98 protein-coding genes and 3 pseudogenes (1 of these 101 running past the window's edge) are annotated in these 115,343 nt (G+C 64.5%); 37 read left to right on the top strand and 64 right to left on the bottom strand.

Annotated features, from left to right (window positions below; all coding sequences use genetic code 11):
• The 7 genes from P9236_RS00505 to P9236_RS00475 form a co-directional block, all read right to left on the bottom strand.
• Positions 1-278: the 5' portion of a gluconokinase gene (locus P9236_RS00505; RefSeq protein ID WP_278073047.1), read on the bottom strand. It extends 190 nt beyond the left edge of the window; only the first 278 of its 468 coding nucleotides appear in the window; it begins with the start codon at positions 276-278; the stop codon falls past the left edge of the window.
• An 80-nt stretch (positions 279-358) separates the two neighbouring features.
• Entirely contained in the window at positions 359-1,345 is a 987-nt protein-coding gene (locus tag P9236_RS00500) for an ABC transporter permease (protein WP_278072652.1), read from the bottom strand.
• Positions 1,342-2,322, bottom strand: a complete 981-nt coding sequence (locus tag P9236_RS00495) for an ABC transporter permease (RefSeq protein ID WP_278072651.1) — start codon at positions 2,320-2,322, stop codon at positions 1,342-1,344. Before P9236_RS00495 ends, P9236_RS00500 begins: the two co-directional genes overlap by 4 nt.
• Positions 2,319-3,866: a sugar ABC transporter ATP-binding protein gene (locus tag P9236_RS00490; RefSeq protein WP_278072650.1), complete on the bottom strand. Its 1,548-nt coding sequence runs from the start codon at positions 3,864-3,866 to the stop codon at positions 2,319-2,321. The genes P9236_RS00495 and P9236_RS00490 overlap by 4 nt, the downstream gene beginning before the upstream one ends.
• A 76-nt stretch (positions 3,867-3,942) precedes the next feature.
• Complete coding sequence (locus P9236_RS00485) at positions 3,943-5,067, bottom strand: sugar ABC transporter substrate-binding protein (RefSeq protein WP_278072649.1); 1,125 nt, start codon at positions 5,065-5,067, stop codon at positions 3,943-3,945.
• 269 nt (positions 5,068-5,336) lie between these two features.
• The gene (locus tag P9236_RS00480) at positions 5,337-6,365 is read right to left on the bottom strand and encodes a LacI family DNA-binding transcriptional regulator (protein ID WP_278072648.1); all 1,029 of its coding nucleotides are present in this window, start codon (positions 6,363-6,365) and stop codon (positions 5,337-5,339) included.
• A gap of 152 nt (positions 6,366-6,517) precedes the next feature.
• The gene (locus P9236_RS00475) at positions 6,518-7,690 is read right to left on the bottom strand and encodes an MFS transporter (RefSeq protein WP_278073046.1); all 1,173 of its coding nucleotides are present in this window, start codon (positions 7,688-7,690) and stop codon (positions 6,518-6,520) included.
• 228 nt (positions 7,691-7,918) lie between these two features.
• Here P9236_RS00475 and P9236_RS00470 point away from each other — a divergent pair, with 228 nt between their 5' ends.
• The gene (locus tag P9236_RS00470; protein ID WP_278072647.1) at positions 7,919-8,206 is read left to right on the top strand and encodes a DUF3175 domain-containing protein; all 288 of its coding nucleotides are present in this window, start codon (positions 7,919-7,921) and stop codon (positions 8,204-8,206) included.
• Between the two features lie 25 nt (positions 8,207-8,231).
• Here the strand turns inward: P9236_RS00470 and P9236_RS00465 are convergent, their stop codons facing one another.
• Positions 8,232-9,008 carry a FadR/GntR family transcriptional regulator gene (locus tag P9236_RS00465; protein ID WP_278072646.1) on the bottom strand — a complete coding sequence of 259 codons (777 nt, stop codon included), beginning with the start codon at positions 9,006-9,008 and terminating at the stop codon, positions 8,232-8,234.
• A gap of 101 nt (positions 9,009-9,109) precedes the next feature.
• Positions 9,110-10,006, bottom strand: coding sequence for an NAD(P)-dependent oxidoreductase (locus P9236_RS00460; protein ID WP_278072645.1), 897 nt, complete (start codon positions 10,004-10,006; stop codon positions 9,110-9,112).
• On the opposite strand from P9236_RS00460, the gene P9236_RS00455 reads away from it, so the two are divergent.
• Positions 9,932-11,101: an NAD(P)-dependent oxidoreductase gene (locus tag P9236_RS00455; protein ID WP_347405162.1), complete on the top strand. Its 1,170-nt coding sequence runs from the start codon at positions 9,932-9,934 to the stop codon at positions 11,099-11,101. The genes P9236_RS00460 and P9236_RS00455 overlap by 75 nt on opposite strands.
• An 18-nt stretch (positions 11,102-11,119) precedes the next feature.
• On the opposite strand, the gene P9236_RS00450 is transcribed toward P9236_RS00455, so the two are convergent.
• Positions 11,120-11,887, bottom strand: coding sequence for a FadR/GntR family transcriptional regulator (locus tag P9236_RS00450; RefSeq protein ID WP_278072643.1), 768 nt, complete (start codon positions 11,885-11,887; stop codon positions 11,120-11,122).
• 167 nt (positions 11,888-12,054) lie between these two features.
• Positions 12,055-13,044, bottom strand: coding sequence for a sugar-binding protein (locus P9236_RS00445; protein ID WP_278072642.1), 990 nt, complete (start codon positions 13,042-13,044; stop codon positions 12,055-12,057).
• A gap of 456 nt (positions 13,045-13,500) precedes the next feature.
• Between P9236_RS00445 and P9236_RS00440 the strand changes: the two genes are divergently transcribed.
• The 11 genes from P9236_RS00440 (at position 13,501) to P9236_RS00390 (ending at position 23,805) form a co-directional block, all read left to right on the top strand.
• Positions 13,501-14,244, top strand: coding sequence for an ATP-binding cassette domain-containing protein (locus P9236_RS00440; RefSeq protein WP_278072641.1), 744 nt, complete (start codon positions 13,501-13,503; stop codon positions 14,242-14,244).
• Positions 14,245-14,304: 60 nt separating this feature from the next.
• Entirely contained in the window at positions 14,305-15,303 is a 999-nt protein-coding gene (locus tag P9236_RS00435; protein WP_278072640.1) for an ABC transporter permease, read from the top strand.
• A gap of 189 nt (positions 15,304-15,492) precedes the next feature.
• Positions 15,493-16,320, top strand: coding sequence for an AraC family transcriptional regulator (locus P9236_RS00430; RefSeq protein WP_278072639.1), 828 nt, complete (start codon positions 15,493-15,495; stop codon positions 16,318-16,320).
• 114 nt (positions 16,321-16,434) lie between these two features.
• Positions 16,435-16,878: an SRPBCC family protein gene (locus P9236_RS00425; protein ID WP_278072638.1), complete on the top strand. Its 444-nt coding sequence runs from the start codon at positions 16,435-16,437 to the stop codon at positions 16,876-16,878.
• 15 nt (positions 16,879-16,893) lie between these two features.
• Positions 16,894-17,688, top strand: coding sequence for an FAD binding domain-containing protein (locus tag P9236_RS00420; protein ID WP_278072637.1), 795 nt, complete (start codon positions 16,894-16,896; stop codon positions 17,686-17,688).
• A gap of 112 nt (positions 17,689-17,800) precedes the next feature.
• Positions 17,801-18,283 carry a (2Fe-2S)-binding protein gene (locus P9236_RS00415; RefSeq protein ID WP_278072636.1) on the top strand — a complete coding sequence of 161 codons (483 nt, stop codon included), beginning with the start codon at positions 17,801-17,803 and terminating at the stop codon, positions 18,281-18,283.
• Positions 18,284-18,292: 9 nt separating this feature from the next.
• Positions 18,293-19,660, top strand: a complete 1,368-nt coding sequence (locus tag P9236_RS00410) for a xanthine dehydrogenase family protein molybdopterin-binding subunit (RefSeq protein WP_278072635.1) — start codon at positions 18,293-18,295, stop codon at positions 19,658-19,660.
• 1 nt (position 19,661) lies between these two features.
• Positions 19,662-20,666: a molybdopterin cofactor-binding domain-containing protein gene (locus P9236_RS00405; RefSeq protein WP_278072634.1), complete on the top strand. Its 1,005-nt coding sequence runs from the start codon at positions 19,662-19,664 to the stop codon at positions 20,664-20,666.
• A 7-nt stretch (positions 20,667-20,673) separates the two neighbouring features.
• On the top strand, positions 20,674-21,555 hold the full coding sequence (locus tag P9236_RS00400) for a MoxR family ATPase (RefSeq protein ID WP_278072633.1): 882 nt from the start codon (positions 20,674-20,676) through the stop codon (positions 21,553-21,555).
• A 226-nt stretch (positions 21,556-21,781) separates the two neighbouring features.
• The gene (locus P9236_RS00395; RefSeq protein ID WP_278072632.1) at positions 21,782-22,918 is read left to right on the top strand and encodes a VWA domain-containing protein; all 1,137 of its coding nucleotides are present in this window, start codon (positions 21,782-21,784) and stop codon (positions 22,916-22,918) included.
• Complete coding sequence (locus tag P9236_RS00390) at positions 22,918-23,805, top strand: amidohydrolase (RefSeq protein WP_278072631.1); 888 nt, start codon at positions 22,918-22,920, stop codon at positions 23,803-23,805. The genes P9236_RS00395 and P9236_RS00390 overlap by 1 nt, the downstream gene beginning before the upstream one ends.
• A 159-nt stretch (positions 23,806-23,964) precedes the next feature.
• Here P9236_RS00390 and P9236_RS00385 read toward each other — a convergent pair whose 3' ends face one another.
• From P9236_RS00385 to P9236_RS00355, 7 genes and pseudogenes are all read right to left on the bottom strand, one after another.
• A complete protein-coding gene (locus P9236_RS00385) occupies positions 23,965-24,372 on the bottom strand; it encodes a carboxymuconolactone decarboxylase family protein (protein ID WP_278072630.1) in 408 nt (135 codons plus the stop codon).
• 241 nt (positions 24,373-24,613) lie between these two features.
• Positions 24,614-26,110, bottom strand: coding sequence for a sugar ABC transporter ATP-binding protein (locus P9236_RS00380; protein WP_278072629.1), 1,497 nt, complete (start codon positions 26,108-26,110; stop codon positions 24,614-24,616).
• Positions 26,110-27,165, bottom strand: a complete 1,056-nt coding sequence (locus P9236_RS00375) for a hypothetical protein (protein WP_278072628.1) — start codon at positions 27,163-27,165, stop codon at positions 26,110-26,112. Before P9236_RS00375 ends, P9236_RS00380 begins: the two co-directional genes overlap by 1 nt.
• Positions 27,162-29,285 carry an SMP-30/gluconolactonase/LRE family protein gene (locus tag P9236_RS00370; RefSeq protein ID WP_278072627.1) on the bottom strand — a complete coding sequence of 708 codons (2,124 nt, stop codon included), beginning with the start codon at positions 29,283-29,285 and terminating at the stop codon, positions 27,162-27,164. Before P9236_RS00370 ends, P9236_RS00375 begins: the two co-directional genes overlap by 4 nt.
• Before the next feature lie 75 nt (positions 29,286-29,360).
• On the bottom strand, positions 29,361-30,386 hold the full coding sequence (locus P9236_RS00365) for a sugar ABC transporter substrate-binding protein (RefSeq protein WP_278072626.1): 1,026 nt from the start codon (positions 30,384-30,386) through the stop codon (positions 29,361-29,363).
• A gap of 86 nt (positions 30,387-30,472) precedes the next feature.
• Positions 30,473-31,459, bottom strand: a complete 987-nt coding sequence (locus tag P9236_RS00360) for an ABC transporter permease (RefSeq protein WP_278072625.1) — start codon at positions 31,457-31,459, stop codon at positions 30,473-30,475.
• A gap of 283 nt (positions 31,460-31,742) precedes the next feature.
• Positions 31,743-33,188: pseudogene (locus tag P9236_RS00355) on the bottom strand (MFS transporter).
• Positions 33,189-33,299: 111 nt separating this feature from the next.
• Here P9236_RS00355 and P9236_RS00350 point away from each other — a divergent pair.
• Together P9236_RS00350 and hutH are read left to right on the top strand one after the other, a co-directional pair.
• Positions 33,300-34,301 (top strand): ornithine cyclodeaminase family protein, encoded by a 1,002-nt coding sequence (locus tag P9236_RS00350; RefSeq protein ID WP_278072624.1) that lies wholly within the window; start codon positions 33,300-33,302, stop codon positions 34,299-34,301.
• Positions 34,298-35,779, top strand: a complete 1,482-nt coding sequence (hutH, locus tag P9236_RS00345; RefSeq protein ID WP_278072623.1) for a histidine ammonia-lyase — start codon at positions 34,298-34,300, stop codon at positions 35,777-35,779. The genes P9236_RS00350 and hutH overlap by 4 nt, the downstream gene beginning before the upstream one ends.
• A 20-nt stretch (positions 35,780-35,799) precedes the next feature.
• Here hutH and P9236_RS00340 read toward each other — a convergent pair whose 3' ends face one another.
• The 12 genes from P9236_RS00340 to P9236_RS00285 form a co-directional block, all read right to left on the bottom strand.
• On the bottom strand, positions 35,800-36,603 hold the full coding sequence (locus tag P9236_RS00340; RefSeq protein ID WP_278072622.1) for a 3-methyl-2-oxobutanoate hydroxymethyltransferase: 804 nt from the start codon (positions 36,601-36,603) through the stop codon (positions 35,800-35,802).
• Between the two features lie 33 nt (positions 36,604-36,636).
• The gene (locus tag P9236_RS00335; protein WP_278072621.1) at positions 36,637-36,951 is read right to left on the bottom strand and encodes a MocE family 2Fe-2S type ferredoxin; all 315 of its coding nucleotides are present in this window, start codon (positions 36,949-36,951) and stop codon (positions 36,637-36,639) included.
• Positions 36,952-36,979: 28 nt separating this feature from the next.
• Positions 36,980-38,077: a fatty acid desaturase family protein gene (locus P9236_RS00330; protein ID WP_278072620.1), complete on the bottom strand. Its 1,098-nt coding sequence runs from the start codon at positions 38,075-38,077 to the stop codon at positions 36,980-36,982.
• A gap of 21 nt (positions 38,078-38,098) precedes the next feature.
• Positions 38,099-39,013: a sugar phosphate isomerase/epimerase gene (locus P9236_RS00325; RefSeq protein WP_278072619.1), complete on the bottom strand. Its 915-nt coding sequence runs from the start codon at positions 39,011-39,013 to the stop codon at positions 38,099-38,101.
• Positions 39,014-39,063: 50 nt separating this feature from the next.
• On the bottom strand, positions 39,064-40,152 hold the full coding sequence (locus P9236_RS00320; protein WP_278072618.1) for a Gfo/Idh/MocA family oxidoreductase: 1,089 nt from the start codon (positions 40,150-40,152) through the stop codon (positions 39,064-39,066).
• Between the two features lie 104 nt (positions 40,153-40,256).
• On the bottom strand, positions 40,257-41,324 hold the full coding sequence (locus tag P9236_RS00315; protein WP_278072617.1) for an ABC transporter ATP-binding protein: 1,068 nt from the start codon (positions 41,322-41,324) through the stop codon (positions 40,257-40,259).
• Entirely contained in the window at positions 41,325-42,113 is a 789-nt protein-coding gene (locus tag P9236_RS00310) for an ABC transporter permease (RefSeq protein ID WP_278072616.1), read from the bottom strand.
• A complete protein-coding gene (locus P9236_RS00305; protein WP_278072615.1) occupies positions 42,113-42,982 on the bottom strand; it encodes an ABC transporter permease in 870 nt (289 codons plus the stop codon). The genes P9236_RS00310 and P9236_RS00305 overlap by 1 nt, the downstream gene beginning before the upstream one ends.
• Before the next feature lie 23 nt (positions 42,983-43,005).
• Positions 43,006-44,070, bottom strand: coding sequence for an ABC transporter substrate-binding protein (locus P9236_RS00300; RefSeq protein WP_278072614.1), 1,065 nt, complete (start codon positions 44,068-44,070; stop codon positions 43,006-43,008).
• Positions 44,071-44,109: 39 nt separating this feature from the next.
• Positions 44,110-45,084: a PfkB family carbohydrate kinase gene (locus tag P9236_RS00295; RefSeq protein ID WP_278072613.1), complete on the bottom strand. Its 975-nt coding sequence runs from the start codon at positions 45,082-45,084 to the stop codon at positions 44,110-44,112.
• Positions 45,084-46,115: an ADP-ribosylglycohydrolase family protein gene (locus P9236_RS00290; protein ID WP_278072612.1), complete on the bottom strand. Its 1,032-nt coding sequence runs from the start codon at positions 46,113-46,115 to the stop codon at positions 45,084-45,086. Before P9236_RS00290 ends, P9236_RS00295 begins: the two co-directional genes overlap by 1 nt.
• 2 nt (positions 46,116-46,117) lie before the next feature.
• Complete coding sequence (locus P9236_RS00285; RefSeq protein ID WP_278072611.1) at positions 46,118-46,843, bottom strand: GntR family transcriptional regulator; 726 nt, start codon at positions 46,841-46,843, stop codon at positions 46,118-46,120.
• Between the two features lie 223 nt (positions 46,844-47,066).
• Between P9236_RS00285 and P9236_RS00280 the strand changes: the two genes are divergently transcribed.
• From P9236_RS00280 to pcaF, 3 genes are read left to right on the top strand one after another with little or no spacing between them, the layout of a single operon-like run.
• Positions 47,067-47,924, top strand: coding sequence for a CoA transferase subunit A (locus tag P9236_RS00280; RefSeq protein WP_278072610.1), 858 nt, complete (start codon positions 47,067-47,069; stop codon positions 47,922-47,924).
• A complete protein-coding gene (locus P9236_RS00275; RefSeq protein ID WP_278072609.1) occupies positions 47,921-48,724 on the top strand; it encodes a CoA-transferase subunit beta in 804 nt (267 codons plus the stop codon). Before P9236_RS00280 ends, P9236_RS00275 begins: the two co-directional genes overlap by 4 nt.
• The gene (pcaF, locus tag P9236_RS00270; RefSeq protein ID WP_278072608.1) at positions 48,724-49,929 is read left to right on the top strand and encodes a 3-oxoadipyl-CoA thiolase; all 1,206 of its coding nucleotides are present in this window, start codon (positions 48,724-48,726) and stop codon (positions 49,927-49,929) included. Before P9236_RS00275 ends, pcaF begins: the two co-directional genes overlap by 1 nt.
• Positions 49,930-49,942: 13 nt before the next feature.
• On the opposite strand, the gene pobA is transcribed toward pcaF, so the two are convergent.
• The 11 genes from pobA to P9236_RS00215 form a co-directional block, all read right to left on the bottom strand.
• Positions 49,943-51,115, bottom strand: coding sequence for a 4-hydroxybenzoate 3-monooxygenase (gene pobA / locus P9236_RS00265; RefSeq protein WP_278072607.1), 1,173 nt, complete (start codon positions 51,113-51,115; stop codon positions 49,943-49,945).
• Positions 51,115-52,167 (bottom strand): 3-carboxy-cis,cis-muconate cycloisomerase, encoded by a 1,053-nt coding sequence (locus P9236_RS00260; RefSeq protein WP_278072606.1) that lies wholly within the window; start codon positions 52,165-52,167, stop codon positions 51,115-51,117. The genes pobA and P9236_RS00260 overlap by 1 nt, the downstream gene beginning before the upstream one ends.
• An 11-nt stretch (positions 52,168-52,178) precedes the next feature.
• Complete coding sequence (gene pcaG, locus P9236_RS00255) at positions 52,179-52,793, bottom strand: protocatechuate 3,4-dioxygenase subunit alpha (RefSeq protein ID WP_278072605.1); 615 nt, start codon at positions 52,791-52,793, stop codon at positions 52,179-52,181.
• On the bottom strand, positions 52,793-53,545 hold the full coding sequence (gene pcaH / locus P9236_RS00250; protein WP_278072604.1) for a protocatechuate 3,4-dioxygenase subunit beta: 753 nt from the start codon (positions 53,543-53,545) through the stop codon (positions 52,793-52,795). Before pcaH ends, pcaG begins: the two co-directional genes overlap by 1 nt.
• A complete protein-coding gene (gene pcaC / locus P9236_RS00245; RefSeq protein ID WP_278072603.1) occupies positions 53,538-53,942 on the bottom strand; it encodes a 4-carboxymuconolactone decarboxylase in 405 nt (134 codons plus the stop codon). The genes pcaH and pcaC overlap by 8 nt, the downstream gene beginning before the upstream one ends.
• Positions 53,935-54,747, bottom strand: coding sequence for a 3-oxoadipate enol-lactonase (pcaD, locus tag P9236_RS00240; RefSeq protein ID WP_278072602.1), 813 nt, complete (start codon positions 54,745-54,747; stop codon positions 53,935-53,937). Before pcaD ends, pcaC begins: the two co-directional genes overlap by 8 nt.
• Before the next feature lie 98 nt (positions 54,748-54,845).
• Positions 54,846-55,700, bottom strand: a complete 855-nt coding sequence (locus P9236_RS00235; protein WP_278072601.1) for a sugar phosphate isomerase/epimerase family protein — start codon at positions 55,698-55,700, stop codon at positions 54,846-54,848.
• A gap of 1 nt (position 55,701) precedes the next feature.
• Complete coding sequence (locus P9236_RS00230) at positions 55,702-56,478, bottom strand: ATP-binding cassette domain-containing protein (RefSeq protein WP_278072600.1); 777 nt, start codon at positions 56,476-56,478, stop codon at positions 55,702-55,704.
• A complete protein-coding gene (locus tag P9236_RS00225) occupies positions 56,475-57,461 on the bottom strand; it encodes an ABC transporter permease (protein WP_278072599.1) in 987 nt (328 codons plus the stop codon). Before P9236_RS00225 ends, P9236_RS00230 begins: the two co-directional genes overlap by 4 nt.
• Positions 57,462-57,586: 125 nt before the next feature.
• Entirely contained in the window at positions 57,587-58,576 is a 990-nt protein-coding gene (locus P9236_RS00220; protein WP_278072598.1) for a substrate-binding domain-containing protein, read from the bottom strand.
• Between the two features lie 76 nt (positions 58,577-58,652).
• Complete coding sequence (locus tag P9236_RS00215) at positions 58,653-59,726, bottom strand: LacI family DNA-binding transcriptional regulator (protein ID WP_278072597.1); 1,074 nt, start codon at positions 59,724-59,726, stop codon at positions 58,653-58,655.
• A 144-nt stretch (positions 59,727-59,870) separates the two neighbouring features.
• Between P9236_RS00215 and P9236_RS00210 the strand changes: the two genes are divergently transcribed.
• Both P9236_RS00210 and P9236_RS00205 read left to right on the top strand, forming a co-directional pair.
• On the top strand, positions 59,871-60,902 hold the full coding sequence (locus P9236_RS00210) for a hydroxyacid dehydrogenase (protein WP_278072596.1): 1,032 nt from the start codon (positions 59,871-59,873) through the stop codon (positions 60,900-60,902).
• Between the two features lie 218 nt (positions 60,903-61,120).
• The gene (locus P9236_RS00205) at positions 61,121-61,426 is read left to right on the top strand and encodes a hypothetical protein (RefSeq protein ID WP_278072595.1); all 306 of its coding nucleotides are present in this window, start codon (positions 61,121-61,123) and stop codon (positions 61,424-61,426) included.
• Positions 61,427-61,562: 136 nt separating this feature from the next.
• Here the strand turns inward: P9236_RS00205 and otsB are convergent, their stop codons facing one another.
• The 5 genes from otsB to P9236_RS00180 all read right to left on the bottom strand — a co-directional run bounded on the left by otsB (position 61,563) and on the right by P9236_RS00180 (position 67,954).
• Positions 61,563-62,345 (bottom strand): trehalose-phosphatase, encoded by a 783-nt coding sequence (gene otsB / locus P9236_RS00200; protein ID WP_278072594.1) that lies wholly within the window; start codon positions 62,343-62,345, stop codon positions 61,563-61,565.
• Positions 62,342-64,129 (bottom strand): trehalose-6-phosphate synthase, encoded by a 1,788-nt coding sequence (locus P9236_RS00195; RefSeq protein WP_278072593.1) that lies wholly within the window; start codon positions 64,127-64,129, stop codon positions 62,342-62,344. Before P9236_RS00195 ends, otsB begins: the two co-directional genes overlap by 4 nt.
• A gap of 249 nt (positions 64,130-64,378) precedes the next feature.
• On the bottom strand, positions 64,379-66,541 hold the full coding sequence (locus P9236_RS00190) for an amylo-alpha-1,6-glucosidase (RefSeq protein WP_278072592.1): 2,163 nt from the start codon (positions 66,539-66,541) through the stop codon (positions 64,379-64,381).
• Positions 66,542-66,584: 43 nt separating this feature from the next.
• Positions 66,585-67,643 carry a glycosyltransferase family 4 protein gene (locus P9236_RS00185; RefSeq protein WP_278072591.1) on the bottom strand — a complete coding sequence of 353 codons (1,059 nt, stop codon included), beginning with the start codon at positions 67,641-67,643 and terminating at the stop codon, positions 66,585-66,587.
• An 8-nt stretch (positions 67,644-67,651) separates the two neighbouring features.
• Positions 67,652-67,954, bottom strand: a complete 303-nt coding sequence (locus tag P9236_RS00180) for a hypothetical protein (RefSeq protein WP_278072590.1) — start codon at positions 67,952-67,954, stop codon at positions 67,652-67,654.
• A gap of 85 nt (positions 67,955-68,039) precedes the next feature.
• On the opposite strand from P9236_RS00180, the gene P9236_RS00175 reads away from it, so the two are divergent.
• From P9236_RS00175 to P9236_RS00165, 3 genes are all read left to right on the top strand, one after another.
• A complete protein-coding gene (locus P9236_RS00175) occupies positions 68,040-69,773 on the top strand; it encodes a thiamine pyrophosphate-binding protein (protein WP_278072589.1) in 1,734 nt (577 codons plus the stop codon).
• Positions 69,774-69,854: 81 nt separating this feature from the next.
• Positions 69,855-72,731: a peroxidase family protein gene (locus P9236_RS00170; protein ID WP_278072588.1), complete on the top strand. Its 2,877-nt coding sequence runs from the start codon at positions 69,855-69,857 to the stop codon at positions 72,729-72,731.
• Positions 72,728-74,125, top strand: coding sequence for a hypothetical protein (locus tag P9236_RS00165; protein ID WP_278072587.1), 1,398 nt, complete (start codon positions 72,728-72,730; stop codon positions 74,123-74,125). Before P9236_RS00170 ends, P9236_RS00165 begins: the two co-directional genes overlap by 4 nt.
• A gap of 64 nt (positions 74,126-74,189) precedes the next feature.
• Here P9236_RS00165 and P9236_RS00160 read toward each other — a convergent pair whose 3' ends face one another.
• From P9236_RS00160 to P9236_RS00130, 7 genes are all read right to left on the bottom strand, one after another.
• The gene (locus tag P9236_RS00160; RefSeq protein WP_278072586.1) at positions 74,190-74,960 is read right to left on the bottom strand and encodes an L-iditol 2-dehydrogenase; all 771 of its coding nucleotides are present in this window, start codon (positions 74,958-74,960) and stop codon (positions 74,190-74,192) included.
• 28 nt (positions 74,961-74,988) lie between these two features.
• Entirely contained in the window at positions 74,989-75,747 is a 759-nt protein-coding gene (locus P9236_RS00155; RefSeq protein ID WP_278072585.1) for an SDR family oxidoreductase, read from the bottom strand.
• 36 nt (positions 75,748-75,783) lie between these two features.
• Positions 75,784-76,512 (bottom strand): SDR family oxidoreductase, encoded by a 729-nt coding sequence (locus P9236_RS00150; RefSeq protein ID WP_278072584.1) that lies wholly within the window; start codon positions 76,510-76,512, stop codon positions 75,784-75,786.
• A 38-nt stretch (positions 76,513-76,550) separates the two neighbouring features.
• Positions 76,551-77,804: a sugar ABC transporter permease gene (locus P9236_RS00145; protein WP_278072583.1), complete on the bottom strand. Its 1,254-nt coding sequence runs from the start codon at positions 77,802-77,804 to the stop codon at positions 76,551-76,553.
• The gene (locus P9236_RS00140; RefSeq protein ID WP_278072582.1) at positions 77,801-78,613 is read right to left on the bottom strand and encodes an ATP-binding cassette domain-containing protein; all 813 of its coding nucleotides are present in this window, start codon (positions 78,611-78,613) and stop codon (positions 77,801-77,803) included. The genes P9236_RS00145 and P9236_RS00140 overlap by 4 nt, the downstream gene beginning before the upstream one ends.
• Positions 78,614-78,800: 187 nt before the next feature.
• Positions 78,801-79,868 carry a sugar ABC transporter substrate-binding protein gene (locus P9236_RS00135; protein ID WP_278072581.1) on the bottom strand — a complete coding sequence of 356 codons (1,068 nt, stop codon included), beginning with the start codon at positions 79,866-79,868 and terminating at the stop codon, positions 78,801-78,803.
• Between the two features lie 225 nt (positions 79,869-80,093).
• The gene (locus tag P9236_RS00130) at positions 80,094-80,978 is read right to left on the bottom strand and encodes an AraC family transcriptional regulator (RefSeq protein WP_278072580.1); all 885 of its coding nucleotides are present in this window, start codon (positions 80,976-80,978) and stop codon (positions 80,094-80,096) included.
• 277 nt (positions 80,979-81,255) lie between these two features.
• Here P9236_RS00130 and P9236_RS00125 point away from each other — a divergent pair, with 277 nt between their 5' ends.
• From P9236_RS00125 to P9236_RS00090, 8 genes are all read left to right on the top strand, one after another.
• Entirely contained in the window at positions 81,256-81,858 is a 603-nt protein-coding gene (locus tag P9236_RS00125) for an ANTAR domain-containing response regulator (protein ID WP_278072579.1), read from the top strand.
• A gap of 2 nt (positions 81,859-81,860) precedes the next feature.
• Positions 81,861-83,087, top strand: a complete 1,227-nt coding sequence (locus P9236_RS00120) for a CmpA/NrtA family ABC transporter substrate-binding protein (protein ID WP_278073045.1) — start codon at positions 81,861-81,863, stop codon at positions 83,085-83,087.
• 362 nt (positions 83,088-83,449) lie between these two features.
• Entirely contained in the window at positions 83,450-83,629 is a 180-nt protein-coding gene (locus tag P9236_RS00115; protein ID WP_278072578.1) for a hypothetical protein, read from the top strand.
• Between the two features lie 65 nt (positions 83,630-83,694).
• Entirely contained in the window at positions 83,695-84,996 is a 1,302-nt protein-coding gene (locus P9236_RS00110; protein WP_278072577.1) for a nitrate/nitrite transporter, read from the top strand.
• 17 nt (positions 84,997-85,013) lie between these two features.
• Complete coding sequence (nirB, locus tag P9236_RS00105) at positions 85,014-87,464, top strand: nitrite reductase large subunit NirB (RefSeq protein ID WP_278072576.1); 2,451 nt, start codon at positions 85,014-85,016, stop codon at positions 87,462-87,464.
• Between the two features lie 70 nt (positions 87,465-87,534).
• Positions 87,535-87,864, top strand: coding sequence for a nitrite reductase small subunit NirD (nirD, locus tag P9236_RS00100; RefSeq protein WP_278072575.1), 330 nt, complete (start codon positions 87,535-87,537; stop codon positions 87,862-87,864).
• A gap of 3 nt (positions 87,865-87,867) precedes the next feature.
• On the top strand, positions 87,868-90,537 hold the full coding sequence (locus P9236_RS00095; RefSeq protein WP_278072574.1) for a nitrate reductase: 2,670 nt from the start codon (positions 87,868-87,870) through the stop codon (positions 90,535-90,537).
• A 274-nt stretch (positions 90,538-90,811) separates the two neighbouring features.
• A complete protein-coding gene (locus tag P9236_RS00090) occupies positions 90,812-91,249 on the top strand; it encodes a CBS domain-containing protein (protein WP_278072573.1) in 438 nt (145 codons plus the stop codon).
• Positions 91,250-91,527: 278 nt separating this feature from the next.
• Here P9236_RS00090 and P9236_RS00085 read toward each other — a convergent pair whose 3' ends face one another.
• Positions 91,528-92,904: an aspartate aminotransferase family protein gene (locus P9236_RS00085; protein ID WP_278072572.1), complete on the bottom strand. Its 1,377-nt coding sequence runs from the start codon at positions 92,902-92,904 to the stop codon at positions 91,528-91,530.
• A 211-nt stretch (positions 92,905-93,115) separates the two neighbouring features.
• On the opposite strand from P9236_RS00085, the gene P9236_RS00080 reads away from it, so the two are divergent.
• Entirely contained in the window at positions 93,116-94,261 is a 1,146-nt protein-coding gene (locus tag P9236_RS00080; RefSeq protein WP_278072571.1) for an NAD(P)/FAD-dependent oxidoreductase, read from the top strand.
• A 61-nt stretch (positions 94,262-94,322) separates the two neighbouring features.
• On the opposite strand, the gene P9236_RS00075 is transcribed toward P9236_RS00080, so the two are convergent.
• The 6 genes and pseudogenes from P9236_RS00075 to P9236_RS00050 all read right to left on the bottom strand — a co-directional run bounded on the left by P9236_RS00075 (position 94,323) and on the right by P9236_RS00050 (position 103,603).
• Positions 94,323-96,056 carry an SEL1-like repeat protein gene (locus P9236_RS00075; RefSeq protein WP_278072570.1) on the bottom strand — a complete coding sequence of 578 codons (1,734 nt, stop codon included), beginning with the start codon at positions 96,054-96,056 and terminating at the stop codon, positions 94,323-94,325.
• A gap of 1 nt (position 96,057) precedes the next feature.
• Entirely contained in the window at positions 96,058-97,464 is a 1,407-nt protein-coding gene (locus P9236_RS00070) for an HlyD family type I secretion periplasmic adaptor subunit (protein ID WP_278072569.1), read from the bottom strand.
• 12 nt (positions 97,465-97,476) lie between these two features.
• Positions 97,477-99,777 (bottom strand): peptidase domain-containing ABC transporter, encoded by a 2,301-nt coding sequence (locus tag P9236_RS00065; RefSeq protein ID WP_278072568.1) that lies wholly within the window; start codon positions 99,775-99,777, stop codon positions 97,477-97,479.
• A 186-nt stretch (positions 99,778-99,963) separates the two neighbouring features.
• Complete coding sequence (locus P9236_RS00060; protein WP_278073060.1) at positions 99,964-100,143, bottom strand: hypothetical protein; 180 nt, start codon at positions 100,141-100,143, stop codon at positions 99,964-99,966.
• Between the two features lie 2,622 nt (positions 100,144-102,765).
• A pseudogene (locus tag P9236_RS00055) lies at positions 102,766-103,200 on the bottom strand (DUF4347 domain-containing protein); the annotation flags it as partial.
• 88 nt (positions 103,201-103,288) lie between these two features.
• Complete coding sequence (locus P9236_RS00050) at positions 103,289-103,603, bottom strand: hypothetical protein (protein ID WP_278072567.1); 315 nt, start codon at positions 103,601-103,603, stop codon at positions 103,289-103,291.
• A 1,030-nt stretch (positions 103,604-104,633) separates the two neighbouring features.
• Between P9236_RS00050 and P9236_RS00045 the strand changes: the two genes are divergently transcribed.
• Both P9236_RS00045 and P9236_RS00040 read left to right on the top strand, forming a co-directional pair.
• Positions 104,634-107,429 carry a glycosyltransferase family 25 protein gene (locus P9236_RS00045; protein WP_278072566.1) on the top strand — a complete coding sequence of 932 codons (2,796 nt, stop codon included), beginning with the start codon at positions 104,634-104,636 and terminating at the stop codon, positions 107,427-107,429.
• 163 nt (positions 107,430-107,592) lie between these two features.
• Positions 107,593-108,417, top strand: coding sequence for a hypothetical protein (locus P9236_RS00040; RefSeq protein ID WP_278072565.1), 825 nt, complete (start codon positions 107,593-107,595; stop codon positions 108,415-108,417).
• Between the two features lie 203 nt (positions 108,418-108,620).
• Here P9236_RS00040 and ftsZ read toward each other — a convergent pair whose 3' ends face one another.
• The 3 genes from ftsZ to P9236_RS00025 form a co-directional block, all read right to left on the bottom strand.
• Positions 108,621-109,613 (bottom strand): cell division protein FtsZ, encoded by a 993-nt coding sequence (gene ftsZ / locus P9236_RS00035; RefSeq protein WP_278072564.1) that lies wholly within the window; start codon positions 109,611-109,613, stop codon positions 108,621-108,623.
• A gap of 147 nt (positions 109,614-109,760) precedes the next feature.
• Positions 109,761-109,961, bottom strand: a complete 201-nt coding sequence (locus P9236_RS00030) for a hypothetical protein (protein WP_278072563.1) — start codon at positions 109,959-109,961, stop codon at positions 109,761-109,763.
• A gap of 126 nt (positions 109,962-110,087) precedes the next feature.
• On the bottom strand, positions 110,088-110,435 hold the full coding sequence (locus P9236_RS00025) for a hypothetical protein (RefSeq protein WP_347405161.1): 348 nt from the start codon (positions 110,433-110,435) through the stop codon (positions 110,088-110,090).
• A 545-nt stretch (positions 110,436-110,980) separates the two neighbouring features.
• Between P9236_RS00025 and P9236_RS00020 the strand changes: the two genes are divergently transcribed.
• The 3 genes from P9236_RS00020 to P9236_RS00010 all read left to right on the top strand — a co-directional run bounded on the left by P9236_RS00020 (position 110,981) and on the right by P9236_RS00010 (position 114,987).
• Positions 110,981-113,644, top strand: a complete 2,664-nt coding sequence (locus P9236_RS00020) for a LuxR family transcriptional regulator (protein ID WP_278072561.1) — start codon at positions 110,981-110,983, stop codon at positions 113,642-113,644.
• Positions 113,645-113,901: 257 nt separating this feature from the next.
• Positions 113,902-114,303: a hypothetical protein gene (locus tag P9236_RS00015; RefSeq protein WP_278072560.1), complete on the top strand. Its 402-nt coding sequence runs from the start codon at positions 113,902-113,904 to the stop codon at positions 114,301-114,303.
• A gap of 270 nt (positions 114,304-114,573) precedes the next feature.
• Positions 114,574-114,987, top strand: coding sequence for a c-type cytochrome (locus P9236_RS00010; protein ID WP_278072559.1), 414 nt, complete (start codon positions 114,574-114,576; stop codon positions 114,985-114,987).
• A gap of 275 nt (positions 114,988-115,262) precedes the next feature.
• On the opposite strand, the pseudogene P9236_RS00005 reads toward P9236_RS00010, so the two are convergent.
• Positions 115,263-115,343: pseudogene (locus tag P9236_RS00005) on the bottom strand (aldehyde-activating protein); the annotation flags it as partial.

Below are 115,343 nucleotides of genomic sequence, written 5' to 3'. Positions count from 1 at the left end.
ACGATCCCCGGGCAAAAGCGGCGCAGCCTGTCGCGGTAGCTGCGCTTCAGCGCCGAGCAGGCCGCCACGGCCTTCCGTCCGTCGGCGACGGAAGCCGCGATGCGCTCGCCGATGGCGTCGAGCCAGCTCTCGCGCAATGCGTCCGTCAGCGGCTCGCCGCGCGCCATGCGTGCCACGTTTTCCGGCGGATGCAACCGGTCGCCTTCGATGAAGACAGCGCCCAACGCCTCGGCCAGCGCCTCGCCGACGACCGTCTTGCCGCAGCCGGCAACTCCCATCCCGACGATGGCCGGCGCTGATCGGATGTCGTTCAATCGAGCCTCCGATGGTTGTGGCCTTGCCAATCCTTCATCCAAGATCAGCGACTTGCCGGCGCGCGGCCGTAGAGCAAAAGCATGGCGACGATCACGAGGCCGTAGATGATCTGCCGCCCCGCCTCCGGCATCTGCATGACGGACAGGATCGACTGCAGCAGCGTGATCAGGATCACGCCGGCGACGGTGCCGAGATAGGAGCCGCGTCCGCCGAGGATCGAGGTGCCGCCCAGCACCACCGCGGCGATCGACGGCAGGAGATAGGCATCGCCCATCGACTGCGCGGCCTTCGAGGCGTAGCCTGCCAGAAGCACGCCGCCGAAGGCCGAGAGTCCGCCGGACACGGCAAAGGCAATCATCACCACACGACGGGTGTCGATGCCGGAAAGATAGGCGGCCCGCTCGCGATTGCCGATACCGTAGACGGCGCGGCCGAAGCTGGTGCGGGTCAGCACGAAGACCATGGCCGCTCCTATCAGCGCCCAGATGATCACGGCGTTGGGGACCCCCGAAATGGTAAAACCGGTTGCGAGGTAACGCATTGCCGCCGTCGCCGAATCCTGCGGCGAGAACCCGCCCGTATAGACCACCATCAGCCCTTGCGCGACGGCGTTGGTGGCCAAGGTGATGATCATCGAGGGAATGCGCAGATATGCGACGCCGATGCCGTTCACGATGCCGATCGCCACCCCACACAGGATGCCGAACGGGATGGCAAGGGCAACACCGACCGGTCCGTAGGCAGCGGCGGCACAAGCCATCATGGCGCCGGTCGCCACCGACCACGGCACCGACAGGTCGATCTGCCCGAGCAGGATGACCAGCATCATGCCGGTGGCGATCACGCCGAGGAACGAGGCCACCTTCAGTTGCTGCAGGAGATATTCCGGCGAGAGAAAACTGCGCGAATAGAGACTGCCCACCAGAAGCAGGATCACGATGCATGCAAAGGCGGTCGCAACCGCCGGATCGGCGCGGCGGATGAATTTCGGCATGCGGCTGGCGATGCCGCCAAGCGTCGTTTCGCTCACAGGAACCACTCCAGCCGGTTGCGCACCCTGAACAGCGCGAACGCGCCGAGGCTGACCGCGATCAACAGGATAATGCCCTGGAACAGCGGCTGCCAGAGCGGATCGAAATCGAAGACGAACAGGAGGTCGCCGATGGTGCGGAAGGCGAGCGCGCCGAAAATCGCGCCGATGGCGCTGCCTTTGCCGCCAAACAAAGAAACGCCACCGAGCACGACGGCCGCGATGGAGAACAGCGTGTAGGCATTGCCGCTGGCATAGGCGGCTTCGCCCGTATAGGTGAAGAAGGTGAGGAACAGCCCGCCGATCGCGGCAAGCAGGCCGGCCAGCGTATACGCAAGGAACTTGCCCCTGCGGATCGGTACGCCCGACATATAGGCTGCCGTCTCGGACGAGCCGGCAGCGTAAGCCGCGCGACCGAGTTCGGAGCGGCTGAACGGTACCCAGACGACCAGCACGACGACGAACAGCGCCAGTAGGCTGGCCGGCACTATGCCGAAGAAGCGCCCGGTCAGAAAGTCGGCGAGGTCTTCATTGACCGAGCCGCCGGGAACCGGTCGCAAAAGCAGCGCCAGCCCGAAATAGACGGCACCCGTGGCGATCGTGGCGACGATCGGCTGCAGGCGTCCATAGATCACGATGGCGCCGTTGATCGCCCCGCAGACAAGCCCGGTGCCGAGCACGGCCACCACCCCGAACGCCGTTTCGAGCCCGGTGCCGAGCACCAGCCAGGAAGCCATGCAGTTGGTCAGCGTGAAGATCATGCCGACCGAGAGATCGATGCCGGCGGTGATCACCACGAGCGTCTGCGCCATGGCGACAAAAGCAAGCAGGACACCCTTGTTTGCCGCCGTCTGCACGACATTGGCGGTGAAGCCGGCCGGGTGGTTCGCGCTGTAGATCGCGAACATGACGATAAAGATGCCGAAAGCGAGCAATGTTCCGCGCTGTTCGGCCAGCCAATAGCGCCAATCCTTCACGCGCCCTCTCCCTGCGATGGCCGGTCACTTCCGCTGTGGATATTCAGCGCGCTGGCGATCAGCGCATGCTCGGTGATCTCGGCGCCGGCAAGTACTCTTTTGATGGTGCCGTCGTAGAGCACCAGCACGCGATCGCAGCAACCGATCAGTTCGTCATAGTCGGTGGAATAGAACAGGATCGCGGCGCCCGCGTCGGCCAGCTTGCGCATCAGCTGATAAAGCTCCTGTTTCGTGCCGACATCGATGCCACGCGTCGGATCGTTGAGCAGAATGATACGCGGCTGCCGCATCAGCCATTTGGCGATCACCACCTTCTGCTGGTTGCCTCCGGAAAGCGCGCCGACCGGAATGTCGAGGCCCGCGGTCTTGATCGCCAGCAGCCCGACCATGTCGTCGATCAGCCGCTGCTCGGCGGCGCGGTCGATGACGCCGGCCTTGGACAGCCGGTCAAGTGCCGCGAAGGACAGGTTCTCGCGCACCGTCATCGGCAGCATCAGCCCTTCCGTCTTGCGGTCCTCCGGGATCAGCGCCATGCCGATGCGGTCGTCGCTCGCAGCTGCGGGACTGGCAATCGAGACCGGCTTGCCGTCGACCAGGATCTGCCCGGAAAGACCCCGCAACACGCCGAAGAACGCAAGCAGCAGCTCGCGTTGGCCCTGGCCGTCCAGCCCGCCCAACCCGACGACCTCGCCGGCACCGATCGAGAACGAGATGTTGTCCAGCCGGTCCCCCCATGTCAGATTCCGCGCCTCCAGCACCTGAGCCGCGCCGTACCGAGGCCTGGTCGGCTTCGGCGGAAAGATGTGGCTGTATTCCCGGCCGATCATCAGCTCGACGACTTCGTTGTCGCTCTTGGACCCAGCTTTATAGCTGGCGACATTGCGGCCGTTGCGGAACACCGTGCACTGGTCGGCCAGCTCGGCGATCTCATTCATGCGATGCGAGATGTAGAGCAGCGCCAGCCCTTCCTCGCGCAGCCGCTTCAGCACCTCGAAGATCTTCGCGACATCCGCGGCGGTCAGCGCCGAGGTCGCTTCGTCGAGGATCAGGATGCGCGGCTTCCTGGCCAGCGCCTTGGCGATCTCGACCATCTGCCGGCGCGAGAGCGGCAGATCCTTGATCAGCGCCAGCGGGTGGATATCGGAGGCGCCCGCGCGGGCAAGCGCCTCTTCCGCGATCCGCCGCTGCGCCTTGCGATCAATCATGCCGAAGCGTTTCGGCGGACCGGAAATGACAATGTTGTCGGCGACGCTGAGCTCCGGAATGAGCGACAGCTCCTGGAAGATGCAGACGATGCCTGCCTGGTTCGCGGCGGCCGGCGATGCAAATGTCACCTCGCGGCCGTCCAGGGTCATGGTACCTTCGTCCGGCGCGACGACACCGGCCATGACCTTGATCAAAGTCGATTTGCCGGCGCCGTTTTCGCCGAGGATTGCGTGGATGCTGCCGGCCGTGACCGTGAGGTCGGCCTTTTCCAAGGCCCGCACGCCGCCATAGCGCTTGGATATGCCTTCCATGCGGAAGAGCGGAGCCGCGCCGTCCATCAGCCCTCCCAGGCCAGTTCGCGATTGGCATCGAGAGCCGGCGCCGCGATCATCCCGCGGCGCCGACAGGATAAGGCTACTTGTTTTCCTTGGTCTGGCCCATGATTTCCTGTGCGGTGAAATTGATGCCGCAGGTCGGGAAGGAATTGCCGACGAAGAAATTGTCGGACTGGTCCGGGAAGAAATCCTGTCCCGCCTTGAAGTTCGGGTCCTCGACGATAGCCAGCGGCAGTTTCACCGACTGCGGCACGACATTGCCTTCGAGAGCGGCAATCGCCGTCTTGATGGCGACCGCGACCTGGGCCGGGCCGGTGCCGGCCGACGAACATTTCAACCCATCTCCCGCATGCGCCGCGCAGAATTTGCGGAAGCCATTTTCCGTTTCGCCGCCGAACGGCACGAACGGATGCTTGGCGTCGATCATCGCCTGCACGATGCCGGTGTCGCCGCCCTGTCCCGTGATGCCGTCGAATGGTCCGCTGGTGGCGATGGCGTCGGCGGTGGCCTTTTGCGCCACGCCGTCATCCCACTTGCCCACGACCTCGGTGACATCCCACTTCTTGCCGGACCCGTCGAGCACCTCGTGGATACCGTTGTGCCGGTCGGTGTCGACGGAGGTACCGGCAACGCCGCGCACCTCGAGCACTTTCCCGCCATTCGGCACATGCGCGACCAGCCACTTGCCCCACAACTCGCCGAGGCCTTTCTGGTCGACGTTGACGTTGATGGCGTCCTTGGTGTCGAGGATGTTGTCGAAAGCGACGAGAATGACGCCGGCTTCCTTGGCGCGCTTGATGACCGGCCCGAACGCCGTCGGATTCTGGGCGTTGACGACGATCGCGTCGAAGCCGGAGTCGATGAAGTTGTTGATCGCCGAAATCTGCGCCGGCACATCCTCGCCGGTCGATACCACCTTGAATTCCTTGAGTTTCTTGGCAACGTCCGGCTGCGCGGCATAGGCCTTGGCCGTCTGGATCATCTGGATGCGCCAAGTGTTGGCGATATAGCCGTTGGCGAGCGCGATACGGTACGGCCCATCCTTCTTCGGATATTTGAAGAACTGCGTGTCGGCCGCCCACGGCGCGAAGCAGTCGGGCTCGGCGGACGGTCCTTTGACGATTTCCGGACCGGCTATCGCCGAAGAACTCAGCATGACGAATGCAGTGGCGGCAATGACGCCGCCAGCAAGTGACTTGATCATCGGTATTCCTCCCAGTTGCAGTTCTGCTTGTTGAATATGTGGCGGTCGGACGGCACCCTCCTGCCAATCCGATACGTTTGCGAGGCGGCTTACGGCCGTCCCTCCTTTCCCTCTCCCATTCCCTCCAGGCGGCTCATGAAACTATCATATTATACATAATAAACAAGCATGAGCTGTTGCTTATGTATAATAAACAGACTTCATATAAAAATGGTAGCGCTACCATTAAAGGCTGTAAACCGGCATTTGCACAGTCGCCTCTGCGTGTTTCAGCGAATGGTGCTCTCTCGGCGTATGAGCTCGAAACCGAGGTCGACGACCCGCTGCTGCGGCCTTTGGCCGGCGATCGCGGCAAGCGCCATCGCCACCGCCCGGCGGCCGATTTCATAGCGATGCGTGCGAACGCTGGTGACCGACGGAAAGGCCGCCTGCATCATGTCGAGATCGTTGAAGCCGACGATGCCGATCGTCTTCGGCACTGCGATCGCGGCGCGGTGGCATTCGAACAGAACGCCGAGCGCAATATCGTCATTGTTGCAGAAGACGCCATCGAGCGCCGGCATCTTGGCCAATGCATCGCGCAGAAGCTCGCGCCCGAGCGTCACGCTGGACAACAGCGGCGTGGTGGTGACCAGACGGGGGTCGAACAGGCCGGCCGCCTCCATCGCCGCGCGATAGCCGGCAAGGCGTCGCTGCGAGCGCGGATCCATGCGCGCGCCGATGAAGCCGATCCGCCTGTAGCCCGCTTCGATCAGATGCTCGGTGGCCGCCCGGCCGCCGTCGAAATGCGAGAAGCCGACGAGCATATCGATCGGATCCGGTCCGGTTTCCATGACTTGCACCACCGGGCAGCCGGCCGTCTCCAGCAGTTTTCGCGACTGCGGCGTCTGGTCGATACCGGCAACGATCAGTGCCGCCGGGCGCTGCAGGGCAAACACCTGCAGCAGCCGCTCTTCCTCCAGACCCGAGTAGTGCGTGTTGCCGAGCTGAATGCGGAACGGACCATCGGAGAGGCTGTCATAGATGCCGCGCACCACTTCGGCAAAGACGTTGTTGGTGAGCGATGGCACCAGCACGCCGAAGACTTCCGCGCGCGCCGAGGCCAGCGCCCGCGCATTGGGATCCGGCACATAGCCGAGCTCGTCGACAGCGGCCTGTATCTGGCGGCGCAGATCTTCCGAAACCCGCCCAGGCTCGCGCAGGGCGCGCGACACGGTAATGGCGCCCACACCCGCCTTGAGCGCCACGTCGGCGATGGTCGGGCGACCCCCGCCGCGGCGTGAGCGGGGCTTTGTCACAACCCTGCCCTTTCTGCGCGTAAGCGGCGCGGCAGCGGGCCGACCGTCAACATCTTAGCCAACATCCCGCAGCCCGTCCCATCCGATCTGGGTCGCGCAGGCGATGGCTCTTGTCAAGCGATGGTCAGGCTGTCCCAGCCACCTGACGGATATCAAGCCAGCGCTTCGGCGCTCCGCCTCGCCTTCCACATGAGGAGCAGGACGGCCGTGAGATTGACCAGATTCCAGGCGATGCCGTTGAGGAACGCCGCGGCATAGGAGCCGGTGAGATCGTAGATCCAGCCCGACATCCAGCCGCCGACCGCCATGCCGAAGATCGTTGCCATCATGACGATGCCGACGCGCTGTCCGGCTTCCTTTGCCGGCATGTAGTCGCGCACTATGATCGCATAGCAGGGAACGATGCCGCCTTGCGACAGGCCGAACACCAGCGAGACCACATAGAGAGAGGCAAGCCCGTCGAAGGGAATGTAGAAGAGCAGTGACAGGCACTGCAGCGCCGAGCCAATGAGCAGCGTCTTCACCGCGCCGATGCGGTCGGCGAGAAAGCCCGAGCCGATGCGGCTTACGACACCCGCCGCCAGCATGATCGACAGCATGTCGGCGCCGCGCGCGACGCCGTAGCCGAGATCCATGCAGTAGGCGACGATATGCACCTGCGGCATAGCCATCGCCATGCAGCAGCCGAATCCGGCAACGACCAGAAGCATTTGCAGCGCTGGCGGCGACAGCGATATCGGGTGAACCGGCCGGCTGCCCGGCGAGCCTTGAGCCACCTCGCGCGGCGCGCGGCGCCGCAGCATCAGCACCAGCGGCACCATGGTCACAAGGCAGATCACCCCGATCGTTGCATAGGTGAACCGCCAGCCCCCGCTTTGCATGACATAGGGCATGACGGTTGGCCAGACAGCGCCGGCAAGGTAGCTGCCGGAGGCGGCCGCGGTCACCGCGACGCCACGGCGGCGATTGAACCAGTGCGAGACGTCGGCGATCAGCGGTCCGAAGATCGCCGACGTGCCTACGCCGATCAAAAGCCCCTGGACGAGGGTGAATATCAGGATCGACGTGGTGAGCGAGGCAAGAAGAAAGCCCGCGCTGAGCGCCAGCGCGGAGGCAAGCGCCGGTATCCAGTAGCCCATGCGGTCGATGGCGCGTCCGACCAGCGCATTGCCGGCGGCAAAGCCGACCATCGTCGCGGTGTAAGGCATCGAGGCTGCCGCGCGATCGACGCCAAACTCGGCCTGGACGGCGGGCAGGACGACGACCACCGCCCACATGCCGGCGCCGCCTATCGTCGCCAGCAGCACCGAAACGGCAAGCCGCATCCATGCATAGCTACTGTCGATGCCGGGGCTGTTTGCCGCGCTTCCGGAGGTTATCGTCAAGGCATTTCCTATTAATGTTCCCGCGTCGGCAGTCCGGACCACTATCTGCCCATTTCCCGCATCGAGCAGCGCCACGACCGGCAAATCCGTGGCTCCAGAAACTTGGAACCGGCCATGCTGCCCCGAGTTGTGCCTGAGGGGAGTTGTGCCCCAGGAAGGAGCTTCACCATGACCGCCAGGAAGAAATGGTCGGCCGAAGTGACCAAACACAGCGATGCGCTGGATCTCGAGGAGCATGTCTTCGAATCCGACGATGCCAGGAAGATCGCCGCTTCGTTGAAGCGCTCGGCCGAGCACAGCCACCGCCGCAAGGCGGAGCCGTTCCGCTCCGCGATGTCGATGCTGAATTTCTACATCAACCGCGCCGGCAGGAATCTGCCGGAGGAGCGTAAGCGGGTGCTGGAAAAGGCCAAGGACGAGTTGCGCGTCGCCTTCGGGCGCGAAAAGCAGGATTGAGGCCTGACCTGAATCCCGGCGAGCCTCAGCGCGAACGGATGACGTCGTCGGTATTGGCAAGCAGCTTGCGCACGGCGTTGCGCGCCGCATCCGGCCGCTGCAGCCGGATGTTCCTCTCGATCGCTTCGTGCAGTTTCTGGGCGTGCTGCAGGTCGTCCAGCTCGCGTGTCGTATAGGCGAAGAGGTGGTCGAAAGCGGATTCGATCAGGACGCCGAGCGGCACCAGGAGATCGTTGCCCGAGGCCCGCAGAATGGCGAGGTGGAAGCGCGTGTCGGCGCGCGTGCGTTCCTGCAGGCTGGTCGCCTCGCCCATCTCGCGGCACGTTTGGCTGATCTCGGCCATCTGCTCGTCAGTGCGCCGCATCGCCGCGAAAGCGGCCGCCTCCGGCTCGATGATATGGCGGAATTCCTGCACCGTCTTCAGGAAGACCTCGCGATCCGGCGAGGTCGCGTACCAGGCGAGCACGTCGCGGTCGAGCAGGTTCCAGCGCTCCTTCGGCTCCACCCAGCTGCCGATCTTTGGCCGCGACGCCAGAAGGCTCTTGGCCATCAGCATCTTGATCGCCTCGCGCACCGCGGAACGGCTGACGTCGAAAGTCTCCGACCATTTTGCTTCGTTGGGCAGGATGGTGCCAGGCGGATAGTCGCCGCGTACGATCCGGAGGCCGATTTCGCTGGCCAGCGACGTATGCACGCTGGCGCCCGGGATGCGCGGCGCATCCGGCCGACGAACGCCCGCCATACGATCGGCGGATGCCACTCTCGTCGCCCTTTTTTCGTTGTTCGGCTTTGCGTCCCGCATATATCCAGAAAGTCCGGTTTTCAGAAGCTGTCAAGCACGGCAAGGCTGGCTTTGCCGCAAGATGCCGGGATGTGCACAGCTCAGCCGGGGCTTGGCTCCCTTCACGCACTCTTGACGTATTTGCGCCAGCTGTGTTCGGAGCGGAAGCCGAGCACCTCCCGAGCTTTGCGGTTCGACAGCAGCGTCTCGAATTCACCGAGCTCGGCTTTCACCGGCACGCCCGGATAGAAACGCTTCAGCAGCTCCGCCGTCGGTAGGTCGGACGAGGTGTCGTCGTTGGCGGCGTTGAACACCTGATAGCCCAATCCGTCCTTCTCGATGGCGCGCAAGGTGATCTGGCCAAGATCGCGGGCATCGATATAGCTCCAGGCGATACGCTTGCGGAAACCCGGATCGGCGAACCATTTTGGGAACAGCGCATATTCATGCGGCTCGATGACGTTGCCGATGCGCAGCGCATAGATGTCGAAACCGCTGCGCAGCGCGAAGGCGCGCGCCGTCTTCTCGTTGACGATCTTCGACAGCGCGTAGCTGTCCATCGGGTCGACGTCGTAGTCCTCGTCGAGCGGGAAATGCGTCGGGTTGCGCGGTTCGTTGGCGAAGACCAGGCCGTAGGTCGTCTCGCTGGAAGCGATGATCACCTTGCGGATGCCGAGCTTCACAGCCGCCTCGATGACGTTGTAGGTGCCCATCGCGTTGATGCGGAACACCTCGTTGTCGGGCGTGATCATGATGCGCGGGATGGCGGCGAAATGCACCACGGCATCGACTGGCTGCGCCCGCAGCGACGGATCGAACTCGTGCAGCCCCGCATAGCTCGACAGCGCATTGAACACCTGGCCGCTGTCGGTGATGTCGGTGATCAGCGTGCGCACCTTCGAGTTGTCGAGCGGCTTGGTGTCGATGTTGAGCACCTGGCAGCCATGCTCGACCAGGTACTGGACTACATGGCGGCCGGCCTTGCCGCTGCCGCCGGTGAACATGATCCGCTTCGTCATTTTGCTCTCCACATTGCACGAGAATTATGTGTATTGTCAGACAATATGGTATTCCGCAATCGCCTGCCAACCGCGATCCGCGAAAACCTTCTCCAGCAATCGCTCGCCGGCCGGTCCGGCCGGCGCCGACCATCAAAAAAACAGGAACGAAACGACATGACCACCACCGCTGCCCGCGAAAACATCGGTTTCATCGGCCTCGGCCTGATGGGGCACGGCATCGCCAAGAACATCGTCGACAAGGGCTATCCGCTGACCTTCCTTGGCCGCAAGAACCGCAAGCCGGCGGAAGACCTGATCGGCCGCGGCGCCAAAGAAGCATCGACTTCTCGCGAGGTGGCGGCGGCGTCCGACATCGTCTTCATCTGCGTCACCGGCTCGCGCGAGGTGGAGGCGATCATACGTGGCCCCGGCGGACTGAAGGAAGGATTGAGAAAAGGCGCCGTGGTGGTCGACTGCTCGACATCCGACCCTGTCTCCACCATGGCGCTCGCCGCCGAGCTCAAGGCGCTCGGCGTCGACTATGTCGACGCGCCGCTCAGCCGCACGCCGAAGGAGGCCTGGGAAGGCACGCTCGACGCCATGGTCGGCGCGCCCGACGCGGTGTTCGCCAGGCTGAAGCCGGTGATCGAGACCTGGGCCGGCCGCATAGTCCATATCGGAGACACCGGGGACGGCCACCGCATGAAGCTGCTCAACAATTTCATCTCGCTGGGTTACGCGGCGATCTATTCGGAGGCGCTCGCCTTGGCGCAGAAGGTCGGCATCTCGCCGCCGCGCTTCGACAGTGTGATCCGCAACGGTCGCATGGATTGCGGTTTCTATCAGACCTTCATGCGCTGGACGCTGGAGGGCGATCGCGACGCGCATAAATTCTCCATCGCCAATGCCTTCAAGGATTTGACCTATCTGGAATCGATGGCAGGCGCTGCCGGCATTGCCAACCCGCTGGGCAACGCCACCAAGAACTCGTTCGCGACCGCTTTCGCCGCCGGACCGGCCGACCAGTATGTGCCGATGCTGGCGACCCATGTCGGCAAGCTCAACGGCGTCGACCTGATGCCGTCGAAGGACGGCGTGAAGCAGAAGATCTGACGCCCGCCGGACGAGTCCTCACCGCCGCGACCGCCCGATCACCTCGTCGGTGTTGGCGAGCAGCTTGTGCACCGCGCTTCTCGCGGCGGCGGGGCGCTGCAGGCGGATGTTCCGCTCGATCGCCTCGTGCAGGGACTGGGCCCGCCGCTGGTCGCTGTGTTCGCGCGTGACGAAGACGAAGAGATGGTCGAGCGCCGACTCGATCAGCACGCCGAGCGGCACCAAAAGCTCGTTGCCCGAAGCGCGCAGGATGGCGATATGGAAGCGCGTATCGGCACGCGTGCGCTCCTGGAAATGCATCGCCTCCCCCATCTCGCGGCAGGCCTGGCTGATCTCGATCATCTGCTCGTCGGAGCGCCGCGTCGCCGCGAAGGCGGCCGCCTCCGGTTCGATGATGTGGCGGAACTCCTGCACCGTCCTCAGGAACACTTCGCGGTCGGGCGACGTGGCGTACCAGGCGAGCACGTCGCGGTCGAGCAGGTTCCACCGCTCCCTTGGCTCGACCCAACTGCCGATCTTCGGCCGCGAGGAGAGCAGGCTCTTGGCCATCAGCATCTTGATCGCCTCGCGCACTGCCGAGCGGCTGACGTTGAAGGTTTCCGACCATTTGGCTTCGTTGGGCAGGATGGTGCCGGGAGGGTAGTCGCCACGCACGATCCTGAGGCCGATCTCGCCCGCCAGCGAGGCATGCACACTGAGGCCGGCGATCCGTGTCGCCTCGGGCCTGCGGATCGTAGCCGGCTGAACCGGTTCGGCCAGGCGCTTCCCTGACTTTTCTCGTGGCATCCGCGTCCCGGTGCCTCCCGTCGCGGGCAGGCCGCCCGCAATCATCCGCCAAGAAATTTCGGGCGCACGAAGGCCCTCGCCTGTTACCGGAGGCAAAGGCCGCGTTCATGGTCCAAGCGGAAAAAGGGTGAAGGGGCGCCCACGAGGGGCGCCCCAGCTATCGAAGCTTACTTCTGGATGCAGGTGTCGACCGTATCCTTGGTGCATTCGTCGAGGCCGGTGAAGACCGGATCGTCGACTTTCTTGCCGCCGATGAGGTCGAGCATCACCGAAGGCGCCTTGTAGCCCATTTCGAACGGCCGCTGGCCGACCAGCGCGGTCACCAGCCCGTCCTTGGCGATCGCCACTTCGTCGCCGATGGTATCCGCGGCGCCGATGGCGAACTCGTTTTTGGCGATCTTCTCGGCCATCGGCTTGAACAGGTCGCGATAGGGCTGCGGAGCGCCGAACAGCGGCCAGCCGCCCATGATGCCGAATGCGTCGAGCTTCGGATTGGCGGCGAGGATGTCGGTCATCGCCTGAACGCCCTTGGCACCGTCGTCATTGGTGAACACCGGGCAGCCGGCCACTTCGGTCCAGCCGCCTTCGCCCTTCAACGCCGGCAGACCTTCCTTGCCCGACAGCGCATCGCGCATGCCCTGCGCGCGGCGCAGGATGTTGTCGGCCGCGGCATTGCCCTCGATGGTGCAGATCGTGCCGCCATTCGGCTTGGCCTTCTTGATGTATTCGCCGATGCGCTTGCCCATCAGATAGTTGTCGGTGCCGAGATAGGTCTTGCGCAGCGCCGCATCTTCCTTGGTCAGGTCCGCGTCGACCGTCATGATCGGGATCGACGGATTGGCGCTCTTGATCGTCTGCGCGATCAGCGGCGCATTGGACGGCGAGATCGCCATCGCCGCCGTATCCGGCTTGCTCAGCATGTCCTGCACGATCTGGGCTTCGCCGGCCTCGTCCGAGGTCGATGCCGGACCGGTGTAGAAGCATTCATATTCGGAACTGGCGTTTTCCTTGTTCCATTTCTCGCACCCCTGGTGGATGGCTTCGAAGAACGGGTTGTCGAGACCCTTCACGACAATGACGAGCTGTTTCTTGGCCAAAGCCGGCCCGGCGCCCAACGCCATGGCGGCGACGGCGGCGAGCAAAAGTGATTTCCTCATATCATCTCCTCCCTTGAAAACAGACGGACACGACGTGTCCGCCACACCGATCGGCCCGGATGCAAGGGACACGGCAATCGCCTTGAATGCTCGTGTCTTAAACCGGTCCGATAAGCATTTGCCGATCCGTTTCCAGCTCGATGAACGCTGGCCTTGCCGGATCCTGACCAAACCCCGCCAACCGCCTCCATCGGGCGGCGGTCTTGCGAGGACAAGCCCTTCCTCCGACCCTAACTAATAACGGCTCGCAGCCAACGTCAATTCCTATTTGTCCTACAAAACCGATTTTTCGACGAGATCCGAAATTAATCGCCCGACAGTTGATTGACGCCCATGCTGGCTTTTGCCTAAATGCACTGATCGCACCCGCTCGGGAGGAGTTGGACGTGCGAGGCCCATGCGGCGCCGGCATCGATGACGGCGCCCGTGGAACGGAAACGGGGAGGCTTAAGGCTGGTGTCGGTTCTCGAACTCGCCAACATCTCGAAGCATTTCGGCGCCATCCAGGCGGTGAACGACGTCTCGTTCACGCTGCAGGCCGGCGAGGTCGTCGGCCTGATGGGCGACAACGGCGCCGGCAAGTCGACGCTGGTCAAGATGATCGCCGGCAACTTTCGCCCAAGCCATGGCACGATGCGCATGGACGACAAGGAGTTGATCCTGCACAAGCCGGCCGAGGCCCGCCAGCACGGCATAGAGATCGTCCACCAGGACCTGGCGCTCTGCAACAATCTGACGGCCGCCGCCAATGTCTATCTCGGCCGGGAACTCCGCCGCGGCATCGGCCCGCTCCGCATTCTCGACTATGCCGCGATGTACAGGCGCGCCGGCCAGCTCTTCGCCGAACTGAAATCCGAGACGCGGCCGCGAGACCTCGTCAAACAGATGTCGGGCGGTCAGCGCCAGGCGGTGGCGATCGCCCGCACCATGCTGTCGCAGGCCAAGATCGTGCTGATGGACGAGCCGACTGCGGCGATCTCGGTCCGGCAGGTCGCCGAAGTGCTGAACCTGATCCGCCATTTGCGCGATCAGGGCATCGCCGTCGTGCTGATCAGCCACCGCATGCCCGACGTTTTCGACGTCGCCGACCGCGTCATCGTCATGCGGCGCGGCCGCAAGGTCGCCGACAAGAAAATCGCTTCGAGCTCGCCCGAGGAAGTCACGGGGCTGATCACCGGGGCCATCGAACAGGTGGCATGACAGCACTGATCCGGAACTCGCGCCACTGGCGCGCTTCACCTTTGGCAGGAAGGGTCGATAATGGCAGTCACACTTGACCAGACGATCGCGCAGAAGCAGCACACCTTCCTGTCGCGCATGCTGTCCAGCCAGACCTTCTGGGTGGTTATCGCGGTCGTCCTTGCCTGCCTCTTCCTGTCCCTTGCCACGGATTCCTTCGCCACGTCGAAGAACATCTTCAACATCACCCGCAACGTCACCTTCGTTGCAATCATCGCGCTCGGCATGACCTTCGTCATCATCACCGGTGGCATCGACCTGTCGGTCGGCTCGGTGCTGTGCCTGTGCTCGATGGTGCTTGCCGTTACGATGCATGCCGGTTACGGCATCGTCATCGGCATTGGCGTCTCGATTGCCACCGCACTCATTATCGGTGCCTTTAACGGCGTCCTTATCGCCTATCTCGACTTCCCGCCTTTCGTGGTGACGCTCGGCATGCTCTCGGTCGCCCGCAGCCTCGCCATGGTCGCCTCCAACAACACCGTCGTTTTCCAATTTGGACCGGATCACGACAAGCTGCTCGCTCTGGGCGGCGGCGCCTGGGTGTTCGGCATCGCCAACCCGGTGCTCTACATGATCCTTCTGGCGCTGCTTACGGGCTTCACCCTGCGCTGGACCAAGTTCGGCCGGCATATCTTCGCCATCGGCGGCAATGAGCACGCGGCGACGCTGACCGGTGTTCCGGTGCGCCAGATCAAGGTCGCGGTCTATATGATCTCGGCGCTTTCCGCCGGTCTCGCCGGCATCATCCAGACCGGCTGGCTCGGCGCCGTCACCACCAATATCGGCACCGGCATGGAACTCCAGGTAATCGCCGCCACCGTCATCGGCGGCGCCAACCTCGCCGGCGGCGTCGGGACGGCTCTGGGTGCCGTCGTCGGCGCCGCACTGATCGAAGTAATCCGCAACAGCCTAGGCCTGCTCGGCATCAACGCCTTCTGGCAAGGCACGTTCATCGGCGGCGCGATCATCCTCGCCGTGCTGTTCGACCGCATCCGCAACTTCCGGCGCAGCGACTAAGGCGCAACCTTCCCTTCTCCCAAAACAAGCGGAGAAGGGGACGCTCCTATCGTTCAGTCTGAAAATCGGCGGGGACCGACGACGCGAAGCACCCGTCGTTCCGCCGCGCCTTGACGGAGGCCGGAGGCCGGCCGCAAAATCCCACGGCAGGCGAAGGGAGGCCAGTCGCCTGCGGGAGGAAGTATACCCATGACGGACGCGATCAGGCTCTATTGGGGCCGGTTCGGACATGTCTCTGTCCTGAATGTCGCCAACGACTTCGTCACCCATGCCCATGGCGAGGCGCATCTCATCATCTGGCTGGAAGGCACTGCCGGTGAAATGACGATCGGCCGCGAGACGGTGCGGCTCGGACCGACCACCGCCGCCGGCATCAACTCGTTTCAGCCCCACAGCCACGCCCTTTCTCATGACGGCAGGCCCGGCCTGTTCCTCGCCTTCTACATCGATCCCGACTGGGCTCGCCGGCGCCGTGATCTGCCCTCGTCGGCGCCGCTGTTCGCGCAGGCGGCAATCACGTTGGAGCCGTGGCTGCATCAGGCGGCGGCAAACCTGCTCGATCATCTGAGCGACAATGAAAGCATCGACGATGTCGCCAACTACGAGATCGAGCGCTTCATCGACAGTGTGCTCGATGCGGCCGATGCTTCGGCGCCCCAGGCAGCGCGGGCTCGCGTCAACACGATGCTCGATTTCCGCGTCCGCAAGGCGATCCAGCTGATGAAGGCCAATGTCTGCGAGCGCATCTCCTTCGACGACGTGGCACGCAGCGTCGGTCTGTCCCGACCGCATTTCTTCGCGCTGTTCAAGGAACAGACCAATTTGACGCCGAACGTCTATTGGAACACGCTGCGAATGGAGGAAGCTGTGCGCCAGCTGCAGTGGTCGCAGGAACCGCTGATCTCGGTCGCCTGCAATCTCGGCTTCACCACGCAGGGCAATTTCTCACGCTTTTTCCGCGACCACGTCGGCGTGCCGCCGACGCTTTATCGCGAAGCGGCCCGGGCGATGTGCTGAGCCACTGAAGCGCGCCATTTTTCAGACTGATTGATAGGCGCGCAAGACGCGTTGATAAGCGCAATCCGGCTGACCGTCCTAGCCTTCTTCCCATCTTGGCAAGGGAACGACCATATGGCGAAAGTCACCATTTCCAGCGTCATCGACGCGCCGATCGAGCAGGTCTGGGCGCGCATCCGCGATTTCAACGGCCTGCCGAGCTGGCACCCGCGCATGGTCGAAAGCCATATCGAGGACGGCAAGGACCCCACGACGATCGGCTGCGTGCGAAACTTCCAATTGGTCAGCGGCGCGCGGCTGCGCGAGAAGCTGCTTGACTTCTCCGACGAGAATTTCCTGGTCAGCTACGCGATCCTCGAAACGCCGCAGCCGCTCAGCAATCACAAGGCAACGCTGCAATTGCGGCGCGTGACCGATGGCAACCGCACCTATGCCGAATGGACCGCGAGCTTCGATGCTGCACCGGATGAAGCCGACAAGCTGGCCGAAGGCATGGGCGCCAATGTCTTCCAGGGCGGCTTCAATGCCCTGAAGACCCATTTCGCCGGCAACAGCTAAATCGGGGAGCGTCCCATGTCGCTTGCGCTGCAGACTTTTCCGACGGTGAAGGACGCCAACGCGGCCCTGCAGGCGTCCGGCACCCGCTATCTCGGTGGCGGCACGCTGGTGGTTCGCGCCTCCAACGAGGGCGACGTTTCCGTCTCCAACCTTGTGCGCGCCGCCGATCCCGATCTTGCGCGGATCGCCGTTTCCGGCGGCAAGGTAAAGCTCGGCGCCTCCGTCACCATGGTGGCGATCGCTCGCCATCCCGAGCTTGCCGCGCTCGCGCCGGCCGCGCGCGCCATCGGCGGGCCGGCGATCCGCAACATGGCGACCGTCGGCGGCAATCTGTTTGCCCCCGCTCCCTACGGCGATTTCGCCGTGGCGCTGCTGGCGCTGGACGCCACCATCGTCACCGAGGACGGCGAGATGCCGATCGAGACTTTTCTGTCCGGCCGCGATAGCAGCCGCGCCATCGTCACCGCCGTTGCTTTTACCCTGCCTGGTGCGGAGAGCTTCCGCTTCCTGAAAGTGTCGCGGGTCAAGCCGAAGGGCATCTCGGTGCTGAGCATTGCCGCGCTCCTGCAGCGCGCCGCCGGCGGCAGCGTGACCTCCGCAAGCATCGCGCTTGGCTGCATGGCGGACCGGCCGATGCGCGCCAAGGCGGCTGAGAATGCGCTGCTCGGTTGCAAGCTCACGCCCGAAGAGATCGCGCCGGCGCTTGCCGCCGCGGGCGAAGGCATCACACCGATCACCGACCCGATCGCCAGCGCCTGGTATCGCGCCGAGGTTCTGCCGGTCCATCTCGGGCGACTGTTGCTGAGCTAATGCTTGTCGCCCAAAAAGTGCGCAGCGGTTTTGGGACAACGACAAGCACGAAAATAGGTCCGTGGGGACGCGCGTCTGTCCGGTCATCCGGGCAGGCGCGCAAGGAGGAAAAATGGCGAAGGTCCCGGTTCAGTTCACGCTCAACGGCTCCGAAAAGGCCGAATTCATCGAGAGCGGCACGACGCTGCTCCATGCGCTGCGGGACAAGATCGGCGATACCTCGCCGAAAGGCGGCTGCCACCAAGGCACCTGCGGCTCCTGCTCCGTGATCATCGACGGCGAATTGAGGCTTTCCTGCCTGACGCTGGCGGAAACCTGCAGCGGCGCCGACATCAAAACCGCCGCCGGCCTCGCCGAAGGCGGCGTCTTGCATCCGCTGCAGCGCGCTTTCCTCGAGGCCTTCGCCACGCAATGCGGTTTTTGCACGCCGGGCATGATCATGGCCGCCAAGGTGCTGCTCGACCATACACCCAACCCCAGCCGTGAGGACGTGGTCGAGGCGCTCTCCGGCAATATCTGCCGCTGCACCGGCTACGAGCCGATCATCCAGGCGGTGCTGACCGCAGCGCGCGCCGACTCGCAGAACGCCGCCTGAGGGATCGCCATGGAACTGCGCAAGGACTATTTCGCCGATGTTCGCAAGGACGGCCTCAACGAGATCGGCCAGCCGCGGCCGCGGCTCGATTCGCCGGGACACGTCACCGGCAAGACCGCCTATTTCGCCGACCGCAACTTCCCGGGCATGCTGCATCTGAAGATGGTGCGCAGCCCGCACCACCATGCCCGCATCCGCTCGATCGACACATCCGAAGCCGAAAAGCACTCGGGCGTGGTGAGGGTGCTAACCGCCAAGGATGTGCCGCACAACGTCTACACCATCCTGATCCTGATCCAGATCGGTCCCGAGGACGAAAGCGTGCTTGCCGACGGCAAGGTGCGCTGGAAGGGCGAGGCCGTGGCGGCGGTGCTGGCCGAGACCGAGCGCGCGGCGCAGGAAGCCGCGTCCAAGGTAAAGGTCGACTACGAGGTGCTGCCGGCCGTGTTCGACATGGAGGAGGCGCTGAAGCCCGGCGCGCCGGTCGTCAACGAATATCACGGCCAGAACTACTACCTCTATGACAGCGGCGAGTGCCGCAAAGTGCGCTTCGGCGATGTCGAGGCAGGCTTTGCCCAGGCCGACCACATTCTTGAGCAGACCTACCAGTCCTCGCCGATCGAGCACGCCCCGACCGAGACCACCGGCTGCGTGGTGGCGCCCGAAGGCAACGACCGCTTCACCTGCCACACCAACACGCAGGCAATGTTCTTCACCCTCGACAATGCCTCGATCATCCTGCAGATGCCGGGCTCGAAGCTGCATTTCGTCGGAGGCACGGTCGGCGGCGGCTTCGGCGGCAAGGTCGACGTCATCGTCGAGCCGATTGCCATCCTCGCCGCCAAGCTTACCGGACGCCCGGTTTCCTTCATCTACAGCCGCGAGGAGGAGATGCAGATCTCCTCGCCGCGTGCGGCTGAAAAAGTCGTCATCAAGGACGGCGTCATGAAGGATGGCCGCATCGTCGCGCGCAAGGTGACCGGCTACACCGATGCCGGCGCCTACTCGCGCCATTCGCCCTATGGCGCGCAGAAGGGCGCCGCGCACTATCCCGGGCCCTATACGATCTCCAACGTCTGGATCGACACCTACTGCGTCTACACCAACCGCACCCCCTCGTCCGCCATGCGCGGCTTCGGCGTCACCATCGGCGACTTCGCGCTGGAGGTGCAAATGGACAAGCTGGCGCGACTGATCGGCATGGACCCGCTCGAATTCCGCTTCATCAATGCCTATCGCGACGGCGACATGAAGGCGCATCGCCAGCCGACCGAGGGCGCAGCGCTGATCGAATGCATGCAGGAAGCCTCGCGCGCCGCCAACTGGCCGGTGGCGGAAAAATACATGGCGATGTCCTCCTACAGGAAGGGAGCGTGAGATGGCGATCCGGCGCGGACGCGGCGTCGCCGCGATCAACTATCCGACCGGCATGAATCTCGGCGGCGACCCGACCCAGGCGCTGGTCCATTCGACGCCGACCGGCAATTTCATGGTCACGCTTTCCAGCGTCGATCTCGGCCAGGGCATGAAGCAGATCATGGCGCAGATCTGCGCCGAGACGATCGGCGTGCCGACCGACCGCGTCGTCATCGACACCGCCGACACCGACACCGGCCCGCATTGCATGGGCACCTTCGCCTCGCGCGGCACGCACCGCGCCGGCAACGCCGTCATCCAGGCCGCCAAGGAAGCCCGCCAGGTGATGCTGGAAGTGGCGGCGGAAGAGCTGGAAGTGAACGCCTCGGACCTCGAGACCGACGGCCGGGGCAGCATTTTGGTCAAGGGTGCCCCGCAAAGATCGATCTCGATCTTCGACGTCGCCTTGTCGGCGCATTTCAAGCATGGCCGCTCGATCTCCGGCCGCGGCATGTTCTTGATCCCGCGCTCTTATCCGGAGAAAGAGACCGGCGCGATGAAGCCCTCCACCTGCTACGCCCACGCCTGCACGGTGGCCGAGGTCGAGGTCGACGACGAGACCGGCGAAGTGACGGTGTTGACGGTGAAAAACGTCTTCGAGATCGGCCGCGCGCTCAACCCGAAGATGGTCGAGCAGCAACTCGTCGGCGGCTCCTGGATGGGCATCAGCCACGCGCTCTACGAGACGACCGAGCCTTATTACCCGAGCCGCGACCATGGCGGCACCGACTTCAACCAGTATCTGATGCCTGGCCCCGGCGATCTCGCCGAAACCGAGATCATCGTGCTGGAGCGTCCTTCCGCCGACGGCCCGTTCGGCGCCAAGGGTCCGGGCGAGATGTGCGCCAACCCGCAGATCCCCGCCGTCGCCAATGCCGTCTTCGACGCGGTCGGCGTGCGCATCGACACTTTGCCGATCACGCCGGAACGCATCCTGCGCGCGCTGAAGGCGCAGGCCGCGGGCTGAGCGCAAGATGACTCCCGTCGATGCCGTGGAGGTCGCGGCTTCACCGGAGGCGATTGCCGCGCGCCTCGCCGCTTGGCGCTATCTGGCCGACGACAGCCTTGCGACCGCGATTTTTCTGGCGATCCGCTTGGGCAAGCCGCTGCTCCTCGAAGGCGCCCCGGGCGTCGGCAAGACTGAAGCCGCAAAGGCGATCGCCGAATTGCTCGGCCGCGAGCTGGTGCGGCTGCAATGCTATGAAGGCATCGACGCCGCGCACGCTCTCTACGAGTGGAACTATCAGCGCCAGTTGCTCGCCATCCGCCATGCCGGCGAGCACGAGATCGACATTTATGACGACCGCTTCCTGATCGCGCGGCCGCTGCTGCAGGTGCTGCGCGCGCCCGAGCAGCGTGTGCTTCTGGTCGACGAGATCGACCGTTCCGATCATGAGTTCGAAGCGCTGCTCTTGGAATTCCTCTCCGACTTCCAGATCAGCATTCCGGAGCGCGGCACGATCCGCGCCGCGACCCAGCCCATCGTCATCCTAACTTCGAACCGGACCCGGGAACTAGCCGAGGCACTGCGCCGGCGCTGCGTCTATCACTGGATCGGCTATCCCGACGCGGCGCGGGAGGCCGAGATCATCATGCTGCGCGCCGGCGATGTCGCCGAGGCGACCGCGCGCGCGGTGGCGAATGCCGTGCAGGAGATCCGCGCGCGGCCGCTGGCCAAGCCGCCGGGCATTGCCGAGGCCGTTGAATGGGCGAATGCCGCCACCATCCTCGAAAAGGGCGGCAGCCCATGGCCGGAAGCCTTCCGCCGCGCGATCGGCGTGCTGATCAAGGATGAGGAGGATATGGCCGCAATCGCGCTGGAGCTGGACCACATCGTTGAGGAGGCGCTGGCGTGATGAGCAATCGCAACGCGCTGGCGCGATACTCCGGAGCTACTGCGCGACGCTGGCGGGACAGCACCCCCCTCTGTCCTGCCGGACATCTCCCCCGCAAGGGGCGAGATCCGAGGTCACGCGGGCTTTCGTTAATCTTCAACGTCGCAGGATCGAGCGAGGCGTCGAAACTGCCAATCTTCCCCCTTGCGAGGGAGATGTCCGGCAGGACAGAGGGGGGTGCGAAAGAATGAGACGTGGCGAAAGCTTGCCTCGCGCCGCCGAACCCTTCCTCGGCTTCGCCGGGCTATTGCGCCGCCACGCCTTCGCCATTGCGCCCGAACAGGTCACCAGCTTCATGCAGGCGGTGACGCTGCTCGGACCGCGCTCGATGAACGACGTCCGCGAAGCAGCCCTTGCGACATTGGCACCCTCGCCCGACCGCCGCGGCGAATTCGAGGCGCATTTCCGCGGCTATTTCTACGGTGATGCCAAGCCTTCGATCGAAGGCGAAGAGGGCGACGAAACCCGCATCAAGGATGATCACGGCAAGCGGGAGGAAGAACAGCAAGCCACCCGCAGAGAGAAAGGCGGCGAGTTGTCCTCGGCGCTCGAACAACTGAGCAGCCGCGATTTCCGGCAAGACGCCGATGGCCTGAGCTCGTTCCGCCGCAAGCTCGCTTCCGCCCTGCCCGCGCGCCGGTCCTTCCGCACCGCGCGCACCCGCTCGCGCGGCACGCTCGATCTCAGGCGCTCGCTCAGCGAAATTGTCAGCGCCGACGGCGACATTCCTTCCCCGCTGCTGCGCCGCCGCCAGACCGTGCGGCGCAAGCTGCTCTTGCTCATCGATGTCTCCGGCTCGATGAAGCTGCACACCGCCGATTATCTGAAGCTGGCGCACGCCGCGGTGCAAGGCGCCGACCGCGCCGAAGTCTTCACCTTCGGCACCCGGCTCACGCGCATCACCTCGGCGCTGCGCACCCGTGACCGCGATCAAGCGCTGGCCCGCGCGGCGGCGCTCGTCGACGACTGGGACGGGGGCACCCGCATGGGACCGACCTTGCTTGCCCTTCTTTCGGTGCCGCGCTTTTCAGCCTTCGCGCGCGGCGCGGCGGTGGTGATCCTTTCGGACGCGCTGGAGCGCGGCGACCATGCCGACCTCGAAACCGCGATACGGCGGCTCAGTGCCCGCGCCTTCCGGCTGTCGCTGGCGACGCCGCTCGCCGGCGACCCGCGTTTTCGCCCGGCGACGGCGGCACTTCGCGCCATCCTGCCGCTGCTCGACGACCTGGTCGACGGCTCGTCGGTCAGAAGCCTGACCGACTTCATCCTGTCGCTCGCCCGCCCTGCTCCGGCGGCCGAAACCATCTGGAAAAGGGTATCGTGATGCAGAAAGCGATCGACGCGCATTTCCACATCTGGCACCAGAAGGACCAGCCCTGGCTGGTTGGGCCGATGGTGCCGCGCATCTTCGGCCCTTACGAGCCGATCCGTCGCGACTATCCGATCGCGGAATTCCTCGACGACCAGAAGGGTTCCGGTGTCGAAAAGGCCGTCTATGTCCAGACCAACTGGGCCAAGGAGGATTTCGAGAAGGAAGTCGCCTTCCTGCAGAAGACCGCGGAAGAAACCGGCTGGCCGCACGCCATCGTCGGCTATGCCGACATGACGGTGGATGACGTGCGCCACCAGATCGATCGGTTGAAAAAATATCCTCTGCTGCGCGGCGTGCGCATGCAGCTCCACTGGCATGAGACACCCGCCTTCCGTTTCGCCTCGTCAGCCGACCAGGTGATCGCCCCCAAAGTGCGCGCCAATGTGGCGCGATTGAAAGACTATGGCCTGTCCTTCGACCTGCAGCTCTTCCCAGCGCAGATGAAAGACGGACTGACGCTGGTCGGCGAAAACCCGGAAACGAACTTCATTCTCACCCATGCCGGCATGCTGACTGGGATGGACCCGGAAATCACCGAGGCGTGGAAGGAAGGTCTGCGCAAGCTCTCGGCGGCGCCCAATGTCTATGCCAAGCTGTCGGGACTAGGCACCTTCGTGCACCGCAACGACCCGGAACTCATCGCCTACATCGTCGACAACGCGATCGAAATCCTCGGCAGCGATCGCCTGATGTTCGGCTCGAACTTCCCGATCGAGAAGCTCTGGACCAGCCACGGCGAGCTGATCAAGGCGCACCGCGCGGCGGTGGCCAGGCACGGGCCTAAGGCCGAGGCGGATATTTTCTGGAACACGGCGGAGAAGGTCTATCGGCCGGTGTAGCGCGCCCTCTCCTTCTCCCCTTGTGGGAGAAGGTGGATCGGCGCGCAGCGCCGAGACGGATGAGGGTGTTCCAGCGGAGTGAGACGCTGGTGCCATCTGGAACACCCCTCATCCGTCGCCTTCGGCGACACCTTCTCCCACAAGGGGAGAAGGGGAAGTTCACTTCACCTCGAATTGTGGATCGAGCGGAATCTGCATCGCCGTGACCAGATGATTGGTCTGACCGGCCAGCCCGATGATCGACACCAGCTCGCCGTGCTGAGCATCGGTCATGCCCTTGGCCCTGGCGGCGGCTGTGTGCGAGTGGATGCAGTAGGAACAGCCATTGGCCGTCGAGACCGCAATATAGATCATCTCCTTGGTCAGCGGATCGATGGCGCTATCGACGACCATCACCGCCTTGAGTTGCTCCCATACCCGCTTCAGCGCCGCCGGATCGTTGGCCAGTCCGCGCCAGAAATTGTTGACGAAGTCGGATTTCCGTGTCGCACGGATATCGTCGAATACGGCCTTCACCGCCGGAATCTTCTCCACCTCGGCATCGCCCAGGAGTCTTGTGGTTGCCATGGCGTGGTCCTTTCGTTTGAATCGATTGGCGAGGTTGTTGAATCAAGCGCTGCACATAGACGGCTAACCCGTTTGTCCGACTCGGTTTTTAGCTCGAAACAACACGCTTCCGCGAGGTTGGCCGAAGCACCTCAGCGTCGTCATTTTAGGGCCTGCGCGTCGCTTGGCTCCTTGCTCCGCCCGTGGATGACGAAATGACGGACGACCCGGCCAATTGTCGAAGTGCCCACCAGCCAACACCCTAATGCACGGCCGCATACATGATCTTCTCCTCCGTCGCCTCCGCCGGCGAGAACTCTTCCACGATGCGGCCCTGGCGGCAGACCAGGATGCGATCGGAAAGGTTCATGATCTCGGGCAGGTAGGACGAGATGACGACGACGGCGAGGCCCTCGTCGGCCAGCCGGTTGATGATCTGGTGGATCTCGGCGATGGCGCCGACGTCGACGCCGCGCGTCGGCTCATCGAGGATGACGATGCGCGGTTTCTGCACCAGCCCCTTGCCGATCACGACTTTCTGCTGGTTGCCGCCGGAAAGCTCGACCACGCGCGCATTGTCGTTGATTGCCCGGATGTTGAGCGTCTTCGTCCATTCGGCCGAAAGCTGTCGCATCTCCTGCGCATTGATCACCCAGGCCTTTTCGCGCCCGGCAGCCAACAGCCCGCCAAACAGGTTCTCGGCAATGCCCATGGTCTCGAAAATGCCTTCGCTCTTGCGGTCCTCGGTGACGTAGACGATGCCGTCGGCGACCGCTTCGGCCGGCACCAGATAGCGCACGGGCCTGTCGTCGAGCTCGATCGCGCCGCCGCGCAGGAAATCGCGCTTGTAGATGCCCGACACGATCTTGAAGGTCTCGGTGCGGCCGGACCCGATCAGCCCGAACACGCCGGTGATCTGCCCCTCGAAGATCGAGAAGGAATTGTTGCGCACGATGTTGCCCATCGAAATGTCCTGCACGGACAGCACCTTTCGGCCCGCCTTGCGCAGCTTCGCCTCGTCGCGCTGGCGGTAGATCTGCCCCGTCAGCGAGCGCCCGACCATGGCGGCGACGATCCTGTCGCGGTCGAAGGCGGCAGTGTCGTCGGTGATCACCAGTTCGCCGTCGCGCAGGATGGTGATGCGGTCGGCGATCATCAGCGCCTCTTCCAGTGCGTGGCTGATGAAGACGATGGAGACGCCGCGCGCCTTCAGCCGGCGGATCAGCGCGAAGAAGTGGCGCTTCTCCTCCGGCGTCAGTGTCGCGGTCGGCTCGTCGAAGATGATGATCTCGGCATTGTGGTGGACGGCGCGCGCGATCTCCACCATCTGCCGCTTGGCGGCGCCAAGTGTGGCCACCATGGCGTTCGGATCGACGGGGAAGTTCAAGGACTGCAGGAACTGCTGCGCCGAAATGTAGGTGCCACGCAGCCGATTGAGAAACTTTTCCGTGCCGAGATAGAGGTTCTGCGCCACCGTCATCGACGGCACCAGGCTGGTTTCCTGGAACACCATGGCGATGCCGGCTCCGAGCGCGGCATGCGGCGAGGCATAGGCGGTCTCGACGCCCTTGTGGAACATCTTGCCCGAGGTCGCGTCGACCACACCGGCAATGATCTTGGTCAGCGTCGACTTGCCGGCGCCGTTCTCGCCGAGCAGCGCGTGGATCTCGCCTTTCCTGAGATCGAAGCTGACGTTCTTCACCGCCGGCACGCCGCGATAGGTCTTGGTGACGTTCTCCAGCCGCACGATCGGGTCCATCACAAACCTCCTGCGAGCGCTTCGAGCGCCAGCACACAATCGCCACCCTTGGAGGCGACGAACAGGCGGCCGTCCTTTTCCGCCACGCTGCAGATGCCGTGGCGCGTGCCGTTGGCGCGGCTGTGCAGGCTGAACAGCGGCTGCAGATTCTTGTCGAGCTTCGCCACCAGCCCATAGGAGCGGCTGGGCGACCAGGGCTTGTGGATTCCCATCGTGCGGATACCGCCGCATTGCAGCGGTTCGAGGAAGCTGCGGTTGGAGGCGAGCGCCGGTGCGATCCAGTAGGCCGGCGGCACCTGTCCGATCATCTCCTCGCGGTAACGTTTTTCCTGCAGAACGAATTCGATCAGCCGGTTGCGCGGCGCGAACAGCGCCAGCCAGGCGCCACCGTCGCCGGACGGCGACAGCCGCGCAGGATAGCCAGGCAAATGCGCCAGCACCGTCGATCGGCTTCCGCTCGAACCGTCGAAACGGACCAGCTGGTGGCGCCAGCTTTCGCTGACCAGCACGTCGCCGCCGATCGGATGGAGTCCATAGGGAAAGGCGATGTCGCCGGCGATCTTGCGAAACGCCGAGCCGCTCGCGTCCCGTTTCCACAGCGAGCCGGACGCCCCATGCTCCATCAGGTCGGCGGCCCATTGCGAAGACGCATGGCGGGACGAGCCGTTGGCCAGCCACAGCGAGCCGTCCCTTGCATAGGCAAGCACCGTGATGCAGCGGACTTCGGCAGGCAGCAAAGCCTCCTTGCCGGCAATCAGCAGCTTGCCGGTCTCGAGCCCGACCGTCAGCTCCCCGGCGGGCGACGTGGCGAGTGCCGTGACTGTCGCTGGAAAGGTCTCGACGACGGAGAGCTCTCCGCTGGAAGCAATCGCGAACATGGCATTGCCGCTGGAGGCGAGCAGTCTGTCGTCGGCGACGAGCAGATTGTCGGCCTCCGTCAGTTCGGTGAAGGCCGGCACGTCGTCGAGCCTGGTATTGGGCCGGAAGGCGCCGTCGAGCGGCGGGATCGTCACCGCCTTGCCTCGGAAGATGTCGAGCACCGGATCGAGGATCATGGTTTTGTCCCCCAATAGGAGGCAGGGCCGGTCCAGCTGGGGTCGGCGCCTTCGATCCTGTAACGGCCGACGCGATTGTTGAGGATGCCGCCGACGAACAGATAGCCCTTGTGCTCGCGCATCGAGGTGACCATCGGATGGGCGGCGCCGGAGAGATCCCCAAGCGTCTCGACGATGCCGCCCTTCTCGTTGAACTTCACCACGCCGCCGGTGTTGATGTTTGGAAACAGCCATTCGTCCTGCGGCAGGCGCCGCGTCATGCGCTTGCGCATGTCGGGATGGCGCAGCGACAGGTCGAAGCTCGGCGTGCGCATCCCGAGCCAGGCCATCCAGTAATTGCCGTCGGAGGCGCGGTTGATATTGTCGGGGTAGCCCGGCATGTCGCGGATGACGCATTCGGCGGTGCCGGCCTTCGGCCCCTCCAGCCAGTAGCGGTGCACACGGCAGGCCCAGCTCTCGGCGAAGAACAGCGATTTGCCGTCATGCGCGATGCAGACGCCGTTCGTGTAACGGTAGCCGTCGAGCAGCGTCTTGGTCGATCCGTCCGTCGGGTCATAGACCAGCAGGCGTCCCGTGGCTCGGTTCTCGATCGAGTCCAGCGCCCAATCATGCGCGTCATAGCGCTTGGTCGAGTCGGTGAAATAGATGCGGCCGTCTGGAGCGACGTCGCAATCGTTCGGATCGCGCAGCCGCGCATCGTCGACGATCGAGGTCCAGGATCGCCCCGTCTCGGCCGAGAGCCGTTTCACCTCGCGCTCGGGCGAGACGGAGTAGAGCCCCATCGCGCCGACGCAGCTGATCAGGTTGCCTGATTTGTCGAAAGCAAGTCCGAGCGGGAACCCGCCGATATGGGCGAAGACCTCGGAACGCTTGTAGTCGGGCGCGAAGAAGCGGACGATCTCGCCATGTCGCGTGCCGCAGTAAAGATGGTCGTCACGGTCGAGGATGACGTCCTCCGGTCCTTCCAGCTCCCCAAGCCCGATATGGTCGGCCCCCGACAGACGGTTGTCGAGTTCGTAGGGCGTGCCGGAGCCGGGTGCCGCCGATTGTGTCTCACCCATCCTGAGATAGACAGGCGCGACATAGACCTCGTTCAGCACCTTGTGGCGGTTCTTCAGCCAGCGGATGTCGATGGTGACGGCGACCGCCAAAAGGATGCCCAGCACCATCTGGTTGGTGCCGGTACCGTAGCCCAACCGGATCAGGCCGTTGGTCATGGTCAGCACGATGATCGCGCCCATCAGGCCCTTGACCACCGAGCCGCGGCCGCCGCCGAGGCTGACGCCGCCGACCACCGCCGCCGTCAGCGCCATGATTTCCAGGTTGAGTCCGGTCCCCGGCCCGGCGCCGCTCAGGCGGCATGCGATGAGGAAGCCGCCGATCGAGCAGCAGAAGCCCGAAAAGACATAGGTCATGAAGACGGTGCGGCGCACGCGGATGCCGGCATTGTGGGCCGAGCGGCGCGAGCCACCCACCGCCAGCACATGCCATCCGGGTCGTGAACGCGTCAGTGCGATATGGGTGATGACGGCAAGGATGATCGCCAGCCACACCGATACCGAGAGCCCCCAGAATGTGCCGTCGCCGATGAAGTCGAGTACATCGGAGGAGGCTTGGGAAAGCTGCACGTCCGCGGCATAGGTGCTGACCAGGATGTCGAACAGCGCTCGCCCGAAGATGAAGGTGACCAGCGTGGTGAGGAAGGCGCGCAGCCTCAGATAGCCCACGAGGTAACCGTTGATGGCGCCGAAAATGAGCCCGGTGGCGAGCGCCGCGACCAGCGCCAGCCAGACCGACTGTTCGAGGATGAAGAAGACATAGACGGCGGAAAAACAGGACAGCGCGAAGATCGAGCCCACCGAAAGATCGATGCCGCCGCCCAGCATCACCACGGTCATGCCGACGACGACCAGGGAAAACTCGCCGAGCTGGCGTGTCGATTCCTGCAGCGAACTGGGTTTGAAGAATCCGGGAATGATCGAGCCGAACACGCCGAGCGTCGCCACCAGCGCCAGGAAGGGTATGGCGTTGTCGGTCCAGCGCTTGGTCAGGATCTCGCCGATCAGATGATCGGGCACGAGATTGTAGCGCCAGGCCTGGAGGCGTTCGCGAAAATTCATCGGCTGCTGCTGTCGATCAAGAGAAGGAGGTGGCCGGAACGTCTGGCCACCTCGCGGGATGCTTGGTCAGCGGCTTTACTTCGCCGCCGCTTCGGCCTGCAACGCTTTCAAGTCCCAGCAACTGTCGGGCTTGAGGTCTGCCTTGGTCGTCGCCTTCTCCAGCGTGTAGATGTAGGTATGCGAGGTGCCGGCCGGCTGGCCGCTTTGCAGCAGGAACTTGATGATGGCGTTCATGTCGCCCGACTGGCGGGCGAGATCGGTCATCACCACGGCGCCGTAGGTGCCGTCCTGAAGCTTGTCGCAGTCAGCGGTCTTTTCGCCGCCGCCGGTGGTAACCAGAAACACCTTGCCGTCGAGCTTGGCGTCGCGGATCGCCGCGGACGCCCCGGTGGCGTCGCCGTCCCAGAAGTCGATGATCGAGCAGATGTCGGGATGCTGCTGCAGCATCGTCGTCGTCACGTTGCGCGAGGTGGTCGCGTCCCAATTGGAATCCGGCTTGGCGACGACCTGGAAGTCGGGATGCTTCTCCAGCACTTTCATGATGCCGGCATACTGGTAAAGGCTGGAGGAATTCGCTTGGTCGCCCTGCACCAGCCCGATCTTCTTCGACGAGTTCTCGCCGCAGCCCTTGATCGCCGCTTCCGCCTCGAGCTGGCCGAGCTTGTCCCAGTCACTGCCGACGAAAGCGTCGGCCGGGAAGTTCGCCGGATTGTCGACCAGCAGCACATAGGTGCCGGCGCCCTGCGCCTTCTTCATCAGCTTGGAGTAGGAGTTGAGGTCCGGCGCGTGGATGATCAGCACGTCGGGCCTGGTGTCGGAAGCGATGGCGTCGGTGATCGCCTGCGCGCCGGCGTCGACGACCCAGTTCGGGTCGCGCGTCTCGAAGGTGCCGCCCCAGGCTTCGACCTCCTTCTTGAGGTAATGCGCCCAGCCCTGCGCCAGGTCGAAGCCCATGGCCAGCGGCACCAGCATGACGCGCTTGCCGTTGAGCGCCTTGCTATAGGCGGCCGGGCCCGGATCGTCCGCGGCGAAGCTGGGAGCAACGAAGGCTGAAACGGCAAGCGCCGTGGCCGCCGCCATCAAAGTCCTGATCAGTTTCATGTCACATCCTCTGGTTTCGATTGTTGCCGGCCGGTCGGCACGATCCGGCCGGGTACCCGAGAGCAGGATGGGCTAGCCCATCTGCTCTAAATGTCGCCTTGCTGCGCGGTCTGCTCGTCGCGCGGATTGATGATGCCGTCGACGACGATGGCGCCGAGCAGGATCGCCGCCTTGATGAGGTTCTGGTAAAGCAGCGGAATGTCGATGATCGTCATCGCATTGAGCAGGATGCCGATCAGCGCCGCCCCGACCAGCACGTTGCGCACCCCTCCCCGTCCACCCGACAGCCCGATGCCGCCGATCACCGCCACCAGCACGATGTCGTAGAGCAGGGTCGAATTCACCACGCGCGTGTTGATCGAATGCAAGCTGGCGGCTGTGAGCAGGCCGCCGATCAGCGCCACCACGGCCGAAAGCACGTAGCGCATCACCAGCATCGGCCGCACTGGAATGCCGATGTTGCGCGCCGCGACCGGGTTGTCGCCGGCGAAATAGATGAAGCGGCCCCATTTGGTGTAGCGCAGGAACAGGAAGACCAGGAAAGCAAGCCCGGCAAAGACGAAGACCTCGACCGGAACGTCGAGGAAGCGCAAGCCGCCAAGCAGCTCCACCCAATGACCCTGGGGCACCGGAACGGCATCCTGCGTGATCAATTGCGAACGCACATAGCCGAAGACGAAGGACCCGGTCGCCAGCGTGACGAAGATCGCCGGCACGTCGGCGTAGGCAACCAGAAAACCGTTGAGCAGTCCGATGGCGAGCACGCCGGCGAGCACATAGGCGAATGCCAGCCCATCGGACGTTCCGGTGTTGAGCAGTTGCAGATACCAGGCGACCGACATCGCCATGATCGCCACCGCCGACAGGTCGATGCCGCGGCCGATGATGACGACGGCCATGCCAAGCGCCAGAATACCCAGGACGGAAACCGAACGGACGATGGCGACCAGGTTGTCGGCAGTCAGGAAACCGGGCAGCCCGATGGAGGCCGCGGCGAACAGCAGGATGGCGATCGCAAAAACGATGCCTTCCTGATTAACGCGCCTCCAGTTGAGCCGGCCGATGGCGTTCATCGCTATGCTTTTGCCCCCGATGGCCTGGCTCTTGCGAACCGCCATTCCAAGCAAAGGCTAATCGGCTCAACACCGGCTCGTCAAATGAATCCGCGTTCAAAGACCAGGCCTGTTCGACTATTTGCCGAGTGGACGCATCGATTGCCGAAACTGGCGCAATGGCCGGAAACTCCTACGCTTTTGGCAATTTCGTTGCATGGATCGCTCAGCCCACGGAAGAACGCGTTCGAAGTCCGCGAGGCCGGCGAAATTTACGCCTGCAAAACGCTGCAGGCGCGCGATGTCAGTTGTCTGCGGAGTGGCCCGAAACCTCGGCGCCGGCGGCAGGCGGCAGGACCATGAAACGCAACGATGCTGCAAGCCCGATCAGGCCGATCGCGACGAATGCGATTCTGAAGTCGACGAGGTCTGGCGCAGCTCCGCCTCTGCCAATCCGCGACAGGTTGAGGACCGCTGCCGCTATCGCCACGCCGAACAGCATCGATATCTGCTGCAGCATGCTGGAGAGCGTCGCCGCCGAGCTGCGCTGCGCGCCGCCGATATCGGCGAAGGCAAGCGTGTTGAGCGCGGTGAACTGCATCGAGCGCGTGAGACCGGCGATCAGCATAAGCGCCACCACAAATCCCAGCGGCGTTTGCGGTGAGATCGCCCCGCAGGCCATGATCGCCAGCGAGGCGATCAGCCCGTTGACGACCAGCACGCGGCGGAAGCCGAAGCGCCTGAGCGTCGGCGTGGTCACCGCCTTCATGCCGAGATTGCCCAAGAACTAGGCTAGGATCAGCAGGCCGGCATCGACCGGCCGCATCCCGAAGCCGATCTGGAACAGCAGCGGCAGCAGGAACGGCGTGGCATTGATCGCGACGCGAAAGATCGTGCCCGCCGACAGCGTCGATATCGCAAAAGTCAGCACCTTGAAGGCGGAAAGGTCGAGCAGCGGATGCGGCGCGCGCAGCAAATGCCGGACGGCGAACCAGCCGATGACGACGCCGGCGGCGATCAGACCGACCGTCGGCAGCGTGCCGTTCTCGGGTTGCGCGAGACGCTCCAGGCCATAGAGCATCAGCGCAAGGCCGAGCGAGGTCACGAGGAAGCCCGGCCAGTCGAGCGGCGTCGCCTCGGCGTCGCGATCGCCCGGCACGAAACGGGCGACCAGCAGCAATCCGGTCAGCCCCAGCGGGACGTTGATGAAGAAGTTCCAGTGCCAGGAGAGATAGGTGGTGATGAAACCGCCGAGCGCCGGGCCGACCACCGGAGCGAACAAGGCCGGCCAGGTGATCAGCGCCGTGGCGTTGAGCAATTCCGATTTGGCGGCGTTGCGCAGCACCAGGATGCGGCCGACCGGTGTCATCAAGGCGCTGCCCAGGCCCTGCACGATGCGGGCGGCGACGAACTGCGTCAGGCTTTGCGAGAAGCCGCAGGCGACCGAGGCCAGGCTGAACAGGGCGATTGCGACGAGGAAGACGTTGCGCGCGCCAAAACGGTCGGCGAGCCAGGCCGACAGCGGCACGAACACCGCCATGGTCAGCATATAGGCGGTAATGCCGATGCTCATCGCCACGGCCGGCACGCCGAAGGACTGGCCCATCTGCGGCAGCGACGTCGAGATGATCGTCGAGTCGAGCAGCTGCATGAAGAAGGCGACGGCGACGATCAGCGCCACGCGCCGCGCCTGGCGCGCCGCCATCTGCACGGGCCGGGACACGGCCTCGTTGTCGGGAATGCTTGTCATGACGCGCTGGTTGAACAGCATTAATCCGGTTCAGTCCAGAACTTATCCAACAAACTTCCTTGCCGGCCCTCCGCCTGTTATGGATGAGCGCGGGCCGGCCGAGGGGAATGCATGAAGCCCATCTATATCGACTACCTCAACGCTCTCGATATCGAGGCGCTGGCGATGAGCGACGCCGAGATCATCGGCGCCGTCGAAGCCGGGCTGATCGCGCAAGGCAAGGGCCAGACGGTGATCGAGCCGCGCGTCCATCTCGAGCCCGACCCGTCCTTCCACGGCCATTTCAACGTGCTGCGCGGCTATGTGGCGCCGCTCGATGCGGCCGGCGTGAAGGTCGTCGGCGACTATGTCGACAACTACCTGCACGGTCTGCCGTCCGAATTCGGCATCCTCAACCTCTTCGACCCGCGCACCGGCACGCCGCGCGCCATCCTCGACGCCACCGTCATCACCGACATGCGCACCGGCGCGGTCACCGCCATCGGCGCCAAGCATCTGGCGAAGAAGTCATCCAAGGTGCTCGGCCATATCGGCGCGCGCGGCACTGCCTACTGGAATGTGCGCCTGCTGGATCACCTCTTCGATTTCGACGAGATCCGCGTCCATTCGCGCCGGCCGGAAAGCCGCGACGCTTTCGCCGCCAAGCTTGCCGCCGACCTCGGCAAGCCGGTCATGGCCGTGGCCGACTGGAAGAGCTGCGTCGAAGGCGCGGACATCGTCGTGGAGGCCTCGCGGCTGCCGGAGCCGCAACCATTGCTCAAGACCGAATGGATCAAGCGGGGCGCGCTGGTCGTGCCGTACGGCACGATGAGCGCGGTCGAGCTGTCGCTCACCGAGATCATGCAAAAGATCGTCGTCGACGACTGGGGTCAGTGCAAAGGCGGCAAGTTCGGCTCGCTGCGCGCCCATGTCGAGACGGGGCGGCTGAGCGAGGCGACGCTGCATGCCGAGCTCGGCCAGATCGCCGCTGGCCTCAAAGCCGGACGCCAAAGCGACGGCGAGACGATCCTGCTCTGGCATCGCGGCCTGTCGCTATCCGACATCGCGCTCGGCAAGGCGATGCTGGCCAAGGCCGCGGACAAGGGCATCGGCCAGAGGCTGCGCTTCGCATGACCCCCCTCGTTCTCACCGGCGCCGGAGTGAGCATCGAGGACGTGGCCGCCGTCGCGCGCAATGCAGGAAAGGTCGAGGTCACGCCCGCCGTCATCGAACGGCTGGGCAAGGCGCGCAAGGTGCTCGACGAGGCCGCCGCCGGCGGTCAGCAGATCTACGGGCTGAACACCGGCTTAGGCGCCAATCTCGGCACGACTGTCGAAGGCGATGCCGGCGCGTTCCAGCGCCAGCTTCTCGACGGACGCGGAGCCGCGGTGGGAAACGCATTGCCAACCCAGCTCGTACGCGCGGCGATGTTCGCCCGCATCGCCATGCTTTCGGCGGGCGGCTCCGGTCTCTCGCCGCATGTCTTCACCGCGCTCGTCGATGTGCTCAACGCCGGCGTCCATCCGGTGATGCCTTCGCTCGGCTCCATCGGCGCCGGCGACCTGGTGCTGATGACGGCGATCGCCCACACGCTGATCGGCGAAGGCGATGCCGACTATCAGAGCAGGCGCATGCCTTCGGCAAAGGCGCTGATGATGGCACGCCTTGCCCCGGTCAGCCTGGCACCCAAGGACGGCCTGTCGCTGATCAACGCTTCCGCCGTCTCCACCGGCGCCGGCGCGCTGGCGCTCACCGATGCGCTCTCGGCGTTGGAACAGCAACAACAGGCCGGTGCGCTCACCATGGAGGCGCTGGGCGCCAACCGCACCATCCTCGATCCCCGCCTGCACCTGGCGCGGCCTGCTGCCTGCCAGCAGGTTGCGGCGAAGGCGTTGCGCGATCTGCTGGCGCGCGATGAGGCGCCGGCGCCGACGACCATCCAGGATCCGCTGTCGATCCGCTGCATGCCCTCGATCCACGGCGCGCTGATCCAGGCGATCGATCACGCCAGGCTCGCGGTCGAAATCGAGCTCAACGCCGCCGCCGACAACCCGCTGGTGCTGGTCGAAGACTCACTCGTGCTGTCGACCGGCAATTTCCACACCGCATCGCTGGCGCTGGCGTTCGAGACGCTGGGGCTGTCGATCGCCCAATGCGCGGCAGCGTCCGCCGCCCGCTTCATCCAGATCACCGGCTCAACCCGCCACGGTCTGCCGAAATATCTGTCGCCGGTAGGCGGCGCCTCTGCCGGCTTCGTGCCGCTGCAGAAGACGGTAACGGCAATACTGGCTGGCATCCGCCACAAGGCCAATCCGGTGATGCTCGACTTCGTGCCCGTGTCCGAGGGCGTCGAAGACCACGCCACGCAGACGCCGCTTGCCGTCGCCAAATGCGCCGAGATGATCGTGCTGTGGCGGCGCCTGATCGCCTTCGAGCTGATGGCGGCGGCGCAGGCGGTCGACCTGCGCGAAGGCCTCACGCTGGCGCCCGCTACCGGTGTGATCCACGCGGCTGTGCGCGCCCATGTGCCGACCCTCAAGGAAGACCGGCCACTCGGCCCCAATGCCGACACGCTCCACGCCGCGCTCGCCGACGGGACCTGGCGGGCCTAACGGTGGATTAAGCTGTTCTTTCAGAGCTTTCCGTCCACCCTCTTCATGAAAAGAGCGAGCTCGTCCGGATCCATATGCACGATGTGCCTGTCTTCCGGATAGGCGCCGCTGTTGACGTCGGCGACGTATTCGGAAAACGCCGCGATGCGCTCGGCCTGCAGCCGGTCGTATTCGGCGGCGAAGTTGCGATAGACCTTCGAATGGCGCGGCATGTGGCCGCGATTGGTGCCGAGAATGTCTTCCGCAAACAGGTATTGGACATCGCAGCCGGTCCCCGCGCCCATCGACAGCATGATCAGCGAGGTGCGTTCGGAGATCGCCTTCGCCACCTCGACCGGCACCACCTCGATCTCGGCCCCGATCGCGCCGGCCGCCTCCAGCTGCTTCACCGCCTCGAACACTTTGATCGCCGTATCGGCGGTCTTGCCGACCGCCTTGAAGCCGCCAGTCCAGGTCGCGCGGGAAGGAATGAGCCCGACATGGCCGATGACGGGAATCGCATCGTCGGCCATGCGCTTGATCGTGGCGTAGCCGGCGCTGCAATAGACGGCGTCGGCGCCGGCCTTGTAGAGCCGGAACGACCAGCGCAGGAAATCATCCGCCGTGCCGATCTCGAAGAAATTTTCACCCGGCATGGTGAAAAGGCTGGGTGCGGCATCACGGTACTGCGGATTGAGCACGAGCTCTGGCGGCACCGAGACGATGTCGATGCCGGCGCGCTCGGCGGCCTCCGCTTCGTCCAGCGTCAGCACGCGCAGCATGGTCAGCTGCCGCTTGCCCTTCATGGCGCGCAGGTCGGCGACGGTCGGTCTCTTTCGGCTCATCGGTATATTCCTGTTCTACGTGGCTAACGGCTCTCAGCCGATCTCGATCATCACCTTGCCGGCCTCGACTTTGACCGGATAGGTCTTGAGGTTGACGCAGACCGGCGCGCCCTTGGCCTGACCGGTCTTGTAGTTGAAGCGTCCATTGTGCTTGGGGCATTCGATGATGTCGTCCATCACCAGCCCATCGGCCAGATGCGCTTTTTCATGCGTGCAAAAGCCGTCGGTGGCGAAGAACTCGTCGTCGGGCGAGCGGTAGATCGCGAAGGTGCGGCCGCCGTGGTCGAAGCGGATCACGTCCTCCTCGTCCACGTCGCCCACCGCGCATGCTTCGACCCACTCCGCCATCGTCTTTCTCCGGATTGCTGCGCGACGCCTATTCGGCAGCCGCTGCCGTCATATCGAGCTCGTGAAATTCGCCGCGATAGGGCTTGGCCGTCGGCGGCAGCTCGCGCTTGAGGTAGTAGTCCTCGTATTTCAGCTGCCTGAGCAGCACCGGCCACACCTCGCGATAGGCGTGCCACATCGACGGGTTCGGCACCGGCAAATCGTGCTTGATCAGCTCGTGCAGCTTCGGCAGCGCGTGGTAGGGCACCATCGGGAACATGTGGTGCTCCACATGGTAGTTCATGTTCCAGTAGATGAACCGGCTGATCGGATTCATGTAGACGGTGCGCGAGTTGAGCCGGTGGTCGATGACATTGTCGGCAAGGCCGATATGCTGCAGCAGGCCGGTCAGCACCATGTGCCAGGTGCCGTAGAGGCGCGGCAGGCCGATCAGCACCAGCGGTATCCATGATCCAAGCGCGATCGCGACAGCGAGCGTCGCGGCATACACGACCATGTGCCAGCGCGCCGCGACCACCGCCTTGTGCCGCTCCATCTCCGGGATGTAGCTCGTCTCGTCATCCGACAGCTTGCCGAAGGCCTGGCGTACCAGTGTCGGCAGCGAGTAGCGGAAGTCGAGGACGCCGGTGAAGGCAAGCGCCGCCTTCAAGAGGTCCGGCGGTCGCATCACGGCGATCTCGGCGTCGCGGCCGACAATGATAGTGTCGGTGTGGTGGCGGGCATGGCTCCAACGCCACTGCACCGGATTGCGCATCAGCATGAACGAGGCGATCTGGTAGACGACGTCGTTCATCCAGCGCGTGCGGAAGGCGGTGCCGTGGCCGCATTCGTGCCAGCGCGAGTCGCTCGAAGAGCCATAGAGCACGCCGTAGACGAACAGGAACGGCACCACCCACCACGTGCCCCAGAACCAGACGATGCCGGCGGCCGAGCCCAGGATCGCTGCGATCCAGATGACGGTATCGCGGATCGCCGGCCCGTCGGACCGCTGCATCAGCTCCTTCATGGTCTTGCGCGGCACGTCGGTGTGATACCACTCGGCCGATGCGAGCCCGGTCTCGATCGCAAGCCGGGTGCTTTCGCCGACAAGGCTGTAGTCGCGCTTCGTCCCGGCGGCCGTCGTCATCGTCGCTTCCCTCGCCGGCTCTCAAAGACCGTTGGCGCGGAATTTCCCGTCCAGAAATGTCTTGGCGCGCGGCACGTCGTCTTCTGTCAGATGCTCGATGATCACCGGAATATTCGGGTGCTTCTCGCTGAGCCGCCTGAGATAGAGGTCGTAGTTGAGCGCGCCGAGCCCCGGCGCCGGCAATTCGATCTCGCCGACGCCCCGGAAGGTCAGCCCTTCATGCGCATCCGCGTCGCCGATATCGGCATGCTTTTCCGTCTTGTCGCTGCCCGAGCGCTTCACGTCCTTGGCATGCGCGATTTTGATCTTGTCGGTCAGCGTGTCGAAGACCTGGTTCAGCACCTGATCCATGCGGTCGATATTGTGCGCCTCGAAATAATTGGTCGGATCCATCAACAAGCCTAATCCTGGGTGATCCACCTGCGCGAACATCCTGACCGTCTCCTCGACCGAACCGACGACGTTGTTGACATAGGTCTCGAGCAGGAACACCGCGCCGTGGTCGTAAGCCGTCTGCGCAAGATCCGAGATCACCTTTCGGCATTCCTCGAAGCCTTCCTCGGTCTTGTTCTTCGGGTGATGCACCCAGTCGGACTCGGTGTTGTAGGTGCCGGTCTCAGAGATCACGTAAGGGCTGCCGAATTCACGTGCATTGCGGATGATCTCCTTCAGATAGGCAAGCCGCTTCTCACGCTCGGCTTTGTCCGGATGAATGATGTTCGTGTAGCCGGACACGCAGCAGACCGGCAGATTGTGGTCGCGGAACGTGTTGCGCACCGTCCTTGCCTTGTTCCTGGTGATCTGCCCGGCCGAGAGATCGATATCCTTGAAATGCAGGTCGAGCTGTACGGTATTGAAATCCAGCGCGCGGATTCGCCTGGCGACTTCCTCGACCTCGTAGGGAAAATAGCCTGTGAAGATACCTGCCTGCATCATGAGGTGAACTCCTCCGGGTAAGCGATTCTGCCGTCGTGCCTTTGGTTTTCTCAGTCGACGCGGACTTCGGAGAGCTTGATGGTACGGCCCTCCGCCATCGAGCGGTAGCCAGCCTCGACCAGCGCCATGGTCTTGACGTTGTCGGCGACGGACAGCGCCGGCGGCGTGCCGGTCTTCAGAGCGTATTGCAATTGCTCCATGACGCCGATGAATGCATGCGGGAACCACATCGTCTCCCAGCTTGGGTTGACCCATTTTCCACCGGTCGTCTCGGTCGAGGCGTAAGTCAGCGTCGATGCGACGCCCTTTGGCCAGCCGATGGTGCCCTTGGCAACACCCTTGGCGCCGTCGACGCGCCAGTTGATGTGCTGGTCGTCCTGATAACCTTGCTCACGCGGGCCTGACCAGACGTCCTCCAGCGACACGGCGAGTACGCCGGAGGGAAATCTGAGCGTGGAAACGGTGATGCCGTCGACATGCTCAAACCCAGTGCGCGGATCCTTGCGCGCCTGTGTGGTGATCTCATCGGGATCGCCGAATAGAAAGCGCAGCACGTCGAGGTGGTGCACGCTCATATTGGCGAGGGTCAGCCGATCGTAATCGGCAAGGAAGGTTTGCCAATGCGGGATCGCATGCATGTCGATCTCGGCAAAGACGATCTCGCCCAGCGCCCCGCTGTCGATGATCTGCTTCAGGACGCGCATCGACTGGTCGTAGCGCATGTTCTGGTTGACCGAGAGGATCTTGTCGGAAGCGGCCGCCTCGTCGCGCAGCCTCACCGCTTCTTCGACCGACAGCGCCAACGGCTTCTGCGCCAGGACCGCCTTGATGTGCGGCTGCTTCAGCGCATAGCGGATCAGCGCCGGCTGCTGATCGGGCGGGAAGGCAAGGTCGACGATCTCGACGCGATCGTCCTCGATCAGCTGTTCCGGCGCATCGTGAACGGTCTCGATGTCCCAGCGAGCGGCGACCTTTTCGGCATTCGCCCGCGTGCGCGAAGCGAGTGCGACAACCGGAAAGCCAGCCTCGCGGTAAGCAGCGAGATGGCATTCGGCCATGATCATGCCGGCGCCGACACAGCCGATCCTGTATTCCCTGACCCGAACTTTTACATCCGGCTCGAACTCCATTCGGGCCATCCATTCCTCCCGTCGAGGACTGGATATAACGCCATGGCTTGCATATCAGCCAAGGCCTGCACCATCATTTCCCATCAGCCTTGATGACCGTCAGACGGCGTCGATCAGCTTGCCGCGATCAGCACGGTGCTTTCCGGCGACCAGCGCAGCACCACGTCTTGGCCCTCGGCCAGCCGCTCGGCGCCGGTGTTCTGGACGATCACTTTCAGCGTCTGCCCATCACGCTCGACGAAATAGGTGCTGTTGTTGCCGGCGAAGATGCGTTTCGAGACTTGCCCCTTGAGCATGTTGGCGTCGCCTTTATCAGGCCTCGTCGTACCGGCCGAAATCTGGATGCGTTCCGGCCGCACGGCGCAGCTCGCCTTGGCGCCGGCCGCCGGCGACGGCCCCGAGGCGGCGGCGATCGTCGTGCCATCCGGCAGCTGGATGCCGTTGCCGGTCGCATCACCGCGAAAGATGTTGGCGTCGCCGAGAAAGGTCGCGGCGAACTCGCTTTGCGGCCTGTCGTAGATTTCTTCCGGCGGCCCTTCCTGCACCAGCCGGCCGTCGCGCAGTATGCCGATGCGGTCGCTCATCGTCAGCGCCTCCTCCTGATCGTGCGTGACGAAGATGGTGGTGATGCCGATCTCGCGCTGGATGCGCTTCAACTCGATTTGCATGTCGACGCGCAGCGCCTTGTCGAGCGCGCCGAGCGGCTCGTCGAGCAGAAGCACGCGCGGCTTGGTGACGATGGCGCGCGCCAGAGCCACGCGCTGGCGCTGGCCGCCGGAGAGCTGATGAGGCTTGCGCCCGCCGAGCTTGCCGAGCTGCACGAGGTCGAGCGCGCGCTGCACTTCCGTGGCGATCGTCGTTTTCGGCTCGCCGCGCACCGAAAGCCCAAAGGCGACGTTGTCGGCGACGCTCATGTTCGGAAACAGCGCATAGTTCTGGAACACCATGCCGATGCGCCGCTTCTCGACCGGCACGCGCTCGACGCTTTCACCGCCGATGGCGATGCGGCCCGTGTCGGGAAAGTCGAAGCCGGCGATTTGGCGCAGCAGCGTGGTCTTGCCGCTGCCCGAAGGCCCAAGCAGCGCGTAGAAGCCGCCGTCGGGAAAATCGATCGAGACGTCGTCCAGCGCCTTGTGCGCGCCAAAGCTGCGGGAGACGTTCGCTACCTGGACGCCTGCCATCTATTTTTCTCCGCCGAATTTGAAGAAGCGCGCCGTGAGCAGCATCAGCGTCATCGACACCACGATGATGATCGTCGACACCGCGTTGATCTCGGGCGTGAATCCCTTGCGGATCGCGGCGTAGATTTCGACCGGCAGCGTCGTCTGGCCGGGCGTCGACAGGAAGTACGAAACGACGAACTGATCGAAGGAGACAGCAAAGGCGAACAGCCCGCCGGCGATCACGCCGGGCATGATCCAGGGCAGCGTCACGCGGTTGGTGACCTGCCACTGGTTGGCGCCGAGCGAGCGCGCCGCCTCCTCCAGCTCCGGCGCGAAGGTCTGCAGCCGGGCGGAGACGACGACGATGACGTAAGGCAGCGCCAGCGCGACATGCCCGAGCAGGATCGCCACCAGACCGCGGCCGATGCCGATGCCGAAAAAGAAGATCAGCATCGCCGTGCCGGTAATCAGCCACGGAATGGCGATCGGCGGGAAGAGCAGCGCCTGCAACAGCTTCTTGCCGCGGAATTCATAGCGGTAGAGCGCCAGCGACGCCATCGAGCCCAGCACCGTTGAGATGATCGTCGTGATGACAGCGATCTCGATGCTGTTCCAGGTCGCCGCGATCAGCTGGTCGTTCTGCCAGAGCGATTGATACCAGTCGGTCGTCCACTCGAACGGCAGCTGGTAGAAGGGCGAGACGTTGAACGACATCAGCGCCATGATGATGATCGGCAGATAGAGGAAGGCGAGCAGCAGGACGATATAGAAGCGGCCGAGCCATTCGAGGATGCGTGTCGACGCCATCAGCCGGCCCTCCGCAACACGGGCGCCGCGAGCGCCAGAATGATCAGCACCACGGCGAGCAGAATGAAGGAAAGCGCCGCCCCCAGCGGCCAGTTGAAGACGGCGACAAACTGGTCCTCGATGACGGTGCCGTAGAAAGTGCCGGTGCGGCCGCCGAGGATGCGCGGCTCCATGAAGGAGCCGACGACCGGCACGAAGATCAGCGCCGCGCCGGCGATAAGGCCGGGCATCGACAGCGGGATGATCACCCGCTTGAGCACTTGCAGCCGCGAGGCGCCGAGCGAGCGCCCGGCCTCGATCAGCGAGTCGTCGATCGCCTGCAGCGTGAGATAACAGGTCAGCACCATGTAGGGCACGTAGGAGTGCACGAGGCCGATGATGACGGCCGGATAGGAATACATCAGGTCGATGTTGACCTTGAACGGCAGCATAGCGTTGAGCGCCGTGTCGAGGATGCCACCCTCGCGCAGCACCATCGCCCAGGAGAAGATGCGCACCAGCCCGTTCGACCAGAACGGCAGGATGACGAGCAGGAAGATCGCCTCGCGGCTTCGGCCCTTGAGCACCTTCGCCAGCACATAGGCCGCCGGATAGCCGATGATGATGCACCACAGCGTGACCTCGAGCCCGAGCCGCAAGGAGGCGAACAGCAGCGTCGAGTAGAGGCTCTGCGAGAAGAAGGCGGCATAGTTGCCGAGCGTGAAGGCCCAATCCTTCCCTGCCAGCGGCAGGTCGGTCATGAAGGAGAAGAACGCCATGGCCGACAGTGGCAGGAAGATCGCCACCGTCAGCCACAGATAGGCAGGAAGGAGAAGCGGCAGGGCGGGCTTCAGTCCGCGGCGCGAACCGGTCGCGAGCTGCTCGGCCATGATGCCTCTCCTCCCCGAGCCGCCTATTTCACGTTGACCTTCAGTTCCTGCCAGAGCGCCAGGTATTTCTCGCGCTGCTCGTCGGTGACCGGCGCCTGGAACTGGATGCGCTTGGCGACCTCGGGGCTGCCCATGACCTTGCGGTTGAAAGCATCCTCAGGGAGAGCCTCGACCGCCTTGGTGTTGGCCGAGACCGGGGCGCCGACCTTGGTGACCCATTCGACGTAGAATTTCGGGTCGATCATGTAGTTGATGAAAGCTTCGGCGCCGGCGACGTTCTTCGAGCCGGCCGGAATTGAGAAGGCGTCGAGCCAGGCGACGGCGCCTTCCTGCGGGATGACCAGCGAGACCGGCAGCTTGAAATGCGTCTTCGCGCGGTCAGCCGAGCCGCTCCAATAGGTGCCGATGTCGATCTGGTTGGAGGCGACCATCTGGTTCCAGTCGTTCTCCGAGCTCCAGAAGGTCTTGATCTGCGGCATCAGCGAGGTGAGTTTCGCCCTGACCGCTTCCATGTCCTTGATGTCGTTGATGTTCTGCCCAGATGCGATGGCGCCGAACTGCACCGCCTCGACCGCGTCGTCGCGGATGACGACGCGGCCCTTATGCGCCGGATCCCACATCTCGGCGATGCTCGTCGGCGGCTTGTCGAAGGATTTTTCGTTGATCGCGAGCGCGGTCAGGCCCCAGACCCACGGCACGCCGTAGACCTTGCCGTCGTGGTTCAGCATCGGCGAGCCGGCCTTGTCCTTGGCGATGTCGGCATAGTTGGAGAGCTTCGATGTGTCGATCGGTTGGATCAGCTTGCCGGCCATCGCCTGGTCGTTGAAGGCGGCGTTGATCATGACGACGTCGTAGAGCCCTGGATTGGTCCTGAGCTTCGTCAGCATCTCCTGCTCGGAGTTGAAGAAGTCGTTGACCACCTTGAAGCCGGTCGCCTTCTCGAAATTGGCGACCGCCCACGGCTCGTCGGCGCCGTAGCCTTTCCAGTTCAGCACATGCACTTCTTCGGCGGCCTGGGCGGCCAGCGTAAATGCGGAAACCAAGACGGCGGCCGCCGTCACAAAAGCAGTCAGTCTGGGCATGCGCATGTTGTTTTCCTCTCATTGTTTGCCCGCTTTGCGGGCTTGTTAAGGTGTGGCCTCTTGCTCCTCGCCACGCACGGTCACCGCGCGATCGTGAAGGGCGAGGAATTCCCGGATTTCTATGTCCGTTGGCGCTGACGAGCCGCCATGACGCGTGACGGAGAGGGCCGAGGCAGCGTTCGCGTAACCGGCCGCTTCGTAAGCCGACAGGCCGCGCGACAATGCGCTGACGAAGGCTCCGATATGCGTGTCGCCGGCACCATTGGTGTCGACGGCGTTGACCGCGAAGCCGGGGATCGCACGCGTGCCGCCTTCCGCCAGCCGCACCAGGCAGCCACGCGCGCCGGCGCGGATGACCACGCCTTGAGCCTCGGGGCAATGCTGCGCGAGCAGGCGGACGGCGACGGTCTGCGCATCGCCCGCGCCGGCAATTTCGGCGGCCTCGTCCGCGTTGCAGCTCAGCCAGGCGGTGCGCGCCAACACCCTGTCCAGGATCGGCCGCGGAATCTCCGCGATCACCGGCGTCGGGTCGAAGACCAATGGACTGTCCGCCGGCAGTGCCTCGATCCAGTCAGCGAGCGCATCGCGGCTGCGGGGATAGCTCAGCGTGTAGCCGGAGGTGAAAATCCAATCGCCCGGAATGACTTGGACAGGCTTCATCATGCCTGGCGTGAGCACGCTTTCGGCGCCCGGCCATGAGACGAAGGTGCGCTCTGCGTCGCTGCTGATCATGGCGACGCAATTGCCGCTGTCCATCAGTGGTGACGGCGGCGTCAGCGTCTCGATGCCTTCGGCGGCAAATGCCGCGCGCAGCAAATCGCCGTCGGGTCCGGTGCCGAGCTGCCCGCCGAACACCACTTTCATGCCAGTGCGGCTCGCCGCGACCATCATGTTGAAGCCGCCGCCGGCCACCCGCGCGTAGCTCGACGCGGTCTTTTCAGTGCCGGGCGCAGGCAACGCATCGATGCGGTAGACATAATCCACCACCGCGCTGCCGACATGGACGAGCCGTCCGCTCATCAGGCAACCTCCTTGCCCGAGCCGGCCTTTGCCGTCCGCGCCGCGACGAGATCGCTGGCCAGCGTGCGGACTTCCGCGACATCGATGCCCGTGAGCCTTGCGACGCGATCCTGCGGCAACCCCGACAAGCCCGAGCACGCGCCCGCCATGCCGGCGGCGATAGCGCCGATCGTGTCGGTGTCACCACCGAGATTGGCGGCAATGACGGCTGCCTGCCACGCATCGCCTTGCGCCACCTCCAGCACCGCGAATGCCGCCGGCACCGATTCCTGGCTGGCGACGCCGGTACCGACCAGGTCGACGATCAGCCCGATTGCGTCGTTCTCGGTTTTGCCGCGAACCAGCTCCTGCGCCCAGAGGATGCGCGCAGCGATATCGCCGCCGGTCACCCAATGGCCGAGCGCGGCGCCGAGTCTCGCCGCTGCGACCGCATGGCCGGACGCGGCGCGCCAGTCGCCACCCGATACACCGAGACTGACCGCGGCAGCGACGGCGGCCGCGGAGGCAATGGCGATCGAGGTGTTATGCGTGGCCCGGCAGGTTTCGGCCACCTTGGCGACCAGCACGTCGAGCGGCTCCGGTGGCATCATGATGCCGACAGGGGCGATGCGCATGGCTGCGCCATTGGTGTCGCCGCCGCGTCCCGCCTCTTCCGCCGGCACGCCCTCATTGATCGCATCGATGGCGCGCTTGGTCGATGGGCCAAGCAGGTCGTAGCTGCCGCGCGCCTTGACGTCCCGCTCCCAATCGAGCAGCGCCTTGACCCAGCGTCCGTGGTCGAAGCGCTCGCCGGAACTGACCAGGATGCGGCCGAGCAGCATTGCCTGCTCGGTGTCGTCGGTAATAGCCCCTGCCGGCAGCCCCTTCGACACCGGATGGTCGGCGGATGGCGCGACGAAATCCTCGACGTGGCCGTAGAGCTCGGCAATACGAGCGGGTGACAGAAGCTGCGTCGGCATGCCCAGCGCATCGCCTAGCGCACCGCCGATGAGCGCGCCCATTGCCCGGTCGGTCATATCGGCCGCGCCCATGCTCAAAATTCCAGATGCAGCGCGAAATGCGCCGGGTTGAGCAGGCTGGTGACGAATTCGATGGCGCGCCCGTCGGCGGCGCGTGTCAGCCGCCGTGTCCTGAGGAAAGGCGTGCCCTGCGCGCAGTCGAGGATGGCGGCGTCCGCGGCGCTCAGCATCTCGATGTCGACCCACTCCTCGCCATGGTCGGGCACCAGTCCTGCGCCGCGCAAAGTCTGGTGCAGCGAGCCTTCGCGAAGCCCGCGCAGCGGCACCTCTTCCAGCTCGGGCGACAGCGGCAGGCGACTGCGCTCGATCGAGATCGCGTGACCGTCGTCTGCATTGGTGCGCACGCGGTCGACGGCGATGAAGGAAGTGTTCTCGACACCGAGCCTGGCCGCGAGGTCGGCATCCTCGATGACCTCAAGCCGCAGCGTCCGGGTCTCGGCATTGGCGCCCGCATTGGCCAACGCGCGCGACCAGCCGATGGCGTCATCGACCGGCATGCCGTCGAAGGTGACGAAGGAGCCGATACCCACCCTGGTGGTGATCAGCCCGCGATTGGAAAGCTCCTCCAATCCTTTGCGAACCGTGTTGCGGCTGACTGAGAAGCGCTGGACAAGCTCGTTCTCGCTCTGCAGGCGATCGCCGAAGCCGAGCACGCCGGAGCGGATCTCGCGCTCCAGCACCGTCGCGATCTGCTCGGGCTTGCCTATGCCGGGGGTGAGCTGCATCGCGCGACGGGCCATATCGATACCTGTTCAATGAACCTGTATAGTCCTGTTCAATATTTGGTGTGGACGGGTGAGTCAATGCCGTTGTTGCGACCGTCGCGCTCCCCTCGCCTGCTTGCCGGCATCGCAGAAGACAAGAGACTTGCCAAAATCAAGCGAACAAGAATTCCTCGACGCGCTGCATTGCCCATGGAAAACTTGTGTTCGCAATGCAAATTGAATCCCCGGAGCCGCCACGATGGTCAAATTCCTGCCGCTGAAAGACGCCGTCGCGACGAATTTGCATGATGGCGACGCGGTCGCCTTCGAGGGCTTCACCCATCTGATCCCGACCGCCGCAGCGCACGAGGCGATCCGCCAGGGTTTTCGCGATCTGACCCTGATCCGCATGACGCCCGACCTGATCTACGATCAGATGGTCGGCATGGGCATGGCCAGCAAGATCGTGTTCTCCTATCTCGGCAATCCGGGTGTCGGCCTGCTCAGGCGCGTCCGCGACGCCATCGAGAACGGCTTTCCGCGCGCGATCGAGGTCGAAGAGCACAGCCATGCCGGCATGGCCAACGCCTACGAGGCGGGTGCGGCCGGCCTGCCCTGCGCGGTGTTCCGCGGCTATCGCGGCGCTGGCCTTGCCGCGGTCAATCCGAACATCAGGTCCGTCACCTGCCCCTTTACCGGAGAGGTGCTTGCCGCAGTCCCTGCGATCCGGCCCGATGTCACCTTCATCCATGCGCAGAAGGCGGATCGGAAAGGCAACGTGCTGGTCGAAGGCATCGTCGGCATCCAGAAGGAAGCGGTGCTGGCGGCAAAGCGCGCGGTGGTGACGGTCGAGGAAGTGGTCGACAATTTCGACGATCTCCACCCCAACCTCACCGTGCTGCCGGGCTGGACGATCGCGGCGATCGCGATCGTGCCCGGCGGCTCGCATCCCTCCTATACGCATGGCTATTACGAACGCGACAACGCCGCCTATCTCGAATGGGATGAGATCGCCGCCGACCGCGACCGCTTTCAGGCATGGATGCGGAAGAACGTCCTGGAAAGCACGGCGGAAGACTTTGCCGGCCGCGTCGAGCATCTGAGGAAAGCTGCATGAGCGACACGCCAAACCTGGGCTTTACCCCAAACGAGATGATGACGATCGCCGCCAGCCGCGCACTGAAGAACGACGATGTCTGCTTCGTCGGCATCGGCGCACCGTCGGCCGCCTGCAACGTCGCGCGGCTGACGCATGCGCCCGACATCACGCTGATCTATGAGAGCGGCACCATCGGTACGGCGCCCGACGTACTGCCGCTGTCGATCGGCGACGGCGAATTGTGCGACACGGCCGTCACCACAGTCGCGGTGCCGGAGATGTTCCGCTACTGGCTGCAGGGCGGGCGCATCTCGATCGGCTTTCTCGGCGCCGCCCAGCTCGACAAGTTCGGCAACATCAACACCACCGTCATCGGCGACTACGCGCATCCGAAGACGCGGCTGCCCGGCGGCGGCGGCGCGCCGGAGATCGCCACCTCGTCGAGAGAGGTCTACATCACCATGGCGCAGTCGAAGCGCAGCATGGTTGAGACAATCGACTTCTTCACCTCCTTCGGCCATGGCGAGGGCGGCGATCATCGCAAGCGCCTCGGCATCGACACCGCCGGCCCGACGCTTTTGATCACCGATCTCGCCATCTGGAAGCCTGATCCGGTGACCAAGGAGTTCACCGTCGTGTCGCTGCATCCCGGCGTCACGCGCGAAGAGGTGCAGGCGACTTGTGGCTGGACGGTCAAGTTCGCGGAGGCCCTTGACGAGACGCCGGCGCCGACGGAAGTCGAGCTGAAGACATTGCGCGACCTGCAGGCCCGCACCAAGGCGGCGCATCAAGGGACCGCCAAAGGGAAAGCCGCATAATGACCGACGCCTTTATCTGCGATTACATCCGCACGCCGATCGGCCGCTTCGGCGGCGCGCTGTCCTCGGTACGTGCGGACGATCTCGCTGCCATCCCACTGAAAGCCTTGGTAGAGCGCAACCCGGGCGTCGACTGGGCGGCCGTCGATGACCTCGTCTATGGCTGCGCCAACCAGGCCGGCGAGGACAACCGCAACGTGGCGCGCATGGCACTGCTGCTTGCCGGCCTTCCCCAGGACATCCCTGGCTCGACGGTCAATCGTCTATGCGGTTCCGGCATGGACGCCGTCACCATCGCCGCGCGCGCCATCAAGGCCGGCGAAGCCGAGCTGATGATCGCCGGCGGTGTCGAGTCGATGAGCCGTGCGCCCTTTGTGATGCCCAAGGCCGACACCGCATTCTCGCGCAACGCCGAGATCCACGACACCACCATCGGCTGGCGCTTCGTCAACCCGCTGATGAGAAAACAGTATGGCGTCGATTCCATGCCGGAGACGGGCGAGAACGTCGCCGAGGATTTTTCCGTCAGCAGAGCCGACCAGGATGCTTTCGCCGTACGCAGCCAGAACAAGGCCGTCGCCGCGCAAGCCAACGGCCGGTTGTCTAGGGAGATCACGCCGGTGACCATCCCGCAGAAGAAAAGTGACCCTGTCGTCGTGGCGAAGGACGAGCATCCTCGCGCCGGCACGACCATCGAGGCGCTGGCCAAATTGCCGACGCCGTTTCGTCAGGGCGGCTCGGTGACCGCCGGCAACGCCTCCGGCGTCAATGACGGTGCGGCCGCCCTAATCGTGGCTTCGGAAGCAGCGGCAAAAAAGTATGGTCTGACGCCGATCGCCCGCATCCTCGGCGGTGCGGTCGCCGGCGTCGCGCCGCGCATCATGGGAATCGGTCCGGCGCCCGCCACGAAGAAACTTTGCGCACGCCTCGGCCTGACGCCTGAGCAATTCGACGTCATCGAATTGAACGAAGCCTTTGCCTCTCAAGGCATCGCCGTGTTGCGCCAGCTCGGCATCGCCGAAGATGCTGCGCACGTCAATCCAAATGGCGGGGCGATCGCGCTCGGCCATCCGCTCGGCATGTCCGGCGCGCGCATCACGGGCACGGCAGCGCTGGAGCTTCGCGAGCGCGGCGGCAGGCTTGCTTTGGCCACCATGTGCATCGGCGTTGGCCAGGGGATCGCGATAGCGCTGGAACGGATGTGACCGCGTCCGCCGATCAGTAAGGCAAGCCGACGTAGTTTTCGGCGAGCGCAGCGGACGCCGCTTTGGAATGCACCAGATAGTCGAGCTCGGCTTCCTGGATGCGCTGGCCGAATTCGCCGGTTTCCGGAAAACGGTGCAGGATCGTCGTCATCCACCAGGAGAAGCGCACGGCTTTCCAGACTCGCGCCAGCGCCTTGGCTGAATAGGCGTCGAGCCCGACTTCGGATTTGTCGCCATAGAATTCGCGAAGCCCGGCAAAGAGATAGCGCACGTCGCTGGCGGCGAGGTTGAGGCCCTTGGCGCCGGTAGGCGGCACGATATGGGCGGCGTCACCGACCAGGAACAGCCGGCCGAAACGCATCGGCTCGGCAACGAAGGAGCGCAGTGGCGCGATCGACTTCTCGAAGGACGGCCCGATGGTGACGGCAGCCGCGGTTTGCGGCGGCAGGCGCCGGCGCAACTCCTCCCAGAAGCGGTCGTCAGACCAGGCCTCGACGTGCTCATCGGCGGGGACCTGCACATAGTAGCGGCTGCGGCGCGGCGAACGCATCGAGCACAGCGCAAATCCGCGGCCGTGATTGGCATAGATCAGTTCATGGTCGGCCGGCGGCACTTCCGCCAGCACGCCCAGCCAGCCGAACGGATATTGCCGCTCGAAGGTCTTCAGCGCGCCTTCCGGCACCGTACGGCGGCTGACGCCGTGATAGCCGTCGCAGCCGGCGATGAAATCGCAGTCGATACGATGCGTGACGCCGTCCTTGTCGTAGGTGACGAAGGGAGATGCGCCGTCAAAATCGTGCAGCGCGACATTCGCCGCCTCGTAGACGGTGACGAGACCAGCCGCCTCGCGTTTGTCCATCAGATCATGCGTCACCTCGGTCTGGCCGTAGACGGTGACATGCTTGCCCCCGGTCAGGCCCGTGAGGTCGATGCGATGCAGTCGCCCGTCGAAGGCGAGCGAGATGCCGGAATGCGGCAGGCCCTCGGCATGGAGCCTCCCCGCAGCGCCCGCTTCGCCGAGCAGATCGACCGTGCCCTGCTCCAGCACGCCCGCCCGCACCCGGCCAAGCACATGCTCGCGGCTCGACCGCTCAACGATGACCGTCTCGATGCCGATGCTGGCGAGCAATTGGCCGAGCAGCAGGCCGGACGGTCCTGAGCCGATGATGGCCACCTGCGTGCGCATCAGCGGCCAAGGCTCTCGATCTGCCCGACAAGCTCGGCCGCAAGCCCGAGCGCCGCTGCCGTCGCCACCACCATCTGCGGCAGGATCAGCCATTCCAGCGTCCAGGCGGCGCCCGAGCGCTCCTGCTCATGCACCAACGCCTGGTGGATGCCTGCAAGTTGCGTGGCGTTGAAGCGGGCTAGCGCGACCAGCGTTTCCGCCTTCACCGGATTCTGCTTGTGCGGCATCGCCGACGAGCCACCGCCGCCGGAAAGCCTGATGTCGGTTCCGGCTTGCGCCATCACCGCGACGTCCTGACCGAACTTGCCGAGGCTGCCGGTGACGAGCGACAGCCAGCCGGCGAACTCGGCGAGTGCGTCGCGCTGGCTATGCCATTGTGGCGCGGCGCCAAGGCCGAGCCTGGCGGCGAGCGCCCCGCGCACGGCCAGCGCTTTGTCGCCGAGCTTGTCGAGCGTGCCGGCCGCGCCGCCAAACTGCACAACAAGCAGCCGGCCGGACTGTTCCTTCAGGCGCTGCTGGTGAGGTTTGAGCGGCGCCCGCCACGAAGCGATCCGGTCCGCCACCAGGATCGAGATTGCCGGCTGCATGCGCGTCATCCCCATCAGCGCCCTGCCCCCGAACTCCTCTTCGAGCCCGGTGAGCCGCACGATGTTTTCGCTGAGCAGCAGGCCGATATGATCGATCGCCCGGCCGAGACGCAGCACCAGCGAGGTGTCGACGACATCCTGGCTGGTCGCGCCGAAATGGGCGAATGCGTCGTGCGGCTCGCCAACCACCGCCCGGATCTGACGCACCAGTTCCGGCACGACGACGCCATCCTTGGCGACGCCGGCGCGCAGCTTCGCCGTGTCCGGCCGGAAGGAGGCCAGCGCTTTGACGATCGCCGCCTCGGCATCACGCGGGATAACGCCGCATTCGGCTTCCGCCTCAGCCAGCGCCCGCTCGAAGTTGAGCATCGCGGCGATGTCGGCTTCCACGGAAAAATGCCTCGCTGCCTCTTCGTCGCCGAGCAGGCCGGAAAGCAGCGGATGGTCGAAGGGCGAAACAGTCATGTCGGCCACGGTCAGCTGTCGAAGAAGACCGTCTCCTTTTCGCCCTGCAGATGGACATCGAAGACGTAGGTGTCGCCCTGGCGCTCGGCGATCAGCGTCGGCACCCGCACGCGGTGCTCGATGCGCGCCAGGATCGGGTCCTCGGCATTGGCCTTTTCCTCGTCCGAGAAATAAAGCCGCGTGTTGAGGCCGATATTGATGCCGCGCGCCACGATCCACAGCGTGATGTGCGGCGCCATCATGCGCCCGTCGCGGAACGGCACGCGGCCAGGCTTGATCGTCCGGAACAGACAGATTCCGGTTTCCATGTCGGTCGGCTGCCGCCCCCAGCCCAAAAAATTCGGATCGGCGGCGCCGCGTAATTCGGCCGGCGAATTGTAGAGCCCGTTGGCGTCCGCCTGCCAAATCTCGGCCAGTGCGTCCTTGAGTGGCGTGCCGGTGCCGTCGAGCACCCGGATGCGCAGCTCGATGCGCTCGCCCTTGGTCTGGTCGTTGACCATCGTCGAGCCGAGGTCGCCCGGATAGACGCCGCCGATGCCGCAGAAATTCGGCGTCAGCCCGATATGCACATAGGGTCCGGCGGTCTGCGAAGGGCTTTCCTTCAGCCGGTCGAGCGACTGCGCCATCAATTGCCCCCCGGCCTGTTCTCGAACAGCGTCGAGCGGCGCCCGCGCAGCACGATGTCGAACTTGTAGGCGAGCGCGTCCATCGGGATCGTCGACTGCATGTCCAGCGCGGCGATCAGCGCTTCGATGGCCGCCTTGTTGGAAATGCCGCCGACGATCGGGCAGCGCCAGATCAGCGGATCGCCTTCGAAATACATCTGCGTGATCAGCCGCTGCGCGAAGCCGTGGCCGAACACGGAAAAGTGGATATGCGCCGGGCGCCAGTCGTTTGGGCCGTTCGGCCATGGATAGGGTCCGGGTCTGACCGTGCGAAAGGCATAGAAGCCGTCCTCGTCGGTGATGGCTCGGCCGCAGCCGCCGAAATTCGGATCGAGCGGCGCGCGATAGCCGTCCTTCTTGTGGCGGTAGCGGCCGCCGGCATTGGCCTGCCAGAATTCGAGCAGCACGCCGGGCACACCCTTGCCGCGTTCGTCGAGCACGCGGCCATGGACGATGATGCGCTCGCCGAGGGCGCTCTCGCCAGGCCTGGCGAAATTGTGGATCAGATCGTTGTCGAGCTCGCCGAGCATGGCATGGCCGAACACCGGGCCGGTGAGTTCCGACAGCGTGTTGTCGAAGGCGATCAGCGCCTTCTGCGGCGAGCGCAGTACCGAGCTCTTGTAGGCAGGCGTGAATGCCGGCGGGTGCCATTGGCGGTCGCGCTGGTAGAAGGCACCGGTTTCCGGGGTCCGGTTGGAGCCAGGTTCAGGCATGGGGGACTCCGTCCATCTGCGCGAACACCTCCTTGGCGATCTTGAAGGCGCGGTTGGCCGCGGGCACGCCGGCATAGACCGCGACATGCAGGAAGGCTTCGCGGATATCGTCGCGCGAGGCGCCCGTATTGGCGGTGGCGCGCACATGCATGGCCACCTCCTCGTCATGGCCGAGCGCCGCAAGCAGCGCCAGCGTCACGATCGAACGCTCGCGCTTCGTCAGGCCGGGGCGCGACCACACCGTTCCCCAGGCGGCCTCGGTGATCAGTTGCTGGAACGGCAGGTCGAAATCGGTCGTCGCGGCCTCGGCGCGGTCGACATGCTGATCGCCGAGCACGGAGCGGCGCACCTCGACCCCAGTCCGGTATCGGTTTTCATTTCTGGAGTCGTTATCCATGGGCGTGTTTTCCCTCAGGCAACGAGGCGACAAAGTCGCGGATCAGGGTGACGAGCGCGTCGGGCCGCTCGATGCAAGGAATATGCGCCGCGCCACGGATAACCTCGAAGCGCGCGGCTGGGATAAACTCGGCAAGCGCGCGCACAAGGTCCGGCGGCGTCGAGCCGTCCTGGTCGCCGACGATGCAAAGCGTCGGCGCCGCGATGCGCCGCGCGCTGTCGGTGAAATCGGCATCGCGCACCGCTATGCATGTGCCGATGTAGCCGGGCAGCGCCTGCCTGGTCAGCATGTTGCGGCAGCCGGCCAGATCGGCGGCGCGATTGGCGTGGAAATCCGGCGTGAACCACACTTTCAGCACGCCATCGGCAATCGCCTCTATGCCGTCGCGCTCGACCGTCGCGATGCGGCTGTTCCAGCTCTCGGCGGTGCCGATCTTGTGCGCCGTGTCACTCAGGATCAACGCCTCGACGCATTCCGGTCGGCGAGCATAAAGCCCTTGCGCGATCATGCCGCCGACGGACAGGCCGCAGAGCACCACCTTTTCGAAACCGAAGTGATCGACAAGCGCGCTCAGATCATCGACATGGTCGCCGATCGAACGCACGCCGCTGCCGATATCCGAAAGCCCGTGGCCGCGCTTGTCGTAGACGAGCATCGGCATTTCGCCTTCAAGACGCGCGACGACGTCGTCCCAGATGCGGAAGTCGGTGCCAAGCGAATTGATGAAGATGATCGGACGCGAAGTACCGGTCGCTTCGATATAGCGGTGGTGCAGCGTGACGCCGCCTATGCTGGCGAATGGCACGGTTTCGATCCTCCGAAGCCCACATTGCACCAGCTATTTGGTTCGGTAAATCGAAACCGTCCAGGCTTGCTTCGGCCACTCCTATAGAAGCCCGCCGCCTATCCCAGCGTCAGTCCCGCCTTACGCGCTTCCTCGCGTAGGAACGGCAGGCCGACTTCGATGACGTCGCGCGGGTCTTCGGCCACCGGGCGCCACACGGCGAGCCCCCCTGCGATATCGACATCGACATGGTTCATGCTTTCGAGTGTGATTGCGCCCTCATAGCCGATGTCGGCGATCGCCTTCATGCAGGCCGCCCAGTTGAGCATGCCGCGCCCCGGCACGCCGCGATTGGCCTCCGACACATGCACATAGCCGAGGAAGGGCGCGGCCGCCTCGAAGCCCGCGGCAAAGCTCTCTTCCTCGATATGCATGTGGTAGGTGTCGAGATGGATGAAAATGTTGTCGGCGCCGATGCGCTCGATGATGCGCGCCGCGTCGATGCCGCGGTTGATCAAATGCGTCTCGTAGCGGTTGCACGGCTCGATGCCGAGCTTGAGACTGCGTGACTTGGCGGACTTCGCCGCGCGTTCGAGGAAGCGGCACACGCCGTCGATCTCCCTCTGCGTCGGCGCGCGGCCGGTGGTCTTGCCGATGGTGCCGTAGGTGACGCCGCCGAGCGCTTCGGCGCCCACCTCGTTGCAGACCTTGAAGGCCGGCTGCAGGAAGTCGAGCGCCTCGTCCGGCCGCTCGACCACGTCGAGCGCGCGCGGCAAGCCGAGCGACGGAATCAGTTCGACGCCATAGTGACTGGCGAAACCGCGCGTGCGCTTGGTGTCGATCTCCTCGGGGCGCAGCAGCGGGATCTCCATCAGGCCGATGCCGAGCTCCTTCAGCCTGTCCATCTGCGGCTCGATGCGGGCGAGGTCCCAGACCGGGGCGATGGCGAAGGTGTGCAGTCCGAACGTGTTCATGTCAGCCTCGTTGCTCATGCGCCGCCGCTGCGGCCGTATCGCCGCCGCCGACGATGCGGCTGACGACTTCGTTCATGTTGGTCCTGGCGGTGACGAGATCGGCATCCGCTCTTCCGTGGCGCAGTACCACGATGCGGTCGGTGACCGACAGCACGTCGTTCAGCCGGTGCGAGATCAGGATGACGGCAATGCCTTCCGACTTCAGCCGCCGGATGAGATCGAGCACGCTCTGCACCTCACGCACGGCGAGCGCCGCCGTCGGCTCGTCCATGATGACGAGCTTCGGATTGAAGGTGAGCGCCCGCGCTATCGCCACCGTCTGCTGCTGGCCGCCGGAAAAGGAGCCGACGGAGCGGCTGATCGATGGCAGATGCGCGCCGAGCCGCTCGATCATGCGCGCCGCCTGGCGATCCATCTCGGCCTTGTCGACGAAACCCGAAAACAGACCGAGCAGCCTTTTCGTCGGCTCGCGGCCGAGGAAGATGTTCGAAGCAACGTCCTGTTGTTTGGCAAGCGACAGGTCCTGGTAGATCATCTCGATGCCGAGCCGGCGGCGCTGGCCGGGGTCGAGGGCGAGTATGTCCTTGCCGTCGAACTCGATCGAGCCGGTGTCGGCGCGGTAGATGCCGGTTATGGTCTTCATCAGCGTCGACTTGCCGGCCCCGTTGTCGCCGACCAGCCCGACCACTTCACCGGCAGCGACCGACAGGTCGACGCCGTGCAGCACGTCGACCGCGCCGAAGCTCTTGCGGATGTTGTGGAGCGAAAGCAGGGTCATACGCGCGACTCCTTCCGCACCTGGTACTGGTCGATGAAGACCGCGAGGATCAGCACCGCGCCGATCGCCATCTGCTGGTAATAGGACTGCACCGCAAGCAGCGTCAGCCCGTTCTGCAGCACACCCATGATCAGCGCGCCGATCATCGTGCCGAGGATCGAGGCGCGGCCGCCGAACAGATTGGTGCCGCCGATGATCGCCGCTGTGATGGCGGTGAGCTCATAGTTGATGCCGGCGGTCGGATCGCCGGCATTGACGCGGGCGGTGAAGAGCAGACCGGCAAGACCGGCGAGCGCGCCGGAGAGCGTGTAGATGATGCGGCGATGCTGCTCGACGCGGATGCCGGCGGCGCGGGCGGCACCCTCGCTGTCGCCGAGCGCCAGCGTGTGGCGGCCGAAGCGCGTATAGGCGAGCACCGCATGCGCCACGATCGCGGTGAGAACGAAGATGATGACCGGCATCGGAATGCCGAGGGGCCTTCCTTGCCCGATATACACGATTTCTGGCGGCAGGCCGTAGATCGCCCTGCCCTGCGAAATGACGAGCGCCAGCCCGCGCGCGAGACCCAGCATGCCGAGCGTCACGATGAAGGCCGGCACGAAGGCGCGGGTGACCAGTTGTCCGTTGATGTAGCCGGCGATCGCACCGGCAAGGATGCAGGCGATCACCGCGAACACCGATGGCCAGCCGAGATTGACGGCGACGAAGGCGCCCGTGACGCCCGCAAGCCCCATGACCGAGCCGAGCGAAAGGTCGAGCCCGCCCGAGCCGATGACGAAGGTGGCCGCGATCGCCAGCACGCCGATCGTCGAAGTCGCCAGCAGGATATTGAGGAAATTGCTGAGCGACAGGAAGAAAGGCGACAGCAGCGCCATCGCCGCGCTTAGCAGCACAAGCACCAGCAGTGACTCCAGTCTGATGTGGAGCCGCTCGACGGATGCGCGCTGCACCCGAGCCCAGAAGCCGGGCTGTTCAGAAGCCATGTCTTTGCACCTTTAAGAGCGGGCAGTAGGCAGTAGGGCTTAGGCAGTAGGGAAAATATGGGAGCGATCCGAGCGGCCCGAAGCGCTTACTACCCCCTACTGCCTACTGCCTACTGCCTATCCCCTCACTTCACATATTGCAGCATCGGCTCCTTGCCGGCGTCGAGCACGTCCTTGGTCAGCACCAAGGTGGGCACGGCGATGCTTTCCTCGACCTTCTCGCCGGCGAGCGCCTTCTTGACGTTCTCGACCGCCTGCTTACCGACGAGATAGGGGAGCTGCGCGACGGAAGCGTTGAGGCGGCCTTCCTTGATCGACTTCACCGCATCGACATTACCGTCGACACCGATCATCGTCACCTGCTGGCCCTTGCCGGCTGCGTAGACCGATTCCACCGCGCCCAGCGCCATACCGTCATTGGCGCAGAAGATGGCGACGAGATCGGGATGCGCGGTCAGCGTATCGGTGGCGATCGAAGCCGCCTTGCCGCGATCCCAGTCACCCGGCAACGAGGCGACGATCTGCAGCCCGGGCGCCAGTTCCTTCAACTTGTCGGCAAAGCCCTTGGCGCGTTTCTCGCCGGTGATGTTGCCTGAAAGACCCTCGATCACCAGCACCGGGCCCTTGGCGTCCTTGCCGAGCTTGGAGACGAGATATTCCGCCCCTTGCGCGCCGGCAGCGACGTTGTCGGAACCGATGTGGAAGGTGACCTTGACGCCCTCCTTGTCGAGCACCGCCTGGTCGAGGTTGTTGTCGAGGTCGACTATCTTGATGCCGGCGTCCTGCGCCGACTTCAGGCAGGGCAAGAGGTTGGTCGAGTTGATGGCGGCGGTGATCATCGCCACCGGCTTGCGCTCGAGCATCGTGTTGCAGAGGTTGAGCTGCGGCTCGGCCGCCTGGTCGCTTTCGGCCGCCTGCTGGAAGTATTTCACGCCGGCTTCCTTGGCGCCGTCGGCGACGCCCTGCGCCATCGCGCCCCAGAACGGATTGGCCAAGGTCTTCATCAGCACGCCGTATTCGCCGTCCTCCGCCTTGGCGGCGCCAATAGCCGAAACGGCAAGAACCACGCCCAAGGCAATGGTAAATCGATTTATCTTTGGGAAAAGCGATGTCATTCCATCCTCCATTTGTTGTTTGCGCCGGATGCCTCGGCCAGGGCCGGCGCCATTCTTCCGCTGTCGACAATGGGGGCTATTGTCGGTCTCCTCCCCCGGAATGCGGGACGCTGCCTGGCGAGCCAACGGATTCCCGCATCAACACCTTGCAGGGTTCGAGCCGCGCCCTTGGCGGCCCCCCCTCGCCTTCGATCCTGCGAAACAAAACCTCCATCGCGTTGCCGGCGATCTCGCGCACCGGCTGCACCACCGCGGCGATCGCCGGCCAGGTCACCTGCATCCATTCGGCATCGTCGAAGCCGACCAACGAGATGTCGTTCGGGCAATGCCAGCCACGCCGCCGGAATTCCGACAGCGCTACCAGCGTGCCCTTGAGGAAGAGGGAATAGACCGCCGTCGGCCGGTCGTTGCCGGCCTCGCGCTTGCTGAAATAGTCGCGCAGCAGCCTCCGCAGCGGTTCGACGTCGCTTTCGCAGAGCACGACGTCGATACGAATGTCGGGCGCAAGCTCGAGTGCGGTGTTGCGAAAGCCTTCCAGGCGAGCGCGCACCGTCGCCGCCTGCTGGCCGAGGCCGACGACGAGGATATGGCGATGGCCCTGGCCGACAAGCGCGCGCGCCACTTCGGCACTTGCCGCCGCGCTGTCCGCTGAAACCGTATCGAAGGCATCGTCGGCAAGCACGCGGTCGATCAGCACGCCGGTCATGCCGTTGGCCTTCATGAAGGCGGCCGCCGGCCCATGCTCGTTACGCACCGGCGCCAGCACGACGCCTGCGACCCGCCAGTCATGCATGCGGGCAAGGATTTCCTTCTCGCGCTGTTCCGATTCACGGCTGGAGGCGGCGACGAGCGTATAGCCGCGCTGTTCGGCAAGGCCTTCGAGCTCGCTCACCATCTGGCCGAAGAACTCGCTTTCGAACTCCGGCATGATGGCGCCGATGATGCGGCGCTTGGCCCTGCGCATGTCGGAAGCGAGCGGATCGACGCGGTAGCCTAGAAGCTCGACGGCATCGAGGACGCGCTGTGCGTTTTCCGGCTTCACCGTGGTGACGCCGGACAGCACCTTGGAAACGGTTGCCGCCGACACGCCGGCATGGCTTGCCACGTCGTGGATCGACGGCCGCCGCTGCTGGGCTTCCTGTTGCGCCATTAGCCTCCTCCTAAGGACAGGTATTCGCCTGCCCTCTCATTAATATAACCGATAAATCGATTTTTCGCTGTTGTAAATCGTTTCATCCGGCGTAAAAAACGCAGATGTGATTGACGCGATCCAATCGCGCCGGGAGGAAAAATCATGTCCGCCAAAGCCTTGCCGCTGGTCATCAGCGCACCCGAACCGCGCACGCTCGACCTGATCTTCACGCCGCCGCAGCTGGCGCTGTTTCGCAGGAAATATCGCATCGTCGAGACAACGCCCGAAGGCGTGGCGAAGTTGCCAGCCGATGTGCTTGCCCAAGCGCGCTACATCGTCGGCCAGCCGCCGATCGCGCCCGAAACGCTGGAGAAATTGAAGGCGCTGCGCTGCATCTTCAATGTCGAGACCAACCTCATCAACAACATGCCCTATGAGACGCTGTTTGCCCGCGGCATCCACGTCGTCACCACCGGACTGGTCTTCGCCGAGCCTGTTGCCGAGCTTGGCCTCGCCATGGCGCTCAACCTGGCGCGCGGCATCGTCGATGCCGACCTCGCCTTCCGGCAGGGCAAGGAGCTTTGGGGCGGCGACGGCAACCAGACCGCGCGTCTCCTCTCCGGTGCCGATGTCGGCATCATCGGCTTCGGAGATCTCGGCCGCGCGCTCAACCGCCTGCTCTCCGGCTTCCGCACCCGCACCAGGGTTTATGATCCGTGGCTGCCGCCTTCCGTGCTGGTCGAGCATGGCGTCGAGCCGTCTTCGCTCGACAAGGTGCTGTCGGAAAGCGACTTCGTTTTCGTCGTCGCGTCGGTGACCAGCGAGAACCAGGGTTTTCTCGGTGCCGACGCCTTCGCCAAGATGCGCAAGGGCGCCGCCTTCATCCTGCTCAGCCGCGCCGGCGTCGTCGACTTCCCGGCGCTGATGGCGGCGGTGAAGAGCGGCCATATTTTCGCCGCCAGCGACGTCTTTCCGGAGGAGCCGCTGGCGAAGAACCATCCGGTGCGCGCGCTGCCCGGCTTCCTGCGTTCGGCCCACCGCGCAGGCGCGCTCGATGTCGCCTTCAAGCGCATGGGCGACATGGTGCTGGAGGACATGGATCTTGTCGACCGCGGCCTGCCGCCGATGCGCTCCAAGCGCGCCGAGCGCGAGACCGTCTCGCGGATGCGCTCCAAACCGGTCGATAGGAACTGATGGCGCTTTCTCGGCCAGGCAGCTGAATTTCCTACTAATGATTGCATCCTGAAGCAGCACAACCAAACTTAACGGCGGGTGATTAGAAGTTTCTCGCTTGTATGCTTGTTCAGAAAAACCTTTTCTGCGTTGCACGAAATAGAGGAACTTTGATCCAAACCTTCCGTTGACGACATGATCGTTTCTCGAACGATCCGGAGAAACAGGAGGTCTATGTCATGAACGTCAAGATGATCTGCTTCGGCGCGATGGTGCTTTCGATGGTTGCCGGCTCCGCGCTCGCCGCCGGACAGACTGGTACTTCGGCGCTCGACGATCCGGCCAAGATGCAGCCTTTCTATACCGACTCCAGCATGAAGACGATGGTCAGCAAGGACGCCTTCGTGAAGGCTTGGAAGGCACTATCGCCGGAGGATCAAACGGCGATGATGACCGCATGTGCCGACGAGGCCAAGAACGCCAACGCGACCAACACCCATCCGGAGTTCTGCAGCAGCGTCAAGGAGAACGGCGGCAGCAAGTAGGCAGTCAGTGTAGGCGAATATGATACGGCCCCGTTCGCGGGGCCGTTTTTCCAGGAAAAGTGTGCAGCGGTATTCCGTCCGGAATTGCATCAAACAAAGGGAGCGGCTCGCCGTTTCCGTGAAACGATGAGACGCTTTAGGCAACGAGATCGCCGCGGCTCGCCTGTTCGGCGCCGCCGCCGAAATTGGCTTCGAGCCAGGCGATCGCGCTGGCGACGTCGGCAATGGCGAAACGTGCCGCGGTCTCGCCCTGCGGCTTCACGCGGATCGAGATCCCGCCCGCGGCATTGACGGTCTCAAAACCGTTTTCGTCGGACGTGTCGTCGCCAAGGAACACCGGGCGCCTGCCACTGAACGGATCGAGCTGCATGAAGCGCCGGATCGCCGCGCCTTTGGCGGCTTCGAGCGGCATCAGTTCGACCCCCGCGTTACCCGCGATGACCCTGTACCCTTCCGGCAGGCGGGCAAGTGCCGCCTCGACCAGTTCCGTCGCGCGCGCCAGAAGATGCGGGGCCGCCCTTGTGTGAATGGCGAGGACCGGGCCCTTGCGTTCGACATAGACGGCTTTGCCGGCCAGCTCCAGCTCGATTTCGTCGGCAAGTGCTGCCATATCCGCCGGCTCGTCGGCGGCCTCGATTTGACCGTTCGGCGTCAGCCTGTGCTCTAGCCCATAGAGGCCAGCGATCCGCAGCCTCAAGGGATCGAACAGTCCGTCGACGGCCGCAATCGAACGGCCGGTGATGAAGGCGAGCGCGCCGTCCAGACGCCGTTCGATCGTCCTCAGGAGGAGCCGCAGGCCGTCGCTGACCGACACGCTGTCCGGATGGGCGGCATGCTCCAGCAAGGTGCCGTCAATGTCGAGGAAGAGCGCCCACCGGCCGTCGGAAAGGCGCGGCGTCAAATCTGTCTGGATATTCATCGGAACCCGACTGCCTGCTTGCGTTCGAACATGGAGACGACATTGTCGCCATTCACCGATCGGTCGGATAATGCGGTGACCCGGTCGAGCTCGTCGCGCTTCCTCAGCCGCGCCGCGTCGAGCAGCATGCTGCCGGCCCAGCGATAGACGTTGTTGTCGCGGACGATTTCGCGCATGCGCCGCATGCGCCCACGTTGCTCCTCCGGCCCCATGGTCAGCGCCTGCAGCATGAACTCGCTCATCATCGCCGCGTCGTAGGGGTTGACGATCAACGCCTCCAGCAGCTCGCGCGATGCGCCGGCGAAGGTGCTGAGCAGAAGCACGCCTTGGTCGTCGTCTCGTGCGGCGACGAATTCCTTGGCGACGAGATTCATGCCGTCATGCAGGCTGGTGACCAGACAGATGTCGGCCGCCCGGTAGATTTCGTAAACGTCCTTCTGGGAGTGATGCGCGGCCACCAGGACCACAGGACGGTAATTCTCGCTGCCGTAACGCTCGTTGAGCTCCTCGGCTAAGCGCTGGCATTCCTCATGCAGCTGCTTGTAGGCAGGCAGCGAGCCTCGGCTGGGCGCGGCGATCTGCAGGAACACCACCTGGCCGATCGTCTCAGGGTGGCGAATGAACAGCTCCTCCAGCGCGTGGAAGCGGTCGAGGATGCCCTTGGTGTAGTCGAGCCGCTCGACGCCGACGCAGAGCTTGGCATCGGCCGGAATGCCGAACCGCTCGCGGATGTGCTGCCGGGATTCTTCGACCGAAGGCAGGGTCCTCAACAACTCGACGGGCCATTCGATCGAGATCGGATAGGCATGCACCAAGGTCGTCTGGCCGCCATAGGACACGGCGGCATCCGCGCGCTCGATCCGGCTCTCCATGAAGCGGTCGACGCTTTCGGTGAAGTTGTTGGCATGGAATTGCGTGTGGAACCCTATGATGGAGCTGCCGAGCAGGCCGTCGAGGATGCGCTCGCGCCACGGGCAGATGCTGAACACTTCGGAGTTCGGCCATGGGATGTGCCAGAAGGTGATGACGATCGCCTCTGGCAGTCGCTCGCGAATCATGCGCGGCAAAAGCGCGAAGTGATAATCCTGCACCAGCACGATCGGCCGCTTGTTGCGCGCCTCGGCGACCACGGTATCGGCAAATTTGCGGTTGACAGCTTCGTAGGCTTCCCAGTCGGAATCGCGAAAGGTCGGGCGGGTGAAGGCGATATGGCAGAGCGGCCACAGGCCCTCATTGGCGAAGCCCAGATAGTAACCCTGATATTGCTCATCCGTCAGCCAGACCCGGCGCAGCGTGTAGGAGGGATTGCCAGGGGGCACCTGCACACGGTCGTCCCCGTCCACCACCAGGTGGTCGGCGCTGCCGCCGCCATAGGCGATCCACGTACCCGCGCATGCGCGGGTGATCGGCTCCAGTGCCGAAACCAGTCCGCTCGCGGGCACGACGAGTTCGACATCGCCATTCTTGTCCTCGTTGTGGATGTAGGGCTCGCGATTGGAAACGACGATGACCTGTGCGTCCGGCAGATCCTCGGTGAGGATCTTGCGCAACGTCTCCGGCGACCAGGTGACGAGGGCGGCATCGACAGACTGTCCGTTCTTCTCGAATTCGCGCAGCACCTTGCGCGCGGTTTCCGAGGCGACATCCTCACCCAAGGCGAACGTGTTCACGTCCTTCGGATGCCGGCGGCGGTGCCGGAATATTGAAATGAAGATCGCCAGAGCGGAAAGTGTGAGACTTGCTAGAATAAGGACCCACCAAAGGTCGACGCCATATTGTATCATTGAATGCCAGGTTGCCTCCGGCTGTCCGCTATTTTGTTTTTCGTTCTTGCCGGCTGCGGAGCGGTAGACCGGTACGAATTTGCAAACGCGCAAACCGGCCGTCGGTTCCGACATTTTTCGATTGTTGAACGCCTAGTTGCGGAATTCTGCTCTGGAGCAATCACAGGAAAAAATCGCGTAACGGCTTTTCGCCTGGAACTGAGTAAAAACAACCAATTAGGGCAGTTTTCTCCAGGATATTGAACGTGCTTAGGTGCGAACGATGAGCGGGACCTGACCCTCGTGCCGGTCGGAAAGGAATGCAACGACGCGGTCGCCGACCCGCTGGAAAGCGAGGTCGACGGACTTGCCGCCGACGCTGAGATGCCGGAGCGTGAGCGTGTCGATACCGATCGGCAGCCTTGGACGCGTGACGTGCAATTCGCCTTCCCACCCATCGATTTCCAGGCCGAGGCAGGCTTGCATCAGCATAAAGGTGGAACCTGCCGACCACGCCTGAGGCAGGCAGGCGACCGGATAGGCGATCGGCGCCTCGCCCGGCGACCGGGTGAAGCCGCAGAACAATTCCGGCAGCCGCATGTTGAAGTGCACGGCCGACTCGAAAGTGCCGCTCATCAGCCTCACCACGCTGTCGCGCTCGCCGTAACGCGCTAGGCCGACGCCGCAGAGCGCGGTGTCATGCGGCCAGATCGAGCCGTTGTGGTATGACATCGGGTTGAAGAAGATCGCGTCGTCCGCGAGCGTCCTCAGACCCCATCCGGAATGGAAGGAAGCCGACAGCAACTGGTCCGCGACGATCTTGGCGCGCTCCGGCTGCGGCAGCCCGACATAAAGCAGATGCCCGGCGTTTGACGTCCGCACCTTGCAGGGTTGGCCTTCGCCGTCGATGGCAATGGCGTAAAAGTTGAGATCGTCCACCCAGAAGTCACGCTCGACGGCGACCCGCATTTCCTCGGCGCGGTTTTCCCAATGCTCGGCCTCGGCGTATTCGCCGCGGCGGCGCGCGAGCGCCGCAAGGCCTCTGTAAGCGGCAAAGACATAGCCTTGCACCTCGACCAGCGCGATCGGCCCTTTGGGCATGCGGCCATCGGCATGGAAGACGGAATCAATGCTGTCCTTCCAGCCCTGATTGGCAAGCCCGGACTCCGCCGCGCGCTGGTAGGTGACGAAACCTGTCGCCCGGCTTGCCTCTTCCGTCCATTCGGCGGCCGCCTTGAGCGACGGCCAGAGCGTGTCGATGAAAGCCATGTCGCCGGTGCGGTCCGCATAGGCACAGGCGAGATGAATGTAGAGCGGAGTCGTGTCGACGCCGCCATAGTAGCGGCCGAAAGGAAGCTCGCGCAGCGCCGCCATCTCACCCTTGCGGGTCTCGTGCATGATCTTGCCCGGCTGGGAATCGATGAAGGGCGACGTCTCCGTCGCCTGATGCTCGGCCAGAAACGCCAGCACGCCGCGGGCGAGACCTGGATTGAGCCACAGCATCTGCAGTCCCGAGATCACGCCGTCGCGGCCGAAGGCCGTCGAGAACCACGGGATGCCTGCGTAGGGATAAGGCCCGGTCGAGAGTTCGGTGGTGAGCAGCGCGACATCGGCGCGTGCGCGCTCGACCCAATCGTTGAACACGCGACCGGAACTGTGCACCGTGGCGCCGTGCCGGCGCTTGGCGCGCATGCCGAAACGGGCGCGGGCCGCGGCGGCGCGGAAGCGGTCGCGCCCGGGTATGTCGGCGACCTCCGGACCGACTTCGACATAAAGCACTTTGCTGCTGCGCTTGGTGACCGCGATCAGGAAATCGGCGCGATTGTCGCCCAACCGGTCAGGGGCTTGCGAGAAGGAAATCACCGACAGGCGCGGCAACCCGTCGAGACCGTCATAGCCGAGCAGCACCGACGCCTTGTCGGTCTTGGCGACATGGACCGTTCCGCGCTTCGGCCGCGTCGAGCCGCGCACTTCGAACATGTCCCGGAAGTCGGCGGCGAAATGCAACGAGACGGCAATGGTCGAGTGCTCGCGGCTGTAGTTGGAAAGCGTAATGCGATCGAACAGCCGATCCTGCCAGATCAGCCTGACGCGCTCGATATGGATCGCGCCTTGCGGAATGTCGCGGCCGGCGGCGCTCTGGATCGGCAGGTTGGTCAGGTTGCTGGTGAATAGCACATTGTCCTGACTGAGCGAGGCGCCAAGCAGCGACATCGGTCTGCCGCCGACCGTCAGGCGAAATTCGGAGAGGACGCGCGTATCGTCGCGAAAGAAACCGTCGCCGGCGCCCCTGATGTCGCCATAGGCGTCAGTGACGGCAAAACAGTCGCCCTGTTTGAGCGCGAACAGCCGATGCGGCTCCCGCGGTGCCGTCTCGTCGAGTGAGGCAAGGGCCACCGCGGGATCGAGCTTTCGCTCGTCGAGTTGCGTCATTCGTCACCTCTTCGTTTTGTCCCGCCCCCGAAGACAATGCCGATCAGGAGGCTCTCGCCTCCCGGATGCCGATCAGGCGCATATAGGCGGCGAGATAGTCGCGTGCCATCCTGGTGGCTGAAAACCGCTTTTCGAAGGCCGCCCTCACCCGCCGTCGATCAAGTTCGAGAAGGGTGGGCATCGCAGCGACGGCCTCATCGGCGGTGTCCACGACGAAGCCGGTCACGCCCTGGTCGATGATCTCCGGCAGGGCGCCGCAGTTCCAGGCGATCACCGGCGTGCCGCAAGCCATGGCCTCGATCGGAGCCAGGCCGAACGGCTCCGGCCAGTCGATGGGGAACAGAAGGCCCGCGGCGTTGCCGAGAAAGCCGGCCTTCTCGTCTTCCGCGATCTCGCCGACATAATCGACGCGGTCGCCGTCGATGAGCGTCTCGATCTCGTCGTGAAAATAGGCGCGGTCGTCATCGCCGATCTTGGCGGCCAGCTTCAGCTTCAATCCGGACCGGCGCGCGATCTCGATCGCGCGGTCCGGCCGTTTGTCGCGCGAAAGGCGCCCGAGAAAGGCTAGATACGGCTCTTCGGGTGACGGGTCATACGTGGGCTGATAGGCATCGACCGGGATCCCGTGATGGATCGTCGCCAGCCAGTTGGCGTCGGGCAATCCCCGCTTCTGGCTGTGCGAGATGGAGATCATCGGAAAGCGCGGGAAGCGCTTGTAGGCCGGCGCCAGGTCGACATAGTCGAGCCTGCCATGCGGCGTCGTCACCGTTCGTCCCGACATGTGCTCGAAGAACGGAAAATGCGCGAAATGGCTGAGATGGAAATGGATGACGTCGAACTCGTCGGCCCGCTCGCGCACGTCGGCAAGCATCGCCAGATGCGCAGCGATTTCCGATTTCTTCGGCCGCGGGTCGAGGCGGATCGCCTGGTCGCGGCCCGGCACCAGCCGCGCCGAGGTCTCGCTGTCGCCGCTCGCGAACAGCGTCACGTCGTGCCCCAGTCCCACCAGCGCTTCGGTGAGATAATAGACGATGCGCTCCGTGCCGCCATAAAATCTCGGGGGGACGGATTCATAGAGCGGCGCGACATGGGCAATGCGCATGGATTCCCTCAAACTGTTGACGGGAACCAAAATGCGTCAGCCGCGAGATCGTTCCTCCCAATCGGCCGCATGTGGCGGAGTATATGGCGCCGGGCGCTCGCGAGAGCGCGGATATACGGCGAATGGCCGGCCGACGACTGGCCCATTTTGGTCGGCGCCGCCTCGCCGATCTTTTGGGGCGCATTCAGTCCATCGCGCTGGAAATACTTGGCATTGCTGCTTTGAGCTTTGTCTCCACTTTCCATGAATGTTAGCGGTTTCACAGTCAGCACGCGGCCAGAAGCATAAATTGCTGTGTCTATTGATTCCATTTGTAAATACTTCTGCCCATTCCGCCGCGCGACATCGGAACCCCTTCGATCGCGCAGGCCGGAAGCGCAGTCGGGGGCGATGCGGATGCGGGTCTACGAGGCGATCGTCAAAGGGCTGGAGGGGATCGGCGTCGGCGCCGCGTTCGGCGGCGCGGGCGAAAATGCCGCCGGGCTGATGCTGGCGCTGAAACACTCCAAGTCGATCCGGCCGGTGATCACGCGGCATGAGCAGGCTGCGTCCTTCATGGCCTGCGGCTATGCCATGTTCTCAGGCCGCCTCGGTGTCTGCTTCGCCACCGCCGGCCCCGGCGCCTTCAACCTGTTCTCCGGACTTGCGGTCGCGATGTCGGACTCCTACCCGGTGCTTGCCGTCTCCGGTTACGCCTCGCGCCGATGGACCGGCAAAGGCGCACTGAACGAGACGTCGGGCGTGAGCCGCACGCCGAACTCGCAGGCGATGTTTGCCGCGACGACGAAGAAATCCTTCCTGCTCACCGATGCCTCGAAAACTTGCGATGTGCTGGAAGAAGCCGTCAACATCGCCTTCGAAGGCAGGCCGGGTCCCGTCCATATCCATGTGCCGGAAGACCTCACCGATCACGGCGTTTCGGTCGACAATTTCCGTCCGATTGATCTTCGGGTGAGGCCTGTCCTGCCGGACCCGGCTCGGGTGCAGGATGTGGCCGAAAAGCTGGTGGAGGCGCTGGAGAAGGGCAAGAAGCTCCTGGCGCTGATCGGCTTCGGCGCAGTGAAGAGCGGCGCCGGCCACGAGCTGAAGCAGCTCGTCGAACGCTATCAGATCCCCTTCGCGACCACGCTGGACGGCAAGGGCATCATAGCCGAGCGGCACCCTCTGTGCGCCGGTGTCTTCTGCGACAGCGGCCACAGCGCCGCCTGGAAGGCTTTCCTCGAGGCGGATGTCGTCCTTGCCGTCGGCAATTCCTTCGCCCAGCACGCCACCTTCGGCTTCCGCGACGACCTGTTCGCCGACCGCAAGCTCATCCACATCAACATCGACATCGGCGAGATCGACAAGGTCTACAAGGCCGACGGCGCCATCATCGGCGACGCCAGGCTGGCCGTCGGCGCTCTGCTCGACAAGATGTCGGGCTTGCTCGAGCCGAGCCCGCCGGCAGATCGCGAGGCGGCCGACTACAGCGACGAGCATATCCTCCATCTCACCGGCAAGATCCATCCCGGCCAGATGGCGCAGTCGCTGTCGAAACGGCTGCCTGACAATGCCATCGTTCTCGCCGATGCCGGCGCGCACCTCGCCTGGCTCGGCTACTATCTGCAGATCGCGCCGGGCCAGAATTTCCACAAGCCCGGCGGTTTCGGCCCGATGGCGGGCAACGTCAACGGCGCGCTAGGCGTCAAGCTCGCCCATCCCGAGCGGACGGTGATCGTCGGCTGCGGCGACGGCTGCTATTTGCTCTCGGGCTTCGAGCTGCTCACCGCCGTCCAATACGACATTCCGGTGATCTGGATCGTCTTCAACAACGCCGAGTTCCAGCTGATCAAACTCTACCAGCTGCAATCCTACCAGGAATACGGCCTGGTCGATTTCGGCAATCCCGACTACGTCGCCTACGCCCAGGCCTGCGGCGCGAGGGGTTATCGCGTCGTGACTCTGGAAGAATTCGAAGCCGCGCTCGAGGACGCGCTGGCGCTCGGCAAGCCCGCGATCATCGACGCCCACATCACGCGCCTGGCGCTGCCGCACTACAGCGCCTCGCCCGAGGGCGTGGTCGCCGGCGTCGCCGAAATGATCGCGGAGCGCATCCGCCCGGACGAGGGCAATTCCAGGGAAACTGCGTAGCGGTTTTCCGTGAAAACAAAGAGTAGGAGCGGTTCGGCAAGTCTAACAAACGCTGAACCGCTTCGAGCCAGGGAGGCAGCGTTGTTAACGCAACCAGGCAGGCAAGCAACGACGATTTGGCGCGAAATACCGCAAGGCTCGGCGGAGGATGAGCGCCTGCTGTTCGAGCGGCTGGCGCAGGACATGATGCATGTCCAGCTGAAGACCAGGCAGCGCTCCAAGGCGGCGGGCATCCAGCGCGCTTTCCATGCCAAGCCGATCTTCGCCTCGATCGACGCGACGCTGCGCTTCAATGACGATCTTCCCGCCGACTTCCGCGCCGGCTTCGCCCAGCCGGGAAAATCCTATCCGGCGATCGTGCGCTTCTCCAACGCGAACGGCTCGGGCCAGCCCGACTACAAGCCCGACCTGCGCGGCGTGGCGCTGCGCGTCAAGGTTTCGGACAAGGAGCAGCACGACCTTTTAGCCACCAATTTCCCGGTCTCGCACGCCCGCGATGCCCGGCAGTTCGTCGCCTTCGCCAGGGCGACCGCGGGCGGCGCGATCGGCAAGCTGATCGGCCTTGTCGGCCTCGCCTTCCGCTTCGGTCCGGCTGAAGTGATCCACATGCTGAGGAACGTCTCCAAGGGGCGCAACCGCAAGGTGAACAGCGTCGCGCTGGAGACCTTCTGGAGCCGCGGCGCCATCCGCTGGGGAGAAACACTCGCCGTGCGTTATCTGCTGCGGCCGGTGCCGAGCGCGGCACCCGCGCCAGAGGCGTCCACAACGGATGCGAGTTATCTGTCGAACGAATTCGCCGCGCGGCTCGCGGCAGGCGACGTCCGTTTCGAGCTCTGTGTCCAGCCCTACATCGACGAGCGCTCGACGCCGATCGAGGATACCGCTGTCGAGTGGACCGAAACCGTCTCGCCGCCGGTGAAGGTGGCGGAGCTCACCATCACCCAGCCGTCGGTCGGCACCGCCGAGGCCTTCACCAACACGAGGGTGATCGACGAGCTCGCCTTCAACCCGTGGAACACGACCGACGAGTTCCGTCCGCTCGGCAATCTCAACCGGGCGCGCAAGGTGGTTTATGACGCGAGTGCCGCGCATCGGCTCGCCTATCGCTGGCGCACCGAAGCGCCGCTGCGCAACCGCGTGCTCGGCGCCATTGCGCGCCGGTCCTTCGTTGCCATCAATCGCTTCGTCGAATGGCACAAGCTGCCGTTGCGCCTCAGCCTGCTCAACCTCGACGCCTTCCGCTACGTGTTGAGGCAGAAGAACCTCATCGACACGGAAGCGGTCGAGGCGCCGCCTGAGGCGCGGCCGGAGCCGCAACCGCCGATCGCCGAGCAAGTGCGGCAGACGCGCACCTATGACGGCACCTACAACGACCTGTCGGTGCCGAAGATGGGCGCGGTCGGCGCCACCTTCGGCCGCAACCTGACACCGGCTTACGCGCCCGACCTGTTCGACACGCCGAATCCGGTCGTCGTCGCGGAAAAACTGTTGCATCGCGAGACGTTCATTCCGGCACGCTCGCTCAACATCCTTGCCGCCGCCTGGATCCAGTTTCAGGTGCATGACTGGGTGAACCATGCCCGCAATCCGCTCGGCACCAACGATATCACCGTGCCGCTGCCTCCCGGCATGAAGTGGACGAACGCCGTCGGCGGCAAGCCGGAACAGGTCATGCGCATTGCCGGCAACCAGCAACTGGACCGCGGCCCCGGCTGGCCGCCGATCTATTTCGGCAATGCCGCCTCGCACTGGTGGGACGGTTCGGAAGTCTATGGTCCGAACAGCACCAAGGCGATGATGCTGCGCGAAGGCGCCAAGGTCAGGCTGGTCGACAACCACCTGCCGGTCGACATCAAAGGCTTCGAGGTGACCGGCTTCAACGAGAGCTGGTGGCTCGGCCTCAGCGCCATGCACACGCTGTTCGCGCGCGAGCACAATCTGCTCTGCGACGAATTGCGCTCGCGCTACAGGAACTGGGACGACGAGCGCATCTACCAGACGGCCCGGCTCATCGTCTCGGCGCTCATCGCCAAGATCCATACGGTGGAGTGGACGCCGGCAATCCTCGCCACGCGGGCGATCGAGGTCGGCCTCTCGAGCAACTGGAACGGCCCGCCGGCCAATGACTGGGTGACCAAATTCGGCCTGTGGCTGCTCGACGAGCATGCGTCGACCGGTATCCCGAAGACGATGCCGGATCACCACACCGCGCCCTATTCGCTGACCGAGGATTTCACCACCGTCTACCGCATGCATCCGCTGTTGCCGGACGACTATTGCTTCTACCACCACCGGTCAGGTGAGAAGATCGCCGAGAAGGGCTTCCTCGACATACAGGGCGCCAATGCCGACGACATCATGCGCTCCTTCGGCTTGCGCAACACGCTCTATTCCTTCGGCGTCGCGCATCCCGGCGCGATCGCCTTGCACAACTTCCCAAGGTCGTTGCTGAAGCTCGAGCGCGACAACGAGATCATCGACCTCTCGGTGGTCGACATCGTGCGCACCAGGCGGCGCGGCGTGCCGCGCTACAATGATTTTCGTGCCGGTCTGCACCGGCCGCGCATCAGGAGCTTCGAGGAGGTCACCGCGAGCCCCGAGGATGCGCGGCTGCTCAAGCAGATCTACGGCGACGTCGACAAGATCGACACCGTGGTAGGCCTGCTCTCCGAGCCGGCGCCGGCGGGCTTCGGCTTCAGCGACACCGCCTTCCGCATCTTCATCCTGATGGCGTCGCGGCGGCTGCAGAGCGACCGCTTCCTCACCGTCGACTACCGGCCGGAGATCTACTCGCCCTTTGGCATCGACTGGATCGCCAACAACGGCATGACTAGCCTGATCCTGCGCCACTGCCCCGACCTCGCCTCGGTGCTGCCGAGAACGCAGAGCGCGTTTGCGCCCTGGCGGCCGATCGTGCCCGCAAGCACCGACCCGGCCATGGCGGGAGCGAAGCCATGACGGCGCCGATCAAGCCGGTCCCGACGGCAAAGGGCGGCATCGCTTCGGGGCTCGACGTACTGCTGAGGCGGCCGCTGGTCGAGACGATCTTCCGCCGCCGCACACATCGCGTCAGCCAGGGCAGCTCGGTGCTCGCCGGCAGCATGAGCTATCAATCCGAAGAGCCGCGCGAGCCGCTGTCGGAACTCGAGGAGGCGGTGCTGATCGCCATGACCGGCTGCACCGGCCTCACCATGCCCGACCGGCCCTTCGAGGATCCGGCGACGAGGCAGCCGGTGATGGCCAAGCCCAACCTCACCATGGCCGGCCGCACCGCGGGCAGCCCCGACAATGCGCAAGGCACGCATTTCTTCCTGATCAACGACTCAGGCACCTATTTCCTGCGCAAAATGCCGCCGCCCGCCGACGGCAACACCGCCTTCACGCCGGAGCGACTGGTCGAGCGTGCGCGGGAAGCCAAGGTGAAGATTCTCGATCGCCGGCTCGACGTCGCCGAAGGCCAGCGCGATTTTCCGGCCTATCTCGATTCCAACCGCTTCCTCTCCAACCTGCCGGGCACCACCATCCTGCTGCCGGTCGTCGATCTCTCGCGCCAGTACATCAACGGCATGATGTACCTGCTCACCCAGCCCGATGGCGCGCGGCCTCACATCGTCGACGATCGCAACTTCTATCGTTCGGCCGGCGTCAAGCGCTGGGTCAGGAAGGGTTTCCTCAACAAGGACCTGAAGATCCCGCTCGGCGCGATCGGCTCGCTGCGCACGCAGATCGAGGCGGATCTGCTCTTGCAGAACATCTTCCTCGTCGCCGATGCCATGGGGCTCGGCGCCTGGATCCATGGCTCGATCAGCCCGCCGGTACTGCTCGGCGATCCGAAGTTCTCAAAGACTTACGGCGCCATGCTCGGCTTCGACGTGGCGGTGCCGCGCTGGCGCCTCATGGACCTGCTGCGCTGGCACATACCGCTGCCGAAATACTCCAATCTGCGCAGCAACCCGATCGGCCTGCGCTTCAAGGGCGAGCACCTGATCAAGGGCATGTCGCCGCCCTACTACGACACGATGGCCGACGCCGTCGCCGAAGTGATCGAGGAGAAGTTCGGCAAGAGCGGCCTCTACGCGGACGAGAAGCTTTTTGCCGAAATCTACAAGGGCGATTATGGCCACCGCTATCTCAGCGAGGCTGCGGTGTATACGCCGGAGGTCATCGACTGCGTGTGCGACATCTGCGCTTACATCTACGAGACGCACGGCCGCTTCCCGGCGCATTGCGACGCCATTCATGTGCCCGGCATATGGTTGCAGGTGCATCACGTCGATGTCGGCTACTACCAGCGCTTCTTCCGCAACGGCCTCACCGACATACATCTCAACCACGCGCGCGACTGGCACTGATGGTGACGGCATGCGCCGTGGCGCTCGCCGGCGGTCTCCGGGGCGTCAGCGTCGAGGGCGTCGATCAGCTCATCCAGTTGCCGCCGTCGACATTGAGCGTCTGCGCCACGACATAGTCGGCATCGCTCGACGCCAGGAAGACGGCAGCGCCCCGATAGTCGTCGGGATCGCCCATGCGCCCGGCCGGCACCGCCAACCCGACCTGCCGTTTCTTCTCGCCGATCGGCAGATTTTCGTAGCGCGCGAACAGCGCGTCCACCTGATCCCACATCGGCGTGTCGACCACGCCCGGCGCGATGCCGTTGACGTTGATGCCGTGCTTGATCAGCGCAAGGCCGGCCGACTGCGTGATGCTGATCACGGCGGCCTTGGTCGCGCAGTAGACGGCGACCAGCGCCTCGCCGCGCCGTCCCGCCTGCGAGGCCATGTTGATGATCTTGCCGCGGCGCCCTTGCGCCACCATGCGCTTGGCCACCGCCTGCAGCGTGAACAGCAGGCCTTTCACATTGACCGAAAATTGCAGGTCGAAGCTCTTCTCGGAGATTTCGAGCAGCGGCCCCATGTCGAAGACGGCGGCATTATTGACCAGGATGTCGATGCCGCCATGCGTCCTCGTCACCGAATCGACCATCGCCTCGATCGATGCGAGGTCGCGCACGTCGAGCTGGACAGCGGAAGCCTTGCCGCCGAGCTCGCGCGCCAGCGCTTCCGCCTTGTCTACTGCCATGTCGGCGATGACGACCTGGGCGCCTTCCGCGGCGAAGCCGCGCACGATGGCGGCTCCGATGCCTTGCGCGCCGCCGGTGACGACGGCGACCTTGTCCTTGAGTTTCATGGCAATTCTCCTGTCTCAGCGCCCTGCCTCAGCGCGTTGTATAGCCGCCATCGATGACCAGCACCTCGCCGGTCACATAGCTCGATGCGGGAGAGCACAGGAAAAGCGCGGCCGCGGCAACCTCTTCCGGCTGGCCGACGCGGCCCATCGGCGTCATGCCGCGCCAAATCGGGAACCAGTCGGGATTTTCGATGCCGCCGCGCGAAAGATCCGTTTCGATGTAGCCGGGCGCAACAGCGTTGACGCGGATGTTCTCGGCCGCGACCTCGCTGGCCAGGCTCTTGGTCATCATGTGCACGGCCGCCTTGGAGCTGTTGTAGGCGACCTGGTTCTGCGGAACGTTGGAGACGATGCCGGAGATCGAGCCGACATTGAGGATCGCGCCACCACCCTGGCGTCGCATCGGCGCCAGCGCCGCCCGGCAGCAGCGGAACACGGCGTCGACATTGATCGCCATCGTCTGCCGCCAGATGTCCTCCGGATAGTCACCGCTGTCGCCATGCACGGCGATGCCGGCGCTGTTGACCAGAATGTCGAGCCGGCCGGCCTTGGCGAGCGTATCCGCGACCAGCCTGTCCGGCGCTTTCTCGTCCAGCATCTCGGCGACGAGAAAATCGAACGAAAGACGCGCGAGCTCCTGCCGTGCCTCATCCTTCATCGTCCGGCCCGCAACGACGACGCGCGCGCCGGCCTCGCCAAGCGCCTTGGCGATGGCAAGGCCGATCCCGCGCGTGCCGCCGGTCACCAGCGCGGCCTTCTCGTCCAGTCGGAAGCGGTCGAGGATCATGATTGCGGCTCCATCATGCGAAGGTGGAGGAACGACTCAGATGTCCACGCTCTGCGGCAGGATGACGAGGTCGCGGATGGTGACGTTGCGCGGCCGCGTCAGCATGAAGAGCACGGCGTCGGCTACCTCCTTAGGCTCCATCAGGCTGCCGGCCGCCAGCGCCTCCTCCATCTTGGCCTTCGGCCAGTCGCTGAGCAGCGCCGTGACAACCGGACCGGGCGCGATGGCGCCAACGCGGATGCCGTGTTTCAGCACCTGGCGGCGCAGCGTATGGACGAAGGCCTGCACGGCGAATTTCGACGCCGTGTAGATCGGCTCCCAGACCACGGGAACGAAACCGGCCACGGAACTGGTGACGATGATGTCGCCGCTCTTCTTCTCGATCATATGCGGCAGCACGGCGTGCACGGTGCGGAACACGGCGTTGATGTTGAGGTTCAGCATCCGGTCCCACTGGTCGGGATCGCCCGACGCCACCTCGCCGCCGACATAGGCGCCGGCATTGGCATGGAAGATATCGAGCCGGCCCGTCTTCTCCAGGATCGTGGGCATCATGCGGTCGACGCTTGCCGGGTCGAGCAGGTCGGTGACTACGGCGAATACATCGTCGCCCAGTTCGGCGACGAGCGCCTTCAGCTTATCCTCGGCGCGATCGACCAGGACGACCTTGGCGCCGGCGGCGAGCATGGCGCGGGCGCATTCCAGCCCGATGCCGGAGGCAGCGCCGGTGATTGCGGCAACCTTGCCGGAGAGACTTTCAGACATTGCGATCCTCTTCGATGAGCCGCCTTCTTGATGAGCTGTCAGGCGCGGCCGTGTGAGACACGCGAGCGGCGGGCGAGAGAATCGACGATGACCGCGATCGCCAGCACGCAGCCGGTGATCATGTACCGGAGCGAGGATGACAGATCGAGCAGCGTCAAGCCGCTTGCGATGGATTGGATGACGATGATGCCGAGTAGCGCCGAATAGGCGCTGCCGCGGCCGCCGAACAGGCTGGTGCCGCCGATGACGGCCGCCGCGATGGCGTTGAGGTTGACGTCGCCGGTGCCGGCCTGCTGGCTGGCGGTTGCCAGGCGTGCCGCCGAGAGCAGGCCGCCGGTGGCCGCCAGCGTGGCGCAGAGCGCGAAGGCGCTGGTGTAGATCAGCCGCACATTGATGCCGGCGCGGCGCGCCGCTTCGCGGTTGCCGCCAACGGCAGTCATCGAACGGCCCCATTGGGTCCGCTTCAGCGCATAATTCATCGCAACGACCAGGCCGACGAATAGCGCGAACATCCAGGGCACGCCGCGCGACAGGTTGAGATAGTAGGCTACCAGCTCGAGCGCGACCGTGATCGCGACGCCCTGGAGCAGAAGCCCGCCGAACGAGCGCGACGATAGCCCGGCGGCCTGGCGGCGCTGCGCCTTGCGGTAGCCGAGAGCCAAGGCGAGCACGCCGGGCACCACCGCCAGCGTGTACGACACCCAATGCGGCATGACCAGGAGCTGGCCGAAATTCACCAGCGGCGAATCGTAAGGCAGATTGATCGAGCCGGTCGGGCCGAGGATGTAGAGCTGCAATCCGAGGAAGGCGAGCAGGCCCGACAGCGTCGACACGAAGCTCGGCATGCCGAGCCTGTTGAGCAGGAACGCATAGACGCAGCCGGTCACGAATCCGACCGCCATGGCAGTGACGATGGCCAGCGCGACCGGCCAGCCCCACTGGACCCAAAGCACGCCGAGCAGCGCGGAAGACAAGCCGCTGACGGAGCCGACGGACAGGTCGATCTCGCCGACCATCAGCACGCAGACGATGCCGAGCGAGATGATGCCGACAGTCGAGCAGTCGAACAAAAGGTTGACCAGATTGTTCGGCGACAGGAAGACCGGATTGAGCGTCTGGAAGATGGTGCAGATCAGCACCAGTCCGACGACCACCGGCAGCGATCCGAGATCGCCGGAGCGGACGCGATCGAGAAAGCCTCTGATGGCGCCCTTCGCTCCGCTGCGATCCTTCAGCCGCTCGTCGCTGCGATCGAGCAGCGCGCCGGGATTGCGGTCGGAAGCCGTCGTCATGGCTGTTCTCCCCGCTCCTTCTCGGCTGCACGCCTGCCGCGCCGCGAGACTGCATTGTCGTCGGCGCCGGTTATCGCGGTCACCAGTTCCTGGTTGGATGCGCCAGGCAAGAAGATGCCGTTGTTGCGTCCGAGCCTCAGCACCACGATGCGGTCGGCCACGGCGCGCACATCCTCCATGTTGTGGCTGATCATGACGACGCCCAGTCCGCGATCTCGCACGCGCTCGATGAGGTTGAGCACCTCGGCCGTCTGCGCGACGCCCAGCGCGGCGGTCGGTTCGTCGAGGAGAATGACCCGCGGCTCCATCAGCAGCGAGCGGGCGATCGCGACCGTCTGCCGCTGCCCGCCCGAGAGCGATGCGACCGGCTCGCGCACGCTGGGAATGCGCGCCGACAGCTCGTTGAGCAGCGTCCAGGCGCGCACCTCCATAGAAACTTCGTCAAGGCGAAGCGGATGGAGCTCTCGGCCAAGGAAGATGTTGGCCACGACATCGAGGTTTTCGCAGAGCGCCAGATCCTGGAAGACTGTCGCGATGCCAAGCTTGAGCGCCGCGGCGGGATTGGCAAGCGTCACCGGCTGGCCGTCGAAGGTGATCGAACCGGAACTCGGCATATGCGCGCCGGCGAGGATCTTCACCAGCGTCGACTTGCCGGCGCCGTTGTCGCCGACCAGCGCGACGATCTCGCCGGCATTGATATCGAGATCGACATCGGTGAGCGCCGACACCGCTCCGAAATTCTTCGAGATGCCGCGCAGGCTGAGCACTGGCTGGCGGCTTGTCGTGGACGGCGTGTCGGGCATTGCCATGGCGCTGTTTCTCCCCGTTCCCGGTCGATATGTCCGGCCGCCAGGAGGTAGCGGCCGGACACGCCCGGCTGTCGCCTTGGCGACGCGCCGAGTATATTGCCAGCGACGCGGCTGCGCCGCATCGCGTTCGGAGACTATGCCGCAAACGGCATTGCCCCGGAGACAATGCCGCAAACGGCATTGCTCCTTATTCAATGCCGAGCTTCTTGCAGCCTTCGGCGTAGCGGTCGGTGCAGAGCTGGGCTGCGGTCTGGATCTTCTTGTCGATGATCTCGGCCTTGAGGTTCTCCTGCGTCACCACCGCCGGCACGAAGAGCTTCGAGGGCGTGTCGTAGAGCGTCGTCTCGGCTTTCGGCGTCTCGCCCTTGAGAAGCTGCACCGCAACGTTCGCCGCTGCCGCCGCGACGATCTCGCTCGGCTTGGAAATAGTGTTGTACTGGTCGCCGGCAATGATGAGCTGCAAGGCGGCGATCGTCGCATCGTTGCCGGTCACCGTCGGCACCGGATCGACGCCGGCGGCCTTGAACGCGGCGATGGCGCCACCGCCGGTGCCGTCATTGGCGGCGACCACACCGACGATCTTGTTGCCGAAGCGCGAGATCTGCCCCGCCGCCCATTGCTGGGCATTCGACGGCGCCCAGTTCGGCGTGTCGAATTCGGCGAGCGTCTTGTAGCTGCCGGTCTTGAGGCCTTCATGGATACCGTCCTTGATCAGGCCCGCCGCGGCGTCGGTCGGCGAGCCGTTGATCTGCAGCACGCCGACATCGCCGTCGCTCGACACGCCCTTGGCCTTGAGGTGCTCCACCAGCGAGGCGGCAATCGCCTTGCCGATGGCCTTGTTGTCGAAAGAGACATAGAAGTCGGCTTTGGCGTCGGGGATCGGACGATCATAGGCGATGACCTTGACGCCCTGTGCCTGCGCGTTGTGCACCAGCGACGCCGCCGCGGCGGAATCGACCGGGTCGAGCACGACGACCTTGGCGCCTTGTGTGATGACCGAATTGAACTGCTGCTGCTGCTTGGTGACGTCGGCGTCGGCGTTGAGGTAGAGCACCTTGCAGCTGTCGCAGAGCTTCTTCATTTCGGCGACGAAGCCGGGATGATCATGCTCTTCGTAGCGTGTCGAACCCTGGTCGGGCATCAGGAACGCGACCGTGGAACCGGCAATATCTTGCGCATTGGCTAACGTCGCGCCGAGGGCGAGGCTCGAGACGGCCATGGCGGCCGCGGCCAATCTGGATATGTATCTGGACATAAGGTCTTCTCCATTCCCGTTGTTTGATGTAACGGACCTCGACATCGGGCATGGATGTCTGCTCGTGCCGCCCGATCGGAAGTCTAGCGAACTCGTGCAGCAGCCCAACGGCTTCCTCCCGCTGGCATGACACGAGGCAATATTTATCCATCGCTGGTTCGCTCGCGCGACCCATCGCTTCGTCCTGGTTCTTACTTAGGCTTGTTTTTCCTCCCAAACTCCTTTCTATGCGGCGCGCGCGGCCGCGAAATTGTCCGCAACCAATCGTCTGAACTGGGAAGGCGGCATGCCCTTCTCGGCCAGAAACTGGCGGTTGAAGTTCGACAGATTGTTGAAGCCGACCTCGAAGCAGATGTCCGATATCTGCGCCTGCTCGTCGCTCATCAGGATCTGGCAGGCGAGGTTGATGCGCAGACGCTTGATGTATTGCAGCAGCGACATGCCTGTGTGCTTGCGGAACGACCGCGAGAAGGCGCTCGGCGTCTGTCCTGCGATCGCGGCGAGATCGCCTTCGTTGAATTGCTGCGTCAGGTTCTCTCGGATATAGGCAAGTGCCTGGTTCATGCCGGCCGACATATATCCCGACGGGTCCGGCAGATAGTTCTCGCTGGCGAGCACGCGCGGCGAGGTCTCTCGGCTCAGCGCTTCCATGATCGACATGAACAGGCTGATCCGGTGCACGCCGTAGGCATGCGTGATCTCCGCCAGCAGGGGCATGACCTGTCTGCTCACGGCTTTGCTGAACAGCACCCCGCGCCGCGACAGATCGAGCAGCGGCGAGACGGCGCCGAGCTCCGGAAAAGTCGTGATCGCGCCACCGATGAATTCCTCGCTGAACTGGACCAGCCTGCAGCGCAGCGGAACCGACTGGCCTTCCGGAACCTCGCTGATCCAGTTGTGCGGCAGGTTGGGGCCGGCCAGCACGAGATTGCCGATATCGAATTCGCCGATGAAGTCGCCGACGAAATAGCGGCCCTTGGTCGCGACGATCTGGTGTAGCTCGTATTCCGGATGAAAATGCCAGCGCACCGTATGGTACGGATAGCCGTGCCATTTCACCGCGAATGACTCGCCAGGCCTTATCTGTATGACTTCCAGATCGGGTCCCATGCTTCCTCCCGGAGGCTGTCGGGTGTTTCAGCCTTCGAACCGCGGCCGTTTGTTTGGCTCATCTAGGGTCAGGATAGCGGCGGCCAAAGATGGCCGCCACCTCGCCACACCGCGTCTACTGATACGTTTTTGACCATTTTGGCCCAGCGAAAAATCACCTTCGAAAATTAGAGCCTTCGAATATCTGGGATTGGCCGCCGACGCTTGGGCGCGGGAAAGTTCGCTTCGGACCCCGCTACCGCATTGCACAATTCCGGCCGGGCTGCACAATAGGCGCATGTCCGCCGGTTCGTTGACCATCCTTGTTATCGACGAGAACCGCATCCGCGCCTCGATCATCGAGGCCGGATTGCGGGATGCCGGCCATCGGCATGTCACCGTGGTCCATGACGTGGCCGGCATTGCGAAGCGCATCGCCGAGCTGGAGCCGGATGTCATCGTTATCGATCTCGAGAACCCTAACCGCGATATGCTGGAAAACATGTTCCAGCTTTCGCGCGCGGTGAAACGGCCGATCGCCATGTTCGTCGACCGCTCCGACCGGGCCTCGATCGAAGCGGCGGTCGACGCCGGCGTGTCGGCCTATGTCATCGACGGGCTGAAGAAGGAGCGCATCAAGCCGATCCTCGACATGGCGATCAGCCGCTTCAATGCCTTCTCGCGCATGGCGCGCGAACTGGAGGAAGCGCGCAGCGAGCTCGAGAATCGCAAGGTCATCGATCGCGCCAAGGGCATACTGATGAAGTCGCGCGGCTTGAGCGAGGAGGCGGCCTACGCGCTTCTGCGCAAGACCGCCATGAACCAGAACCGCAAGATCGCCGAGATCGCCCAGAGCCTGGTGACGGCGGCGGGATTGCTGGGACCGCTGGAGGGCGAATGAGCATGACTGCCGCGCATCAGATCACCGCCGGCTTCATGCCGCTCTTCGACAGCGCCGTTCTGGTCGCGGCCGGCGAGATGGGCTTTGCCGCCCGCGAAGGCGTCGAGCTCAAGCTGCATCGCGAGACCTCCTGGGCCAACATCCGCGACCGCATCGCGATCGGCCATTTCGATGTCGCCCATATGCTTGGGCCGATGCCGCTCGCCTGCAGCCTCGGTCTCACGCCGCTCGCCTCCGAGACCATTGTGCCCTTCTCGCTAGGGCTCGGCGGCAACTGCATCACCGTCTCCACTGCGGTGTGGGAAGGCATGGCGGCAAACGGCGCTGCGCCCGACCTCGATCCGGCGCGTGCCGGGGCGGCGCTCGGCGCGCTGATCCGCGCCCGGGCGGCCACCGGCCGCGATCCGCTGCGCTTCGCAGTCGTGCATCCGCATTCCGGGCACAATTACGAGCTGCGCTACTGGCTCGCCGCCTGCGGCGTCGATCCTGACCGCGATATCGAGGTCGTCATCGTGCCGCCGCCCTTCATGGCTGACGCGCTCGCCGCCGGCCGCATCGACGGCTACTGCGTCGGCGAGCCGTGGAACAGCGCTGCCGTCGCCGCAGGCACCGGCCGCATCGTCACCGTCAAGGCGCTGCTATGGCGCAACAGCCCGGAAAAGGTGATCGGCGCCCGCAGGGCGTGGGCGGAGGAGAATCCTGACACTCTGGCGGCGCTGCTGAGGGCGCTGCATCATTCCGCCCGCTGGTGCCAGGATCCTGCAAACCGCGACGAGTTGGCCGCGCTGATGGCGAGGCCCGCTTTCCTTGGCCAGCCGGAGGCGATCCAGATGCCGGCGCTCACCGGGCGCTTGCAACTCGGCGGGGGGGCGGAACGGCGCGTCGAGGATTTCTTCCTGCCCTTCGACAAGGCGGCGAACTTCCCTTGGAAAAGCCACGCGCTCTGGTTCTACACGCAGATGGTACGCTGGGGACAATTGCCGCACACGCCGCAAAACCTGGCGATCGCCCGCGACTGCTATCGGCCCGACCTTTACCGCTCGGCGCTGAAGCCGCTCGGCGTGGCCCTGCCCGGCGCCAATGCCAAGGTCGAGGGCGCGCTGAAGGCTGCGACGCCGGTCGGCTCCGCAGGGGCCAGTCTCATCCTTGGCCCCGATGGTTTCTTCGACGGCCAGATCTTCGATCCGGACAAGATCAACGCCTACATCGCCGGCCAGAAGCGCGCCTGATCATTAGCGCGTCATTCTTGTGCATTGCACAAAATTTGTGCGCCCTGCCCGTCCCGTTGATCAATGTTTGACCGTATTGCCGCCTGGGCCGGTCGGCGCGGAAGGCAGGTATCAAATTGATTTTGCTTGAAAATCCCTATCGACACAAAACTGGCACGCTTCATGCTTTGAAATAATCGAGCTCCTCGTGGGCAATAGAATACGGCGTCCAATGGCGGGCGCCACAGGCAAAGCTGCCGCTCAGGTAACCACGCGATCCCGGATGTACGGACGCGAGAGACCTGGACGGCAGCTTTTTTGTTTTTGGACCCGAACCCGAGAATCGACGCGCCGATCCCAGGCGGCGCCAGGCGGAGACGACTATGACGACACGGATCGGAACTGCGACAACGCTCAGGGATTTCACGCGCCGCGATTTTATCGCCAGCAGCATGCTGACGGCGGTGCTGTTCACCGCGGCACTGCTGCTGTTTCCCCCAAGCGCCATGACCGACGGCAAGCGCCCCGAAACGACCGCGCAGCGCCAGCTCTCGTTGCGCTGAGCGATGCCGCGCTTCCTCATCAACACAACTCGCGGTGCCTCCCACGCCGCAAACCGGAGCCGACCATGACCGCAAACCTCCCAGCCGCGCCCAGCCAGGACAGTGCTCCCCGGCAGGCGCTCGTCATGTCCACCATCGCCTTCACCATCTGCTTCGCGGTGTGGACGATCTTTTCCATCATCGGCGTGCGCATAAAGCAGGAACTCGGCCTCAATGAGACCGAGTTCGGCCTGCTCGTCGGCACGCCGATCCTCACCGGCTCCCTCGTGCGTATCGTGCTCGGCGTATGGACCGACCGCTACGGCGGCCGTCTGGTCTACACCATGACCATGCTCGGTGCGGCGGTCGCGACCTTCCTGCTCGCCTTCGCGCATACCTACGGGCAGATGCTGGTCGCGGCCCTCGGCGTTGGGCTTGCCGGTGGTTCCTTCGCCGTCGGCGTCGCCTATGTCTCGCGCTTCTTCCCCGCCGGCAGGCAGGGAACGGCTCTCGGCATCTTTGGCGTCGGCAATGTCGGCGCCGCGGTCACCAAATTCCTGGCGCCGTTCGTGCTGCTCTCCTGGGGCTGGCAGTCGGTGGCGCTGATCTGGGCGGCGGCGCTGGTCGTCATGGCGGCCGTGTTCTGGCTCACGACCGACGACGATCCGGTCATCCGCGAGCGTCGCGCCGGCAAGGCAGCACCCGCGAGAAGCTTCTGGCAGGAATTCGCCCCCCTGAAGAACCTGCAGGTCTGGCGCTTCGCCTTCTACTATTTCTTCTCCTTCGGCGCGTTCGTGGCGCTGTCGCTCTGGCTGCCGCGTTACCTGATCGGCGTCTACGGCTTCGGCATCGCCACCGCGGGCATGATCGGCGCCGCCTATTCGATCCCCGCAAGCATCTTCCGCGCCTATGGCGGCGTGCTTTCCGACCGCATCGGAGCCCGTACCGTGCTCTACTGGACCTTCAGCGTTTGTGCCGTGGCGACCCTCGTTCTGTCTCTCCCCTCGGCAGACTACGTCGTGCGCGGCATCAGCGGGCCGATCCCCTTCCATTTCGAGATCGGCCCGCTCGCCTTCATCGGCGTCGCCTTCGTGCTCGGCTTCTTCATGAGCCTCGGCAAGGCCGCTGTCTACAAGCACATCCCGGTCTACTATCCGCAGAGCGTCGGCGCGGTTGGCGGCGTGGTGGGCATGATCGGCGGCCTCGGCGGCTTCATCCTGCCGATCGCCTTCGGCGCGCTGAACGACCTCACTGGCGTCTGGTCGAGCTGCTTCATGCTGCTCTTCCTCATCGTGGTCTCGTGCCTCGTCTGGATGCACGTCACCATCCGCCGGATGGAGCGCGCGGCCGCCGTCAAGCCTGCGCCCCTCTCGTACGCCGCCGAATAGATCGGAGCCGACCGGACATGAGCGAAAAACTCGTCATCATCGGCAACGGCATGGCGCCAGGCAGGATGCTCGAGCACCTGCTGGAAGCAGCACCCGACCGCTATAGCGTCACCATCTTCAACGCCGAGCCGCGCGTGAACTACGACCGCATCATGCTGTCGCCGGTGCTTTCGGGCGAGAAGGATTTCGAGGAAATCGTCATCCACGGCGACGGCTGGTACATCAAGCACGGCATCACCCTCTACAAGGGCCACCGGATCGTCGCCATCGACAGGGACGCGAAGACCGTCACCTCGGACCACGGCGTGACCGAGAGCTACGACAGGCTGGTCATAGCCACCGGCTCGGTGCCCTTCATCATTCCGGTGCCGGGCAAGGACTTGCCCGGCGTGCTCACCTATCGCGACCTCGACGACGTCAACGCCATGCTGCTCGCCGCGCAGGCGCGCGCCAAGGCGATCGTCATCGGCGGCGGCCTGCTCGGGCTCGAAGCCGCTGCCGGGCTGAAGGAACGCGGCATGGACGTCACCGTGCTGCACGTCATGCCGACGCTGATGGAGCGCCAGCTCGATCCCGCCGCCGGCTACCTGCTGCAAAAGGCCGTCGAGGCACGCGGCATCAAGGTCGTGACCAAGGCTAGCACCAAGGCCATCTTCGGCAATGGCAAGGTCGAGGGCGTCGAGCTCACGGACGGCACGATCATCCCGGCAACGCTGGTCGTGATGGCGGTCGGCATTCGCCCCAGCATCGCTCTGGCCAAGGACGCAGGGCTGGAAGTCAATCGCGGCATCGTCGTCGACGACCGCATGCAGACGTCCGATCCCGCGATCATGGCGCTCGGCGAATGCGCCGAGGTCGGCGGCCATGTCTACGGGCTGGTCGCGCCTCTCTACGAGATGGCCCGCGTCGCGGCAGCCAGGCTGGCGGATGGCGAGGACAAGCGCTTCGTCCACTCCGACACGCCGACCAAGCTCAAGGTCACCGGCATCGACCTTTATTCGCTGGGCGACTTTGCCGACGGCGACGACCGCGAGGAGATCATCCTGCGCGACGCATCCGCCGGCATCTACAAGCGCGTCGTGCTGCAGGACAACCGCATCATCGGCACGGTGCTGTTCGGCGAGACGGCCGACGGCGCCTGGTTCAACGACCTCAAGAAGAAGGCGACCGACATTTCAGAGATGCGCGACACGCTGATCTTCGGACAGGCGTTCCAGGGAGGCGCTTCCTCGGACCCTTTGGCGGCCGTTGCGGCATTGGCGGATGATGCGGAAATCTGCGGCTGCAACGGCGTCTGCAAGGGAAAGATCACCGGCGCGATTACGGCCAAGGGCCTGACCGGCCTCGACGACGTGCGCGCCCACACCAAGGCTTCCGCTTCGTGCGGCTCATGCACGGGCTTGGTCGAGCAGCTCCTGAAGCTCACGCTGGGCGACGCTTACAATCCGGCGGCGGTGCAGCCGATGTGCGGCTGCACGTCACTCGGCCACGACGACGTGCGGCGCCTGATCAAGGCGAAGGGACTGAAGACGATACCCGCCGTCATGCAGGAGCTCGAATGGAAGAGCTCCTGCGGCTGCGCAAAATGCCGGCCGGCGCTCAACTACTATCTGGTCTGCGACTGGCCTGACCAATATGCCGACGACTATCAGTCGCGCTTCATCAACGAGCGCGTGCACGCCAACATCCAGAAGGACGGCACCTATTCGGTCGTGCCGCGCATGTGGGGCGGCGTCACCAGCGCCGGCGAACTGCGCGCCATCGCCGACGTGGTCGACAAGTTCCGCATCCCGACCGTGAAGGTGACCGGCGGTCAGCGCATCGACATGCTGGGCATCCGCAAGGAGGACCTGCCGGCGGTGTGGGCCGATCTCGGCAAGGCCGGTTTCGTCTCCGGCCACGCCTATGCCAAGGGTCTGCGCACGGTGAAGACCTGCGTCGGTTCCGACTGGTGCCGTTTCGGCACGCAGGATTCGACGGGGCTCGGCATCCGCATCGAGAAATTCATGTGGGGTTCCTGGACGCCGGCCAAGGTGAAGATGGCGGTGTCGGGATGCCCACGCAACTGCGCCGAAGCGACCTGCAAGGATGTCGGCGTGGTCTGCGTCGACTCCGGTTACGAGATCCATTTCGCCGGCGCCGCCGGCCTCGACATCAAGGGCACCGAAGTGCTCGGCCTGGTCAAGACCGAGGACGAGGCGCTGGAGGTGATCGTGGCGCTCGTCCAGATGTATCGCGAGCAGGCCCGCTATCTGGAGCGCATCTACAAATGGGCCAAGCGGATCGGCACCGCCGAGATCAAGCGGCAGATCCTCGACGACGCCGAGAAGCGCCGCGCCTATTTCGAGCGCTTCGTCTTCAGCCAGAAATTCGCGCAGGTCGATCCATGGTCCGAGCGCGTCTCCGGCAAGGACAAACACGAGTTCCGGCCGCTTGCCACCGTCGGCTTTGCGGAGGCGGCGGAGTGATGGAGAGGTTTGCATCCGGCAGGACAGAGGGGGGCGCCTTGGCGCACTCATATCAAGCGAAGGCGACCCAATGACCTGGACATCGATCGGCTCCCTTTCCGACATCCCTCGCCGCGGTGCGCGCTGCGTGGCCACCCCGCACGGCAAGATCGCGGTCTTCCGTACGGCCGATGACCAGGTCTTTGCCATGGACGACCATTGCCCGCACAAGGGCGGCCCGCTGAGCCAGGGCATCGTCCACGGAGCGTCCGTGACCTGTCCGCTGCACAACTGGGTGATCTCGCTGGAGACCGGCAAGGCGCTCGGCGCCGACGAAGGCTCTGTCCGAACGATCCCGGTCAGGGTCGAGGGCGAACGGCTTTTCATCGCGCTCGAAGCGCTGGCCTCGAAAGCGGCCTGAGGCATGGAAGAAGCACGCGAGGTGAGGACCACCTGCCCCTATTGCGGGGTGGGATGCGGCGTGCTGGCCGAGATCGCCGCGGACGGCAAGACGACCGTCCGCGGCGATCCCGAGCACCCGGCCAATTTCGGCCGCCTCTGCTCGAAGGGATCGGCCCTTGCCGAGACGCTCGGCCTCGAAGGCCGCCTGCTTCAGCCGGAAATCCGTGGCAGGCAGGTTGGTTGGGACGAAGCGCTCGATCTTGTTGCCGCGAAATTCTTCCAGGCGATTGCCGAGCACGGGCCGGACTCGGTTGCCTTCTACGTCTCCGGCCAGTTGCTCACCGAGGACTATTACGTCGCCAACAAGCTGATGAAGGGTTTCATCGGCTCAGCCAACATCGACACCAATTCGCGGCTCTGCATGGCGTCGTCCGTCGCCGGCCATCGCCGCGCCTTCGGCGAGGACATCGTTCCCGGTGTCTATGAGGATTTCGAGTGCGCCGATCTCATCGTGCTCACCGGCTCCAACACCGCATGGTGTCATCCCGTGCTCTACCAGCGCATGCTCGCAGCACGCAGGGAGCGCGGGAGCAGGATCGTCTTCATCGATCCTCGGCGCACCGCCACGGCCGACGAGTGCGACCTGCATCTGGCGCTCGATCCTGGCACGGATGTGCTTCTGTTCAATGGGCTGCTGGCGCATCTCGTCCAGACCGGAAAGATCGATGTCGATTTCATCCGCGACAATACCTCCGGCTTCGACGCTACGGCCGCTTTGGCCGGCGCCGACGCGCCGTCGATCGCGCGCGTCGCGAAAGGCTGCGGGCTGGCCGTCGCCGACGTCCAGGCTTTCTATGAACTCTTTGCCGGCACCGAGCGGACCGTCACCGTCTACAGCCAGGGCGTCAACCAGTCGGCGCATGGAACCGACAAGGTCAATGCCATCATCAATTGCCATCTCGCCACCGGCCGCATCGGCAAGCCCGGCACGGGACCGTTCTCGGTCACCGGGCAGCCGAACGCGATGGGCGGCCGCGAGGTGGGAGGTCTGGCCAACCAGCTCGCCGCCCATATGGACTTCGCCGATGAGGCCAACATCGACCGGGTCTCCCGCTTCTGGAACGCGCCCAATGTCGCGCGGCGCGGCGGCCTGAAGGCCGTGGACATGTTCCAGGCGGTCGCCGACGGCCGCATCAAGGCGCTGTGGGTGATGGGCACCAATCCGGCGGTCTCGATGCCGGACGCTTCGCGTGTGCGCGCTGCCCTGTCCAAATGCGATTTCGTCGCCGCCTCGGATGTGACCCGCACCGACACCACGCGCTATGCCGACGTGCTGCTGCCGGCCGCCGCCTGGGGCGAGAAGGACGGCACGGTCACCAATTCGGAACGGCGCGTCTCGCGCCAGCGACCGTTCCTGCCGCCGCCCGGCGAGACAAGAACCGACTGGCGCATCATCTGCGAGGTCGCCACCCGCATGGGCTTCGGCGATGCCTTCGCCTATCGGACACCGTCCGAGATCTTCCGCGAGCATGCCGCGCTGTCCGCTTTCGAGAACGACGGCCAGCGCCTGTTCGACCTCGGCGGCCTGGCTGACCTCGGCGATGCTGACTACGCTGCCCTCGCTCCGCGCCACTGGCCCGCGCCGGAGCGGCGCGAGCGCCAGACAAGGCTGTTTGCCGACGGCCGCTTCGCCACACCCGACGGCCGCGCGCGCTTCGTGCCTGTGCGCCAGGAGGCGACGGCTTTCACGGTCGACACCGACTACCCGCTTGCCTTGAACACCGGCCGGCTGCGCGACCAGTGGCACACCATGACGCGCACCGGCAACGTGCCGCGCCTGATGGCCAACGCGCCGGAACCTGCTGTCGACCTCAATCCGGTGGACGCCGCCGAGCATCATCTGAAGGACGGCGACCTCGCGCATCTTTCGACGCGCTTCGGCTTCGTTCGCGCAAAAGTGCGCATCACGGAGGCGCAGCGGCGCGGCCAGGCCTTCATGCCCATGCACTGGAGCGGTCATTTCGCGGCCAAGGCCGCCGCAGGCCTGTTGTCCTCGCCCGTCACCGATCCGCATTCCGGCCAGCCGGAGCTCAAGCATGTCCCGGTCAGGATCGTACGCGAGAACACCGGCTGGGCCGGCGTGCTCATCACGCGGCGGGATCTCAGGCCAACCGGTTTCGTCCATTGGAGCCGGCACGCGGTCGAGGGCGGCTGGATCTACGAGCTGACCGGAACCGAGCCGCCGGACCAGGGCATTCTCCTGGCGCGCAAGCTGTTCGCCGTTCAACGGCACGATCATCTGCTCGAATACACCGATCGCAGAGGGCTCGCCTATCGCGCCGCTGCCATCGACGAAGGTGGCACCATGGCCGAGGCCCTGCTGGTCGCCGCTCCAGACCAACTGCCGATGCGGGACTGGCTGGTGTCACTCTTGGCCACCCGCCAGCCGCTATTGCCTGCCGATCGCCATGCGCTTTTGTCCGGACGCTCGCCGGTACCCATGCCCGCAATTGGGCGAGTCGTCTGCTCGTGCTTCCATGTCGGGGCAAACCAGCTCGCTTCGGCCGTCGCTTCGGGATGCGACAGTCTGGAGGCGATCGGCGCGACGCTGCGCGCCGGCACCAACTGCGGCTCGTGCCGCTCGGAAATAAGAGCGATCATCGACGCCCGACAGATTCAGGCGGCCGAGTGAAAGGGCTCGGCTTAAATTACCGCCTCCTCGGGAAACGGCTCTGCGAGCTCAGGCATCCAGACGACAAACACGACAAGCCGGCCTAAGCCCTGCTTGGTACGCTTGCTGCGTCAGGCCGTTTCGATCCGGGTTCCCCCGATAGCGTACTGGCGCCAGCTCGGTTGCATCGGCCGGCCGCACGGCCGGGTCCAAATTTATCGGAACGTTTTCGTCGCAGGTTCATTGGGCGTTGATCAAGTCTTCGGCAAGCGCACCAAATTCTGGGAGAACCGTCATGAAAGTGCAGGAGTGCATGACCAAGGACGTACGAATTGCGACCGCAGAAGCAACTCTGCGTGATGTGGCCCAGGCTATGGCCGTTCTGGACGCTGGACTCATTCCCGTTGCCGACAACGATCGGCTGGTCGGCATGGTGACCGACCGAGATATCGCCGTTCGGGGGGTTGCCTTGGGAATGGGGCCAGACTCTCCCGTGCGAGATGTCATGACGACCGATGTCAAATATTGCTTCGAGGATGAGGAAATCAGCGACGTGCTTCGGAACATGAGCGATATCCAGGTACGGCGCCTTCCCGTGCTCAATAGGGACAAACGACTGGTGGGCATTGTCTCGCTCGGCGATCTCGCCGGAAATGACGAAGCTGCTCATGCGGGAAAGGCACTGGAAGGCATCTCTCAGCCAGGCGGTCAGCACTCGCAAACTAAGCATTGACACGTGGAAGTGCCCGCCGCCGAGGCGAAGACGTCCGTTCCTGACCCGAAAAGGCCGTTGGTGAAATATCTCGGTGGTTGGTTCTGCGAGCGCGGGCGCCTGGACGACAAGCCTGCATAACCTTTCTTGCCGGCAGATCGGTTTTGGCTTGCCGGCCGCCTTTGCTGGGCGGCAGGCCGAGCGTCTCGCGAAAATGCCTCGGAGACGTGCGAGGCGTTCTCGAAGCCGACTTCGATCGCGATCTCTACCATCGAAAAGCACGGCGTAAGAGTATTGGTTCAGCCCTGCAGCCGGACCTGCGGCAGCGCAGCGTCGAGCGACCGCTCGAACGCGTCAACCAGGGCATCGATCTGGGTCTCGGTGATGATCAGCGGCGGACAGAAGGCGATGGCGTCGCCCATGTTGCGCGAGATGACGCCGTTCTGCTGCATGAAACCGTTGACCAGCGCGCCGAGCGCGGCCGGCTTGCCCCACGGCGCCTTGCTCGCCTTGTCGGCGACCAACTCGACGGCGGCAATCAGGCCGACGCCGCGCACCTCGCCCACCAGCGGATGCGAGATGAGCTTGCGCAGCCTGGCCTGCAAATGGGCGCCGACCTTGCGCGCGTTGCCGACGAGGTCGCGCTCCTCGATCAGCTTGATATTTTCCAGCGCGACCGCCGCCGCGACCGGATGCCCGCCGCCGGTGAAGCCGTGGCCGAACGTGCCGATGCGGTTGCTCTCGTCGGCGATCGGCTCGAACACACGATCGTTGATCAGCAGTGCCGAGATCGGCAGGTAGGAAGACGAGATCTGCTTCGACAGCACCATGATGTCCGGCTTGATGCCGAAGGTCTGCGAGCCGAACATCTGGCCGGTGCGGCCGAAGCCGCAGATCACCTCGTCGGCCACCAGCAGGATGCCGTATTTCGACAGCACCGTCTGGATCTTTTCCCAATAGCCGGCGGGCGGCACGATGACACCGCCGGCGCCCATGATCGGCTCGCCGATGAAGGCGGCGATAGTTTCCGGTCCCTCGGTGAGGATCAATTTCTCGAGATCGTCGGCCAGCCGGCTGGAGAACTGCTCCTCGCTTTCGCCGGGCTCGGCATCGCGCCAGTGATGCGGCGTCGACGTGTGCAGGATATTGGCGATCGGCAGGTCGAAGGAAAGATGATTGTTCGGCAGCCCGGTCAGGCTGGCGGACGCGATGGTGACGCCGTGATAGCCGCGCTTGCGGCTGATGATCTTCTTGCGCACCGGCTGGCCGAGCGCGTTCGACCGGTACCAGATCATCTTGATCGCCGTGTCGTTGGCCTCGGAACCGGAATTGGTGAAATAGGCCTTGCTCATCGGCACCGGCGCCATCTGCACCAGCTTCTCGGCCAGGTCGATCAGTGGCGAATGCGCCTTCGAGCCGAAGTCGTGATAGAAGGGCAGCTTCGACATCTGCCGTGTGGCGGCCTCGACCAGCCGCTTTTCCGAGAAGCCGACGGCGACGCTCCAAAGGCCCGCCATCGCCTCGATATAGCGGTTGCCGGCGATGTCCTCGACATAGACGCCGTCGCCCTTTTCGATGACCAGCGGACCCGTCTCCTGATGCTTACGGGCATTGGTGTAGGCGTGCATGTGGTAGCGGATGTCGCGGGCTTCAGGGGAATTCGGTCTGGCGTCCATGATGGCTCCTGTCTGCGGGCGCAAGCGAAAATAGGACCCCTCCCCCTGTCGAGAAACTCCGGGAATCCGCCTCGCATCCGCTGCTTGATGCCTCATGGCGAGATGCGGCTGCAAGGGCCGCCGTGTCACAATCGATAGCGCCATGAGATTTCCAAGCTGGATCAAGACGGTATAGTGCAAGAGCACGCGTACGCAACCAAAGAGACGCGATATGGAACAGGTCGACTGCATAGTTGCCGGGGCCGGCGTCATCGGCCTTGCGATCGCGCGCGGCCTGGCGGCGCGGGGCCTCGACACGCTGATCCTCGAAGCGGCGAATGCCATCGGCACCGAGACGAGCTCGCGCAATTCGGAAGTCATCCATGCCGGTATCCACTATCCGCAAGGATCACTCAAGGCCCGGCTCTGCGTTGCCGGACGCGACATGCTCTACCGCTACGCGATGGAACGCTCGATCCCGCACCGGCGTTGCGGAAAGCTGATCGTCGCGACCGACGAAGCACAGGAGCCCGTGCTCGCCACGATCCGCGCCGGTGCGGCCGCTTGCGACGTCGCCGATCTGCGCTTCCTCTCCGCCGCCGAGGCGCAAGCTCTGGAGCCGGCGCTGCATTGCACGAAGGCGCTGCTCTCGCCCTCGACGGGCATCATCGACAGCCACGCGCTGATGCTGACGCTGCTCGGCGACGCCGAGGAAAACGGCGCGATGCTCTCACTCAACACACGCATCGTTTCGGGCCGTATCGAGCCCGGCCAAATCGTGCTCCAGACGACCGACACGGCGAGTGGCGAAAGTTTCGAGATCGCCACGTCGCGTCTCGTCAACGCGGCCGGCCTGGGCGCGGTCGCGCTGGCCGGCGCGCTCGAAGGATTTGGCCGGCGGTTCCTGCCCACGCTTCGCTACGCCAAGGGCAATTACTTTTCGGTGGCCGGCCGCGCGCCCTTCTCGCACCTCGTCTATCCGGTGCCTGAACCTGGTGGGCTTGGCGTCCATCTGACGCTCGACCTTGCCGGCACGGCCCGGTTCGGACCGGATGTCGAATGGACGGACATGCTCGACTACCGGGTCGATCCGGCCCGCGGCGAACGCTTCTACGCTGCGATCCGCAAATACTGGCCGGAACTGGCCGACGGCAGCCTGCAGCCGGCCTATAGCGGCATCCGGCCGAAGCTCGGCGGCCCGGGCGAAGCCAACAGCGACTTCGTCATCCAGGATGCCTCGATCCATGGCATTGCGGGGCTGGTCAATCTGTTCGGCATTGAAAGTCCCGGCCTGACTTCGAGCCTGGCGATCGCCGAGCATGTGACGCGCATCATTGCGCCGGCGAGAGAGCGGGCCGATGTCGCCGCCGTATCGTGAGCCGATTTGCGCCGGAAGCGGGCGCTGACCTGTCGCGCCCTTCCGGATTTGTCAGTCGCCTCTAACCTGGCTCGGCATCGGCGAGTTCCTCGGCGGCTTCATCGACGCCTTGCGCAGCCGCCCGCTCGAGCCAGATCCGGGCGGCGGGCAAGTCGTGTTCACCGGCGATACCCTTGGAGAGATAGCGGCCCAGCATGAGCTGCGCATGTCCATGACCTCGTTCGGCGGCGGCTGCGAACCATTTCTGCGCCGCCTTGCGATCGAGAGACAGGCCCTGCCCGGTCTCGTAGAGCGCCCCGATCGCGAACATCGCCCCGGCATGGCCCGCAGCGGCAGCCTGCTTGAAGAGATGCGCCGAGGATGCAAACGAGCGTTCTCCGCCAAGCCCGTTGTAAAGCATTTCGGCGAGAGCCACCTGCGCGTCCACCATGCCGGCGTTGGCGGCCCGCTCGAACCAGATACGGGCCTCGCTCTGGTCGGCGGTCACGCCGCGGCCCTCCTGAAGCATGCGAGCATACATATATTGCGCCTCGGCCACGCCTTCGGCCGCGCGCCTCGTCCATTGCGCCGCCCGCTCCTGGTCCTTGCGCACGCCGACTCCCTCGGCGAAACAGAGCCCGAGATTGAAGGCCGCGACCAGGTCACCCGACGAAGCCGTCGCCCCAAACCACGCTGCGACGTTGATGCCGTCGTCCGCTTCGCCGCCGCCTTCGAGGACAAGGTTCGCCAGATCGACTTGCGATTGGCGATTGCCGTCATTGGCGGCGGCGCGCAGCCAGCGCGTTCCTTCCTCCGCGTCCTGGGCCACGCCGTTTCCCGACAGATAGAGCGACGCCAAAGCGCGGGCAGCCAGCTGATGGCCCCCCTCCGCGGCCCGCCGATACCATGTCGCGGCTTCGGCATAGTCCGGTCGGGAGCCTCTCACATAGTGTTCGCCGAGGCGATGCGCGGCGTCGAGATTTCCGGCCAGTGCCGCGCGGCGCATCCAGGCCTCGCCGGCGACCGGATCCTGCCGCGATAGGCTGCCATCGATCAGCGCGAGACCCAGCCGTAACTGAGCCGGGACGAAGCCTTTTTCCGCGGCAAGCTGATAGAGCTGCTCAGCCGACTCCAGGTCGACGGGCAGGCCCATTCCGTGCTCGGTGAGGACCGCAAGAAAATAGATCGCCGTCGGCAGGCCGGCATCCGCGGCGCGCCGCAGCTCCACGGCGATCCTGACCCTCTGCTCCGGCTGCTTGCGTCGGGCGAGCGAAAGGGCAAGGCCGAGGCATCCTTCCGGACAGCCGGCAGCCGCTGATTTCTCGTACCAGCAATGCGCGGCATCGAGATCGCGCATGGCCTTCGGGCCTTTGGTCAGGATGTAGCCGAGTATTGCCTGCCCGGTTGCGGAGCCGGCCTCCGCCGCTTTTCGGGCGAACTGGAGCGCCGTCTCGAAATCAGGGGCTTGCGAGAATTCCGATTTGAAAAGGTTTTCCGAATTGGCGCCGCCTCCGCCGTCTTCCTGCCCTGCCAGTCCGGCCACGCAAAGCGCGGCAAAAAGCGCCTGCGCGTCGGCGCTTCCACGGTCGGCGGCCCGCCGCAGCCAGCGCGCGCCCTCCGATTGGCTCGCCGGCACGCCGAGGCCTTCGAGGTAGCAGCGGGCAATCTGGTACTCGGCCTCCGGAATACCGGCACGGGCGGCGGTCGCCATGAGGGGAAAGGCTTCGGCGGGCTTTCCAGTTTCGGCAAGCCGCATCGCTCTGCGCAGCGCCAGCGCCGGGTGGATGCGTCCTGTCAGCCGATCCAGGATCGCCATGTCACGGCTCCCGCATCGCTTCCTGACCGATCGGCAGCATCGCGCCGAGAATGTATTTGAGGACGGTGCGGCGACCTACCTTCACGTCGGCGGTGACCGGCATGCCGGGGCTTACCGCGAAGTCGGCGGGCACACCGTGGAGAGCGACATTGTCGATGGAAATCTGCGTGCGGTAGAACAGGTCGGCATCGGCGGGCAGCATCGCCAACGAGCTGTTCGGCTCGCGCGCCTGCTCCCTGGCCGAGAACGAGTCCGGGCTGACTGTGCGGACGGTTCCGTGCGCCAGGCCATATTGCGAATAGGGGAAGGTATCGAACTTGATTGCCACGGGATCGCCGACATGAACGAAACCGCTGCTGCGGCCGACAATGTTCGTCTCGATCTCGAGCACCGCGTCCGCCGGAACCAGCGTGATCAATCGCTCGCCGGACTGCAGGACCGAGCCGACGGAGACCTTGGCCACCGACTGGACCGTGGCGTCGGCTTCGCTCCTCAGCTCCACCAGCTGCTTGCGAAGCTTCGCCTTGTTGAGCAGCTCGCGGGCGTCGGACATCCGCGAATTGGCTTCCGACAGGCTCTGCGAGACGTCGGCGCGCCAGCTTTGGATGTAGCCGTCACGCTCTGCCGCAATTGCAGCCTGCTGGCGCTTGGCCGCCTCGGTCGTCTGCTCGGCATTGCTGAGCGAGCGCGACATTTCCGCCGAATTGTCCTCGGCGATAAGCGTGTTGAGGCGGCTTCCGACCTGTCTTTCTTCGAGTTGCTGACGCATCTTTTCGATCGACGCCGCCACTGCCAGCCGTTGCCGATAGCCGTCGGCATCGGACTGCGAGCGTGAGATGACGGAACTGAGCTCGTCTTTCTGCCGGTCGAAGCTTTCCAATTTTGCGTCATAGACCGCCTTGCGGCGATCGAAGATCGATGCCTGTAATGTCCAGCTCGGGTCCAGCCCGTCGTAGCTGAAAGGCTTTCCATCGGCTTCCGCCCTCAAGCGCGCCACCTCGGCTTCGAGCGTCGTGACCTGCGTGGCCAAGGCGGTGAGGTCGGCCGAGGCAAAGGTGGCGTCGAGACGGGCGAGCACCTGCCCGGTCTTCACACGCTGTCCTTCGCGCACCTCGATCGAGCGGACGATCGCTGTCTCCAGCGGCTGGATGATGATGTTGGGCGTCTGCGAGACCACCAGGCCCCTCGTCGTGACCACCTGGTCGACCGGTATCAAGGCCGCAAGCGTGATCAACGCGACCACCATGCTCGTGATGATCCAGACGATGCCGCGCGCCACCCGTGGAATGGGCGCGTTGGCGACAGCCGTCGACGGCCACTGGAATTCGAGGATCGCGGGCGCGGTCGGATCGCTGGCCTCCGCCCGGCGCCGTCGGACAGGAAGGGTGGAATAGGTGGTGCTGCTCATGGCCAGGCGAGCTCAGACGGGCCGGGGCACGGCTGCCAGACGGCCATGGCGGCCATCAAGATGCCGGTTCTGCTGGAACCAAAGCTGGCGGTAGACGGCGCACCGCTCCAGAAGGACGGAATGCGGCGCAACATCGAGGACCTTGCCCTGATCCATGACCAGGATCTGGTCGCATTCGGTGAGCGAGGCAAGCCGGTGTGAGACGATGATAACCGTGCGCCCGCTGGCGATGCGCATGAGATTGGCGCTGACCACCGCCTCGCTCTCAGGGTCGAGCGCGCTCGTCGCTTCGTCCAGGATCAGGACGGTCGGATCGTGGATGAGCGCGCGGGCGATCGCCAGCCGCTGCCTCTGGCCGCCCGACAGGTTGGGCGACCCTTCCTCGATGTAGGTGTCGTATCCGTTCGGCATCCGTTCGATGAACTCGGCGGCACCAGCCAACTGCGCGGCGCGCATGGCGTCGGAAAGCGTCAGTCCGGGACGACCGGCGATGATATTGTCCCTGATCGAACCGCGGAAAAGGAAATTGTCCTGGAGCACCACGCCCAGTCCCTGGCGAAGATGGCGCAGGTTGATTTCCTTGAGGTCGACGCCGTCAAGCTTGAGGAATCCGCTGTAATCGCGATTGATCCCCTGCAAGAGGCGCGCGATCGTCGATTTTCCGGATCCGCTGCGCCCGACGATGCCGAACATCGAGCCTGCCGGAATCTCGAAGCTGACCCGGTCGAGCGCCGGCGTCTTGGTGCCGATGTAGCTGAAGGTGAGATCGCTGAAGCTGATTTCGCCGACGATTTTTGGCCGCAAGCCCGCGGAATTGGAGCTGCTTTCCAACGGGCGGTTGAGCACCGATGCCGCCTCGCCGATCGCGGCTCCGACCTCCTCGTAGTCTTCGACCAGCCGGGCAAGGCCGACCAGCGGCTGCGCGACGCGCTGCGCGATCATCATGAAGGCGAACAGGCTGCCGACCATGTAGCCCGAGCGGTCGTTCATGGCGAGATAGGCGCCGATCAGCATGGTGCCGAGGACCATGACGCGTTCGATAGGCGTGACGAGGGTTTGCGGCCAGTTGGCGAGCTGACCGAAGGCGAGACGCGCCTTGCCGGCATCCGCCACCCGTTCGTCCCACAGCGCCTTGCGTTGCGGTTCGAGGCCGAGCGCCTTCACCGTCTTTATGCCGACGACGGTTTCGCCGAGCGCCGCCGATTTCCAGGTCTCGGCATCGACCACTTGCTGGTATCTTCGGCGCAGCGGCACAAGGAAGGCGAAGATGATCGAGACGATCACGACCGCGCAGGCGAGCACCATCCAGGCGAGCGTGGCGTTGATGTAGAAAATGACCGGGATCAGCACGGCGAGCGTGATCAGATCCAGGAACGTGGTGAGAAGCTTTCCCGTCAGGAACTCGCGGATGCGATAGACCTGGGCGAGATGGTATAGGGTTTCGCCGGCCGGATGACGCTCGAAATAGTCCAGCGGCAGGCGCAGGAGCCGGCTGAAGACGTGCAGGTTCAGCTTGGTGTCCAGCCGCGCGCCGACGACGTTGACGATCAGTCGCCGCGCGTGACCGAGCAGCGTCTCGTAGACGAAGACGACGGCTATGATCGCACTCAGCAACGCCAGGGTCGAGATGCTGGAGAACTGCAGCACCTTGTTGACCACCGTCATGACGATAAGGGGGGGCAGGATGGTCAGGACGGAGAGCGTGAAGGAGGCGATGCCAATGTCGCGCAAGGGCCGGCTTTCGAGCCGCACGAGATCGACCAACCAGCCGAAGGTGAAGGGCGCGTCCGCTGCGATGTACGACCGCGCCGGCCGCAGCAGAACGGCCTCGCCCGACCACACCTGCAGTAGTCGCAGCTCGTCGATGGCTACGCCTTCCGCATCGTCCGGCACATCGACGCTCTTCAGGTAAACGACATTGCGCTCGGCGCTGGCCCCGGTAAGAAGGCCTGCTCCGCCGTCACTGAACAAAAGGACGACAGGCCCTGTCTGCTCGAAGCGCAGGAGATGTGACCAGCGGATGCGAACCGCGCGCGACCACATCCCGCCATTCTGCGCCCATTGGGAAAGATCGGCGGCGTTTGCAAACTTGCCCGCGCTCGCCGCCCTGAATTCGTTCGGGTCGAGTTCGAAACCGTGATAACGCGCGACCCGGATCATCGCCTTGAGGCGCGGCGCGACGTGCTCGAACTCGGCGGGACCGCCGGGAAACCGCCCCGCTCCGCTCTCACTGCCAGCTTTGCCGACCGCGTCCGCTTCCGCGTCGGAGCGGGTCGGGGTCGGTTGGGCCACCGGGCTCAAATATGCGCTCACCCTGCACTCCCCCTGCGACCTGCAAGCGAGGGCATGCTCCCGGCGCGCTGCGTCAGCCGGGGTTTCTGACAAGCCTCATCATAGTCCGGAATTGACCGCGGGACGAGCCCATTGCCCGCGCCGGAATCACGAGCATGCGGGCCCTGCGTTTCCGCAAGGCCCGCGCGCGCTGTTTTCGACCAACACTCACTCATTCGGCTTGAGAATATCCTTCAGAGCCTTCTTCAGCGTGTCATCGGTCTGGGCATAGCCGGCACCCTGCTTGCCCTTGTCCGAAGTCAGGTCGGAGGTCGCGCCGGACGGCTTGTTCTGGCTTTGGCCGAAGCCCTTGACCGTGCTGAGGACGTTCAAGAGATCGGTCGTCACCGAGCCGACAGCCTGGCTGACGAGCTGCTTGAGAGAGCCGTTGCCGCCGCCAGTGCCGCCGCCGTCGGACTGCAGGAACTTCTTGGTGTCCGTCAGCCCCAGCGTGTTGGCCGAGACCGTGGCGTTGCCGCCACCGTTGCCTTTGCCTTGGCCGCCGGCAGAGTTGCCCTGTCCCTGGTGCGAGCTGTTGTCGCCATTGTTATGGTCGCCGGAATTACCGGGCGCGTCCTGCTGGCCATTGCCATGCCCGTTATTGCCCTGCGGACCATGATCGCCGGTGTCACCGCCTGGGCCGGTCGCTCCGGTTGCCCCTGTCGGACCAGTCGCGCCAGTGGCTCCGGTCGAGCCGGTTGCTCCGGTTGAACCGGTGGCTCCAGTTGCTCCAGTAGCGCCGGTCGCACCCGTGGCTCCAGTTGCGCCGGTTGCACCTGTGGCACCAGTCGCACCCGTGGCTCCAGTTGCTCCGGTTGCACCTGTGGCTCCGGTCGCGCCTGTGGCTCCAGTTGCTCCGGTCGCACCCGTGGCTCCAGTTTCACCTGTAGCGCCGGTGGCTCCAGTAGCACCGGTTGCACCCGTGGCTCCGGTCGCGCCAGTCGCTCCGGTTGCACCTGTGGCTCCAGTAGCGCCCGTCGCGCCAGTAGCTCCGGTCGCACCCGTGGCTCCAGTTTCACCTGTAGCGCCGGTGGCTCCAGTAGCGCCGGTCGCACCCGTGGCTCCAGTCGCACCGGTCGCGCCGGTCGCACCTGTGGCTCCAGTAGCGCCCGTCGCGCCAGTAGCTCCGGTCGCACCTGTGGCTCCAGTAGCGCCGGTCGCACCCGTGGCTCCAGTAGCGCCGGTTGCACCCGTGGCCCCGGTCGCGCCAGTGGCTCCGGTCGCGCCAGTAGCTCCAGTCGCGCCAGTGGCTCCAGTAGCGCCGGTCGCTCCGGTTGCACCTGTGGCTCCGGTCGCACCCGTGGCACCAGTCACTCCGGTCGCGCCGGTAGCTCCGGTTGCACCCGTGGCTCCGGTCGCACCCGTGGCACCAGTTGCTCCGGTGGCACCAGTAGCTCCAGTAGCTCCAGTCGCGCCTGTGTCACCAGTCGCGCCGGTCGCTCCCGTGGCACCAGTTGCTCCGGTCGCGCCTGTCTCACCGGTCGCGCCAGTGGCTCCAGTCGCGCCGGTCGCTCCCGTGGCACCAGTTGCTCCGGTCGCGCCTGTCTCACCGGTCGCGCCAGTGGCACCAGTCGCGCCAGTCGCGCCTGTGGCTCCGGTAGCACCGGTGGCTCCGGTTTCGCCGGTCGCACCCGTGGCACCAGTCGCGCCGGTCGCACCTGTGGCTCCGGTCGCCCCCGTTGCGCCTGTGGCACCGGTCGCACCTGTGGCTCCAGTTTCGCCGGTCGCGCCAGTGGCCCCGGTTGCGCCAGTGGCTCCGGTCGCGCCGGTGGCTCCAGTAGCGCCGGTTGCACCCGTGGCACCAGTCGCTCCGGTCGCGCCAGTGGCTCCGGTCGCGCCGGTTGCACCTGTGGCTCCGGTTTCGCCGGTCGCACCCGTGGCTCCAGTTGCTCCGGTCGCACCCGTGGCTCCAGTCTCACCGGTCGCACCTGTGGCTCCGGTTGCACCCGTGGCTCCGGTAGCACCGGTATCGCCAGTAGCACCCGTAGCTCCGGTTGCGCCAGTATCGCCAGTCGCACCTGTGGCGCCCGTTGCACCGGTCGCACCTGTGGCGCCAGTATCGCCGGTCGCGCCTGTTGCACCCGTGTCACCAGTCGCACCCGTAGCGCCGGTCGCGCCGGTGTCGCCAGTCGCGCCTGTGGCGCCAGTATCGCCGGTCGCACCTGTGGCACCCGTGGCTCCAGTATCGCCGGTCGCGCCTGTTGCACCCGTGTCACCAGTCGCACCCGTAGCGCCGGTCGCGCCTGTCGCACCGGTGGCACCTGTGGCGCCAGTATCGCCGGTCGCACCCGTGGCTCCAGTATCGCCGGTCGCGCCTGTTGCACCGGTGTCGCCAGTCGCACCTGTAGCGCCGGTATCACCCGTAGCACCTGTGGCACCCGTATCGCCGGTCGCACCGGTATCCCCCGTGGCACCTGTCGCACCCGTATCACCTGTCGCGCCAGTCGCACCGGTATCGCCTGTCGCTCCAGTCGCACCAGTGGCCCCGGTCGCGCCTGTGGCGCCGGTAGCACCCGCCGGGCCTGTTGCACCCTGAGCGCCGGTAGTCGTGACGGTCAAAAGCCCCCCGGTAAAGTGATCGCCATCGTTGCCCGGGGCGCCAACGTTATTGATGGGCGCGGTCGTGAAAGTATAGGTCGGCGGAATGGTGGGGGGAACAACAGGGTCAAGCGTACCGTACAGGCGGAACCCAGAGTCATAAATAAGATAGGTATGCGTAGAATCCGGAACCGTTATAGTGATTGAAAAGTTCGGCGCGACTCCGTTTGCCGATGACGGAAGATTAAAACTTCCGACTACTGTGTCATCTGTAGTTGCTGCTGTGCCGTTCGTATCGACGAGATAGTAAGTATTAATACTTTTACTTGAGCCAGCATCCACTGTTCCAGTGAGCGTCAAATCGCCCGCAGCAAGAACCCCCGCGTAAGCTGCCACGCCTTCCGCGGTCAATGGTGGCAAGGCACCAGCCGATATCTCCCAGGCGCCGCCCAGAGCGGCTGCGCCAACCAGCGACGTCGAGGCACGAACATCCGCGCCCACCGCCTCCTCCAGAGCCGCCAAGAACCTCTCGCCAGCATCGCCGGATGCCGTTTCGCAGCTCCAGAGCCGAAGCTCGCCATGCACTGCGAGTGCCCTGCCGATTGCAACGAAATCATCGGCCTGTTCCTTCAATGAGGCGGCCGACCAGTCTCCTCCAGCTAGCTTCACGCGCCCCGGCGCGCCATGCGCCATGATGTGGACCGCGTCGAGTTCCTCCTGCCCTTCGAGGGCAGCGGCAATCTGTTGCGCGGCCGGTCGGCGGCTATCGAGCGCGACAGCCCGCACTTCGGGCCTCAAATTGCCGAGAACGGTCTGGATGTCGGAAATTGAAGAATCCACAAAGAGAATTTCAGAGGCACGGGCCATGACTGGCTCCTGTTGGCGTCAAATTCAATTCACGGGGAAACCGCCCACCGTTTTGGCGGGCGAGCGACAGGCAATGGATCGGACGGGATCACCTTCCGGATGCCCCGACGGCTCCGTCGGGTCTTTGAATAGTGGGGATCTCTACCCGCAGGAAGCTGGCGACCTGGAAGTTCCCCCCATCATCAAACGTGCCGATCGCCAATGAACCGGCGCTGCTTGGGACTTTGACCGTGAGCGCGACAGCGAGGCTTCGCTTGACGGCCTTGGGGAGCATGACCTGGCCCACGATCGCGCTTTTTGCCGTATCCAGGATGAAATAGGTTGCGTTCTCGGTCGTGTCGCCGATGGGCAAGACGCCGCGAACCGTGACTTCCATGACCGCAAAGCTTGCTGTGTAGCTCATCACATCCTCCTCGGTCGGCCTGCGCCGCTGTTTGTCCTGTCTCGTTCCTTGTCTTCAGTCGGTGCCCGGCGCTCGCAACCGGGCCGGGCGGGCCACAGTAACGGACGCCAAGGATTGTCGAATTCGGGAAGGGCCCTGTCGTTCACTGAACGAAATCATCGCCGAGCGCCTGCCGATCGCTGGGCGACCGTTGCGGGCAGAAAGATTCGGAGGAGTCAGGCGCGGGGCCAAGGCCGCATCGGCGCGGCACCCGCAGGTGGGCGGCAACACTCGAACCACTGTTCAACTCCATCACGCGTGTCGCGATCGCTCGGCGACGACCTGCGAGGGAACCCGGACTACTTGCGAGGGAACATCGATTGGGAATCGTCGAGCCTGGCTGACAGGCTGATGTTGAAACGACGGCACGCGCGTGTGCTGTCAAAGCCCCCTCGCAGGAGGTGGCTTTGTTCCCGGATACTCCACTAGCTTCGCAGACATCCGCAAACCCACGGCGTCCCCGCCCGGTCTGCGGCTACCCTCCCGTTGCATTAGATATTAGTAAATTCGAAATTTATAAACTTGTAAATGGGTTGGTTTACAACTTATGAACTATAAAGTTGTGGCCGGCCCATGGCCCCGGTCCGAACGGCGTTGAAAATCCGAGGCTTAGAGTCGGTCCGCCGTCGCGCGAAAAAAATCGCGTCGGAGCTGAAGATTGTTCCGACGAGCAAGCCTGGCCGCGGCGAAAGATGCCGGCTGACGATGGAGCGGATGCATCGGGTGCGGGGACGGAAAATGCAACTGGCCGTAAAGCCTTTGGCTGGTCGCACGATCTGGGCGACGAGCACCATAGAGTGTAAAAATCGGACCGATCCTCATCTAAAGGGATCAGTGTTCCAGATGACGCCGCAATGCGAATATGGCCTTGGTCCGCAGCCATCAGGGAGCCCTACAGTCGGCAAATGACGAACGGCAAGCGACTCTGCTTCAACATGATCGCCGGGAACGGACAGACGCGCAGCGTGCGCCGTTCCACCGAGGGATTGGCATGAGCACCATCGGCCTGTGCATGATCGTCAAGAACGAGGCCAAGGTCATCTTGAACTGCCTCGCCAGCGCACTTCCGCTCGTCGACTATGTGCTCGTCGTCGACACGGGCTCCACCGACGGCACGCAAGATGTAATCCGCGATTTCCTGGCCACCCACAACGTCCAAGGTGCCGTCATCGACGAGCCATGGCGGGATTTTGCATATAACCGCAGCTTCGCCCTCGAGCAGTTGCGCGAGGTGGAATGGGTCGACTATGCGATGATCATCGATGCCGATGACGTGCTGATCGTCGATCGCGACTTCGAGCCGATTGCATTCAAGTCGCGGATGGAACACGATCTGTATGACGTCGAGGTGTCGCATGGCGACATCTCTTTCTACCGCCCGCAGATTTGCCGCAACCGGCTGCCCTTCTCCTTCAAAGGTGTGCTGCACGAATATCTCGAGGCGCCTCCCGGGCCGATCACAAGGCTGAACGCCGAGGGCTTCCGCATTGCGACCGGACGTGGCGGAGCCCGCAGTCAGAACCCAAGGAAATATCAGGATGATGCGGCTGTCTTGGAGAACGCGCTCGCAACCGAGACCGACCCGTTCCTGATATCGCGCTACACGTTCTATCTCGCGCAGAGCTACAGGGATTGCGGCGAGCGCGAGAAGGCGCTGGAATACTACCTGAAGCGCGCCGATCTGGGTTTCTGGAACGAGGAGGTCTATGTGAGCCTCCTCGAAGCGGGCAACATGATGGCGGCCCTCGAGCGGCCATTCGAAGAGGTCGTCGGCGCCTACGAGCGTGCGACCCAGACAGTGCCGGCCCGCGGGGAGGCGCTGCATGCGGCGAGCCGTTATTGCCGTAACCAGGGCAGGAACGCCGAAGGGCAGGAGTACGCGGGGCGCGGTTTGGACCTCAAGGCGCCAGCCGGCTTGTTCGTTCAGCCCTGGGTCTACGACTACGGACTGCTCGACGAGTTTTCCGTCAACGCGTACTGGGCCGGCGCATACCGCGAGTCACTCGATGCCTGCCTGAAATTGCTGACCTCCGACAAATCGCCGTCGGACATGCTGAAGCGCGTGGCGGCCAATGCGCGATTTGCCGCCGGGAAGCTGCAGGTGCGCGAACCACCGCAGTTGGGACGGTTCGGCAGCGAAACCTTGATCGAACAGCACAAGCTAGTCCGGCAGCGTTCGCTGCGCTCGCGATTGAAGGGCATGCCGCGCGTTCTGATATCGATACTGGCAAAGCAAAAGGAGCCGTCACTCCCCCTTTACCTCGAATGCATCGAGGCGCTCGACTACCCGAAGGAATCGATCGTCCTCTACATCCGGACGAACAACAACACCGACAGGACCGAGCACATATTGCGCGAATGGGTGGAGCGCGTCGGTCATCTCTATTCGGCAATCGAGATCGACGCTTCGGACGTCGCCGATCGGGTCGAGCAGTTTCGCGAACACGAATGGAATGAGACGCGTTTCAAAGTGCTCGGGCGAATCCGCAACATAAGTTTGCAGAAAACGCTTGAGCATGGCTGCGACTTCTATTTCGTCGTCGATGTCGACAATTTCGTGCGCGCAGCAACGCTGCGAGAGCTTATCGCGCTCGATCTGCCGATCGTCGCTCCCCTGCTCCGCTCCATCTCGCCTGGCCAATATTATTCGAACTACCACGCCGAGATCGACGCGAACGGCTACTATAGGCAGTGCGATCAATATGCCTGGGTGCTCAATCGCCATGTACGCGGCGTCATCGAGATGCCGCTGGTGCACTGCACCTACCTCGTGCGCGCCGACGTGCTCAACGAGTTGACCTATGACGACGGCACGTCACGATACGAGTACGTCATCTTTGCCGACAGCGCCAGGAAGGCCGGCATCATCCAGTACATGGATAATCGGCAGGTCTACGGCTACATCACTTTCGGCGACCACGAATACCACGTGAGTGACGGGATCGAGCGCGCACGAGAACTTTTGCAAAACGCGGGCGACACTCCTGTGTTTGCCGGCGCCACGATCCCTGCATCCGCGCCGGCATCGCCCAAACCTGACGAGTCGACGGCTTCGTCGCAAATTCACCTGATAAACCTCGACCGCAGCGTCGAGCGCTGGAACAAATATCAGAGCAACAACTGGCATCTGAGGCGCGAAACGGTTCGCGTATCGGCGGTTGACGGGGCGTCGCTGGACAGGGATGAGCTCATCAAGGAAGGCCTCATAACTGCCGATTGCGCATACCCCCCAGGCACGTTGGGATGCGCCCTGTCTCACATCAATCTATGGAAGCAGTCAGTTTCGCAGAATAAGATAATAACTGTCTTCGAAGACGACGTTCGATCTTCATTCCAATTTGTAGAGGAAGCGGCCACTTTAATGGCCCAAGCGCCGGCGGATTGGGATATCATACAATGGGGCTATATATTTGATCCTTCCTTCATATGGCTCGATCTAGGCTTCTCGAAAGCCAAGCTGGAATTCTACGATCGGCGATACAGCAAAAGAGGAACCTCGTTCCAGTTCGAGAAATTCCCCAGATCGCTCATCAAGGTCGAGCATTCATTTGGGCTGCAGGCCTACACGATCACGCCAAAAGGCGCGCGCATACTTCTCGAAAAATGTCTCCCCCTGCGCAGCAGACTGATCCCATTTCCTGGAACCGCCGTCGTCCTTGACGACACCGGCATCGATTGCGCGATGTGCGGCGCATATACTTCGATGCGGGCCTTCGTGTGCATGCCCCCGCTCGTTATTCTGGACGACGAGTTGCCTTCGGATCGAATAGCGATGGATCACCCGTAAAGGGCGCTCGCCTGTTGGCGGTCGTGTCCGATCTCCGGCTCAAAAGTCCGACCAACGGGCTGATATCGCTTTGATGAACCGACGACAGTTTACGGCGTTAACCGTCACGTCCTTTGGCCCGGTTTCCCCACCGCGGTGGATTCTGGGCAGGAGTCTGGCGGCCATGATGTCCGTGAATGCCCAAGCTGAACCATCGGCCGGGTTGCTTCGCGCTCCCGTCGAGCTCGCGGGCGACTGGGGTCGGATGCTTCATGGTGCCGTCGTTCAGGTCGTCGAGCGGATGCGGCACGCTTGCCTTGACGGCGTCCGCCTCGTCTCCGACCGCCAGCCGACGCGGCTGCGCATCGAGGAGCATACATCCGGCACGCCCGCCATCTGGCTGCACCCTGATGGGACCAGCATGGCGTGGATCATCGTCGACATCGGCGAGCGGGACTGGTCGAAGCTTGCCTATCAGTTCGGCCATGAACTGGGTCATGTGCTTGCCAACAGCTGGCAGGCCGACGCCAAGCCTGCGCTGCCCTGCCAATGGCTCGAGGAAGCGATGGTGGAGGCCTTGTCGCTGCATGGCCTGGGACGCCTGGCGAAGGACTGGAAGCAAAACCCTCCCTTCGCCGGCGACAACGCCTTCGGAGACGCCATTGCCGACTATCGCGCAAACATCGTCAGAGGCTATAGCGCGCTCGCCGGCAGCCAGGGGCTTACCAGCGATGCCGCGGCGTGGTTCCACGATCATCGCAGCGAGATCGAGGTTCCGGCCCTCAATCCGTTCGCGCAAGCGATGTCCCTGACGATTCTCACGGAATACGAGCAGGCTCCGGACTGCGTCGAGGCGCTTGGCGCACTCAACCGCTGGCCCGGTCGCAGCGGGATTCCCGTCGGCGAATATTTCCGGAAGTGGAAAGAAAGCTGTGCCGAATTGCACGCGTCACCTCAGTTGCCGCTCCGCTTAGGCGAACTTTTGGGGATTCTGCCCCGCACCAGGTGAGGCGTGGCCGGCAAGCTGTTGCACCGCATTTGTTGCCGGGCAATTCGGGGCGTACGGCTCCCCATGGCCATTGCCGAATGCCCGCAGTGCCTCCTCGCACCATACCGAGCTTCAGCCGATGTCCGCTCAGCGCCGGGAGCCGCCCATGGTCGTGCATGCCAGCGACATCGCCGGCACCGCCGTCGAGGGCGAGCGCCGTGGCTTCAAGCGATCCTTTGCTCGAGCTGTGCCATTTCCGCGTTCTGCCGCAGGCCCGTTGCGACGACCGACACCCGGAACTTTCCCGCCAGCGCCTGGTCGAAGATGGCACCGACGATAATGTCGGCGTCGGCATCGACCTCTTCGCGTATCCGCGTCGCAGCTTCGTCGACCTCGAACAGTGTCATGTCCATGCCGCCGCAGATCGATACGAGCAGGCCCCTAGCGCCGGTCATGGAGGCTTCGTCGAGGAGCGGATTGGCGATTGCAGCCTCCGCCGCCGTCCTTGCGCGCCCCTCTCCGGAGGCCTCGCCGGTTCCCATCATCGCCCGGCCCATGTCCCGCATCACTGACTTCACGTCGGCGAAGTCGAGATTGATCAGGCCTTCTTTCACGATGAGATCGGTGATGCAGCCGACACCCGCGTAGAGAACGCGGTCCGCCATGGCAAATGCGTCGGCAAACGTTGTCCTGGCGTCGGCGACCCTGAAGAGGTTCTGGTTCGGGATGACGATGACGGTATCGGCGCTCTCGCGAAGGCGTTCTATGCCTTCCTCGGCGGCCTGCGTCCTGCGCTTGCCTTCGAACACGAACGGCTTGGTGACGACGGCCACCGTCAATATGCCGGCATCGCGCGCGGCGCGCGCAATGATGGGCGCGGCGCCGGTCCCTGTGCCGCCCCCCATGCCGGCGGTGATGAAACACATATGCGTTCCCGCCAGATGATCCATGATCTCATCGATGGATTCCTCTGCCGCCGCGCTGCCGACCTGGGGCAAGGATCCGGCCCCCAGGCCCTCGGTCACATGCGCGCCCAACTGAATCAGTCTTGGCGACTTCGACATGGTGAGTGCCTGAGCGTCGGTATTGGCAACGACGAACTCGACCCCTTGCAAGCCTTCGGCAATCATGTTGTTGACCGCGTTTCCGCCGGCGCCGCCGACCCCCACTACGGTGATCTTAGGTCTCATCTCCAGGATTTCCGGCTTGGCCGTCATTGTGATCCCTCTACGGCAGGCACCCGCCGCGCCGCACCATGCGGAGCCGGCGCAGCAAGCGCACGAATCAGGCGATCCCCACCGACATTAAGGAATCAGAGTAGGCGCCTCGCTGCAAGGCCAGGCTGAGACTGCCGTCAGGCTGAGCTATCCGAGAGTCTGACTGGCAAGGGCATAAGTCATGGGTGCGGCTGCTCCGCCGACCGAAAAATCGGCGAGGCGTTTGCCCATCGACATGGTCAGTACCGTGTCGAAGACCGGCATTCCGCTATGCGACAGAAAGGCGGCCTGGCCGCCGGCAGCGCATTGGAGCGGTTCAGTCTGGATCGAGGCGTTGGTCGCTGCCACCGCCCTTCGCTGCTATCGGGCTTTCGCCCGATACAATTGCCGATTCCGCGTCGGAATGAGATGAACAGCAGGGATTCCGCCGTAAGATGACCAATTGCGCGATCTGATCCGCACAGAACCTCGCTCTCACAAACTCTTCAGGCGACTGAGATCGGCCATTGTGGCCTTGCGCTCGACGATGGTGCGACCAAACTTGTCCTCCATCCTGAAACGGCCGTTCTCGATCCTCTCCTTCATTCCGTTCCGGTGCGTGACTTGGATGCTGCTGCCACTGACCTCGACCTTGTCGCCGGTCGCCGCGTTCACATGATCGTCGACATCGGCGATGCTGGCGGCACTGCTGGAGGCGCTGCTCGTCGCACCCTTGCTGTTGCCGCTGTTTCCGCGGCTGTTGCTGTTTCCGTTGCCGTTGTTGCCGCCCGAGTTGCCGTTGCCGCCATTGCCATTGCCTTTGCCGGCATAGGCCTTGGTCACGACAGAACCTTCTAAAGGGAGTTGAAGAGGCGCGACGACAAGCGCCAGCACAGCGAGCGCCCGCAAGCCAAGCCTGCAGCTCATACGCGGTGCGCGCATCCCATTCTCTCCATACCGGCCTTCGGCCAAGCTACCCCACCGGCAATGTCGCCGCACCTGCATCCCCAATCGGCGTGTCCTGGGGAAGCGGGCCTTTGTCCAGTTTTCTCAGGCTTTGTTTCGTGAACATATCTGACTTACGCCTCCTCAACCGGATGCGGTCTGGCGCCGCCGCGCGTCCGGCCGCCTTCTCCATCCCACGCGCTTCGGTTTCGTCGGTCACTCAGGTCGATTCGCGACGCCGATACCGGAAGTGATCTGGCCCGTCGGGATTTGGCCTAATTTTAAGCAATGCTAATGGAAAGCCGGCCTAGTTGGGGTACACTCGCGGCTTGAAGCGCGTCGCGTTCGAACCGCCTTTTGTGAGGCGCTCCACTGTCTTGCGTTCAAGCATGTGGCAAACGCGGGGCATTCTTGGGCGACATGTTCTGGAAACGGTTGCGCCAATGCTGCTCGAGCGAGAGGGACCTCTCAAAACTTTGCTGGCTGCCGCGGCCAGTGCCGCCGAGGGGCGGGGTGGCATCGTGCTGCTCGAAGGCGAGGCCGGGATAGGCAAGACTTCGCTGCTGCAGGAATTCACCGACCGCGCGGGCGAAGGCTGTCGGGTGTTGTGGGGCTGGTGCGAGGCGCTTTTCACGCCCCGTCCGCTCGGGCCTCTGCAGGATATGGCGCGGGCGCTCGACCCCGAGGTCGCAGCGCTGCTCGACCAGGGAGCCGCGCCCGAGCGGCTCTTTCCCGCGCTCCTCGACGCGCTTCAGCACCGGTCAGGAACCACGGTACTCGTTTTCGAGGACGTGCATTGGGCCGACAATGCGACGCTCGATCTCATCCGATATCTCGGCCGTCGCATTTCCGTGCTTCGCGCCTTGCTGGTGCTGAGCGCGCGCAGCGACGAGCTCGTCGCCGACCATCCGCTCATGCATATAAGAGGCGACCTGCCGGCGGCATCGCTGACCCGCATCGCGCTGAAGCCGCTTTCGCCCCAGGCGGTCACGGCACTCGCCGAACAGTCCGGCCGCGCCGGCACCGATCTTTACCAGATCACCGGGGGCAATCCGTTTTTCGTCTCCGAGCTTCTGGCGAGCAGCGAGGCGGAGCCGGGGCACGTCCCCGATTCCATCCGCGACGCCGTGTGGTCGCGGTTGTCGCGCCTGACGGCCGGCGAGCGCGAGGTGCTGGAGATGATGAGCATAGAGCCGGGCAGCGTGGAGCCGTGGCTGATCCGCGCCCTTCTCGGTGCCGAGGTCGACGCTGTCGTGGACCGCTGCGTGGCTCGCGGATTGCTGCGGCGGGACGCTCAAGGCGCCCTGACCTTCCGCCACGAGCTGGCCAGGCAGGCGACGCTCGAGCGGCTGTCACCCAGCCTTCAGCGGTCGCTTCATGCCAAGGCGGAGGCAGCGATGGCAAGGCTGCCGGCAGCACAGGCTGGCGCCCAGCTTGCGCGCCGGGTGCATCATGCCGCCGCCGCCGACAACGGCGCGCGCGTTCTCGAACTCGCGCCGCGGGCCGCGGCGCAGGCCGCGCGGCTGGGGGCGCATCGCGAAGCCGCATCGCATCTGGCGACCGCGCTCAGATACATCGCGCAGGCGCCGCCGGCCGAGGCCGCCCAGCTCTACGAATCCTGGGCCTACGAGGCCGGACTGGCCCTGCAGGTCTATGACACGATCATCGAAGCGCGGCATCGCGCCATCGCGCTCTGGCGGGAACTCGGCCGCCCGGACAAGGTCAGCCTCAACCTGCGCAACCTTTCCAGGCTGCATTGGCGCCGCGGCGAGGGCGAGCAGGCGGAGCACTTTGCCAACGAAGCGGTGCGCGAGGTGGAAAACCTGCCGCCCGGGCCGGAACTGGCGATGGCCTACAGCACCTGCTCGCAGCTCCATATGCTGCACTACCGCTTCGACGAGGCGATCGAGTGGGGCCTGCGCGCGATCAGCCTGGCCGACCGGCTGGGCGAGGTCGAAACGCGCGTCCATGCCTTGAACAATGTCGGCACCTCGCTTTTGTTCGACGACCGTCCGGGCGGTCGCGAACGGATGGAGGAAAGCCTGGCGCTCGCGCTCGAGCACGGGTTCCACGACCATGCGGCGCGGGCCTACACCAACTATGCCGAATATGCGGTCGTGTCCAAGGACTTCGCGCTCGCCGAGCGGCTGCTCTCCGAAGGCATCGTGTTCGCCGCCCGGCATGACCTCGATTCGCCGGCGCAGTATCTGCTCGGCCGGCAGGCGCAGCTTCGCATGGAACAGGGCCGCTTTCGCGACGCCGAGACCATAGCGGAAGGCGTGATGAAACTGGAACGCCTGCCGGTGGTCATGCACCTGCCGGCGCTCACCGTGCTTGGCAGGGTGCGCGTGCGGCTGGGCGAACCCGGGGGCCCTGCCCTGCTGCAGCAGGCGCTGGAGGAGGGACTGCCGACCGGCGAGCTGCAACGCATCGTGCCGGTCCGTATGGCGCTGACCGAGGCCGCCTGGCTTGCCGAGGACCGCGCGGCCGGCCACGAGCAACTGGCGGCGTTGGCCGCGATGGATCTCGCCAACTTCCGCCCTTCCGATCTCGGCGAACTGGCTGTGTGGTGGCGACGATGCGGGATGGAGGAGCCCCTGCCGGCGCCGACGACACGCATTCCGTGGCGGCGCGCGGTCGAGCTTTCCGGCGATCCGTTGACAGCGGCCAGGGAATGGGAGCGCCTGGGCCTCCCCTACGAGGCGGCGCTTGCGCTGATGCAGGTGCGGGGCGCGGATGCCGCGATGGCTTTGGCGACCGCCGTGACAAGACTGGAGGCGATCGAGGCGCGTCCCGCCGCGATGCTGGCGCGCAAGCTGGCGCAGCGCCTGGGCATCGCCGGCCGGCTGCCGAAGGTGCGCAGGGGTCCGTACACGGCCGCCCGCCAGCACCCGCTCGGCCTGACGCAGCACGAGCAGCAAGTGCTCGCGCTGATCGCGGAGGGCAAGAGCAACAAGGAGGTCGCCCGGACCCTGTCGCGATCGCCGCGCACCATCGAGCACCAGGTCTCATCGGTGCTCGGCAAGTTCAACGCCGCCAACCGGATGGAAGTGCTGCTACGGCTGCGCGGCGAGCCGTGGCTGCTCCCTACCGTCGCCGCGCCCTGATCCGAAGCCTTTCGTTCCTGGTTGAATCGGTTGCCGGAGAGTTCCCGCCGGCGGACTTCCACTTTGTCAGCGGCTTGCCGTCGGAGACGCAGGACCGGTTTAAATGGAAAGCGCTGTAGCGAAATTAGGAACGCGACAGCCGAAATTTGGGTGATCGTACCGATGTGCGAGAAAGCCGCGGCGCGTAGGCTCAAGTCGGTTGATGTCCCGGGCAGGCCGCCTGTCCGGGAGTTGGCTGAACCGAAGGAGAGATAGCGATGACCAGACGTTTTGGCGCATTTGCATTTGCGCTGCTCGCCGCCACGGGTGGCGCGGCGGCATCGGAACTGGTACCGGGCAGCGGCCACAGCATCCAGCTCGGCAGCTTCAGCGGCGCCGTCTACTACACGGTCGAGCAGGACGGCTACCGGGTCGTCGCGACCATGGCTTCCGGGGCCGAGCAGCAGCCGGTCCGCGTCGTCTCCACGCTCGCGCCGGGCCAGCGCATGATGATCTCCGTGCCGCAGGCCGTCGGCCAGCCGTCGATCGATTTCGAAATATTGCGCGACGGCAAGGCACTGCTCGTGAGCGACCCGAACTTCGTTCCGGCCACCACCGCGGAGAACGACCTGACGACAGATAGCGCGGAGCCGGTCAGGACGTCTGCCACCGCGCCCTGAATCGGGCTGGTCGGCATCGTTGGGGGCGCCCATTCCATCGTCATCCTGAACCGGCGTAGCGCAGATCTTCGGGATCCTGTGCCATGACTTCAGAACGTTACGACGGCGCGGAGTTCTGTTCTGCCGCGTTTTGCGGCGGAGGGGTACGACATGGATCCAGGGGCTCCACGATGGAGCTTCGCTCCTGTCTCGCCCGGGAACGACCGAGTAGGGTGATTTCGGCCTGTCGGTCCAGCGAATGGATCGCTGCCGCTGTCGGATGACGGACAGATGGGTAGCTTGCTGCAGAGGGTTGTCCTGGCTTCCGCTGTCCTGAGCTTCACGGCCAGCGCAGGAGCGGAGGCGCGCGATGCCGCCGCTCCCGGAAAGTTCTACAGGGTCGTGGACGGCAAGGCGGATGCGCGGACCTATGACGGTTTCAGGCGTTATCATGCGGGCTGTGACCGCTGCCACGGCCCTGACGGCGTGGGGTCGACCTTCGCGCCGTCCCTGGTCAGCCGGCTGCCCGACATCGACGCCTTCCGACGCGCCGTGCTCAACGGTCGTGCCGACGGCGGCTCGGTGATGAAAGGCTTCGCCGGCGATCCCAACTTCGCACCCTATGTGGACGAAATCTACGCCTACCTGCAGGCCCGTGCTGACGGCTCGCTCGGCCGCGGGCGACCCGGCAGACTGCAGCCGTAGAAAGCCCTGGAGCGTCCGCTTCGAACCGGATCGATGGCGATGTTCTTCGCCGACGAAAAGAATGGCCGCCGGCCGTCGCTGCGTTTCTATCGCGGTGGACAACTCGTGAATTCCGACCCTGCGGCATCGCGAATTGGCTATCTCAACGGATCGATCACAGCGCCAAGATGGGCGGCAGATTCAGATACTCCGAGGCGCTCGGCGAGGAATATGGCCTCGCCGAGCGCCCAGACGTTTTCGGTGCGGCTGCCACGCCCCCGCCGCGGCAATGCGGACTATGCCGCCAAGGCGCCTGACTTCTTGGCCGTCCAGGTGGCGATGTAGTCCATCAGGCCTGGGTTGAGGCAGTCATAGGG

It is taken from the genome of Mesorhizobium sp. WSM4884, assembly GCF_029625675.1.
Classification (GTDB): Bacteria; Pseudomonadota; Alphaproteobacteria; order Rhizobiales; family Rhizobiaceae; genus Mesorhizobium.
The sequence above is the reverse complement of the archived record's forward strand: the minus strand, read 5'-3'. Positions and strand labels throughout refer to the sequence as shown.

Bases quoted from the DNA above. Each gene is read 5' to 3' on its own strand.
- P9236_RS00490 (WP_278072650.1), bottom strand. From the start codon at position 3,866: ATGGACGGCGCGGCTCCGCTCTTCCGCATGGAAGGCATATCCAAGCGC.
- P9236_RS00485 (WP_278072649.1), bottom strand. From the start codon at position 5,067: ATGATCAAGTCACTTGCTGGCGGCGTCATTGCCGCCACTGCATTCGTC.
- P9236_RS00475 (WP_278073046.1), bottom strand. From the start codon at position 7,690: ATGCGGCTTGCCGTTTCGGTGCTGCTGGCGACGATAGGCGGCGCCGGC.
- P9236_RS00470 (WP_278072647.1), top strand. From the start codon at position 7,919: ATGACCGCCAGGAAGAAATGGTCGGCCGAAGTGACCAAACACAGCGAT.
- P9236_RS00465 (WP_278072646.1), bottom strand. From the start codon at position 9,008: ATGCGGGACGCAAAGCCGAACAACGAAAAAAGGGCGACGAGAGTGGCA.
- P9236_RS00455 (WP_347405162.1), top strand. From the start codon at position 9,932: ATGCTCGACCAGGTACTGGACTACATGGCGGCCGGCCTTGCCGCTGCC.
- P9236_RS00460 (WP_278072645.1), bottom strand. From the start codon at position 10,006: ATGACGAAGCGGATCATGTTCACCGGCGGCAGCGGCAAGGCCGGCCGC.
- P9236_RS00450 (WP_278072643.1), bottom strand. From the start codon at position 11,887: ATGCCACGAGAAAAGTCAGGGAAGCGCCTGGCCGAACCGGTTCAGCCG.
- P9236_RS00445 (WP_278072642.1), bottom strand. From the start codon at position 13,044: ATGAGGAAATCACTTTTGCTCGCCGCCGTCGCCGCCATGGCGTTGGGC.
- P9236_RS00435 (WP_278072640.1), top strand. From the start codon at position 14,305: ATGGCAGTCACACTTGACCAGACGATCGCGCAGAAGCAGCACACCTTC.
- P9236_RS00430 (WP_278072639.1), top strand. From the start codon at position 15,493: ATGACGGACGCGATCAGGCTCTATTGGGGCCGGTTCGGACATGTCTCT.
- P9236_RS00425 (WP_278072638.1), top strand. From the start codon at position 16,435: ATGGCGAAAGTCACCATTTCCAGCGTCATCGACGCGCCGATCGAGCAG.
- P9236_RS00420 (WP_278072637.1), top strand. From the start codon at position 16,894: ATGTCGCTTGCGCTGCAGACTTTTCCGACGGTGAAGGACGCCAACGCG.
- P9236_RS00415 (WP_278072636.1), top strand. From the start codon at position 17,801: ATGGCGAAGGTCCCGGTTCAGTTCACGCTCAACGGCTCCGAAAAGGCC.
- P9236_RS00410 (WP_278072635.1), top strand. From the start codon at position 18,293: ATGGAACTGCGCAAGGACTATTTCGCCGATGTTCGCAAGGACGGCCTC.
- P9236_RS00405 (WP_278072634.1), top strand. From the start codon at position 19,662: ATGGCGATCCGGCGCGGACGCGGCGTCGCCGCGATCAACTATCCGACC.
- P9236_RS00400 (WP_278072633.1), top strand. From the start codon at position 20,674: ATGACTCCCGTCGATGCCGTGGAGGTCGCGGCTTCACCGGAGGCGATT.
- P9236_RS00395 (WP_278072632.1), top strand. From the start codon at position 21,782: ATGAGACGTGGCGAAAGCTTGCCTCGCGCCGCCGAACCCTTCCTCGGC.
- P9236_RS00390 (WP_278072631.1), top strand. From the start codon at position 22,918: ATGCAGAAAGCGATCGACGCGCATTTCCACATCTGGCACCAGAAGGAC.
- P9236_RS00385 (WP_278072630.1), bottom strand. From the start codon at position 24,372: ATGGCAACCACAAGACTCCTGGGCGATGCCGAGGTGGAGAAGATTCCG.
- P9236_RS00380 (WP_278072629.1), bottom strand. From the start codon at position 26,110: ATGGACCCGATCGTGCGGCTGGAGAACGTCACCAAGACCTATCGCGGC.
- P9236_RS00375 (WP_278072628.1), bottom strand. From the start codon at position 27,165: ATGATCCTCGATCCGGTGCTCGACATCTTCCGAGGCAAGGCGGTGACG.
- P9236_RS00370 (WP_278072627.1), bottom strand. From the start codon at position 29,285: ATGAATTTTCGCGAACGCCTCCAGGCCTGGCGCTACAATCTCGTGCCC.
- P9236_RS00365 (WP_278072626.1), bottom strand. From the start codon at position 30,386: ATGAAACTGATCAGGACTTTGATGGCGGCGGCCACGGCGCTTGCCGTT.
- P9236_RS00360 (WP_278072625.1), bottom strand. From the start codon at position 31,459: ATGAACGCCATCGGCCGGCTCAACTGGAGGCGCGTTAATCAGGAAGGC.
- P9236_RS00350 (WP_278072624.1), top strand. From the start codon at position 33,300: ATGAAGCCCATCTATATCGACTACCTCAACGCTCTCGATATCGAGGCG.
- hutH (WP_278072623.1), top strand. From the start codon at position 34,298: ATGACCCCCCTCGTTCTCACCGGCGCCGGAGTGAGCATCGAGGACGTG.
- P9236_RS00340 (WP_278072622.1), bottom strand. From the start codon at position 36,603: ATGAGCCGAAAGAGACCGACCGTCGCCGACCTGCGCGCCATGAAGGGC.
- P9236_RS00335 (WP_278072621.1), bottom strand. From the start codon at position 36,951: ATGGCGGAGTGGGTCGAAGCATGCGCGGTGGGCGACGTGGACGAGGAG.
- P9236_RS00330 (WP_278072620.1), bottom strand. From the start codon at position 38,077: ATGACGACGGCCGCCGGGACGAAGCGCGACTACAGCCTTGTCGGCGAA.
- P9236_RS00325 (WP_278072619.1), bottom strand. From the start codon at position 39,013: ATGATGCAGGCAGGTATCTTCACAGGCTATTTTCCCTACGAGGTCGAG.
- P9236_RS00320 (WP_278072618.1), bottom strand. From the start codon at position 40,152: ATGGCCCGAATGGAGTTCGAGCCGGATGTAAAAGTTCGGGTCAGGGAA.
- P9236_RS00315 (WP_278072617.1), bottom strand. From the start codon at position 41,324: ATGGCAGGCGTCCAGGTAGCGAACGTCTCCCGCAGCTTTGGCGCGCAC.
- P9236_RS00310 (WP_278072616.1), bottom strand. From the start codon at position 42,113: ATGGCGTCGACACGCATCCTCGAATGGCTCGGCCGCTTCTATATCGTC.
- P9236_RS00305 (WP_278072615.1), bottom strand. From the start codon at position 42,982: ATGGCCGAGCAGCTCGCGACCGGTTCGCGCCGCGGACTGAAGCCCGCC.
- P9236_RS00300 (WP_278072614.1), bottom strand. From the start codon at position 44,070: ATGCGCATGCCCAGACTGACTGCTTTTGTGACGGCGGCCGCCGTCTTG.
- P9236_RS00295 (WP_278072613.1), bottom strand. From the start codon at position 45,084: ATGAGCGGACGGCTCGTCCATGTCGGCAGCGCGGTGGTGGATTATGTC.
- P9236_RS00290 (WP_278072612.1), bottom strand. From the start codon at position 46,115: ATGGGCGCGGCCGATATGACCGACCGGGCAATGGGCGCGCTCATCGGC.
- P9236_RS00285 (WP_278072611.1), bottom strand. From the start codon at position 46,843: ATGGCCCGTCGCGCGATGCAGCTCACCCCCGGCATAGGCAAGCCCGAG.
- P9236_RS00280 (WP_278072610.1), top strand. From the start codon at position 47,067: ATGGTCAAATTCCTGCCGCTGAAAGACGCCGTCGCGACGAATTTGCAT.
- P9236_RS00275 (WP_278072609.1), top strand. From the start codon at position 47,921: ATGAGCGACACGCCAAACCTGGGCTTTACCCCAAACGAGATGATGACG.
- pcaF (WP_278072608.1), top strand. From the start codon at position 48,724: ATGACCGACGCCTTTATCTGCGATTACATCCGCACGCCGATCGGCCGC.
- pobA (WP_278072607.1), bottom strand. From the start codon at position 51,115: ATGCGCACGCAGGTGGCCATCATCGGCTCAGGACCGTCCGGCCTGCTG.
- P9236_RS00260 (WP_278072606.1), bottom strand. From the start codon at position 52,167: ATGACTGTTTCGCCCTTCGACCATCCGCTGCTTTCCGGCCTGCTCGGC.
- pcaG (WP_278072605.1), bottom strand. From the start codon at position 52,793: ATGGCGCAGTCGCTCGACCGGCTGAAGGAAAGCCCTTCGCAGACCGCC.
- pcaH (WP_278072604.1), bottom strand. From the start codon at position 53,545: ATGCCTGAACCTGGCTCCAACCGGACCCCGGAAACCGGTGCCTTCTAC.
- pcaC (WP_278072603.1), bottom strand. From the start codon at position 53,942: ATGGATAACGACTCCAGAAATGAAAACCGATACCGGACTGGGGTCGAG.
- P9236_RS00235 (WP_278072601.1), bottom strand. From the start codon at position 55,700: ATGAACACGTTCGGACTGCACACCTTCGCCATCGCCCCGGTCTGGGAC.
- P9236_RS00230 (WP_278072600.1), bottom strand. From the start codon at position 56,478: ATGACCCTGCTTTCGCTCCACAACATCCGCAAGAGCTTCGGCGCGGTC.
- P9236_RS00225 (WP_278072599.1), bottom strand. From the start codon at position 57,461: ATGGCTTCTGAACAGCCCGGCTTCTGGGCTCGGGTGCAGCGCGCATCC.
- P9236_RS00220 (WP_278072598.1), bottom strand. From the start codon at position 58,576: ATGACATCGCTTTTCCCAAAGATAAATCGATTTACCATTGCCTTGGGC.
- P9236_RS00215 (WP_278072597.1), bottom strand. From the start codon at position 59,726: ATGGCGCAACAGGAAGCCCAGCAGCGGCGGCCGTCGATCCACGACGTG.
- P9236_RS00210 (WP_278072596.1), top strand. From the start codon at position 59,871: ATGTCCGCCAAAGCCTTGCCGCTGGTCATCAGCGCACCCGAACCGCGC.
- P9236_RS00205 (WP_278072595.1), top strand. From the start codon at position 61,121: ATGAACGTCAAGATGATCTGCTTCGGCGCGATGGTGCTTTCGATGGTT.
- otsB (WP_278072594.1), bottom strand. From the start codon at position 62,345: ATGAATATCCAGACAGATTTGACGCCGCGCCTTTCCGACGGCCGGTGG.
- P9236_RS00195 (WP_278072593.1), bottom strand. From the start codon at position 64,129: ATGATACAATATGGCGTCGACCTTTGGTGGGTCCTTATTCTAGCAAGT.
- P9236_RS00190 (WP_278072592.1), bottom strand. From the start codon at position 66,541: ATGACGCAACTCGACGAGCGAAAGCTCGATCCCGCGGTGGCCCTTGCC.
- P9236_RS00185 (WP_278072591.1), bottom strand. From the start codon at position 67,643: ATGCGCATTGCCCATGTCGCGCCGCTCTATGAATCCGTCCCCCCGAGA.
- P9236_RS00180 (WP_278072590.1), bottom strand. From the start codon at position 67,954: ATGGAATCAATAGACACAGCAATTTATGCTTCTGGCCGCGTGCTGACT.
- P9236_RS00175 (WP_278072589.1), top strand. From the start codon at position 68,040: ATGCGGGTCTACGAGGCGATCGTCAAAGGGCTGGAGGGGATCGGCGTC.
- P9236_RS00165 (WP_278072587.1), top strand. From the start codon at position 72,728: ATGACGGCGCCGATCAAGCCGGTCCCGACGGCAAAGGGCGGCATCGCT.
- P9236_RS00160 (WP_278072586.1), bottom strand. From the start codon at position 74,960: ATGAAACTCAAGGACAAGGTCGCCGTCGTCACCGGCGGCGCGCAAGGC.
- P9236_RS00155 (WP_278072585.1), bottom strand. From the start codon at position 75,747: ATGATCCTCGACCGCTTCCGACTGGACGAGAAGGCCGCGCTGGTGACC.
- P9236_RS00150 (WP_278072584.1), bottom strand. From the start codon at position 76,512: ATGTCTGAAAGTCTCTCCGGCAAGGTTGCCGCAATCACCGGCGCTGCC.
- P9236_RS00145 (WP_278072583.1), bottom strand. From the start codon at position 77,804: ATGACGACGGCTTCCGACCGCAATCCCGGCGCGCTGCTCGATCGCAGC.
- P9236_RS00140 (WP_278072582.1), bottom strand. From the start codon at position 78,613: ATGGCAATGCCCGACACGCCGTCCACGACAAGCCGCCAGCCAGTGCTC.
- P9236_RS00135 (WP_278072581.1), bottom strand. From the start codon at position 79,868: ATGTCCAGATACATATCCAGATTGGCCGCGGCCGCCATGGCCGTCTCG.
- P9236_RS00130 (WP_278072580.1), bottom strand. From the start codon at position 80,978: ATGGGACCCGATCTGGAAGTCATACAGATAAGGCCTGGCGAGTCATTC.
- P9236_RS00125 (WP_278072579.1), top strand. From the start codon at position 81,256: ATGTCCGCCGGTTCGTTGACCATCCTTGTTATCGACGAGAACCGCATC.
- P9236_RS00120 (WP_278073045.1), top strand. From the start codon at position 81,861: ATGACTGCCGCGCATCAGATCACCGCCGGCTTCATGCCGCTCTTCGAC.
- P9236_RS00115 (WP_278072578.1), top strand. From the start codon at position 83,450: ATGACGACACGGATCGGAACTGCGACAACGCTCAGGGATTTCACGCGC.
- P9236_RS00110 (WP_278072577.1), top strand. From the start codon at position 83,695: ATGACCGCAAACCTCCCAGCCGCGCCCAGCCAGGACAGTGCTCCCCGG.
- nirB (WP_278072576.1), top strand. From the start codon at position 85,014: ATGAGCGAAAAACTCGTCATCATCGGCAACGGCATGGCGCCAGGCAGG.
- nirD (WP_278072575.1), top strand. From the start codon at position 87,535: ATGACCTGGACATCGATCGGCTCCCTTTCCGACATCCCTCGCCGCGGT.
- P9236_RS00095 (WP_278072574.1), top strand. From the start codon at position 87,868: ATGGAAGAAGCACGCGAGGTGAGGACCACCTGCCCCTATTGCGGGGTG.
- P9236_RS00090 (WP_278072573.1), top strand. From the start codon at position 90,812: ATGAAAGTGCAGGAGTGCATGACCAAGGACGTACGAATTGCGACCGCA.
- P9236_RS00085 (WP_278072572.1), bottom strand. From the start codon at position 92,904: ATGGACGCCAGACCGAATTCCCCTGAAGCCCGCGACATCCGCTACCAC.
- P9236_RS00080 (WP_278072571.1), top strand. From the start codon at position 93,116: ATGGAACAGGTCGACTGCATAGTTGCCGGGGCCGGCGTCATCGGCCTT.
- P9236_RS00075 (WP_278072570.1), bottom strand. From the start codon at position 96,056: ATGGCGATCCTGGATCGGCTGACAGGACGCATCCACCCGGCGCTGGCG.
- P9236_RS00070 (WP_278072569.1), bottom strand. From the start codon at position 97,464: ATGAGCAGCACCACCTATTCCACCCTTCCTGTCCGACGGCGCCGGGCG.
- P9236_RS00050 (WP_278072567.1), bottom strand. From the start codon at position 103,603: ATGAGCTACACAGCAAGCTTTGCGGTCATGGAAGTCACGGTTCGCGGC.
- P9236_RS00045 (WP_278072566.1), top strand. From the start codon at position 104,634: ATGAGCACCATCGGCCTGTGCATGATCGTCAAGAACGAGGCCAAGGTC.
- P9236_RS00040 (WP_278072565.1), top strand. From the start codon at position 107,593: ATGATGTCCGTGAATGCCCAAGCTGAACCATCGGCCGGGTTGCTTCGC.
- ftsZ (WP_278072564.1), bottom strand. From the start codon at position 109,613: ATGACGGCCAAGCCGGAAATCCTGGAGATGAGACCTAAGATCACCGTA.
- P9236_RS00020 (WP_278072561.1), top strand. From the start codon at position 110,981: ATGCTGCTCGAGCGAGAGGGACCTCTCAAAACTTTGCTGGCTGCCGCG.
- P9236_RS00015 (WP_278072560.1), top strand. From the start codon at position 113,902: ATGACCAGACGTTTTGGCGCATTTGCATTTGCGCTGCTCGCCGCCACG.
- P9236_RS00010 (WP_278072559.1), top strand. From the start codon at position 114,574: ATGGGTAGCTTGCTGCAGAGGGTTGTCCTGGCTTCCGCTGTCCTGAGC.